Consider the following 112821-nt stretch of genomic DNA (forward strand, 5'->3'; position numbering starts at 1 on the left):
TATACTTCAATTGTGCGCCTCTTTTCGTATGTGGGTTTGTTCTTTGGACGGAACGACTCCCAGTATACTAGAGGTGCATTTTTCATTCAAAGCTCAAATTACTTCATTACAGGAATAGCTCCTATTAGTTGTTAGTACAACTTAATAATCGGAAGTTGATTACGAAAAATTTATCGCGTTAATTCATAAACGAATCCTCGACGCAACTCTAACGAAGCCTCAACGCAAACAAAAAGCGCCCGCCGATCGAGTCGTTTAAACTCGTTCAGTGAGCGCAATATTTATTCTTCGCGTATAGGTGTGGCGCCGAGTATATCCGCCATCTGAATCCACTCTCCATCGACCATAACGCGCTGCTTAAGCGTATCGATACGTTCGACTACTCCTATAACGTTGAGGTCCTCAAAACGGTTGTATAGGCGCAGTGTAATCGGTGTACGCTCCGATAGGGAAGCCGACACCACGCGTTCAAGGACTTCGAGCTCGTCCGCGTCCAGTACCGGCTTTTCTTTCGCCAGCAAATCATGGTTAAATTCGCGTATTCGTACGATATGTTCCGGCAGCATCATGCGGGAAGATTCCCATAACCCATTGCCTTCGAGTTTTTTACGTTGCGTTGTCATAAGCGATCACCTCAACGTAATTATATGCGAACGCGTGTTCGTTAGTCAACGCGAATAATTTTCAACTAATGTAGGATAGATGTGGTTAATCATCGAAAGGCTTTTATTCTAAGTGATTTTATGAGTTCTTTTTCAGTTTCTATTATATGTACGTATACGTTATCGTTGCTTTTAGTTTTCCACAGAGAATTTGATAAACCAACCAAACTCGCTCTTGCTTCTTTAATTCTTTTGAGGCTCGGAACCAGTCCTAGGAAGGAAAATATTTGATAGGCAGGTATAACTTGAACAGCGCCTAACAATTCACCAGCCATTGTTCTTATTTCTAAACTTGTTCTTTGTCTTTCGGATGTAAGTCGGTCATTGTTTAGATTTTCTTCTGTTAGTTCGACCGGGTTATGATATTGGTTTGAGTAGAGTAGTAGCGTACGTGCTACCTTGCCGATAATCTTTTTCAACTCGACTATAGGCTCTATTATAACTTTTAGGGACAACTGACTTATAATGAATAGAATCAAACCACCGAATATTGTTGTCACGAACGTAACCCAGCTAAACCCTGAAATTTTAAACACCTCCAGTTTCTTTAGCGTACACAACAAACGTGCAATTAGCGATCATAAATCGTTCCTCGCGTATTTTTATCGTTTCTTCCGTAATTTCCACGATACGCCCACTACCTATAAGCTCACCGTCTTGAAAAGCAAGTATCTGCGTTTGATCGATTGCGGCAGTTTAAAAATGAATGGGCGCGGTTAGCCGTCGGAATCCTTTATACCTCATTATATTTCTCCGCGGCTTTTCTTGTTTACAATAACCGCATTACGAATTAAGAACACAGCAGCAAGAATATGAAGTGTCATGCCAAGGAACGGAATCCAGCCGAGGGCAGATGCGCCTATACCAATTACTGAAGGGTAGAACGGTTTTCTTTTCCATATACAAAAGGCTAGCGTTATTATATGTGCAAATAACATATACACTAAAAACGACCATGAAGAAATAAAAACTAGTAAACCACCGAGTACAGGAATTCCAAGTATTCCTTCGCATATTCCGGTAATCCATAATAATACCTGTACCACTTTCATTAACATGCCTCCATAAGTATTGTTTTTATGAGTTAACTAAAGACCGATTAACTACTTAATAGTATAAACTTTCATCCACATATTGGGAAGCGAAAACCTGCCGTAATCAGTGGGCTCCGTTCGTCATAAGTCCGAAACTGTAAGCACCTTCGCGTCCATCCCATCTAACATCACCGTCGACCACTTCTGACGGTACTCGCCTACCGCGGCGTGCATAGTTTTCGATATTATTGTGCTTATTTCCAATATCTGCGAAAATAAACAATGCGCGTTGTATACAAGATAGGGGGGAGACTTTTCAATGAAAAAGATAATATTTGTGCTGGCTGCGTTTACGTTGTTAACTGCTTGTGGTAATAACTATGAGAATGCGCTTGTAAGTACGCAAGTCGTATACAGTGTTCCAGGTATGGAGTCATTTGTTAACGCACGCGACGTCGCAGACAAGACACCGGAAGAAGTTGTATCTATACTTGGTGAGCCGTTATTCTCTGAAACTTTCGATTTCGCAATGGGTCCGGACAAGATGAAAACGCCTGTCACAAAGAATTATTACTCCGCGATGTTGGATGACGAAGAGGGCGCCGAAGTTGGTCGCGTGGAAATATTATTCGCCAAAAACGGAGCTCGCTGGATTCGCGTTAACTTCATATCCGGTGAATACAGTAAGGACGATCGTTCCGCGATGCTTACAAGTGTCGGAATTGAGCCGATCGAATTGGACGAAGCTGGGCAGTTATCTGCAACGGGTAGAGGAGTAGACGGATATCATCGCGTAGAAGTACACGACGTTGGTCCTGGTGGTAATGGGACGGTATTAGTAGTAACACAAGGCGAATACGAATAAGAAAACGGTCACACTACGTCATTGCGGCGTAAGGTGACCGTTTTCTATTTGACATTTATCCGCAATAAATAGAATATTCACGTACAGGACAATATAACGGTTTCCTAAGGAACTACCGGTTCTTGGCCTTGAGATTTCTCAGAATAAATCAGATTCAACATCAAGATCTACTTCTACGCAAGAAAAACTGACTTGAACTCTCGTTTTTAAATATTATCGGATTTTATACTTTAAATCCGAGTTCTTCTTCAAAAGTGTTTAATACATTACTGTCCCATATTTCTATTCCTATTAATTCATCATCCGCAAACGCAACAACTTTTTTGACTTTCTTTAAAAATACGTCGGCTTTGTCTTGCAACTCATTATGCTCGCCTGGAAGAGCAAGGATAAACCTAATTGGTACTCCTTCTGCTGAGCTGAAAGTGTTTAACATAACACGAATATCACCAAACCTTGCTTGGACATCTTCGGAAGTATCTAATATGGTAATAATCATTAGTTTAGTATAAGTACCATCTGAATCAGTAATTAAATAAGATCCAAATGAACTAAATTCATTTTCCGGTAAAGGAAACGTAAAGTCTTTTCCAAGTGATTCGTTGTCTTCGTTACCTTCTGAATCGTCAGGAATCCACCAGGAGATGTAGTTTTGTTGATATCTATCGGACTTCACAGCATTTAAAACAGTTAGTATTTTTTCAGTTCTTTCTTCAAAGTCCACTTCACCTAAATCATATGGCAATATATCCGGTTTTTGTTTAACTTGTTTTAGTATAGATATTTCGGTCTTTAACTTACTATTTTCGTTAATTAATTCTACAACGGTTTTGTTTAACTCATTAATATCTTTAATATCCCTACCTGAAATCCATCCAGCTAATTTCTTATCATTTGCATAGTCACTTAAGGTACCGATGATACCTAGCTTAATATCTTTTACATCGTCAAAAAAGCTAGATATTTTGGTAAGTACATTTTTTTTAAAAGTACTGTACAACCTTTGATTTTCCATTTCTAGTGCATTTTGACCTAGATACCCTTTAACTTTTTCTTGAAGTGCGGTTTCAGATATAACCAGGGAAAAGCGCGGTATTCCAATTTCTCCCGCGAGGTCATATTCCCAATGGGTATAACTTTTTTTTGAAGACGGTTCAATTGCGCCGTATCTTCCACCCAGGATTAATAGATATACGTCAGATTCTTTTATCCATTTTGATATTGTCTCTTTTTGTGATTCATCCGCAGGTTTAAATAACTCCATGCCAGCGGGAATATGACCAGCTTTTAAAACAGCTTCTACCGCGGCTTGTCGTTCTTCTTGTAAGTCAAGAAAGGTAGATGATATAAAAATTTGTAATTTTTTTTTCACAGTTATATCTCCTATCGTCTAATTTAAAAATAAAACAAAACCGCGTCCAAATACTATTGGTCCGCGGTTATTTTTTCGTCTCTAGTGTACTCTAAGATGTTTGTAATCGCGAGTGCTTCACCTGTTAATTGACTCAGTGTATCGATTATTTTACTAAGTGTATCTAAATCCACCCGTCTCGTCTTGCCCTCACACATATCATATATGAGGTTAGGACGTACTTTTGCTTCACGTGCCAACGCGTTTTTTGTGATTTTATGTAATTCAAGTGTTTCTTCTAGCTTTATTCGAATAGCCAACGTCCTCACCCCACAACACTAATTATAGCGTATTGTTAATCGTTTGAAAATTACTGGTTGACGTTTATCATTAGGCGTTATATACTGACGTTAATCAATAGACGATAAACATTATACGTTAAATTAATTAGGAGGTTTCATTATGCAAAAACAATTCGATATCCGCTATGTAATCACGCCGGATCGTCTCGCACATATCACATTACTTGATTCGGGCTGCAGCCTGGTCGTACAAGCCACGTTCTTCCGCAATCTGCTCGAACTCCATCCGCGTACCGTTCTCGGCAGCACTTCGATCGACCACGTTCAACTCCGCATGCTCGGCGTTATGCCTTCCCGCGAGGAGGTGACCGTTCATGATACTCGCGTTACAGTCAGCGCCTAATCCGCAAATTCGCCGCCGTACACCTAAAGGACGCTTAATCGCCCGCATTATCGGTACTCTTTTGGCCGAAGTAGTGTCCGGCTTCGTAGGGGGTCTAATTTCGCGATGAAAACAACGACGTACAACTTTCGCATATTCAATTTCGCAACTGGCGAATTCGACGGAACGGTCACGCTTACGATCGGACCTCGGCGGCATCAAGCCGGCTATATGCGTAGTCGACGGACCAGCTGCTATAACGTTATCTACGACGGAAGAGAAGTTCGAGTCGATCCCGTCTTGTTCAGGAGAATAACAGGCAAGTCTACGGCCGAAATCGCCGGCGTATATGTCTTTACTGCGGACGAGCTCGCGTTGATGGGCTTTGAGCCAGCGCAGAGGGAGGCGGCCTAATGAAGACGACAATTCATCGTATGGCTTACTATTTGCGCAAAGCGAACGATTACAGCGAGGCTCGTTTCGATATTCTCCGCGGTCGGCCTATTAAGAAACTGTCTTCCACTCGATCGGCCCGCTTATTCGCATATAAAGTCGCACTGTATAATCGCATCAAAAAGGAGGCAGGCGTATGCTGAAGGTCGCGCTGATTCACGGGCCCTACGATGATAGCGGAAACCGAACCGGCACAGAGTATGTTATGGAGCTCGGCTTTCTTGTCGACGATGGCTACGTTATGTATGTCGGAGCTGATCGAGAACTATGGATGCAACCGGCGCGTGTTGTTGACGGATACCCAACGCTTTATACCGCAGAGCAAGCCGGCTATAGGCTCGCGTTGAACGTCGAGGACGCGGAGGCTGCCGTAAATAGGATTGTCGCGTTACTGGCAAATATGAGCGGCTGGCGGTTTTTGATTGACGTTCTCCTGGGGCAGAGCTTCGAAATTGAGTTCGATTTATGATTCCGCTTGAACAAGTGCCGGATGGTAACCGGCCGAAACGAAGGGGTGTAGTTTAAACCGACATCCCTTGTCGCGGATAACCTATGCTCCCACATTGCGTTATTCCGTTATTTTTGTTTGTCCGCTGTTCTGCGCTAACAGCTCAGCGGCATCGCTTTACGTTCGTACCACTCGCGGCAACGATTGGATCGAAAAGAAGGCGCCTTCTTCTTCCATGCGAACGGCTTTATACGGTTGTGGCGGCAAACGCAATCGTGCTTTACTCTCGCCGTCTATCCGTTCCTTACGCCAATAAGAACAACGGGTAGGCGGCGTTACTATTTTATTACGAGGAGTGTTGCGAAGTATGGAACAAATTCAAATTTTTTATTACTACGAGGAGTCTGCTACGCAGACAATTGAATGTTCGGTGGAGCACGGGTACTTAATTGCGCCAGATATTGCGGTAACTATTTGCGTTAGCAATACAATTTACTTCATTCGCGTTAAACCGTCTGATGAAGAAGTCGGTACGTATATCGACTGTGGTCTGATATCGGACATTGTTATACCTGGGTTCGGTGCCGACTTGTCTACGCTGCCGCGAGAATCGTTAGTATTCGCGTTATGGGCGGCTAAGCAAGCGCAGGAACCGTTGGCTGACGCTGTTTGAGATTTATGTACATTGCGCGCTCGGCTTCGGGTAGGACCGCGGTCGAGCGTTTTATATTATGTATTACGGGAACGTTTGTTCGTAGTTTCAATAATTTTTTGATTATCAGTGGGAATCTGGAACCATCTTTTTTCTTAATTTTTTACCAAAAGTAAATAGATTGTGTAAAGTCTCAACAACAGCTACCGAAACTGCTGCTCTTCCTAATGGTCCATCGACTAAAGCGAGAATGTCGTCTGGAGCCTTTAGTTCCTTATACTCAATTTGATAATAAGTGGTAATCGCGATAACTGCATAAAATACTGTCTTTAATAAATAGGGGGAAAGAGGTATAAATACTTTGATTGCTAGTATAAAATTTTTCAAGCTATTATCTCCTTTTTTGTTATTAGTAAATTGATGATTGTTAGGTGTTGTAATAATGATCACTTTACTTAGTAACGCATGCAATGTCCGCAACCTTTTACGTTATAACCGCTTAATCCTTGCGCAGACTCAAATGTTTCATCTTCTGTCACACAGTAATGCCACTCGCCGTTCTTTTGGTGCTTAGTGTCCGGCTTAACCCATGCGCAGTTGTCTCGATGTACTGTCGCAGTCTTTGTTATCTTATCGACGTTTAGCCACGCCATTCAGTATCCTCCTTGTTTCGCATATACGAATATACAATTAGCTCTTATAAACCGCTTATGGCGTATTTTTAACATCTCGTAATCCTGCGTATTTCTTCGTCACCTCAACGGAAATTATTCGACATGTTGGCGTAATTTTCCTCCGTTTAGACGCGAAAAAGCCCGCCAAATGACGGGCCATACGTTTGTTTTCGTTATTTCTTACGTTCTGTTACGCCGAGATGCGCCTTTAATCCGTCCTGAAGTACGCGCGAGAAGTTAACGTTATTCTCGACCGCAATCTCATCGAGCCATTTCGGAATCGTTAGCGTCTTCTTTACGGCTTTCTCCGCCATTTGGTCACGGAAGGGCGGCATCCATACGTCGATGAGTACAACGGCTTGATTCGCGTCTAACTTAACGTCAATCGTGCGCGTAGGCTGCGGAATATCGTCATTGTCCGTCTCCATACCGTACAGATGCAGCGCCATACATTCGCGAGCCATACGTAATGCATCTTCGTCTGTGTCGCCGCAAGTAAGCGCGCCTGGCAGGTCCGGGAATTCTACGGAGATACCGTCGTCAGCGTAATCGAATATCGCGGGATAAACGTACCGGTCTTTCATTTAATCACGTCCTTAGAGTACTTTATTTGGCACTTATTTATTTGAGGAAGAGAGGGGCTATAAAAGCCCCGCCTGCTTCAAGATACTTTTTACTGTTTTAATCGGTATATCTTTGTTTGGGTGTGGGATGGTTACTTTACCCGGCTTAGTTTTGTGTTTGTACTGTCGATGATCGCCTACGGTATGTACTAAGAACCAACCATTTGCTTCAATCAATTTTACCATGTCTTTTGATGATTTACCTTTTAAGTTCATAGCGCCCTCCTCTCATTAATATAATAACACGTATTAAAGTACGTGTAAATAATTATTTTACGTATTATTACACGTGTTACCGTATATTTCAATGCCGAATGTCCCGATTTGCGGGTAAGTGAGCGTGTAAATAGAATAGACACGCAGCTCGATTTCCCAATAGGAGTTGTGCGATATCAAAAGTCCCTCTTTACACTCACATAACATCCATATTTAGACGATAAGTTGTGTCCAATCCTCCCGAAGTTGGGGGATCTATAGTATCAGCGGATAATTTTACGTCGAAGTGTACAGATCTACGTCCGCAAACGACTAAACACGTATAAGCCGAAATAAATCCCTCTAGAGTGTGCGAACCGTCGAGGTTACCGCAGATAATACGATATCATCGAACAAATTTGCGCCAGCGTGTGCGAAAAGCTATATGCGATTTGTATTAACGTATGTACCAATTTCGCAATACGTCGTAGATAAATAGAGTATGAGCCGAAATAAATCCTCGCTGATATGTGCGAATTCAAATCGGCTGGCGTTAATAAAGTAACTGCAAAAGATTTGTGCAAGAACGATTCGGCGTTCGGTATATACCAGTATACGTCCCAATATGTGCGATACGAAATCGGCCGTCGTCAATAAAGTAAAAGCGGAAAAATGTGCGAGAGCAAAAGTGTGTCCGAATAATACAGTGTCATTAAAAAGTTTACGGGAAGTTGTGCGAGACACAGGTTGAAAAACGACTATGTAAGTATACAGCGAATGTACGAAACGCGATCGGCCAGCGTTAATAACGTATAGGGTGCGGATTCGTCGGCGACCGGCGAGAAATAACGTAAAGGAGGAACCGTTGTGAAAACTCAGAAACGCACCTCGCATGTATTTTCGACTAGCTTGCCGGAAATTGAAGCGGAATTAGCTGAATTTCTATGCGTGATCAACGCGGCGGATAAAACAACAGGCAACGCGGTGTTAGAAATAGGTAGGCGGCTAGTGTTCGTAAAAGAGAACCATACGAAACACGGAGAATGGATTCCGTGGCTCAAACGTGTGGGGATTGCGAAAAGAACGGCACAGAGTTACGTGAAGGCTTTTGAACAATTCGGAAATGTGCCGCTGGCTGCGCTTTTGAGTGCGTCAAAAATGTTCGAGTTAGCTTCGCTGCCACCCGAAATAAATATATCCGAATTCCTCGCGTGTGAGCACACCGTCCCTTCGTCCGGAGAGCAGAAAACCGTAAGCCTGATGACGAAGGAGGAGATTCGGGAAGTTGTGCGTTTTGAACGGGAGCGCGTAGGACTAGTAAAACCGAAACAACCGAAGCCAGCCGCGGCCGAGAAGACTCAACCACCAACGAACCGTTTTGATTCGCTCACACTCGATCAGGACAAGCGCGATATCTTGTACGGAATGCCGCTGGCGGCTGCGTTAAGAGTCGCCGATCTAGAGAGCGTTGAAATGAACGCAATGTTAAACGTAGCATCGAAACTATCCGGTCGTTTATTCGCCGAAAACTACACCGAAATCCTAGCGGACGTAGACGGCGGGAAGAAAGCATCCGATATCATCCGTAAATATAAGAAGCCGGCGAATAAGCAACCGCTAAGCGGTCTTACTATCGATCCCTACGAAATACTAGGCGTTTGGGACGGCGACAGCGATGCGGATGTTAAGAGGAAGTACCGTGCGTTGGTTCAGAAGGTTCATCCGGATAAGGGCGGCTCTGAATTACTATTTAAAATCGTTAACGCGGCATGGGAAGCGTATCAGGACGGCTATTAAAATACGCGGTAAGTCGCCGCTTAATATAAACCAAAATATGAATCGTGGAGGGATTACGAATGAATCAGCTACAACAACTGTTTAATTACGAAGGCAACGAAGTAAGGACGGTATTGGTAGAGGGCGAGCCGTGGTTTATTGCGAAAGATGTTTGTACAGTTCTAGAAGTGAACAACGTAGGACAAGCATTAACGCGACTAGATGCTGACGAGAAGGCTGATGTCATTTTAAATGATGGCAGCCAGGGACGGAATTTTTCAGCCGTAAGTGAGTCCGGTTTATACTCTTTAATCCTCGGTAGTCGCAAACCGCAAGCCCGCGCGTTCAAGCGTTGGGTCACTTCCGAGGTTCTTCCGTCAATCCGTAAAACAGGCGGCTACAACGCCCTCGCCGTTCCTTCTTACGCGATCGAGGATCGAGTTGCACGCGCTAAGCGTTGGATTGAGGAAGAAGAGGCGCGGCTGGCGCTGGAACTCGAAACACAGCGACAGGTTACGTTGCTGACCGAGCAGGCTCCGAAAATATCGTACTACGAACGCATTCTCGCATCGCACGATTCGCTAACTGTCGGGCAGATTGCGAAAGACTACGGACTTACCGCAGATTTGCTCAATCAAATACTAAAGAAAGAAGGGGTCCAGTACAAAACAGGCGGTCAATGGGTATTAAAGTCAGTTCATATACGCAAGGGGTACACGGAGTCCAAAACTGGTACCCGCGGCGATAAGGGCTCATTCGTATTTACGAAGTGGACACAGAAAGGGCGGTTATTTATCCACGAACTACTGGCGGATATCGACGTACAACCGAACGGAGAGGGGAACGCAGCAAGAGCTATGTTGGAGCGGACTAAGCGACGTTCGCCACAAAGCCAACGACCGCGCAAGCTAGTAGTAATACAACAGCCGATGAGTAGATAATCCATACGCGCAGATAGAACGGCACGGGAGGCGTAAAGCACACTTATAAGGCGCCTCTCTGGCGTGTCGGCCCGCTAAGAAGAAGAAGAAGAGGAGGATTATGATGATGCGATTTTGGAATACGCAGAGAATACACAGGCAGCTGGCGAGCGTCGCTGTGAACAACTCGTTTCAGATTACAGTCCGGAACTAACTTGCTCTTAACATAGGCTGAAGAAAGGCGGGAAAGGACAAATGGCGCAAAGATACCTATCAAAGCAGGTGTTCGTGTACAACGTGGATACGTCAGCATTCTATACTGAAGAGGAGGTTACCCTTCATACAGAGATAAAAGCGCTAAAGCGGGCGAAAAAGGCCGCTACCGATAAAGAACAGGCACGGACCATCCGCGCGAGTCTGCGTAGGTCACAAGCGCTCCTACGCACGTATTTCGACACGGACAGTAGCGTCAGGCATCTACGCGAGGAACGTATGACGGATAGGGCGGTTATTTCTCTATTTGAATCCGCGTTGACCCGTACGCTAGGTATTGAGCCTGCGGAGGTCACAAAGGAGTTGATAGTGGTAGAGACATATTTTCAAAGTGTGCTCCGTTCTCTGATCTTGAACGGTTTTATCTACCAAAACGAAAAGTACGTGTGCTTAACCGCCAGTGCCGGACAGATTCGCGAGCATAAGACCGTATTCATTCGCGAAAGTGCTTGGCTTGAACATGAAGGCTCGCTAACTGCGGGGCTCAGTGTCGATATGATTAACGCAAAGGGCGGCACGAATACGAATAAATATCTCGCTTATTTAGCGTTGTCTAATTCCGCGACCGAACCATGGCGAAATTTTCGAATTGATAGAGCTATCGTAGTCGACGATATGGAGTTTCCCGTGAAGAGTCTCGTTGATCATATCGATTGCGAATCGTTCGAGATTACGCGACAAGTAATGCCGGTTAAAATTAATCACACGGACGGCTGCGGCATGATCTTACCTCGCAAAAGCAGAAAAAGCTTTATGGTCAGGATGCCGTGGGTGAAGGGACTCCTCGTACCATTCCCGTTCGACAAGTTTGCACAAGAGAACGGGACACGTGTCGTAAAAGATATCTATGGCAGAGAGTGGGATATCGTCAAGGATGAGATCGAAGTTATATTTACAAAGAGTCAATTCAAGATGTGGAAGTTTTACGAAAGCTGGCAACAGTACACGGAAAATTTCAAACAATACGGCTGCCAGGCCGCTAAGTGTGCTGAAGAACCTGAAGAGTTTGCGCAGGCGAAATCGAATTATCAGATGTTGCAGACTCTTACAGATATGACTGACACAGAGTTGAGGCGGTTAACTACGCAAACGGCAAGAGATATCGTCAGTATCGGCAGCGACCGTGCCACAATGCTTAAATTGATGGGAGTTACGTCCGCAAACAAACGAAAAGGTTACTATCAACAGGCGCTTGAACTGTATCCGGAACTACTTGCCGACGAATACAGCCGCCAGCAACTCAAAGCCATAAAAAAAAGCACGGTCACGAGGGCTCGCGCAGGAAAGTTTGAAATTGACGGGGTTTATACGTATATCATCCCTGATCTATACGCCTTCTGCGAGTGGTTATTTTTAGGTTGCAAGCAACCTAAAGGTCTTTTAGCTGACGGAGAGGTATCGTGCAGCGTCTACGGAGGAGGTATCAAACTAGACTGTCTTCGGAGCCCACATTTGTATCGCGAACACGCGATCCGGGTGAATTCGGTAAGTGACGAAACGAAACGATGGTTTAAGACTCGCGGAATCTATACGAGTTGCCACGATCCTATAAGTAAGCTACTCATGTTCGATTGCGACGGTGATAAGGCGCTTGTAATCCGTGATCAAACGTTAGTATCGGTAGCTGAGCGCCATATGAAAGGTATCGTACCGCTACATTACGAAATGAAAACGGCCACGACCGAACTCCTTAACGGTGAAAGCACGTTTAACGGTCTTCACGCGGCGCATACTGGCGGAAACATAGGAGAAGTCAGCAATAATATCGCGAAGGTTTGGAACAGCTCTAGCTTCAACCTAGACGCAGTTAAGATACTCTGCTGTATTAATAACTTCGTAATCGACTATGCCAAAACGCTTTACAAACCAATCTTACCAACCGGGATTAAATCGATGATCCAGGAGTATACACGCACTAAAGTACCGTATTTCTTCAGATATGTGAAAGGAAAGGAGGTTGAGAAGGTAGCGCCAGTTACTCGATCGGCAGTTAACCGGTTGCGAACGCTAATTCCAAATAAGCGGATAAACTTCAGCGCGGCGAACCTCGGCAATTTCAACTATCAACAATTAATGCGAAATAAACGCGTCACGCTTAGATCAGATAGCGCCGAAGCGATTATAGAAAAATATAAGGAGCTGGATACACGCAAGTATTCGATGTCTCACGAGACGATCGACGGCAAAGATAGCACGTTCATGTACGTTAATATCCGGAATCAGCTACTCGCAGTCAATGAGCACTTAGACTACGTGGTAGACGTGCTAATAAAATACCTATACGTCGAGAAAGTAAGCAGTTTCAAAACGACGCTATGGTCCAGTTTCGGCGATGTAATCGTGAGAAATTTAAGGAACAATATCGAGGACAGACTCGAAGATGGTTTTATCCTGTGCGCTGACTGCGGGGAGCGTACGGAGTTAATCAAGCAGCGTCAAATCCGTTGCCACGGCTGCCACCAAACGCGTACAAGAGAGCGCAAGAGGCTTCGAATGCAACGAGAAAGAAGGTGCGATGTTGCCGCGAGTTCGTAGCAGAATCCGCATAGGACGGGGCTTTTCGCAGGTGGACGTGAAAAATCACACGCCAAAATTACCGAGAAGCCATACGTAGTAAGGGTTTCCGGCTCTTTTCGTTAATGGTGATAAAGGGAGAGAATTAACCTAATGAACCACTTTACAGAGGTAGCTCTCCTTCTTTTTTATTGGGTAGATATAAATATCCAATATAAATTTATCACATTGACAGTGTCGTGTCAAGCGGTGCCGTCTACGGGAGGGATTTCTGCGTGAAATATACAGTAGACAAACACGGAATAGTAACCGTTATTCGAGAAGATTCAATCGTGACAGAGATTGAGGAAATGCCCGAACTACTTACGAAAGAATAGTAAACTAGCGTGTAATTCTTCTTTGGAGGCGATGTTGGAGTGAATAGATATCAGGAATTTTTATTAATTACGGAAGAGTTCATAAAACGCGAGGTAGATCTCGCTACGGCACGCTCATTATCAGACGAAGCATTTGGACGATTCATCGAGAAAATGGTAATCGTACTAAGCCGGCAAACATTTCCGAAGCGAACATACAACTTAAACAAAAACAGTGTGCGTCAGATTTTTACGGACGTGCTATTCGATATAACGCAAACTAAATCCTTATCATTGAACGAGAAGAATGCGTATAGCTACATTACAACGTTCAAAGAGTACCGCCTTGTTTTCGCTAAAACGAAGAAGGAGGCGCGTGAGATTATCAGCAAGCTTCCGTTAATGACGATGAGTGCAATCGGACGCTGGGATTCATTGCAGAAGGTTAGCGCGATCTTCAAATCTCACGTAGTAACGGAGAAAGGTGAGAAGCGCAAGTGGGACGACCCTTGGCTGCATACGATCAATTTGTATGGTAATGGAGGTAATCTCAATGACTAACGCTTACTTGTACTGTTATTCGCCGACGATGTTTCATTTCTTGCGCGCGAAAGGCATCCGCTATATTTGCGTAGGCGTGAACGAGCGGTCAGGCGGTCGATTTTGGCTGTTCGAAAAAAGCGAGGAAGTAAAGAGTACACTGGATGACTATAACGCCAAGTAAGCGGTCCACTATGGAGTAGGAGCGTGGAGTGATTGAGCACAGACCGGAATTTTACGAAAGTCCCAAACGCTATATTTACGCTGTACACGCGGCTACCGGACTTCAAGGCAGACCACGCTTTGTTGTACGTGTACCTCTGCGCCAGGTTAAACCGCAACTACGGGTACGCATTCCCTTCGACGGACGATATCGCACATGCGTTAAACTGCGGTATTAACCAGGTCGTCACATATAAGCGAGTATTAAGAAAATACCGTTTGATAACGACTAAGAGGCACCCAACGTTAGGCAACGATATGTATTTTATTCATCCTCCGATCGATAATGAAGCGGAGTTCTACGGCAAATATGAAGAAGCTCGCGAGTATTATGAGCGCAGGTCGGCGCAATTTGCTTCAAGAGGAGCGCGGCCAAAACGTGCCGAACCGGACGAAGTACCGGACCATATAGCGAAGTTTACGGCGTGGTTATAGCGGTCAAATCACCGTTTTAGTGATCGAGCTATCCCCGAAACAGTGATCCGCCTATCACCGTTTTAGTGACGTATATAGATCTACGCGATAAAGATATACGTATAAAGATATACAAAACATACCGCGTCGTCACATAAACCGTTCCTAGCGACATTTCGTCAGATAAAAGAAATCGTCCTCATGTAACAGTTTGGACGCGTAGGAATTTGACGCGGACAATGAGGCGCAGCCGAAGCTGGTACTTATCATTTAGACTCGCGTTGGATCATAATGATCCTGCGTTGAGTCTTTTCTTATGTTCCCGTATGGCTTCAAAGCCGTTCGTGAACGTACGTAAATACAAACGGAGGTGAACGTAATATGACGAAGAGGCTAACGTCTGATCAATCGGTAGCCATCGAGTGGTTAGCGCTACCACGAAAAGGCGGAAAGACGTATGAAGAGATCGCGGCTATATGCGGTGTAACAGCGCGTACGCTCGAAAACTGGCGCAAGGACGCTACGTTCGATGCGGAGTATAAACGTGCTGTAAGGCGCAGTAACGACGCCCGGCTACCGGAACTAGTAGCGTCATTGACGGATATAGCAATAGCGGATCGTAATGCCGCGATGGCGAAACTAGCGCTACAGGTTAGCGGAATGTTGACGGATAAGATCGAAGTAGAGACGAAGGACGGCGCTGTTACCGATGTAGACGCGTTGCGAGAACGTATAGCGGCTTTACAGAAGCGTGAAGAAGCGGAATCATCCGAAATTGACGATTAGTAGCGCTATTATATGAAGAAACGCGTACGGAGCGACTTCGGATTCTTTCGTAGTGGCCATTTTTACCCGCTAGCGCTTCCTGGCGCGTGCCTCTTCGTAATTTTTCAGCGTTCGAATCACGCATTGAACGCGATGTCAAGCATTATTTCATTTGCGTATGAATCACGTAAACCGACCGTTGTCAAGCGTTTTATACGATATTAACCGATGAATATTTATGCATAAGGACGCGCAGACATGTTCACAAATGCCGTATTTTGACGTAAAGTACCGGACCTTTACACCCGCCACAAACCGCGCCGTTATGCGGTTCTTAGAGGCCGTGTGGTAGCGCGTAGAGGCTTCGTTTATGCAGCGATTATGCATAACGCCAGAACCCGCGTGGTTACGCCATTCTCATTCCGTTGAGAAACGATTATTTCCCGGAAATGAGTGCGATTTTATGCATATTTATGCACCGGCGGGCACTTTAGCGCGATAAAGCGAGTTATACGGAATTTTACGAAGCTCGCGTCGTCGCTTTAACGTAATGAAGCGAATGGGAGCGCCCGACGATTTCGTGCGGTGAAGTACGAAACCCCCAAGGGGGCCTGCGCGGCGGCCGCGGTTAGGTGCGGAGATAATCCGCGTATCAAAATTAACGTTTGACTTTCCGAAAGGGGAACGCATATGAACGAGACTATCGAGAATAACTTCCGCTATCACGCGCCGAAAGACGGGCAAGCGGAGAAATACGAAACCTTACGCAGTAAAGCGAAGGAGCTCGCGTATCTATACGATGAATTAGCGCCCAGCTCGCGTGAAAAATCCGTAGCCATGACGAAGTTAGAGGAGTCCGTTATGTGGGCGAACGCTGCTATCGCACGTAAATAACGTAAGTAGATACGATAACATTACGTATTTTCCACGTCAATTTAGGCGTTCTATCGTCCGCTGGGTGTATTCGTACCCTTACGGTAATAGAACGCTTATTTGCCGTCAAAACCACGCTAAAACGAAAGGAGGCGGTAATTATCGCGTGGCTCAACGGTAAATGGCTGAAGCATCCGGAACGCGAGGCGCACATACAACGGCTTCGCAGCGTCATCGATACGGTTGATTTAACGGATATTGCCGCTTATCCGGACGACCTTCAGCGCGAACTATACGAAACAGCTGCGGAACTAGAGCGCTTGGAACGTATTCATCGCGCCGAATCGGACTTAATGTACTTCGCGTACGAGTACTTCGGCGAAGTTTACAACGTAGATAACTCCGGCAACTGGATTCCGGTCCCTATCGAAGAGGCGCCGGATTTCCACGGTGAACTATGCGACATCATGAATACGGTATCTACACGGGATATTAACGCGAAGATAGCCGTTGCAGCGCCGCGGTCGCACGCTAAGTCGTCGTTCCTGTCGAAGGCGTTTCCGCTGCATGAAATCGTGTTCCGTAAAAGGAAATACGTGATCATCATATCGGAGACACCGCAAGTATCGACGGGTAACATGGAATGGCTCGGCCTCCAATTGAAATCTAACGCTAAGTTGCGCGCCGACTTCGGTCCGCTCTTATCCGCGAAACAACAGGAGAATCCGAAGGACAACAGCGCGGAGTTTATCGCATGGGAAGCGCGGCCAGACGGTAGCCAACGTTTATTAGCGCGCGTTGAAGCTGCATCAACGGGTCAGGCGCTGCGCGGACGTAACTGGAACGGTATCCGGCCGGACCTTATCGTATGCGACGATCTCGAAGGCAAAAAGAATACGAATACGGAGCAGCTTCGGACAGAGATGCGCGACTGGTTCACGCAGGTTGTCGTACCGCTCGGCGATCCAGCCGGTAAAAAGACCGCGCTCGTTTATATGGGTACGATGGTCCACCACGATTCATTATTACGTTACGTAATGGAGAAGCGGTCGGACTTTAAAACGAAAATGTTCCGCGCCGTCATCGAATGGCCCGAACGGATGGACCTATGGGAAGCGTGTCGGCTCGTATACATCGATCGCGACAACACGAATCGAGCGGCGGAGGCTGAGGCGCTTTATCGGCTGAATCGCGCGGAAATGGAACGCGGGTCTAACGTGCTATGGCCGGACGTGCAACCGCTATGGAAGTTGTTTTCGTGGAAATGGGACAACGGTTCGAAGGCGTTTAACACGGAGTATATGAACAATCCGGTCGACGAAGAGAACATGGTGTTTAATCCGGAGAAGTTTACGTATTGGGATGCGCGAGAGTTTCCGCACAACGAATATGACGTTTTCACGGGCGTTGACTTTGCGATGGGTAAGACGCGTGGCGATTACAGCGCAATCGTTACGGTAGCGCGCCATAAAAAGAGCGGCGGCCTATTCGTTATTGACGCGTGGGGCGAGCGAGTTCATCCTGACGTGTTCTTGCGTATCATTACCGAGAAGGTGACGCAATACCAGCCGTCTAAGATCGCGGCCGAGGCGCAAGCGGCGCAAGAATTCTTCGTACACAAGTTGAAAGAAGCGTTGAGAGCGTCCGGTTATCCGGCGAATACGCGCGTTAAGGAAATACATCAACGGTCGCGCAAAGAGCTCCGGATTGAGGCGATGATACCGGATATCGAGAACGGAACGATACAGTTTTCGCGCAAACATTCGTTACTACTCGAACAATTCGAGTTATACGGATCGGGGACGCACGACGACCTTCCGGATGCGTTAGAAATGGCTGTTAGCGCGTCGAAAACGGCTAAGAAACGCATCACGGAGAAGCCGGCGATCTTTTATCGCTAAATTAACGAAAGGAGGACGCGAATGTCACGTACTACAGTTGACTATCACGAGATTTACCGCGATTACCAGTCCGGACTATCTTTCCGACAACTTGCCATTAAGTATGAGGTAAGTGATAGAACTATCCGAACCAAATTCAAGCAGCTCGGATTGAAATCTAGAGTTTCGACACGTACGGATATCACAAAAACTCTACTTAAACGAATGTATATTACGGAAATGAAGACGATTAAAGCAATAGCGGGCGAATTAAACTGCGGCCCGAATACAGTACATCGCAAGCTTCGAGATTACGGAATAGAGATCCGGAAAACTGCGGAGTTTGAGGGATCTACGCTCGAATATCGATCAGAAAGATGGGGACGCAAGGGGGAAAGTAGCGGAAGATGGCGAGGTGGCATGGTCAGTGTCAGTTGTGTAATCTGCGGTTCCTCTTCTTTAGTTGCTCCGTACGTTAACCGCAAGATAGAAAGCGGTGAGCGAGCTGCTTGTTGCGGACCTGAGTGCGTATTAATGTATGCAAGAAGAAATCAAAAATTTTCAAATACTTCCATAGAAATAAAAATGGCTAATGAACTCAAACGTAGAGGACTGAATTACATTGACCAGTATCTTTTCAAGGATAAATTCAGACTAGATTTTCTTCTTCCTGACCATAACGTCGTAATTGAGTGCGACGGCGACTATTGGCATAACTTACCGCACGTAATTAAACGCGATAATTCCAAAAACGCCTACTTGAGGGCGTGCGGATATCGCGTTTTTCGTTTTTGGGAACGTGATATTAACGCAGATATTGTTAAGTGCGTCGATGAAGTAATTCGAGCTATAGAAAAGGAGGGCGAGGCTGTTGTCTAAGTTATTTCATACCGGGAAACAGTACCCTCCCGTCGATTCAATTGAAAGGATAGCGAAGTATTATCGCGGCAAGACGATATTTGACGGTAAGCAAGCGGAAATATACGATCGCGCCACGGATCTGCTTAAAGGAACGCCACATGAGCCGCAGCTTAAGACGTTATTTATTGCGGTTAACTTAATCGACGTACTCCTTACGAAGCCGGCCGATCTTATGGTATCGGAGCCACCTACGTATGAGAGCGGCAGCGCGGGCGATAGCGACGAACAAGCGCGCTTAAACGAAATTGTCGAAGAGAATGATCTTACGCAGACGATACACGAAGCGGTCATAGGCGCAGGCTACCGTGGCGACTCGTTTCTGAAGACGTATTATGCTGCGCGAGCTGACGTAAGCGAAACGGTAGCGCTTTCCGCTGAGTACGACGGAATTACGCTACCGGATACGCCTGCTGAACCGATTATCGAAGCTGTGGACGCCGCGATTGTATTTCCGGAGTTGGCGCGCGGCTCACGTAAGAAGTTTAGCGCCGTTAATATCGCGTGGATCGAGTGGGTAGAGGAGCGGACTGGGCTGGTAGAATCCGCGCTAACACGGAGCAAAACGCGTGAAGTACCGTATCTGAACGTTGAGCGTCACGTTCCTGGCTATATTGTATACGAGCGCTATGAGGCGACGGAACACGGCGTCGTTAATGATTACGGCTATCCGGTAATGACGTTCTTAATCGGCGATCGCGTATCAACCGGTCGCGCATCCGATATCGAATCGACTGGCTTACCACAGCTTCTCGTCCACCACATTCCGTATAAAACAACGGATGATGATTGGCGCGGAATCAGCGGAGTAGAGAAAGTAGAATCCGTATTGGCCGCGATAAACGACGGCCTCGTACAGATCGACTATATTCTGTGGAAGCACGCGGACCCGATTGCCTACGGGCCCGACATAGACGCGGATGACGGCGGCGTAAGGTGGGGCGGTAAGTACATTCCGGTTACGAAGGATGACGCAGTACCCGGTTATATGACGTGGGAAGGCCAACTCGAATCCGCGTTTAAGGAGCTCGACGTACTGCTCGGTATCCTCTACCAAATGAGCGAAACGCCGCAATGGTTGTTCGGAACAACGTTATCCTCGGACAAAGGGGGAAGCGGCACGTCACACACGGACGGAGGCGCCATCAAAGCGCGCTTCATGCCGATTCTGACGAAAGTATCGCGTATCAGAAATCACGTTGACCGTGCGGTTAGGGACGCACTATGGACCGCGATGCAGCTCGAAAATGTCGCGAATGAAGACGTTGAAGGGTTTACGCCATATAAAGCTGTCTATCCGAAGATTACGTGGCATGACGGAGTACCGCGCGATGACAAAGCGGAAGCCGAAGTTTACTCGATTAGAACGGGCGGCCTCGCAACGATCGACGTTAAGTCCGCAATTAAGCGTATGGATAGCCTCGACGATACGCAAGCTGACGAAATTATAACGCGAATGGACGACGATACGAAGCGGACAAGTGGTACGGTGGATAGTTCGGTGCTTAGCGAATGACGGATAAGCGGCCGGACTACGAAGACGACGTAAAGGATATAACGGGAGCATTTGGCGGAGCTGTTGACGATATCAAACGCGAGCTTGAGCGTATGCCATTAGATCGACGCGGCGCTAACGCTGCAACGAAAAAGGTCGGCGCGATTATCAAGTCGCTAACGGGAAAAGCCGGCAACTGGGTTGACCGCGTCATACCGAAGGCTGCGAAAGAAGGTATATCGCGAGCGCTAGGCGCGTTAGGAATCGGTAAGAAAAAAGCCGAACCGCCGGTAAGTCGCGCTAATAGCGGGATGATATCAGCAGCCTCCGAAGATACCTACGCGGACCTGCTCGCGGTTACGAAAAACATAGACCGCCGTACGAAAGCGGCCATCCGACGTGCGGTAGCGGACACGATGCGCGCGAATATTGAAGCCGGCATCAACGGTCGACGTACGATTAACGCTGACACAGCCGCGAAGATACGAGCGGAACTAGGCGCATCGGCAGATAACGCGATTATTGACGCTGCCGGCCGGCGCTGGAAAGTCGAAACGTACGTTGACATGGTGACGCGTACGAAACTCATGCAGGCGACGAATGATGCGACGATTAACGAAGCTCTGGGCCGCGGAGTCCTTTACGGAGTGATATCACGGCATGGGGCGACTGATGCTTGTGCGAAATGGGAAGGGAGAACGGTTAAGCTCGTACGCGATGCGCCAGGTAGCTATCCGTTTATCGGCGATTTGCCTCGGCGTGAGATTTTTCATCCGAATTGCCGACATACTATATCACCAATAAGAAACCCACTTCCCGAAGAATTAGAGTCGCCGTTTAGAGCAGGGAGCAACGGTGGTGATTCAAACGGTGAAGATTATCCAGACATCCCAATCACCACGCATAATCGTGTGCACGGTCTTGCTGATAGCACGGATAAGATAATCCGCAATGGCGAGGAGCAATTACGTCCACTAGATTACGAGCGAGGTATTATATACGACTCAAAAGGAAATAAATTATGGGAGCAAAGCGGGGAACAACGGAGATTAAACATCAAAGAAGTTGCGGACCGCGGGTTACTGAAGGATAATATCATTACTCATAACCATCCTGACGGGTTTTCCTTTAGCCGCGCCGACCTTGGAGTTTTAGTTAATTACGGAGTTAAAGAGATGCGTGCAACAAGTGGGCCGTATTTACATCGCGTATCACTTGGAAATAGCAAGGTAACTCTTAACGAAATATTGAGTTCGTATAGCGAGCTAGAAAGTTATTTAGATCCGCTATTGAGAACTGAGGTGAAAAGCGGTAGAATTGGTATAAGAGAAGGATCAACAATCTTTTACCATGAAATCGTTAAGCGCCTTGCCGTGCAATATAATCTGAACTATACGAGGGAGAGACTATGAGCGAAAAAGACAAAACTAAAGAGTTGGATTTTGACCCGTACGTCCTCGATGACTCCTTTGAGTTAGCCAGAGAGCTAGAAAGATTGTACGGAGACGACAAAGAAAAAGATAAATCGGATAAATGAGGCGCTTCCTACACGGAGGCGCTTTTTTCATGCGCAATTTTAAACGAAGGAGTGACGTAGATTGAACGAAGGACTACAAGTGACCGGGCACATTTCGTGGCAGCTCATACGGAACGGTGCGGTCGTTGAACATGGCGAACGTGACAACGTTATTACAACGGTCGGCAAAAACGCGCTGGCTGCGCTGCTTATTTCGGCAAACGCTGGAACGACGCTAGTTACGCATATGGGATTCGGAACAGCTACGACGGCAGTAGCGGCGGGCGATACCGCGCTCGGCACGGAGTTATCAGGCGGCGGCTATGCTCGCGTATCCGTTTCGCGATCCAATCCGAGCGGTAACGTTATCCAGTACGTCGCTACGTTGACCGGACTATCTGGCGTCACGGTGCAAGAGGCGGGCTTATTTAACGCGGCTACGGGCGGAGTGTTATTTGCGCATCAATTAACGGGCGCAGTTACGTTATCGACATCGTCTGATTCGCTTCAAATTACGTGGCAAGTAACGGTAAGCTAGCGTGGCGCAGTATATCCAGTTTAACGGAACAAGCGATAAGATGCGGCTGCCTTCGATGGTACTAAACGAGATTATCGTAGATATTGCGCCGGAACCGCTAGGCGTTACGAGTTGGATATTCGACGCGCGTACGGGAATAGGCTTCTCGTACATTAGCCGGACACCTGCCGGAGTTTACGGTGCGGGAACGGGAACGACGTACGTTAACGGCGTGCAACAGGCGTCTAATTCGAACTTAGCTATTACGGATAATATACGGCAGACTATTCGGACAGTTTTCGGTACAGCCGCAGCGGATGACGTTAATATTTACTCGTCGAATAACGAGCTAGCTTTCGGAAAAGGACGGCTCTACGGAATCACTATTAAGAACGCCGGAGTAATCGTCGCGCAGTACGACATGTCGACGGGGACTGTACAGGATCAGTCCGGAAACGGTCGCCACGCTACGTTAACCGGCGGAACATGGGCGAATGATGCGCCGAGCGGAATCGCGTATACGGCGGCCTTATCTGACGTGATCACGACGTCTGAGGCGGTTGGTAAAAAACTAACGCTCGCCGTTATCGACGTTATCAACGCAGCCGAATCGGAGTATGAACGAGCTGCCAAGCCGCTCACAGATACGTTGGCTGTTTCGGATACTATCCGAAAGGCATTGGCGGTCAATAAGAGCGACGCAGTATTTACCGCGGAAGACGAGCGCGAATCGATATCGCGTAAATTGGCGGACCTGATTACGGCAGGCGATACGCTCAACGTTACGGGCGGCAAAGCCGTCATTATCGCGGACAACTTAACGGTGAGTGACGCAATAAGGAAATCGCTCAACAGGTACGTAGACGAATCGGTAGGTGTTGCGGACACCGTAAGTCGAAACGTTAGTGCACGCTTATATGACGTAATTGTAACGACGGAATCACTCACGAAGCAGCTACCGAATGCGCCTACGATTATCGGAACAGTCGCGCTACAAGGAAGCCGCGAGATGAACGTATACTTACTCGGAACACGCGTTCTAGACGTGACATTGCGAGGTGAAGTGTAAGTGGCAACGAAGAATCAAAACTTCGAAATGTTCGCCGGCGAGTCTAAAAGTGTGACCGTAACGGTTGCTGACGTAGACTTGACGGGCGCTACCGTCAAGTGGGCGGCGAAGAAATCGATCTACAACACGGAGCATGACGTTTACAAAGATACGGAGTCAGGCGTCGTAATAACGGAGCCGAACAAATTCGTAATCACGCTCGTTCCTGCGGACACGGCGGCGCTTTCGGGCGGTTACTATCACGAGGCAGTATTAACGGACGCATCCGGTAATGTATCTACAGTGCTTACCGGTAAACTAACGATCAATCTTAGCGGAGTCTAGTCCGCGGACCATAAATAATACTTTGGGGAGAGGCGTGCACTATAAACAACCTAAAGGACTGTCCTAAATGTCGTACAACAAAACCTACGTCTGATTTTACTAAATCAAGAAAGACGCAGGATGGATTGTACTACTGCTGCAAAAAGTGTAAGAATTCAACAAGAATCGGAGAAAAAAGCAAAACTCCTGAGAATCCTGTTAAGGCCAAGGAACGTTTTAGACGGTTTTTAATCAATAACCCCGATTATATGCGTATGTACTCTCGAAAGTGGGCGGAAAGAAACCCGGATAAAGTAAAAGAGAAACGACATAGACAAATCGATAGCGGCTTAAACGCACACCATTGCCAACAAAGAAGAGCGCGTCAATCTGAACTTCCGTGTAGTTTAAAACGTGAAGACTGGGATGATGCGCTTTTATATTTTAACTACAAATGTGCGTATTGCGGAGCACACGACCCCAATCTACAAAAAGAACACGTAGTTGCCCAGTCTAAAGGGGGCGGGTATACGAGAGACAACATAATTCCAGCGTGTGGTAGTTGTAACTCGTCAAAACAAGCACGTAGTTTGGAAGATTGGGTAAGAGAAATCCGACCAATTGAGGCGTCATCACTATACCGTGTGTATACGTGGATTAATTTCGTTGCTTAATGTCCGAACGTACATGACTATAAACTGCTACGGTAGATTGATTAACGCGCTGACGAGCCTTGTACGGTGGAGGTACGCAATATGGACGCTATTAAACGCACGTTTAAACATACGCTCAATCTTCAAATGTTCGCGGGAGACCCTACGGACCCGCCAGCCGATCCGCCAGTACCGAAGAAGCTCGAATTTACGCAAGAAGAATTCGACGCGACGATTGAGAAGAGGCTCGGACAGGAACGTAAAAAATACGCAGACTATGACGAACTCAAAACGGAGCGCGATCGTTTGAAGTCGGAAGAGGATGCGCGGAAAGCCGCTGCTATGACGGAGCAGGAACGTTTACAGGCGGAGCGCGACGAGGCAACACGTAAGGCTACGGAAGCAACCGATGCTGCATCGAAAGCTACTACCGCGGCCAATCAACGTATTATCCGGACGGAGTTCCGCTTGCTTGCGAAGGAATCCGGCATCCGTGCTGACGCGCTAGACGATGCGTATAAACTCGCGGATTTATCAGGCGCGGCAGTCGACGAAGACGGCAACGTGGCCGGCGTCGATGACGTGATTAAAGCGCTCGTTGCGGCGAAACCGTACTTAGCGGAAGCAGCGAAGCCAGCACCGCGACAAATCGGCGGAGGCAGCGGCGGTAACGATCCGAAACCGGATAAGACGAAGGAACAGTTAATCGCGGAGGCAGCGGAGAAAGCACGCAGAACTGGGCGTATCGAAGACCGCATGGCTTACGCGGCACTTAAGGAAGAACTGAATAAATAATCTAGAGGCCGAGCAGTTGGGCCTTTTTGTTTTGCCCAAAAACCAATTATAAAGGGGATATTTCACAATGGCTAAAATTTATAACGCTTCAATTGTTGGTAAACGCGAGTCAGTAGTAGACGAAATCTTGCTTCTTAATCCATACCAAACACCACTACTAAATGCACTAGGGTTTAGCGATCCTGTTAACGCGGTAGAACATATTTGGTACGAGGATGAGATGTTCGCAAGCGAAACGGTCACTACAGCGTCCGCACTTGTCGCAGCGACGGATGTTGTAGTAGCTGACATTTCACCATTCCGAGTGGGTAGCGTAATTAAAATCGGCGAGGAACTACTGTACGTTTCCGCGATTAACACGGGAACTAAGACGCTGACGGTTACGCGTAGTTATGCGTCGACAACCGCAGCGGCGATTTCTTCCGGAGCTAAAGTTGAGTTTCTATTTGTAGAAGGTGCGGAAGGTGCTGACGCTCGTTCGGCTCGATACAAACCACGCGTACGCAAATCGAACCTAACGCAAATCTTCGATGATTCGATCGAGCTTTCCGGTACGGCGCAGGCGGTTGCACAGTATGGCGTCGATAATCTTTACGAATATGAGAAACAGAAAAAGCAACTAGAACTTGCGCTGCAACTTGAAAAAGCGTTGATTAACGGCGTGGCTTACGAGTCCGGTCAAATTCGTCAAATGAAAGGCATCCGCCAATTCATTACGACTAACGTTACTAACGTAGCTGGCGCGCTTACTGTAGGCGCGATCAATACACTTGCACAGAGCGTTTACAATGCGGGCGGTTTCGCAACAGGCGGAGACTACAAAATCCTCGTAGCCGCTAAACAGAAAATCGCGCTATCCAATGCCGACGCTAACAAAATCACGCTTAATCGCGGCGAAAACAAACGCGGACAAGTTGTTGATAAAATCGTGACAGATTTCGGTGAGTTTGAAATTGTTCTTAGTCAAAACCTCGCATCGGACGAGTTGATCCTGGCGGACGCTAACCGCATGGAAATCAAACCGCTTATTAATCGCGAATTCGGCCACACGTACCTCGGCGTGAAAGGTGATTACACTACCGGTATGATTGTCGGTGAGTACACGCTGCAATTCGAGCAAGAAAAAGCGCACGGTCGCCTGAAAGGTCTATCGTAATATTAACGCAAATTAACGGGCGCGCAGCGTAATAACTGCGCGTCTCATCTTACGGAGGTATTACGATGACTAATTACGAAGCACCGCGCTATAAAGAGCTCGGATTTTACGTCGACGGAACCTACCGCAAATTTAGCGGCGGTTTATATTCTACGGATGACGCGGCAGAAATCGCAGTCCTGGACGTAATTACCGACGCTGTACGAATAGATACGCCGGAGGAAAAGCCCGCGCCAAAAGCGCCAGTGGCCCGTAAAGCTGCCGCTAATTCCTCCGCAAAATAACGGAGGAGGCACGTAATATGGCGGTTAATATGGGAGACGCAGAGGCGTATATCGCGCAATACTGCATCGTAATCGAGGACTTCACGGACGCCGACGACGCGAATAAAATGCGCTTGCTAAACGTCGCAGGACTGACGCTGAGCCGTAAATATCCGAAGTATACGATACCCGACGCAGCGGTATACGAATTTGCAAACGTGCTGGCAACGGCATTCAATGATACGAATAAGCTGGCGCGCCAAGGCGTTAATCAATTCGCGCTGACCGGTACGGCATCGTTCGGCTTCAAGGACGGCGTAGTTTCTGGACCTGACGTTGATCCGGCGCAATTCATTCCGCAGGCAGCGCTCGATTTGATAGGCGCGGAAAATGGCGTCAAATTATCGAAGCGCGCAGCGAAATGGACGGTGTTGTAATGCCGATCATACCGATGAAGCAGACGGTTATTGTTACGAAGGCCGGCGCACTCGACGGATGGGCTGAACCGACGCCAGGCGAAGAGATTACGTATAAAGCGCGCGTTACTGAAGAAACGAACGTCGTAACGAATGAACTCGGCAAAGAAGCGGTTGCCAAACTCCGGATTACTCTCGATAAATTAGCGGACATATCATATGACGACGTAATAACGTATACGAACGAATTAGACGTGACGGTCAAGAGAAAGCCGCTAAGTATCGCGCCGAAACGGATGCTCAATGCGCGTGCAATTGTAACGGAGGTGTACGTATAATGGCATCGAATCGCATAACAATCGACACAGGCGGTCGCGCATCGCTTGGTCAACGTTTGATCGGGACATTCTTTCGCGGCTATCAGCGGCGATTTGATGACGCAGTCGACGAGGGCGCGAAGAACGGTACACATGACGTACTGGACGAGTGGAAGCGCGAGGCTACCGACTTGGCTCCGATGGAGTATGGAACACTTCGGCGCAGTATTAAGACGGACGTTTCCGGACGCGGCGAGAATGTAGACGGATCAATTTCCGCTAGTGTTATCGAATCGCGAAACGGGCGGCGTTTCGACTATGCCGCGTATCTTCACGATGTCTATCCGCAAAGACACGGTGATTCGTTTAAGAATCCGACGACGTCCGGCACGATACCGAAGTTTATCGATAAGCCGCTCGAAGATAACGCGGAGCGCTGGGCGGCCGATATCGAACGCGAAGTCCAAGCAGCGTTGAGACGGAGGGGATTCCGTGGTCGTTAACGATTTGCTATCGATTGAATCGTTCATTCGCGGATTATTTCCGTCAACAACGTTCAAGCAGACGCCGCCTAAACAACCGGTTCCGAATACGTTTGTAATACGATTGCTATCGGACGGTCGCGTAACTGAGACGCACACGTCTATCCGAGTAGAGCGAACGTATCAAATCGTTTATTACGGCGCAGCGCCGTCCGATGTATTGACGAAGATGGATACGCTTAGCCGCGCAGTTTATTTAAACGAACAAATACCAGTTAACGCCTCGTCGCGGTTCATCCGTGTTGGGGCGTTTTCTTTTTCTGCGCCATTTCAAACGGACGGTGATCTCTACGTAAGTATAGGCGTTATGGAGACGCAAGTCCGCGAAGAAAGAACGCAGGCTGCCGCGATTTTGATTGGCGAGGTCAGCACGATTATAACGCAATTATAAGGGGGCTTTAATTTGAGCGGAGGCACATGGAATCCTACGACCTTACCGAATCGGCCGGGCGTATATATCAACTTCGTCACGGCCGCGGCTGCTGCGATTGTAGGTGGAGCGCGGGGCGTCGTTGCGCTCGGACTTACTACGTATACAGGCGGCACTGCGACGGTGGGCAAGTATTACACGGTTGAAACGTTGGCGGCCGCAGATACGCTATTCGGCGCGGCAAATACGGGTGCGATCTCACTTGCGTTTCAGGGCGGCGCATCGAGCGTTATCGTCTACACGTTGCCAGCATCGCCAGTTGTCGCGGATTATACGACGATGCGAGCCGGCTTCGATACGCAGTTTTTCAACGTATTCGTCGCGCAAGTTTACAATGCGACCGAACACGCAGCGCTGAAAACGTGGCTTACGACGAATCGCGCAGAGGGCAAGCAGTTTATGCTCGTTATCGGCGGAGACGCATCGACTGACGCGGACCCAGCGGCCGGCAACACGCGGTCGACGCTTAACGCGGACGATGCGATCGTTAACGTGATTAACGGCGCGGTCGTAGGTGGCGTCAGCTTAACGTCTAGCCAATACGCGCCGTTTATCGCCGGCCTCATCGCAGGTACGTCGATTAACGAATCAATTACGTACGCGCCGACAACGGCATCCGACGTGACTAAACGCCTATCTAACGCGCAGACAAGCGCAGCTCTGACGGCGGGCTCGCTCGTACTCACAAACGACGGGCGCCGCGTAAAGGTCGAGCAAGGCGTAGTCACATCCGGCAAGAAAATCCGCTCGACTCGCGCAAGGCAGGCGGTCATTGACGATATCGCGACGACAGCTGACGAATCGTTTATCGGCCGCCTTCAGAATAACGCGGACGGGCGGGCGGCGCTTATCGCGTCGGTTACGAAATATCTCGAAACACTCGAAGATAACGGCGTACTCGAAGGGCCGGTCGTTACGCTTGATCCGAACAATCCGCCAGTCGGCGATAAAGTGTTCCTCGCGGTCAGCTACGTCGAGATTGATTCGATGGAACGTATTTTCTTCACAATTAACGTATAAGGATGGCGCTAGATCGCGCCAGGAGGGAAGCGATAATAAATGACGATGGACCCAACGAAAGTAATAAGCGGACGATTCGGCAAGTTATTCGACGCGGACGGTAAATGGCTGACCAACGTTACCACCGTTAACGCGACGGTCGAATTCGAAAAGGAAGACATCATGGTCGCCGGTACGCGCTGGATCGGTAAGAAAATTACCGGAATCAGCGGCAGCGGTGACTTTACGGGATATCTCGTAACGTCCGAGCTAATCGAACGAATCGGCCAGGGAACGGATGATACGAAATCCGCGCTCGTAACGGAGCTTATTTATTCCGTGTCGGACCCGGATAATGGCGGCACATATCGCGTACGTCTCAAAGGCGTAACATTCGATAGCATTCCGCTGATCACATCCGAAGTCGGCTCGATGGTCGAGAACGAGTTTCCGTTCACATTTACGGGCTACCAAATCATGGACCAGCTACGCAACAACTAAAGACTGACGGAGGCGCCTGCGGGTTGTCTCCGTTTTTATTTACCGCGGAATAGATGCGCAGTATTCCGCTTAAACAAGAAACCAATTCCGAATGGAGCGATCAATATATGACAACGAAACAGAACGCATTGCAGGCGCTACTTGGTGCCAACAAGGACATCACAAAAGACGTTCCAGTACGCAGGCTAGGTGTCAACTTTATAGTAAAGGCGATCGACAGCGAAACACTGGAAGGCGCTCGTGCTGAATGTACGTTTGGCAATGGTAAGGGCGGTAAGGACGTACATGAGCACAAGCTAGGCGCAACACTTATCGCGAAATCATGCGTCGAGCCGAACTTCTCCGACCGCGCATTAATCGAGCATTACGGTGCTGAAGACGCAGCTGATTGCGTACGAAAAGCGCTGCTGGCGGGCGAGATCGCGAAACTGACGGAAGCCGTCATGGACGTTAGCGGCTTCGGCGAAGACGAGATCGACTTCCCAAACTAATAAAGACAGACGACGAGGCGTACTTGCTGCACGTTATTTTTCAACGGCACCACATACCGCCGCACGTTGTCTACGCGTGGGAAACGAAACATAAACGCTTCGCCTACGAATCCATGGCGCATACACTCGCGCAGGAAGCAAGGGAGCGTAAAGAAGCGGAAAGGAGGCGGACGAAATAGCATTCGACTTAGTAGCGAAACTACGGTTAATTAACGATATGTCGCGGCCACTACGTTCGGCTACGTCAGCTATTGTCGGATTTGGCTCGAAAGTGACGGGCGTCGGTGCAGCACTTGCGGCTATGACAGCCGGGGTAACTGCGGTGGCGGTGGCGTCTAACTCGATCAAAAAATCGATGAGTTTTGAGGCGCAGATATCGTCGTATAAGGCGCTGACCGGATCTACGGCCGAACAGACAAAACAAATGGAGTCACTCGCACTAGAAATGGGAGCAAAAACGAAATATAGCGCACTAGAAGCCGCCCAGGCTATGGAAGAGCTCGTTAAAGCCGGAATGTCTCCGGCGACTGTAAAAGCAGGTGGACTAGAAGCCGCTCTAAATCTGGCAACAGCAGGCGGACTGGATCTCGTAGAGGCTGCGGAAACAATGTCTACATCAATGAATGCGTTTAAGAAAGATGGACTAACAGCAGCACAGACTTCGGATATTCTCGCGGGTGCAGCAAACGCTGGGGCAACGTCTGTTCACGATATTGGCTACGCGTTAGCATCCGTGGGGGGTGTCGCGGATATGGTGGGTATGAACTTTGAGGACTTAAACGCTGCGATCGGATTATTATCGAACGATGCGCTAAAAAGCGGATCGGACGCTGGAACGAGTCTTAAGTCAATGTTGATGTATATTAACCCAACTACTAAAGACTCGATCAAACTCTTCAAGAAACTAGGCCTCGGCGTCGGAAAAACGAGTAAGTTTTTCAAGAATGGTAAACTTCGCGACTTAGCCGAGGTAGCGCAGGTTCTTCATGATGCCTTAAAACACATGAATGAGCAAAACCGTACAGCAACTATGATTGACATGTTTAGTACTGACGGCGTCAAGGCAGCCTCTACTCTCTTTAAGATAGGTGCTGAAGGGGTGAAAGACTTCCGAGAGGAAATGTCGAAGACTACTGCCTTTCAAGTAGCGGAGGAAAAGTTGAATAACGCAGCTGGCGCAGTAGAAATGTTTAAAGGCGAATTGGATACGCTGCAAATTGCCATAGGTAAGCCTATACTCCCCATAATTGGTGACTTTGCAAAGATAGGTACAAAAGCTTTAGAAAAGAGCGGCCCGCAAATAACGTCGGAATTAGAAAAAACAATGAAAAAAGTACAGGCGTTTTATACGGACCGTTATGTCAATAACCCTGATTTTCTAGCACTTAATTTCGTAGATAAAGTAGGCGTGGTTGCTGACGATCTTAAAGAGGTTTTCGATAAATGGTGGGGCAGCGGAGGTAAAGAAGCGTTCGAAGAAACGACAACTCGAATTGTCAACGTTATTATAGCATCTCTTAACGCAGCGTCTTCGCAGGTCTTAGCTGTCGGTACTGATTTAGGTTTTTCACTCTCTAAGGGCATTCTAATCGGCCTCCGTGAATCATGGGCTGAAACGGTAATTCCATCATGGTTAGATGATCGGTTGAGAGGCATTGGAATTAACCTTAGCGGTACAGAAACGCCAGCTAAGACGCCCGCAAGCACTGGCGCTGCGTCACGCGCGTTGTCAAGCGGACAAGCACCGCCAACAATTTGGCCTAATACGTCTGGATTCTACGAAGCGGCCAATAAACATAAGCAATCCGGTGGCCTATCGCGCGTTCCATACAGCGGATATCCTGCGATTCTCCACAAGGACGAGACGGTCTTGCATCGCGGAGAAGCACGCGATTACCGCAACGGTAATTCCGGTGGCGGCGTCAACGTATCGGGCAACACGTTTATCGTACGCGAAGAGGCGGACATTCAACGTGTGGCAGCCGAACTTTACCGTTTAATTAACGGCGCGGATCAAGCGATGGGAGGCGCGTATTAATGGCGAATCGTATACAGTTTCATCTCAGCTATAACAACGACGCCGAACGCCTCTGGCTTCCGGTCAATCCGGCGTCGATTAAGATTTCGGATTCGCACGGTTATCAGGACGTAGAAGCCGCGCAGCTCGGTGAGTATACCGTAATAGGCAAGCGCAAACTGACGGAATTCTCGTTTTCTTCGTTCTTCCCGCGCGATTATAATCCGGCCTATTGCGCGTACACTCCGCTGCCTGTTCCGTGGGATTGTATTAATACGATTAAGCGTTGGATGCGCAGCGGTTCGCCGATCCGGCTAACGGTGACGGGCTCGCCTATTAACTACGCGGTAACGATACGTTCGTTCGATTACGATCCGGATCGAGGCGGAAGTCCCGGCGATATATACTTCGATATTGCGCTAAAGGAGTACGTATTCGTCAGTGTCCGGTCATTGACATATAACACGAATAAGACGGGGATTGCTTCTGTAAGTGATACGCGTCCAGATACGGCAGCCAAACCGACCAGTTACGTTGTTAAAGACGGCGATTCGTTGTGGAAAATATCCGCGCGACTCTATAACGACGGCGATAAGTGGCGGACGATATTCAATGCGAATAAGACGGTCATCGGCGCCAATCCGAACTTAATCCGGCCGGGAATGCGCCTGGTGATACCGCGATGAATATACGTGTACTCTACAACAACGAATATTACATCGACGAAATCGTACAGGACGTAGAATGGTCCGGAGACGTCAAGCAGGCGTACCGGACGCTTACCGTTTCGCTCCTCAATACGAATGACGGCAGCGGCACGTTATTAAACTTCGAGATTGGACGCGAACTGCGGTTCATATCGGATGGTGCCGAGCTATTCCGCGGAGTCATCTTCCGTCGCGAGATTGATCAATCCGGTGCCATGACATTAGTCGCGTACGACGAGAACGTATATCTCACGAAAAACGAGGATACGAAGAAGTTTACGAAGGTGACGGCATCGCAAATCGTACGTCAGCTATGTACGGAGTTCGGCATCAACGTAGGCACAATCGCGGATACGAAATACGTTATTCCGAAGCTTATCCTGCGCGACATGACGTTATGGAATATGATTACGACGGCTCTGACGGTTACGCGGAAACAGACTGGCCGCCGCTATTTCGTGTACGCTTCGCAAGGTCGGCTGCACCTCGCCGAACGTAAGGACCGCAAGGCGGCGTACTTACTCGAAAGCTCATCGAACTTGCTGACCGCATCCTACTCGCAGTCGATCGAGGACCTACGGAATCAGGTGCGCGTAATTGGCGGCAAGGAGAAGGCGCCGGTCATAGCGGTTGCTTCCGATAGTGCTTCCGCGGCACGTTACGGTACGATGCAGCATTTGGAGAACGCGGATACCGACGCAACTAGCGCTGAAGTACGTCAGCTCGCGGCGCAGCTTTTGAAGGAGCTTAACGTTATCGATGATGAGGCTACCGTTACGGCGCTTGGCTACGGCGACACTTTCGCCGGCGTCTCCGTTTATGTATACGACGCGATGACGGCAATTGTCGGTAACTATTACGTCAGTAGCGATTCGCATTCCTACACAAACGGTAATCACACGATGTCGCTTACGTTGAGCGCTACGGATGATTTGCCGACGCTCGAATATACGCCGCCCGCAGAACCAGCGGCTAAGAAGACGAAAAAAGCGGAGGAGGACTGGAAGTATTGGCTGAACTAGTAGACGAAGGCAGCGCGGCCTCTAAATTGCGTAGCCTCATTAAACGTGTAGGCGCGAACACGGATACGCGGATCGACTTCGGTACGATTACGGCCGCCGCTCCGTCCTTTTCCGTGCTGCTCGACGGAATGAAAATTGAACTCGACGCAGACGATTGCGCTGTGGCTGAACACTTAACGGAGCACACGCGGGTAGCTTCCGTTAATGGCGCGCCTGATATTAACGTTGTATTCCGGTCCGCGCTGACCATAGGGGCTCGCGTTATTGTTGCGCAGATTAACGACGGCCAAACCTACGTCATACTCGACCGCGTCGGCGCAAAGGAGGCGTATTAATGGCGTTAGGTCCAATCGCGCAAGAGACACGCGTCGATATAACGGAGCCGGTCACGGAGACGAGTCGCACCTACGATTTGTTTACGACGCAGATGCGGTCAACCGTTGACCGAGACGAAGCGTTGCGGCAGTTTATACGGAAAGCACTTTTGACCGCGCGCACAACGTATCTCATTTACGATAATCAGTATGGCAACGAAATCGATACGCTCATCGGCCAGAACGTAAACAATTCGCTTTTCGACGCGGAAATTGTACGCATGGTCCAGGAGGCGCTCATATACGACGAACGCATAGCAAGCGTCAGCAACTTCGTAATCACACGAAGCGCTGACGCTTGTTTTATTACGTTTGATGTCGCGACATTAGGCGGCGGAATCATTACGGAGGAGGTGACGATTTAATGTACGAAGCTCAAACGAAAGCGGCGATATTGCAGCGGATGCTCGACGCATCCCCGGCGGACCTTGACAAGCGGCAAGGAGCGCCAACCTACGATCTACTTTCGCCAGCCGCGATTGAGTTAGCGCTCGCTTGGATCGAACTCGACAACGTACTCAACTTCGGATTTGTCGATACGACGTACGGCGCCTACCTCGATTCGGCCGCGTCAGAGTACGGAATCACACGGAAAGCAGCGACGAAATCAATCGGTGCGCTAACGTTCAGCGGCGCTAATGGAACGGTGATTCCGGTCGGAACACGCGCGGCAACTAGCGGAGGCGAGCCGGTCTATTTCGTCACGACGACGGCAGGCACGATAGCAGGCGGCTCAATTACGGTCGCGGCAGAAGCATCCGAAGCAGGCGCGTCCGGCAACGTCGGAATTAGCGCGGTCAATACGGTGGTTGGTAACCTCGTCGGCATTGTGACGGTAAATAACGCGTTTAACTTCGTTGCCGGCTCGGATTCGGAAACGGACGATGCGTTGAGGGCTCGTGTACTCGATCGTGCTCAGCGTCCAGCAACGTCCGGCAATGCGGCGCAATATCGTCAATGGGCGCTCGAAGTGGCCGGCATATCAGACGCGAAAGTATATCCGATATGGGCCGGCGCAGGCACGGTCAAAGTCGTATTGCTCGACGCAGATAAGCGCGCGCCATCAACCGCCGTAGTCAACGCAACCGCAGCGTATATCGAAAGCGCGCGTCCAATCGGCGCAATCGTAACGGTAGTCGGCGCAACAGAAGTCGCGATAAACGTCAGCGTATCGGTAACGCTCGGACCAGGCGCGACATTGCCCGGAGTCAAAGCGGAGATCGAAGCCGGCATTCGTGCGTATCTGAAGACGCTTGCATTTACGGACGCGACGGTGCGGTTCGTACAAATAGCTAACGTTATCCTCGGCGTAACAGGCGTTGTTGATTACGCGGCACTAACGGTTAATGGCGGCACGGCAAACGTCGTAATTGCGGACGGTAGCGTCGCAGTACTAGGAACGGCGGTGGTTACGTAATGCGTGAAGCAACGTTAATTAAACGCGATATGCACGATTATGTGCCGCGCTATTACGAGGATATTCCGGTTGCGACCAACGTACTCGACCGCGAAGCCGCAGAGCTCGCGCAGCTAAATGCGGACATTTGCGATGTGCTAGCGCAAATGTTTGTCGATACGTCTACGTGGGGACTGGCGCGTTGGGAGCGGATATTCGGAATCACGACGGATATCGCGAAACCGATCGATCAGCGGCGATCCGTCGTTAAGTCTAGGCTGCGCGGAGTCGGGACGGTGACGCCCGCGATGATTAAGTCCATAGCGGAGGCGTATTCGAACGGGACCGTTGAGGTTACGGAATTCGGAACGAATCTGCTGCCGCCGTTTAATAGCGGGTGGGTGCTGCACGAAAACACCCGTATGATGCAAGCTAACTTTGTTGGGAAAATACGCGCGAGCACGGTAGCGAACGCAAATATCGGGCATTCCTCGGTTTTCACTTCATTAGTTGCTCCGAGCGGATATTCAAGCGCTAACGAACTTTCTCAAACTCAATACGACCAATCCTCTACGCTTAATGGAGTGGCTAGTACAGTAACGACTCTTGTCAATGGAGGAATAGCACAAGATAAACGATCGATCGATGCGATCGAAAACGTAATCCGCAGATATGGCGTTGGTGTTTTTGGATCAGCAAGCACTGTAACTGAACGCTTGGCGTGGCTAAAGGTGAACATAGCAAAGATGGTGTTAAACGCCTACGTCTCTGGTGTTGGTCCTTTAGGAAATAAAGCTAAAGTGGCATGGTGGACAGGGGCGTGGACATCCTCAACAGGCGGGACATGGGAAAACAACGCGGCAACGATTACCAAAGTATCTCCAATAACAGTTAATGGAGCTACTGCATGGTTTGATAGAAGTATTGATGATACAGGCTTTGTTCATATTCTAGCGTACTGCCCTGATGGTTCGAATGGGACGATCGCTTCAACTATCAACGTCGATTTCATAGAATTAGAAATATATTTAAAAGACGGAAGCGTCCCTCCGCCTGATCACGAGTTGACGCTTAATGCTACAGCGTCAGGGCAAATATCATATGTAGACGTTCCTGTCGTCGGCGGTCAAACATACACCACTTCTCTCATTGCTTCAGACCTTGTTAACTGCTACTTAAAAATACAGTGGATTGACTCGGCGGGAACGGTAAACGGAGGTATAAGGGATGGCGCTATTACGGGGGCACCGTCATTCACATTTACCACTAACGTAAACGCGGTTAAGCTACGAATTACGTTTTACAGCATAACGTCCGGCCTTTATACGTTCAAAAATCCGCAGCTCGAACGCGGCTCAGTACGCACTCCATTCGAGGGGCTTCCGGATTATACTATCGGTATTAAATTCATTTCGTCACTAGGTATCCCGCCTAATATCGCGGATTTGGAAGCCGCCATTCGCGACGCACTGCCGGCGCATTTGGCCGTCCGATATGAGTTTACGTATATCACATTCGGGCAGTTGGCTGGCTACGGCGTCACATACGGCGCGATAGAAGCGGCAGGCTTAACGTTCGGACAATTGGAAACATGGGAGGGACCGTAATATGATAACGATGCCCAGCGGCATAAAGAAGATTGAAGCGTCCGACAACGTAACGGTGGCGAATCAGAATCGCAACGAGGACTTACTTGATACGAAGATACTCGCGCAGAACGCGCATATTGGCGCTGGTGGCGCGGCACATCCGGTCGTAACAACGACGACGGCGGGGTTCGCGAGCGCGGCCGACAAGACGAAGCTAGACGGTGTCGCAGCGGGCGCCAACAACTATACGCATCCCTCTACGCACCCGCCGAGCATCATTGTTCAGGATGCAAGCAACAGATTTGCGACGGACGCGGAAAAAGCAGCGTGGAACGCCAAAGCCAGCACGGCAGCCGCAACAACAACGACAGCAGGTCTTCAGTCCGCTTCAGATAAATCGAAACTGGATGGCATAGAGTCAGGAGCGAATAACTACACGCATCCAGCAACTCATCCGCCGTCCATTATCGCACAAGACACAAGTAATCGTTTTGTGACAGATGCCGAGAAGTCAGGTTGGAATGCGAAGGCATCAACGGCCGTAGCGACGACGTCAGCGGCGGGCCTACAGTCAGCGTCCGATAAAACGAAGCTAGACGGAGTAGCGTCTGGAGCAAATAACTATACTCATCCAGCGAATCATCCACCATCGATTATTACGCAGGACGCGAGCAATCGATTTGTCACAGACACAGAAAAAGCGACGTGGAATGCAAAAGCCTCTACAGCTTATGTAGATGCGGCGCGACCTTACGTTACCGGCACGTATACAGGTGATAACGCAGCTTCTAGAGATATCGCGCTGCCATTCACTCCTAGTGCAGTAATTTTGTTCGCTGCGTCCGGCAGCCCGGGTAATACTGGTTATACTTTCGGCGGTTTAGCAGTCAGTGGCGGTCCGGTAACTGGTAATCAGGACGGCTCCGGAAATCAGATTTTGAGTGTCGGAATAAACAAATTTACGGTGATTTCCAACAATGCCGTTGGCCCTCCATATGGCGCCTCCAATTCAACAGGCATCGCTTATCGCTACATCGCGTTTAAATAAGGAGGAGATTTAATGATTGTATTTTCAGATGGCAACTACGAAACGGGCGATTGGCTAACGGCTGATACGTATCCCGAACGCGAATGTTTCGTAGTCGAAGAAGGATCGGAATTGGCGGCGAAAGTAATCGCGTTATATCCGTATTACACGCTCGACATCGTAGACAACGTATTAGTAGACGTTACGCCACGCGATAAGACGCCAGAAGAAGAAGCGGCCGAAAACGCGCCAGCACCGAAGTCGCCGGAACAAATCCGCATCGAAACGTTAGAATACGAAAATACAGCGCTACAGACACGATTGGCAGACGTAGAGCTCGCGCTTATCGAAATATTCGGAGGTGTTGCGTAATGTTGGCGTACAAAGCGCGCATTTATGCGAACGGAACGATTACGAAGTTTGGCTACGGTGAGGGCAGAGTTATCGAGATCGTCGCGTCATACGGACTTAGCGCGGAAGACTCGGCGCAAATATTAGCGGAAGTCTACGCCAGGCGGCCGGACTTGGCGGAGGATTCCGATGTATAACGTGACCGAACTCGCCTACTGTCGCGCAGATAAGTGGCACGCTGCTGGCTATACGGGTCGCGGCGTCAAAGTGGCGGTCCATGAAGTAACCGCGAGCACCTGCCGTAACCTAGCACGCTGGGGCGGTCGCGTCATCGATCCGTTCGGCGTCAAGTTTACGGATAAAGCGGATTCGCACGCGCAGAACGTAATTGATACGTTGCTGCTGACGGCGCCTGACGTAGAGGTCCATTTAATGGGCGCGGATTGGCTGGCGAATCTACGCTACTGTATCGCAAACGGTATCGACGTATACAACTACTCGGCGACCGGCAGCTACAACACAGCGGAATTTAACGAGCTTGAACGGAAGGCACTCGACGCGGGTGTCTTTTTCGTTTGTTCGGCGGGCAATGACGGAGCGCGAGCGGACAGTCTTTCGGGATTCTCGCGCAAGAAAACGTGGCTAAGCGTAGGCTCCGTCCGCTGGGGGACGTATAACGGATTTACTGGTCCGCTATCTAACGGCTACTCTTCGTGGGACGTGCGCGGCGACGATCTTGACGTTTGCGGCTTTGCGGACGGCCTTCAGATACCGTCGGAGTTATACGCGGATAAACTCATGGGCGTATCGGGTACGTCGTTCGCGGCTCCGTGGGTGGCCGGCCTAATTGCGGTCTGGAAGCAGCGGTTTATCGCGGAATTTAACCGCAAGCCAACGTTTGAGGAAACGTATAAAGCCGTCATTGCTAACGCGCAGGACATCGAAGCGCCCGGCTACGATCAGCGTACGGGCCACGGAGTCTTTCGGCTGCCGGAGATTATCGCCGCGCCTACGTACGATGTGATAACGGCAACGGTCGGAAGCGTAATCGGCGCACACAACGGTGAGCGCGTTAGCTTGGCGGCGGCACCGCAGTTAATTGACGGCCGCGTATTCGTAGGATTGCGCGATGTGGCCGAGCTATTCGGCGCGTCGGTTGCGTGGGATACCGCGAAGAAGACGGTAACTATAAAAAGAGAGCGGAGATGATCGCGCAATGAACGGTCAAACTTTAATTAACGGAGGCGCTGGCGTTGTCGGCGCTTTTATTGCGTTTGCATTCGGCGGCTGGTCCGAGGCACTAACGTTCCTATTAATCGGTATTGGCGCGGATATTATAACGGGCATCTACGCGAGCATCAAAGAAGGTCGCGGATTAAATAGCGCAGTAGGCAGCGTTGGGCTGGCGAAAAAAGGGCTGATGCTGCTCGTTATTCTAATCGCGCACCGTATCGATGTGCTGCTCGAACTGGAGAGCGTCGTCATGACGGCATCCGTTTACTTTTACATCGCGAACGAGCTCGTCAGCTTAGCGGAGAATTTGGGGCGCGGCGGCCTACCTTTACCGGATAAGCTGCGCGACATAATCGAAGTGTTGAAACGTAAGGGAGGCGTAGGCGGTGACGGAAGCAAAGACGTTTAATTACGTAGCCGACCATATCCCGAAGACAGTCGCGTGTAACAGGCGGCCAGCCAACGTAATGAACGCGTCAACGATTACGATTCACAATACGGGCAATCCGACGTCGACCGCCCGCAATGAGCGCGCCTGGCTGACGAATCCGTCTAATACGCGAACAGCTTCGTACCACATTGTTATTGATGAGCGAGAGGTAATCGAATGTCTGCCGCTGAACGAGAACGCATGGCACTCCGGAGACGGCAGCGGAGCGACTTCGGGCAATCGTACGTCGATCGGCGTAGAGATATGCGAAAGCGGCAATTACGCGAAGACGCTCGATAGCGCGGCGACACTCGTTGCGGCGATGTTAAAAGAGCGCGGCTGGGGCGTTGATCGGCTGCGGCGCCATTACGATTGGAGCGCGAAGATATGTCCGCGATTGATGTACGATGGCGGCAAGTGGACGGGATGGGCAGCGTTTAAGGCGGCGGTGGCGGCGAAGATGATTCCGAATAAGGAGGCGGACGATTTGGCGAAATTAATGTCGGCGGCTGACGCGAATAAGATCATCGCGTATTTGAGCGCGTCTTATATGGCGGCGCAGGATAGCGCTAGTCGAGCGGAGTTTAAGCGCTTGGCGGATGAGCTGCGGAGAGTTAGCGGGCAAAAAACGTAAAGAGGGCACGTTATTGCCCGGATGAGTCAGAAAACGTAAAGAGGGCGCGGTCATTAGCGGAGTAAGTTCCGTTGGTGGCCGCGCCTTTTTTTCGTTTAGTTAAAATCTAAAAAATTACTTCAACTTTATACTTTCTGCCAAGCGACAAAACTCCTGATAAATTGTCCACGCGGTCAAGTACTACATGTTTCAATTCCCTATCCTTAACCGCTCGGCTAATATGGTCTTCTATTTCCTTAATGTCCATACTTGCAGCGTCACAATAAGAAAGGGGAACAACTTCGTCGAGAGATGATTGAAATTCCTGTAGTTTTGCTTTGTATTCTTCAGAACCGTTTTCCAACTTTATAATCGGAGTCTTAGTTGCATATGAGGTTAGTATCTTTAACAGTTTTGACTTGTCCGATTCAAAACTAAACAGAAGTGTAGCGCTTCCTGACTGTGCTAATTCAAGTGCTTTTAAGTATAGTGTTTCTTCTTTTCCTCCATAACCATACATACGTATCACTTCCTCTATTAATCTAGTTGGAAATACAACCCAATATGATAGTACTTATTAAATAGAATAAAGTCAAAGGGTAGTTTAACTAAACCGAAGCTTGCCGCGTTTCTTCTCGTTACCTTTATCGAGTAAGCTCGTAACTGGCGAAGCCTTGTCGTGCTGCTCGCGTAAATCGGTACCGGTGAAGCGTACGTAAACTTGCGTCATATTAAGCGACGTGTGGCCTAGAATACGAGCCAATGCGATGGGGTCACCGCCGCCGCGTAGAAACTTAACGGCCATGTAATGACGGAAAGTATGCGGAGATACGCGCGCGCCTGTGACTCCGACTCGTTTAGCGTATAGCTTTAACATCTTCGCGAATGTATCGCCGAAATATCGGTTCCCAAACTGCGTAAGCCATAAATAATCGTTTTCCTCAACGTTCATATAGGATATTAATTTTTCGAGCTCTTTTATCGTAAGTTGAGAGAGCGGTATAACGCGAGTCGTCTTTGTCTTGGACACTTCAGCTCTTACCGTAACCTGACGTAATTTGAAATCGATATCGGATATTTTTAAACTAGTAAGCTCCTTAACACGAAGCCCACCGTCAACAAGTAAGAGCATCATACAATAGTCTCGATGACCGGTATAAACGCGCTTATTAGGTGCTGATAAGAGTTTTAGTACGTCCTCATCCGTAAATAATTCGAAGGTTTCTTTTTCCTCTTTTTGATAGTTAATCGAGTCTAAAGGGGAGTGGGTTATAACGCGTTCCTTCATTAAATAGTTAAAGAAGACCTTGATGTTTCGTATAGTATTATTTACGGATCGCGGAGACAGTCCGACCTTACCGTTAGGACTCGTAGGATGGTCGTCCCAACTTACTTTAACATACGTTAAATAGTGAACAAAATCGCGCATGACATCCGAGCTTAGTTCGGTATCCGCCTGTGACTCAAACCATTCGCGAAATTGTTTAAGTGACTGCGCATATGTGGCGATCGTTTTCGGCGAGCGCTTCTCTATTCGTTTGACATGGAGATAACGTTCAATCTGCGTTGCTAAATCGAATTTAACGCTGCGGCCTCGTTTTGAGGCAAACGTGTACTTAGGGTTATTACGTGTCATTTATCGGACGCCTCCATAGCGTTGAATTTTCGCTAACCATTCCGATAAACATACGCTAAAATTTATTGCAATGGCGAGTAGCTGGCCGTCTGAATGTGCGCCACATAACGGATTAGGCTCCGTACCCTCCGAGCGAATAGCGAATTTATTGCGATGGTGGCTGATAAGCTGCGGATTGAGCATAAGGTATCATAAAAAGCTCATTGGTAAGGGGTTGCAATTACGATTAAGGTAGCGTCAATGTTCCTAAGAAGATTCTCACCTCGCAATCTGCGCAAGGTAATCGGATAGTTAGACCTCGTTATCATACACAAAAGAAACGGACAAATTCGTTTCTTGGTATGTAAAAATAATAAGACGTCCACTAGCGGATTTATGCCGAAGGTGGGCGTCTTATTTATTTTAATCGGGGTGAACTATTTTATCATATAAATTAAAATAATAATTTGAAAATAGTATAGCAGCCGAAAGTAGCAAGTGCCAAAGCGTTTAATTTAATCATGGGTTTTAATTTATAGAATAGCATAGAGCCACCCTTTCAAAATGGATGCATAAGGCTAGCTGAGAGGTTTAAGTTAAAGAGGTCTGGTACCGTTGTTCATTGGGGGTTGCAAAACGTCAATGGATAGCGGTATTTTTATATTATGGGGATCGGGTAAACAAAAAAAGGCGTCCTTGGATGCCTTAGTTGTAAACGACTCTTCGGTTTAAGTAAACGTTGCTGCCATATTTCTTGATTAAACCGTAAGATTCTGCTTTGATAAAGCTATGGATTTCCTTCAGGCGCTGCGTTTGCGGCTGAATGGTTTCTTTTACTTTACCGTCTACCGTTACATCGAATACGATGGTCATAAGTGCACCTCTTCTTCCTAAGATGCTTTTATCATAATGCTCCTGTATTACGTAATGATAAACTGAAACGATGATAATTGTTATGATTCATTCAAAGGATTATCGCAGTGTAAACGAGCTAAAGAGGTGACATAATGAAAGCTGTGTATGCAGGAAGCTTTGACCCGATTACGCTCGGCCATGTTTCGGTTATTGAGCGGGCATTTCATTTATTTAGCGAGGTTCATATTATTGTAGCTAATAACCGATCGAAGAAGCATCATTTTACGATTGAACAGCGTACGGAGCTAGTGTCATTGTCCATTCAGCAGCATGATAAAATAAAAATTGTTCCCTACGAGGGCATTGTCGCAGATTATATTAATAAACATGATATTAATGTTGTGATTCGGGGCATCCGGAACGCTACCGATCTTGAATATGAGCTCCAACTAGAGCAATATATTCGCAATACTACGATGGCAGATACAATATATCTGTCACCTTACACGCATTATATGCAAACGAGCAGCTCGCTTGTAAGAATGTTTCTGAATTCAGATAAAACAGAGCTGGCTGCGACCTATATGGTACCGAAAGCCTATACACAAATGCTGGAGTATGGGGAATGAGTTTAATTGTTGGAAATGATGTATTCAAAAATGAAAAACCGCTGAGCAGGATGACAAATCATCCAGTGCTCTGCGGTTTTGTATACGGATGAAGCTTTATTAGCTTTGCGGCTTAGGTGGACGCGGACGCTTCTCTTTAAAGCGCGGTGCCACATAATTTCGTTTGCGGTCCCGAAAAAAGGTCCAGCCTGCAATAAAACCCGCGCCAGCTGAGAACATAACAAAGCCTAGCAAAAATTTCAGCCAATCAAAATCCGGTGTTATTTTCTCATTGCCGAAATCGGAAAAATAGAAAAACACGGAATCTTTCATTTTGAGAAACCCAAAGCAAGCCAGCAATCCCGGAATAACGAGCATGAGAATAGCAATAAAACGAGCAGTTACTAATTTCATAAATACAGTGTCTCCTTATCGGTCAAAATATACAGTTAGCTTTATCATACCTTTTTAAACATACAGTGTCTATTTCGTAAAAGCACGATGCGGGCATTCGTAAAAACAGGTACAATAGGGTTTGAAGTCGTGATACAATGCGTTTGGACATGAAAAGAAGCAATGATCTTAGGGCATTCGCATATATTGAAGGTACTAATGAAGGGAATGATAGTATGGCTATACAGGTGGACGTAGCAGTATTAGGAGGCGGACCAGGCGGTTATACGGCAGCCATTCGTGCCGCGCAGCTTGGGAAGAGTGTTGCGATTATCGAAATGGACAAGCTAGGCGGCACCTGCTTACATAAAGGTTGTATTCCGAGTAAATCGCTGCTGCGCAGCGCGGAAGTATATTCTACACTACTTGAAGCAAGCAGCTACGGCATTGAGGTAACGGAAGGGGCAGTAGCACTCAATTTCCCCAAGGTACAAGAGCGTAAAGAACAAACGGTTGAGCAGCTTTACAGAGGGCTGCAAAGCCTAATGAAAAAGAATGGGATTCAAATAATCAATGGCAAAGGACGAGTAATCGGGCCATCCATTTTCTCTCCGCGCAGCGGCTCGCTTGCTGTTGAACTACCCGATGGCGAGATGGAGTCGGTGGTGTCCACGAATCTTATTATCGCAACGGGTTCACGCCCGCGTCAGTTGCCGGGCTTGGTGCCGGATGGAGAATATATTTTATCCAGTGATGAGGCACTAGTCATGGAACAGCTTCCCAAATCAATCATTATCGTTGGCGGCGGGGTTATTGGCGTGGAATGGGCTTCGCTGTTACAGGATTTTGGCGTACAGGTAATGCTCGTAGAGGCAGGCTCACGCTTGCTGCCCGGAGAAGATACTGAGGTGTCTGCTGAACTCACAAGATCGTTTCGCAGCCGCGGAGTGCGCGTGTTCACAGGTGTACAGCTTCAAATTGAGCAATATAAAGCTGAAAACAACGAGGTTTCTATCGTTGCTGCGACAGAAGATGGTGATGTGCTGCTAACGGCTGAGAAAGTGCTGGTATCCATAGGACGGCAGGCAAACGTTGAAGGAATCGGCATCGAGAATACCGATATTCGTATCGTTAACGGGGTTATTGAGGTGAATGCTTTCGGTCAAACGAGTGAGCCGCATATCTATGCGATTGGAGATGTTATTGGCGGTGTGCAGCTTGCGCATGCGGCAGCTCATGAGGGGATAATAGCTGCTGAGCATATTAACGGAGAGAAGCCGGCGGCAATTGAGGCACATCTGATTCCAAGATGTATTTACTCGCGCCCAGAGATTGCTTCCTACGGATTAACCGAGGATGGCGCTCGCGCGAAAGGGCATGACATAAAGACCGGAAAAATTCCTTTTCAGGCGATTGGCAAGGCGATTGTCATTGGCGAGAAGGAAGGGTTCGTTAAAGTTATTGCCGATCGGAAAACGAATGATATCGTTGGCGTTCATATGATTGGAGCCCATGCGACAGACCTCATTTCACAGGCAGCACTTGCAGGCGTTCTTAATGCAACGCCATGGGAAGTTGGGCAAATGATCCATCCGCATCCTACGCTTTCGGAGGCGCTTGGCGAGGCTATGTTGGCTGTTGACGGCAAAGCCATATCGTTCTAACGAAGACAGTTTTCTTTTTGGAACGATTGGAGTTATAATATATATGATCAAGTCTTAGTACCAGGTTATAATCGTGTAAAAAAAAGGAGGAACACCTTATGACCCAACCAGCTTCTACTGGGCAAAATGTTCGTCATTTGGAATTAGGGCTTAGCGATGAGCAAGCAATTGATATGTACGCAACGATGGTGACCGCTCGCAAGTTTGATGAGCGTATGCTGCTGCTGCAGCGCGCTGGTAAAATCAATTTTCATGTCTCCGGTGTAGGACAAGAGGTTGCCCAGGTAGCCGCTGCCTATGCTCTGGACCGTGATACAGATTATTATTTGCCCTATTACCGAGATTACGGCTTTGTACTTGCCGTAGGCATGACACTTCGTGATCTGCTGCTGTCCGTGTTTGCGAAAGCAGAGGACCCTAATAGTGGCGGTCGTCAAATGCCAGGCCATTTCGGATCGAAGAAGCTTAGAATCGTCACAGGATCAAGTCCGGTAACGACACAGGTTCCACATGCGGTTGGTATTGCGCTTGCTGCAAAAATGAAAAAAAATCCTTTAGTCAGTTTTGTTACCTTCGGAGAAGGCTCCAGCAATCAGGGTGATTTCCATGAGGGCTGCAACTTTGCGGGCGTACATAAGCTGCCGGTTATTTTCATGTGTGAAAATAATCAGTATGCGATTTCTGTACCCATTCATAAGCAGTTGGCTGCTAAAGTTTCTGATCGCGCGCTTGGGTATGGTTTCCCGGGGTTTCAGGTTGACGGGAATGATGCTCTTGAAGTATTCCGTGTAGTGAAGGAAGCACGTGAGCGTGCCATAGCGGGTGATGGACCAACCTTGATCGAAGCGCTTATGTACCGCATATCGCCTCACTCTACATCAGATAACGATCTTGCTTATCGTACGAAGGAAGAAGTAGATCTCAATCGTGCGAAAGACGGTATCCCTAAATATAAGCAATACTTGATTGACAGCGGAATTTGGACGGAAGAGCTTGATGCTGAGCTTCATACCAAAATTCGTAAGCTGCTTGACGATGCGACCGAATATGGCGATAAAGCGCCGTTCCCAACGCCGGAATCTACGATGCTGCATGTCTATGCGGATGATGCTGAGCAAGGAGGCAAGGGATAATGGCTGTAATTGAATATATTGATGCTATTCGCAAGGCGATGAAGGAAGAAATGGACCGCGACGAGGACGTTTTTGTTCTTGGGGAGGACGTCGGTATTAAAGGTGGAGTGTTCACTACGACTAAGGGGCTTCAAGAGCAGTTCGGTGAAGATCGCGTTCTCGATACCCCGCTTGCGGAATCTGCCATCGCTGGTGTTGCAATTGGCGCGGCTATGTACGGAATGAAGCCGATTGCGGAAATGCAATATTCCGATTTTATGTTTCCTGCAACGAACCAAATTATTAGCGAAGCAGCGAAAATTCGTTACCGCTCGAACAATGACTGGACATGCCCGCTCGTTATTCGGGCGCCAATTGGCGGCGGTATCTTTGGTGGTTTGTATCACTCGCAGTGCCCGGAATCGGTCTTTTTTGGTACTCCTGGTTTGAAAATCGTAGCCCCGTATCGTCCGTATGACGCGAAGGGACTTTTGAAGGCAGCTGTGCGTGATCCGGATCCCGTGCTTTATTTTGAAAACAAAAAATGCTATAAGCTCATTACAGGAGAAGTGCCTGACGATGATTACATCGTGCCTATCGGTAAAGCCAATGTGCTGCGCGAGGGCGATGATATTACGGTTATCAGTTACAGCATGCCGCTTCATTTCGTAGAGCAGGCAGCTGCCGATCTAGAGTCTGAGGGCATAAGTGCCCATATTCTTGATTTAAGAACGCTGCAGCCACTTGATAAAGAGGGCATTCTTGAAGCAGTACGCAAAACAGGCAAGGTGCTTATTATCCATGAGGATAATAAAACCGGAGGCGTTGGTGCTGAAGTATCGGCGATTATTGCGGAAGAGCTCCTTTATGAGCTGGATGCTCCGATCATGCGTTTGTGTGGGCCGGATGTGCCGGCGATGCCGATTAATCCACCTGGCGAGAAATTTTTTCTGCTGAACAAAGAGAAAGTCAAAGAAGCCATGCGGCAATTAGCCCTTTATTAGGCTTTCTAAGATATAGGAATAGGAATAGCTGCTCAACAGAGCTTAAATGCCACCGCGAAACGTATGCTGCGCCGCCAGAGGACGGTGGTGGCCGTTTACGCTTGGGCCAGTAGGGAGATGTGAACTATGAAAACAATGACGGAGATCGTTGTACCGCAGCTTGCGGAATCGCTTGTATCAGCCACCATCGATAAATGGCTGAAGCAACCAGGCGATTGGGTGGATATTTATGAGCCTGTCTGTGAGATTATTACGGACAAAGTCAACGCGGAATTGCCTTCTACAGTAGCTGGCAAGCTCGTTCAAATTTTGGTAGGCAAAGGGGAAACGGTTCCCGTTGGAACACCCATTTGCATTATTGAAACTGAAGGCTCGGAAGCGGCAAGCCAAGTTGAAGCACCTTCGATAGAGAAGAGTGAGCCGAAGCAATCGGGATCAACTTCATCCGCGGCAATAGAAACGGAAGACGCGCCAATGCGCAACCGCTTCTCGCCAGCTGTTCAGCAGCTTGCTGCTGAGCATTCGATCCGCTTGTCAGAAGTGCCAGGAACTGGCCTTGGCGGCAGAATTACGCGTAAAGATGTGCTCGCCTATGTGGCATCGGGAGCAGCAAATGGAAGCAGCGCAGCGGCTGTCAATGCTTCATTACAAGCGCCTAGAATGGTAGATGCAGCAGCGCAAGTACGCTCGTCGGGACTTCATTTGACGGAAACGCCAAGGCTTCCGAAAATCGAAGTAGAAGGCTCAGCAGGGGCTGGCAGGGGCGACAATTTCATTGATGTAACGCCTATACGTAATACCATTGCCCGGAATATGAGACAGAGCGTTAGCGAAATTCCACATGCATGGACAATGATTGAAGTGGATGTTACCAATCTGGTTCTGCTTCGTAACAAGCTGAAAGAAGATTTTATGAAACGCGAAGGCATCAATCTAACATACTTGGCTTTTCTGCTCAAAGCGGTGGTCAATGCCATTAAAGACGTGCCAATTATGAATTCGATGTGGGCAGTAGATAAGATTATAGTGAAGCGTGACATCAATATTGCACTGGCAGTAGGTACCGAAGATTCCGTAATGACACCTGTAATTAAGAATGCGGATCACAAGAACGTTGCTGGCCTCGCCAAAGAAATTGAGGAGCTGGCTCGCAAGACGAGGGAAGGAAAGTTGACGCTCTCGGATATGCAAGGCGGAACTTTCACCGTGAATAATACGGGATCATTCGGCTCTATTTTGTCTTATCCGATAATCAACTATCCGCAGGCTGCCATTTTGACCTTTGAGTCCATTGTGAAACGTCCAGTAGTTATCAATGATATGATTGCAGTACGCTCAATGGCCAACATTTGCTTGTCGCTTGATCATCGGATCTTGGACGGCGTAATATGCGGACGTTTCTTGCAGCGGGTAAAAGACAATTTGGAAAGCTTCAATCTGGAAAGCAAACTGTACTAGAAAAGGGGAACACCATCATGGCTGAAGCGGATCACGCAAAAGGCTTAAGACGGCTGGATGCCCACTATATCGGCATGCTCGATTACGCAGAAGCGTGGGAGCTGCAGAAAGCATATGTAAAGCAAATTGATAAGGAGGAGCGCGAGCAGACGCTGCTCCTTCTTCAGCATCCACCTACCTATACGATGGGCTCTGACAAGCATCCCGAGCATCTACTTCTGGATGAGGCTCAGTTAAAGGAACGCGGAATCACGCTGTTTCAAATTGATAGGGGCGGAGACATCACATACCATGGGCCGGGGCAGCTTGTTGGTTATCCACTGCTGTATTTGGAAGCGGTTGGTCTGGATTTGCATGCTTATTTGCGGAGCTTGGAGCAGGTCATTATTAATTGGCTTGGCGAGTATGGTATAGAAGCGGGGAGAAAGCCTGAATATACAGGTGTATGGGTCGGTGATGCGAAAATTGCGGCCATTGGGGTGAAATTTAATAAAGCCCGGCATAGCCGGGGCTTTATTACAAGTCATGGTTTCGCGCTTAACATCAAATCAGGCATCGCAGCAGAAGGCTTCAGCGGCATCGTACCCTGCGGCATTCAGCAGTTCGGCGTTACGTCCTTCAATGATTTAACAGGACTTGAGCTATCGGTCGAAGAAGCGGCGAAGGAGCTGCTTCCCCATTTTGTGAAGGAATTCGGAAGTGAGCTGAATTTAATAAAGGAATAGTGATCCGAGCCCAGCGAGCAAGGACGACAATACGAGTGCGGATACAAGTACAATGGCAACAATACGGATCATTCGCTGTCTACGCAATGGAAAAACCCCTTTCTTGATTTGGAACATCATAGCACGGCTATGAGCTTGTCATTTACTCTATTGTATACGAAAGTAATGGACGGAGGAAACGTTAATGATCGTAAAAGACCGTTTAGTGAATGAATTTATGGAATTAGTTAAGGTGGATAGCGAAACCAAGCATGAGCAGGAAATCAGCCGTGTGCTAAAACAAAAATTTGAAGCGCTTGGCTTGCAAATAAGCGAGGATGATGCAGCGGAGAAGACCGGACATGGCGCAGGCAATTTGTTTGTGCTTTGGGAAGCCACTGAAGGGAATGAAGAAGTCCCTACAATCTTCTTTACTTGCCATATGGATACCGTAACGCCTGGAGTAGGAATCAAGCCGCAGTTGGATGAGGATGGCTACATAAGAAGCGATGGCACGACCATTCTTGGTGCCGACGATAAAGCAGGCATCTCTGCTATATTCGAGGCAATCCGCGTCGTTCAGGAGCAGTCTATCGCTCATGGGCGCATCCAATTTGTCATTACAGTTGGCGAAGAATCAGGGCTGCTTGGTGCGCGGGCGCTAGATGCGTCAAAGCTGGAGGCAAAGTTCGGTTATGCACTGGACTCGAATGGAGCGATCGGCGATATTGCCGTAGCCGCACCAACACAAGCGAAGGTTTCGATCAAAATGTATGGTCGTTCCGCACATGCAGGGGTGAACCCAGAGGATGGCATTAGTGCGATTCAGGTTGCTGCGAAGGCGATTGCCAGAATGCCGCTAGGACGCATTGATGAAGAAACGACAGCTAATATCGGTCGATTCGAGGGCGGCGGCGCAACGAATATCGTATGTGATTATGTGAAGCTGGACGCTGAAGCTAGAAGCATTGTTCAGCATAAGCTGGACAATCAAATTGAAGCGATGAGAAAGGCTGTTGAGAGTGCTGCTGAGGAGTTTGGCGCTCGCGGCGAGCTGGAGAGTGATATTATTTATCCTGCTTACAGCTATGATGATGAGGATCCGGTGGTGCAGCTTGCCAAAAAAGCGATCATTGCCATTGGGCGGACACCGCGTACGTTCCATTCTGGCGGCGGCAGCGACGCCAATATTTTTAACGGATTAGGTATTCCTACCGTTAATCTGGCCGTCGGTTACGAGCATATTCACACAACAAAAGAGCAGATTAAAGCCGAGGATCTGGTCAAAACAACGGAGCTTGTTGTTGAAATTATTAAACAAGCAGCGGCTTCAGAATAATATTCGAAATAGGGTTTAATAGCAAGCGTTAACGATGTTTGTTATAGCTTGGCGCTACGCGGCCGAACATGACAGAAAGCCCTTCAATCCTGAGGCTCAGCGCAGGCTGAACGGGATGGAGGGTTTTTGTCTTTGTATTTCAAATGAAAGACTTTGCTTAATTTATTTTTTCTAAAGGAACGCGCCGAACGCTGATCACGTTGGTGTATTCGGACATCGGTGTCCGTGATAACGAGGCTGCCGATAGCTTACGCAGCTGATGTCTGATCTCCCAGCCTTTTCCTACTAAACGCAAATGATTTAGAGCTACATATTGTTTCATATTAATCGCCCCTGTCAATTTGATATATTGATAGTTATGCAGGGAATGGACAAGATATGCGCATGAAGCCAATACATTTATAAGGAGCGATACGAGTGAAAGAGCAACAGCCAGCTGAGATATGGCGAGAGGAAACGATTAAGACCGAACCAATCTTTCAAGGAAAAGTCATAACGCTGCAGGTGGATACGGTAACGCTGGCAGATGGTAAAACAGCGACTAGAGAAATTGTAAAGCATCCGGGTGCCGCAGCAGTCATGGCCTTGTTAGATGGCAAGCTGCTCGTTGTTGAGCAGTTTCGCAAGCCACTTGAAAAATACCAAGTAGAAATACCTGCCGGCAAGCTAGATCCGGGGGAGGACCCGCTTACCGCTGCGGCACGTGAGCTGGAAGAAGAAACGGGTTATCGCTCGAGCGATCTAAAGCTGCTTAGCGCCTTTTACACTTCACCAGGCTTCGCCGATGAGAAGCTGTACATCTACTTTACGGATAAAGTCGAGCTTGGCGTTCAGAATCCAGATGATGACGAGGATTTAAGAGTTGAAGCGATCACTCTTGAACAGGCTGAGTCTTATATAGAAGAAGGCCGCATTAGCGATGCCAAAACCATTCTTGCCGTATACGCTTGGAAGCTCTACACACTAACAGGTCGGCTATAGCCGACCTTTTTTTGTTTCCTCCAACCACTCGTCATACCATAATAATTCCTCTCATACAATAGTAGACAACCCTCTATAGAAGCCCTATTTCTGATGGATAAAATTTTGCTAAGCTCAGTTAAGTCAACTTTATGTTAGATTGCAGTAAGCCTCTTTATTTCAAACATGAGGTTTGACCGACGACATGTGACTGAGCACTTCCCGGCGCGTTTAGTTCGGCCAATCCACAAATCAGCACTCAAAGTTTTGTCGTATAGAGTAAACTTACAACTATTTTCCATATATGAAACACAAAATTGGAAACTCTCACAAGAGTGGAGTGCACAAAACGGAAGGGCATGGTGACCATGGTAAAAAATCAACTTTCCCTCTATGTATTTGTATCTGTTTTATTTGTCGTTGGCGTTGTATTTGGCGCTTTGATGGTCAATGCGCTGACGCTGGAGCAACAGCAGGATTTGGCCCAAGACGTTAATCAATATGTCAAGCTTATGAATGATGGAGTGGGGATGGGTGAAGCGCAATCGTTTTGGGAGCGGTTTTTTTTCCATATGAAATGGTTGCTTGTTCTATGGATATTAGGCATTACGGTAGTCGGAATTCCAGGGGTGCTCGCGCTCAATTTCTTGAAAGGTGCGCTTGTCGGTTTTTCAGTTGGAACACTCATTAACCAATACGCCTGGAAGGGGGTATTGCTATCCCTTGTGTCGATTGCTCCGCAAAATATTATAGCGGTACCCGCCATGATTATCGTGAGTGCGGCCGCGATTACCTTCTCTATGTATGTGGTTAAAAACAGGCTCCTTCAGCAAAAGGGAGAGCTTGCCCCACAGCTCGGAGCCTTTAGTTCAACAGCTGTGCTAATGCTGATCGTTTTTGCAGGGGCAGCGCTGTTTGAGGCCTATATTTCTCCTTCTCTGATTAGCTGGGTTACACCTTTGATTTCGTCCGGTAACGCCACAATATGACACCAAAACGTTTGACTTTACTACGGGTTAGCACCTATAATGAGAGGAAACGTTTCCTGAAATAGGCGCAGACATGTGGTAGGGGGGAAATCATGGAAGCCCGGATTGAGAAGATTAAACAACAGTTGCAGTCGCAGGGCTACAAATTAACCCCGCAGCGCGAAGCAACGGTACGTGTTTTGCTTGAGAATGAAGACGACCACCTGAGCGCTGAAGATGTATTTATGCTAGTTAAGGATAAAGCCCCAGAAATCGGACTTGCAACGGTTTATCGGACATTGGAATTGCTAAGCGAAATGCATGTTGTCGAAAAATTGAATTTCGGCGATGGGGTAGCACGGTACGATTTGCGTACTGACAGCAATAAGCATCATCATCATCATTTAATATGTGTGCAATGTGGAACCATGGATGAAATTAAAGAAGACTGGCTGTTACCTTTAGAAGAGCGGCTAGAGCAGGAATACGGATTTTTTGTCATCGACCATCGCCTCGATTTCCAAGGTGTATGTCATCGTTGCAAAGCAAAAAATGATCAAGCAAACCCAACTGAAAATCAATCATAAACGGCTTGGCTGCCCAGCATAACTGGACGGCAAAGCCGTTTTGGCGTTTTATTTGCGGTTGAACATATCATTAAGCTGCAGAAGACCTGCCCCTTGTGCGGTTGAAGGGTAGTTTGGCAGCTTGAGAGCGCGCTTTCGCAGTTTTGTTCTTATTTTAGCCGGTGTTAGGCCAGGGCCGCCAGCTAAGAGCAGCGCAGCACCGCCCGTGACATGAGGTGACGACATGCTGGTGCCGGAAAGCTTCTTATACGTGCCGTTTAGCCAAGTGGATTTTATATTTTCACCAGGAGCAGTTAGTCCAATGCCGCTGCCTCTGCTGCTAAAATCAGCTACCTGATTCATGCGAGTAGATGCAGCAACGGCTATCGTCTCTTGAAAAGAAGCAGGTTCGTCAATTTGTCCGCTTGCTCTGCCAGAGTTTCCAGCGGAAGCCACAATGATAATTCCTTGCTTAGCTGCACGTTTTATGGCTGCATGCAGCGTGCCGCTGCTCTCCGAGCCTAAAATGCCGAAGCTCATGTTAATGACCTGCATGCGGTTTTTTATACACCAATTGATTCCCTCGATAATATCTGAAACGTAACCATCTCCGTTTTCATCCAACGCTTTTACCGCATATAATTGCACCTCTGGAGCGGTTCCTGTCATATTTCCTGCATTTCCAATCGCCGATGCGATTCCCGCCACATGCGTGCCATGTCCATTGTCGTCTGCGTAAGAGCCGCCATTAATCGTATTAATGCCTCCTGCAATTCTAAGATCTGGATGATTAGCAATTCCGGTGTCTAGAATGGCGACCTTTATAGAACGCCCTCGTGTCGTCTGCCAAGCATCAGGAGCCTTAATACGACTAATGTTCCATGTGACTAATGCAGGGAGTGTTGCAGGGGTAAGGAGAGGTCTTGACTGGCCACTGCGGTAAACGGGCATCGTTTTTTTTATTCCGTGGGCGCGAATGCGTAAATCTTTTTCGACTAATGTGACTTGTGGATGGAGGGCTAAGGTTTTCCAGACTTTATTATTATGAAAATGGCAGCCGATGATTCGACTGCTGGAAACCTTTTTGAAAGGATTGATTCCTAATTCTTTCAGCTGCTTTAGGCAGCGTTTATAAGATTGAGACGAACGCAGAGTGATCAGCTTACGGTTGGTTTGCCTGGAAGCTTTGCAGGAGGCACAACTCTTCAGGATCGATTTTAGCTTAGGCAATGGACGCAGAACCCCCTAATGGATTTTGGCGTTACGCTTATCCAGTCTATGGGGAATCCTGTGATTGTGTATGGGTTATTGTCACTGTGACACATAATTTCTGAAATATAACAAAGCATAGAGAGGAAACCTGTACTCTATATTTGTTTTGCCAATTATAGAGCGGAAAAGAACGAGCAATCCTGCTCGGTTCATCATACAACATAGTAAGAGATATTTTTGCTCAAACGGTCGTTGAAGCTATGGAGGAGGTATGACTATGATAGTAGGAGTGCCCAAGGAAATCAAACAAAGCGAATACCGAGTGGCGTTGACGCCAGCAGGTGTTACTGTGCTTGCAGCAGCAGGGCATCAGGTGTTAGTTGAGTCAGGCGCAGGAGCGGGCAGCGGATTCGAGGATGCTGATTACGAGCGTGAAGGGGCGGAGCTCATCAAGGCGGCTGCCGAGGTATGGTCAAGAGCAGAGCTGGTTATGAAGGTGAAGGAGCCATTAGCTGTGGAATTCGGTTATTTTCGCGAGGGTCTACTGTTGTTCACCTATTTGCATCTGGCAGCCGCCCCTGAGCTGACCAAGGCTCTTGTTGATAAGGGCGTTACCGGAATTGCCTATGAGACGATTCAGCTTTCAAACGGCAGTCTGCCCTTGCTTACGCCAATGAGTGAAGTAGCTGGCAGAATGTCGGTGCAGGTTGGCGCCCAATTCCTTGAAGCTTTTAATGGTGGACGCGGTGTATTGCTTGGCGGTGTGCCAGGCGTACCTCCAGCAGAAGTTGTTATTATTGGCGGCGGTATCGTGGGAACCAACGCAGCAAAGGTTGCGCTTGGCATGGGTGCAAACGTCATTATTTTAGAGAGAAGTGCGGAACGTATGCGGTATTTGGACGATATTTTCGGCGGCCGGGTCAGGACGTTGATGTCTAGTCCTTATCATATAGCGGAAGCAGCTGCCAGAGCAGATTTGCTAATCGGCGCCGTACTCATTCCTGGCGCACGTGCGCCACATCTGGTCACAGAGCAAATGGTTCAAGGCATGAAGAAGGGAGCTGTTATCGTAGATGTGGCGGTAGATCAGGGCGGTTCTATTGCTACCGTTGATCGGCCGACAACGCATAAGGACCCGATATATGTCAAGCATGGCGTCGTACATTATGCCGTGGCTAATATCCCAGGCGCCGTCCCACGGACATCGACATTTGCTCTAACAAATGTTACGATTCCATACGCGCTCGATTTGGCGAACCACGGATTGGAAGCCATACGGAAAAGCATACCGCTTCAAAAGGGTGTCAATACGCACGCTAGCAGAGTGACTTACGAGCCGGTAGCGCTTGCTACGGGGCTGCCTTATTCTTCACTTGAAAAGTGGCTGGACAGTGTTCCTTACGATCGTTTGTAAAATGGATAGCATACTTGCGGCAGTCTCCTCATATGGTGGTACTGATGGACAACAGTATCGGCATCATAAGGAGGCTGATTTGCATGGTTTTTTCGATTCGCAGATGGACGAGCCGCATTTTTTTTATACTGGTATTCTCCGTGCTGCTTTTGGCTGTGACGGGCGGTTATCGCTGGCTTGCAGATGCCATTTCACCTGTGCATCCTTACCGTGAGCCGAAAGGAGCTGCACTAAAAGTGTTTGTCACTGACCCGGACTCACCCGACAGCAAACACGCGGCAGACCGGCTTAGATGGTTTTACTGGTATGGGGAGTAATTCATTGTGCATATTGCACAGATTATCGCAGTCAAGCAGGATTTGTAGCGTCGAATGTTGAATGTTTTTGGAGAAAAAGCTAGTCAGTCATGTGTGAAATATGAAAGGAATACCGATGAAAGCTCATTTAATTCGTTACATTCAATATTTGAAGGAGGAACGCGGCTTGTCCGCCAATACGCTTTCTTCCTATCAGCGGGATTTGAATCAGTTCATCTCCTATGTTGAAAATGAAAGCCTATTAGAGCTGAATCTCGTGCAACGGCATCATCTCTCAAGGTACATGCTGCATTTGAAAGAACAGGGAAGAAAGGCGGCAACGCTGTCTCGGCATATCGTGTCGGTACGGGCTTTTTTCCACTATCTGGTTGCCGAGGGCGTTCTTCTGAGTAATCCATCTATTTATCTTGAAGCCCCTAAACAAGAGAAAAAACCACCAAGTATTTTGAGCGTAGCTGTGACAAGCACGCTGCTAGATACGCCAAGCAGTGCAAGTGCAAGCGGCAAACGGGACAAGGCGATGCTTGAGCTTATTTATGCAACGGGCATCCGGGTCTCCGAGCTTGTGTCGCTCAACATAGAGGATGTCAATATGCAGCTAGGATTTGTTCAGTGCATGGGAACGGGGCAGAAAGAACGGATTGTGCCTTTTGGGAGACTTGCCGCAGAGGCGCTTTACGATTATTTACAATCCGGGAGAGCTGAGCTGTTGACGTTAAGAGCGTCGGAATCAGCGCTTTTTTTGAATCATTTAGGCACACGTTTGACAAGACAGGGATTTTGGAAGACGATAAAGAAGTATGCGAAAGAAGCTGGCATAGAAGAGGAGATTACGCCTCATATGCTTCGCCATTCCGTAGCTGCGCATCTACTTGATAACGGAGCCGATATTCGAGCCGTTCAAGAGCTGCTCGGGCATGCGGATGTTTCGACCACGCTTAAATATACGCAGGTTTCAAAAACCCGTATGAAGGATACATATAACCGTGCGCATCCGCGTGCATAGTAGAGCATTCACCATGGTTAATTAGACAGAGGAGGAAACATACCAATGAAATTCGATCGAATCGCGGTCATTGTACTTGATAGTGTAGGAATTGGCGAGCTGCCTGATGCCGAGGCTTTCGGTGATTTGGGATCGCATACCCTTGGACATATTGTAGAGAAGATGCCTGAAACGAAGCTTCCGCATTTGAGAAAATGGGGGCTAGACCGGATTGCCCCGATTCATCATTGGAAATCTGAAGCAGGTGCACCAACCGCTTACTATGGCAAAATGGCAGAGGTATCCGTTGGAAAAGATACCATGACTGGTCATTGGGAACTGATGGGGCTTGAAATGACCGTTCCGTTCCAAACCTTCCCGGAAGGGTTCCCGCTTGAACTTCTTGGACCCTTCGAAGAGCGGACAGGCCGCAAAGTGATTGGCAATAAACCAGCCAGCGGCACCGATATTTTGGATGAGCTTGGCGCTGAGCAAATGGAAACCGGCGCATGGATCGTTTATACATCAGCAGACAGCGTTTTCCAAATTGCAGCCCACGAGGACGTCATTCCACTTGAGGAGCTCTACCGCGCCTGTGAAATCGCGCGTGAGCTGACGATGGACGAACGGTTTACAGTTGGCCGTGTAATTGCAAGGCCCTATGTAGGTCAGCCAGGTGCCTTTAAACGGACGCCTAACCGTCATGATTATGCCGTGAAGCCACCGCAGCCGACCGTCCTGAATGCACTTAAGGATGCAGGCTACGATTCGATTGCCATCGGAAAAATCAACGATATTTTCGATGGGGAAGGCATTACATCCTCAACTCCGACAAAGAGCAATGCTGATGGCATTCAAAAAACGATCGAACAACTTAAGCAGCCTTTCAAAGGCTTATTGTTTACGAACCTAGTAGACTTTGATTCGCTCTACGGGCATCGCCGCGATCCAGCAGGCTATTCAGCTGCTTTGGAGGAATTCGACCTTTCCGTACCGGAATTGGTGAAGCAGCTTGGCGAGAAAGATTTGTTAATCATTACAGCAGATCATGGGAATGATCCTGTTCATCCCGGTACAGACCACACGCGCGAATATGTGCCAATCTTGTTGTACAGCCCTTCTTTCAACAATCCGGGCGAGCTCGGCGTTCGTTCAACCTTTTCCGATCTTGGCGCAACCATAGCCGATAATTTTGGCATTGCGGCACCGCCGAATGGAACAAGTTTTCTATCTGAGCTTAGTGTGCAAGAGTAACTAATTGTGAGTGAAGAGTCCTAATGCGGCTCATATTTATTTTAGGAGGAATTTTAATGACAACTATTACAGCGGCAGGACTAACGGCGGCACATATAAAGGAAGCAGCTACGTATATTGAGGGACAAACTGAACTAAGACCGGAAATCGGGCTGATCATGGGTTCAGGACTTGGTGTATTGGGCGATCATTTGGAAAATCCGGTAACGATTCAATATCATGATATTCCTCATTTTCCGATCTCGACGGTTGAAGGGCATGCCGGCGAGCTGCTGATTGGAACCTTATCCGGCAGAACGGTGCTGCTTATGCGCGGCCGTTTCCATATGTATGAGGGCTACGGACCAGAGTTGACGGCTTTTCCGGTACGCGTAATGAAGGCGCTAGGCGTTAAGACTTTGCTTGTTACGAATGCAGCTGGTGGTGTAAACACCGACTATGAAGCAGGCAATCTCATGCTGATCTCCGACCATCTCAATATGACAGGTAAAAATCCGTTAATCGGGCCGAATGATGATTCGCTTGGCGTACGTTTTCCGGATATGTCCGAGGCTTACAGCAAGCGTCTTCGTGCGATCACACGTGAAATTGCGGAAGGTCAAGGCTTTACATTGCGTGAAGGTGTATATGCAGGATTGCTAGGACCAACCTATGAAACGCCAGCAGAAATTCGAATGCTGCGGGTTCTTGGCGCCGATGCTGTCGGAATGTCGACTGTTGCCGAAGTCATCGCGGCTCGCCATTCGGGAATTGAAGTCGTTGGAATTTCCTGCATTAGCAATATGGCAGCGGGTATTTTGGATCAACCGTTGTCACATGCTGAAGTTATGGAAACGACGGAACGAGTCAAGTCCCAATTTTTAGGACTTGTTACGGCTCTAATCGCTGCTATGTAACATTTTTTGTAACACAAATGTAATAATTACGTCGACTCAATATGACAGTGTTTTTTTTGCCATTCGTCGTATAATGTCCATGATTAAAGAAAGATGGAGTGGACAATGACATGGACAAGCAATTACTTACGCAGATGGAGCAGATGCGTAAAAAGATGATTGAAGCGGCTCTGTTGAATGAAAGCCTTCAGCATCTCGATGTAATCCACTTAAGCCAGACGCTTGATGAGATTATTGTTCAGGTGCAGAGGGAGCGACGTGCTTTATAACAATACTTAACGGATGTGCGAATGGAGAGGGAAATATGCGGTCGGTAGATCTTATACAGAAGAAAAGAGACGGTGGCGAGCTGACCGCTTCTGAGTTGACTTTTTTAATAGACGGTTATTCCCGTGGGGACATTCCTGATTACCAGCTGTCCGCTTGGGCGATGGCCGTATTTTTTCGGGGAATGACACCAAAGGAGACAGCAGCGCTGACGCTCGCCATGGCGAATTCAGGCGATCAGGTTGATCTGGGTCCAATTAGCGGGATTAAAGTCGATAAACATAGCACAGGCGGCGTAGGCGATAAAACGACGTTAATTCTTGCGCCGCTGGTTGCATCTGCAGGCGTTCCGGTGGCGAAGATGTCGGGAAGGGGCCTTGGCCACACCGGAGGAACGATTGATAAGCTTGAATCGATCGAGGGCTTCCGCACGGAGCTCTCGCGAGAAAAGTTTATGAACCAGGTCAACGAAATTGGTTTATCTGTCATTGGGCAAAGCGGAAATCTTGCTCCGGCAGACAAGAAGCTTTATGCTTTGCGGGACGTCACCGCCACCGTAGAGTCGATCCCACTTATCGCAAGCTCAGTGATGAGCAAAAAAATTGCAGCTGGCGCGGATGCGATCGTGCTCGACGTCAAGACTGGCCGTGGCGCGTTTATGAAGACGCTAGAGGATTCGGAGAAGCTTGCGCAAGCGATGGTAAATATAGGAACGGAAGTCGGACGGAATACGGCTGCAGTTATAAGCGATATGGATCAGCCGCTTGGCTTTGCAATCGGCAATGCCTTGGAGGTTCAGGAATCCATCGAAACGCTAAAAGGCCATGGTCCAGAGGATCTAACGGAGCTATGTTTGACCCTTGGCGCTCATATGGTTGTTTTCGGCGGGAAAGCCGATTCGATTGCAGATGCTAGGAAACTTCTGGAAGAGAGGATTTCGAGTGGAGCGGCATTGGCGAAGTTCAAATCTTTTGTTTCCGCCCAAGGCGGAGATCCCTCCATTGTAGACGAGCCTGACAAGCTGCCTCAAGCTCCTATTGTAATCGAAGTAAAAGCATCTACCACGGGCTTTGTAAATGCCATTGAAGCCGAGCAGCTAGGCCTTGCTGCTATGCTGCTTGGAGCGGGCAGAGCGACGAAGGATGCCGTGATTGATTATGCGGTTGGCGTCATGCTTCGCAAAAAGGTAGGCGATGCCGTGGAGGCCGGCGAGACGCTTGCTTTACTTCATGTGCGTGAAGAGAATGCTAATACCGCTGAGGTATTAGAGCGAGTACGCCAATCATACGACATTCAAGATCATAAGCCTGAGCCGCGAGCGCTGTTGCTTTCGGTTATTACGGCAGCAGGCATCGAGCGTTATACTTAACTCATTTATCCGAGAGAAAACCGTTCCCCTTTAGGGGAACGGTTTTTTAGTTGTCCAATAAGTCTAGCTGATGGAATAATTTCCAACTTAAGAGTCAACACTAAAAAGAGAAAGATAAGCGAATTGTGCGCGATCGGTGTTTGCTATGCAAAACCGTGCCTACGCATACGAAGCAAGTTTTGCTTCGCAAAACCAAGTTTACGCTTACGAAGCAAGTTTTGCTTCGCAAAACTTTTAGGAGGAGATCTAGTTGAAAAAACGTTCGATCCAGCTATGTTTACTTATTCTCGCATTTGCGCTTGCGCTGCCTGCGGCAGCCTTTGCGGCTGTGGAGCCTACACCGGCGCCTGGACCAGCTCCTTCCAACCAGGCTCCTACAGCTAATTTGGCGGTATCTGCCCGTTCAGCGATCCTGATGGATGCGGACAGCGGTACCGTTATTTATGAGAAGAATAGCCATGATAAGCTTCCACCTGCAAGCATTACCAAGATTATGACGCTGCTTCTCATTATGGAAGCGCTCGATGATGGGAAAATCAAGCTGTCAGACAAAGTCCAGACTAGCGAATATGCAGCTTCCATGGGGGGCTCGCAAATTTTTCTTGAGCCAGGCGAAGAAATGTCAGTAGATGATATGATCAAGGGCATCGCGCTCGCTTCGGGCAATGATGCTTCGGTAGCCATGGCGGAGAAACTAGCCGGCACGGAACAGGAGTTCGTCGCCATGATGAATGAGCGTGCAAAGCAGCTAGGCATGAATGATACGCAATTTTCGAATCCAAATGGCTTGCCGGTAGCGAATCATTTCTCTTCGGCGCATGATATTGCCGTCATGTCGAGGGAACTGCTTAAGCATTCCGAAGTGACTAAATACACAGGGCTTTACCAGGATTATTTGCGTAAAACGTCCGAGAAGCCATTTTGGCTTGTAAATACGAATAAGCTGGTCAGATTTTATAGCGGTGCCGATGGTTTGAAAACAGGCTTCACCAGTGAAGCGAAATATTGTTTGTCGGCAACTGCGAAGCGGGACAATATGCGGGTTATAGCCGTTGTCATGGGAGAGCCGGATACGAAGACCAGAAATGCCGAGGTATCGCAAATGTTCGATTATACGTTTGCCCAGTATATGAACCACTCGATTATTAAAGAGGGAGAAGCGATGGGTACGCTGAAGATCGAAAAGGGCGTAGCACCAGAGCTTCCATTGGTGGCCAAGCATGCGTATAGCGTGCTGCTTAAGAAAGGCAGCCAAACGAAAGACATCCGTTATGAGCTGAAGATCAATGGTCCGCTTAAAGCCCCAGTTCAAATCGGCCAGCCGATCGGCAAGCTTGTTGTTTACCAGGGGGATCAGGTGTTGAAGGAATTTGATGTAGATGCGCCGTTATCCGTAGAACGTGCAGGCTGGTTTAAATTGCTGAAGCGCTCCTTCTCCGGTTTGTTCGCGTAGCTCACGAAAAAGCTCAATAAGGCTGAATCGACCAGCATATTTTGTCATCTCATAGCGGTATGCTTCTAGTTTTGTCGGCATGCAGGAATAGGCTGCCTTTTTGGAGAATTGCTAGTTCTATCTCGGCAAGTGTAAACGTCTGGAACTGATTGATCGCAGAGCAGTCTACGTTTCACGGTAAATGTAAGGAAGGGAGAGCGGATTTGCCGCAAGCTTTCTTATATTTGAAAAAACCTAGAGGAGATGAACAGCATAATGAGTCTGCAAGCAGAGTTGGAGCAATACCGCAATGTGCTGATCGTGAGGCTGCGGGGAGAGCTTGATCACCACACCGCCGATGTCGTCCGATTTAAAATGGAAGAGGCGATCCTTCGCGGAAGCAGTGAGCATGTCATCCTTAGTTTGAAGGAGTTGCAATTCATGGACAGCTCAGGGCTGGGCGTTATCCTGGGGAGGTACAAGCAGGTGAAAAGCAAGGGCGGAAAAATGGTCGTTTGCGACGTGAATCCGAATGTTCACCGCTTGTTTGAAATGTCAGGCCTGTTCAAAATATTGACGATTCACGATAACGAACGGAACGCAATTTCCAGTTTGGAGGTGGTGTCATGAACGGATCGAATGAAATGACGCTTTCCTTCAGCGCCCGCTCGGAAAACGAAGCCTTCGCACGAATCGCAGTTGCTGCATTTGTGTCACAGCTTGATCCGACGCTTGAGGAGCTGAATGATTTGAAAACAGCAGTGTCCGAGGCGGTTACGAACGCGATTATTCATGGTTATGAAAGCGACGCATCTTGCAAAGTAACCATTGAAGCAAAAATTGAAGGCGATTCGGTATCGATCTCGATATCGGATAACGGGCGGGGCATTGAGGATTTGGAGCTGGCGCGGCAGCCGCTTTATACATCGAAGCCTGAGCTCGAGCGTTCGGGCATGGGTTTTACGATCATGGAAAACTTTATGGACCGTTTTGAGGTTACCAGTATGGTTGATGGCGGGACTCGCGTTGCAATGCTGAAACGAATCGAATCGAAAAAAGCGCTCTACAATTAGCGTATAGGGGTTGAACCTCATGGATGTCAATCTAAAGCAGACGGCCCAGCCATACTTGGATGACGCGGAAGTGAAGCGGCTTATTGCGTTAAGTCAGTCCGGCGATACGCTTGCAAGGGATACACTCGTACAATGCAATATCAGGCTGGTTTGGTCCGTAGTGCAGCGGTTCATCAATCGCGGCTATGAGCCGGAGGATTTATTCCAAATCGGATGCATCGGGTTGCTGAAATCGGTGGACAAGTTCGACTTGTCCTATGATGTGAAGTTTTCTACGTATGCCGTTCCGATGATCATTGGTGAGATTCAACGGTTTTTACGCGATGACGGTACGTTGAAAGTAAGCAGATCCCTCAAGGAAACCGCCAATAAGGTGCGTAAAATGAAGGATGAGCTCTCCAAAACGTTAGGCCGCCTGCCTACAATCAGTGAGGTTGCGGAGCGGCTTGGCATTACGCCAGAGGATGTCGTATTCGCTCAGGAAGCCAATAAGCCTCCTACGTCGATACACGAAACGGTGTTTGAAAACGACGGCGACCCAATCACGCTCATGGATCAAATAGCTGACGAATCCCAGGATCGCTGGTTTGACAAGCTGGCGCTTGTCGAAGCCATCGAAGGCTTGAACGAGCGGGAGCGTCTCATTGTATACTTGCGGTATTACCGTGATAAAACGCAATCCGAAGTAGCGAGCAGGCTTGGCATATCACAAGTGCAGGTATCGCGGCTTGAGAAGAAAATATTGCAATCGATAAGAGACCAAATCGCCCTTTGAGGCGATTTGGTTTTTTCTATTTATTACCTCAAATTGCATGAGTATCCGAATCCTCCTTTTCTCATACTAAAAGGGAAACATACACCAAAGCATAAGCAGAAGGGAAGCTGACAGATGGCTACATCCAAGCAATCGGTCCTCTATCTGCGTTTAAAAAAACGAATCTACATGAAACCGAACCAAGTCGTAACTCTGGGACAAGCCGCAAGGCTGCTCGCGAAGGACGATGAGATTGAACAGCGATTGAAGGGGCTTATTCTCTATAAGCATAAGAAAGCGGACGGCAACCGCGTCGTCATCGACCTACTGCAAATCGTCAAGACGATAAGAGAGCAGGAGGGCAGTCTCACCATTGAGGCCTACGGAGACCCGCAGGTGCTGGTAATGGTAGCGGAGAAGCCTGTTAAACCCCGTATACCTGTGCTTATTTTTGCGTGGCTCTTGTTGTTTTTTGGAGCGGGCTTAGCCATTATGAATTTCCACACTGATGTCAGTATGAAGGAGGTCCATATTCGAATCGTTGAGCTCATTACGGGCAAGCGGACGGAGCATCCTTTATGGTTTCAAATCCCTTATTCGCTTGGCATTGGGCTAGGCATGGTGCTGTTTTTTAACCATTTGTTCCGAAAAAGGTTCAATGAAGAGCCGAATCCGCTTGAGGTGGAGCTGTATATGTACCAAGAGAATGTAAACGCCTATGTCATAGCCGACGAAATGCGCAAAAAGGCGGATTATGATCAAACGAAGGGAAACTCCGATGATTAGCGCGATATCCAACGTATTTGTCGCTTTGCTGGGACTTGCAGGCGGGCTTGCGGTAGGGAGCGGACTGGTAGCGCTGTTGATCGTATTGGATTTAATCCCGCGCCTTGCCCAAGTCGCGAGCGCCTATCGCATGTCGGTGTGGTTCGAAACGGCCGTGATTTCAGGGTCACTCTATTGGACGTTTGCAGACTTTATGAACTGGAAGCTTTCTTTGCCCTCCGGAGTTTTTTTGAGTGCCGCGGGATTGATTGACGGCATGTTCGTCGGCATGCTGGCCGCTGCCTTGACCGAGGTGATGAACGTCCTTCCGATATTGGCCAAAAGAATGAATTTATCTGCCTACATGGTCGGGCTTGTGATGGCGATGGTTCTTGGAAAAACATTGGGATCATTATTTGATTGGCTCGTTTTTCAATGGTAACTGAATAAAAGTGGGGTGAGCACGGATGAAGGATGAACAAACGGAGCATGAACACGATAGCAGGGAGAATGGCGCTCCTCCTATTGCTGGAATTTCAGAGGATCAGCAGCGAGAGGAATCCGGCCAAAGCTCGGATAATGGGTTCTTTGCCGGTTCCCAGAAGAAGCCACAAATTGGGAGTTCCAGCTCGGAGAAAGCAGGAAAGAAAGAAAAAACGCCTATACCTGACGAGCTGGATGCCGTTCTCGCAAGGCTGGAGAATGAAATAGGTTATAAAACAAGCTTTGACGTCGTTGTCAGGGAAATGACCTTTGGCGAGCGTCGTACGGCGATGCTTTGCATGAACGGTCTCGTTAAGGACACTCTTTTGACCGATGTATTAATGCGTTTGACGTATCTGGAGCCCCAGGATCTGTCTGTGCACGCCTTTCATTCATTCCTTGATTTATATGTGCCTGCTGCACAAGTAACCAAGGAAGAGGATTGGAACAGCATGCTGACGGGTGTGCTCTCTGGTGGGACGGCGTTGTTCATCGATGGTGAATCGAGCGTTGTCATGATCGATGCCAAGGCTTTCCCTGCAAGGGGGCCGGAGGAGCCCTCACTTGAGAAGGTCGTACGCGGCAGCAGAGACGGCTTCGTGGAGACACTGATGGTAAACGTATCTCTTGTTCGGAGACGGCTGCGTGACCCTCAACTGCGCTATGAGATCGTGCGCGTAGGTGAGCGGACACAGACGGATATCTGCATCGCTTACATTGACGATATCGTGGACAAAGAGCTTCTGAAGTCGATTAAGGACAAAATTTCAATGGTCAAAATCGATGGCTTGCCGCTTGCTGACAAGCAGTTGGAGGAGGCAACCGTCAAACGGGGCTGGAATCCGTTCCCACTCGTACGCTATTCAGAGCGGCCGGACACGGTCGCAGCACATTTGCTTGAAGGATATGTAGCCGTTTTCGTTGATACATCGCCGAGCGTCATGACATTGCCGACCACCTATGCGGATTTAATGCAGCATGCCGAGGAGAACCGCCAAACGCCGTTTATCGGAACCTATTTGCGGTGGGTGAGATTTATCGGAATTTTTGCTTCGTTGTTCCTGCTTCCGCTTTGGCTGCTTTTTGTTATGCATCCGGAGCTTAAGCCGCCTGCGTTAGAGTTTTTGGGACCTAACAAGACAGCTAAGCTGCCGCTCGTTGTTCAGTTTCTTCTCGCGGAAATCGGAGTGGATCTGCTGCGAATGGCTTCGGTGCATACGCCAACCTCTCTTGCAACGGCAATGTCTTTGGTAGCGGCGATTTTAATAGGCGATATAGCCGTGCAAACCGGTATTTTTGTGAACGAGGTTATTTTGTACATGGCGGTTGCGGCCATCGGTATGTTTGCGACACCTAGCTATGAGCTTGGACTGGCGAACCGCATTGTGCGGCTTGTCCTGATCATTGCGGTGGCCGCCTTCAGCGTTCCTGGCTTTGTCATTGCGACAACAGCAATTATGCTCTTGCTTGTCATGGAGCGTTCGTTCAACCGTCCCTATATGTGGCCGCTCATTCCTTTTGACCTCAGGGCGCTGTGGAACATTATCATTCGTCAGCCGGTGCTGTATAACCGAACAAGGCCTAACAACCTAAGAGCTCAACAGCGGGATAAGATGCCGGAGACGGAGTAGATTCATAAAATGCAAATCAAATGTGGATTTATCCATTTCGCATGGCGGGTAGATTGCGTTATACTTGTGCTATTGATGCAAATTCTATCCGTTCTATCTGCCAGCAGATAGAAGAAAGCTGAGGGGAAATTATGTACCTGCATGGAACTAGTAAAATTAACACTAAAGGACATTTGGAGATTGGCGGCTGTGATGTAGCTGATTTGGCTGCACAGTTTGGTACGCCACTTTATATTGTGGACGAGGCACTCGTTCGTCAACGCGCTAGCGAGTACGTCGAGGCGTTCAAAGCATCTGGACTTCGCTTTCAAGTGGCTTACGCCAGCAAAGCGTTCAGCGTAATGGCGATGTGCGCGATTGCCGAGCAAGAGGGACTTTCGCTTGATGTCGTATCTGATGGCGAGCTGTACACAGCTATGCAAGCGGGCTTCCCTGCGGAGCGCATTCACTTCCACGGCAATAACAAAACACCGGAAGAAATCAACATGGCACTTGATGCAGGCATTGGCTGTTTCGTAGTCGACAACTTCATGGAGCTCCAACTTCTTAATGCGCTTGCAGGCGATAAAGGGAAAAAAGTGAATATCTTGCTTCGCATTACACCAGGTGTAGAAGCTCATACCCATGATTACATCTCCACGGGTCAACAGGATTCCAAGTTTGGCTTTGACCTTGGCAATGGTGCAGCGAAGCAAGCGATTCAAGAAGCATTGTCCTTGACTAACCTTGTTATTTTGGGTGTGCATTCCCATATCGGTTCGCAAATCTTCGAGGTTGAAGGTTTCCGTATGGCTGTGGACAAGGTTGCAGATTTTGCCGTGCAAATTCGCAACGAGCTGGATTTAACGTTCAAAGTTATCAACCTAGGCGGTGGATTTGGCATTCGTTATGTTGAGGGAGACACGCCTTTGCCAATCAGCGAATATGTTGCAGCGATTACAGGCGCAATTATTGCGAATTTCAACAATGCGGAATTCCCGCTGCCTGAAATTTGGGTAGAACCGGGCCGCAGCATGGTCGGCGATGCAGGAACGACATTGTACACAGTCGGTACTAGCAAAAATATCCCAGGTGTTCGTAAATACATTGCGGTTGACGGCGGTATGACGGACAACCCTCGCCCAGCGCTTTACCAATCCAAATACGAAGCTGTACTTGCCAACCGCGCCAATGAGCCCGCTCAAGAAACGGTTTCAATCGCAGGCAAATGCTGCGAGAGCGGCGACATGCTGATTTGGGATTTGGAACTGCCTAAAGCTGAAAATGGTGACCTGCTTGCTGTTTTCTGCACAGGTGCTTATAATTATGCCATGGCGAGCAACTATAACCGTATTCGTCGCCCAGCTGTTGTTTTCGTTAAGGATGGCCAGGCAGACCTTGCGGTTAAGCGGGAATCGCTTGAAAATATTGTATGTAATGATGTCATTCCGGCAAGACTTCAAAAATCACCGCTTGCGAAATAAGGGCGAAATTGGTAACGTAGTCTTATCTGGATAAAAGAAAGGTAGATGCAGCAATGGCAAAACAAGCAAAAATCACACTAGCAAACGGCGGAGAAGTTCTAATTGACCTATTTGATCAAGATGCTCCCAACACAGTAGCAAACTTCGAGAAGCTTGCTACCGACGGTTTCTATAACGGCCTCACGTTCCACCGTGTTATTCCAGGCTTCGTCGCTCAAGGCGGATGTCCTAACGGTTCAGGTACTGGTGGCCCTGGTTACCAAATCGATTGTGAAATCAACCCGAACAAGCATGAGCGCGGTACGCTTGCGATGGCACATGCAGGTCGCAACACAGGCGGAAGCCAATTCTATATCGGTTATGCTCCACAGCCACATTTGGATGGCGGACATACGGTTTTTGGCAAAGTTTCGAAGGGCATGGAGTTTGTTGACGCATTAAAAGGCGGAGACAAAATGGAAAAGGTTGAAGTTGAAAGCATTTAATGATAAGATATCAACTATAAATATGTAAGTGCAGCATCCTTCGGGGTAGGTGAGATTCCTAACCGGCGGTGATCGGGATGGTACAGGGTGATCGGATAACCGAAACCCTGTACTTCTCGTCAGTCCGTGACCCGGTCTAAGGAGCTTTTGTTTCGGTCATACCGAATGGAAGCGAATTGGAACGGTGGACCTGGTGAAACTCCGGGACCGACAGTACAGTCTGGATGGGAGAAGGAGATGCTTCGACAGCTATAACAATTGGCTTATTTGTATGTGTTTAATTTCACATACAAATTAAGTTTGTTTTTTTAGCGTATTCACAAACCGTTATCGCAATTTATGCGAATAAGGCAGGAGTCGGACTTTAAAACCGACAACGCCGATCGGTTTTGTCGTAGATCTCGAATACTCTTTCATCACCCTTGTCGGATCGTTTGCCGATAGGGGTGTTTTTTGTATATGGACATATTAAACGATGAGTATTATATGAGTCTGGCTCTGGATATGGCGGCCAAAGCTTCCGGGCAAACGGGAATTAATCCTGTCGTCGGTTGTGTCGTTGTTAAGGATGGAAGAATCATCGGCCTCGGCACGCATTTGAAGCGTGGCACAGGCCATGCAGAGGTGCATGCTCTGCTAATGGCTGGTGATGAGGCAGAAGGCTCAACCGTCTATGTGACGCTGGAGCCATGCAGCCATTTCGGAAAAACACCGCCATGCTGCGAACGCATTATAGCCGCGAGAGCAGCGAGAGTGGTAGTGGCAAGTGGCGATCCCAATCCGGAGGTATCGGGTCGGGGAATCGCGAGGCTGCGTGAAGAAGGAATTGAAGTTACGGTAGGGGTAATGGAACAGCAATCCCAACAAATGAACGAAAAATTTAATAAATATATTACAACTAGAATTCCTTTCGTAACTTTAAAAACCGCAAGCACGTTAGATGGCAAAATTGCTTCCAAAACAGGCGATAGCCGCTGGGTAACAGGCACAACAGCCCGCGAGCAGGTTCATACGCTGCGCCATCAGCATGAAGCCATCATGGTCGGAATCGGAACGGTACTAGCAGATGATCCTCTGTTAAATACCAGGGCGGCGGTTCCTGCCATTGATCCGGTAAGAATCATTGTGGATTCCCAGCTTCGATTGCCGCTAAACGCTAGAGTAGTGACGGACCGTACGATTCGGACCATTGTTTTAACTTCCGCACAGGCTGACGAAGCAAGGAAGCTGGCGCTCGAAGCTGCTGGAGTTGAAGTTGTGATTTGCGGCAATGGAGCTCAGGTTGATTTGACCGAAGGCATGAAAAAGCTTGGTGAGTTGGAATTAGGCTCTATCCTCCTTGAGGGCGGCGGCCAATTAAATGGTGCCATGCTGGAAGCAGGCCTAATTGATAAAATTGTCCTTTATTACGCGGCTAAAATTATCGGCGGCGCAGCAGCGCCAGGAACGTTTACGTTCGCCGGTTTCGACAAGATGGCAGATGCCGTTCAACTGGATCGCGTCAGTGTCGAAATGGCCGGTGAGGATATTCGTATTTCGGGTTACCCGATGTATTAGCAGCAGGCTGCTTATTCGGCCTGATTAGGGAGGAAGCCCATGTTTACCGGTTTAGTGGAAGAAGTAGGGAAAATGAAAGGAATCAAGAAGCAGGGTGAGGCGATGCGTCTTGTTATAGGGGCGTCTCTTGTAACGGACGGGGTTTTGCTTGGTGACAGTATCTCGGTTAACGGCGTTTGCCTGACGGTGACCTCCTTTGATGCGACCTCGTTCGCGGCAGATGTGATGCCTGAAACGTATCGCAAATCAAACCTTTGCGAGCTTCGGACAGGTGAACGCGTAAATCTAGAGCGGGCGATGCAAGCGGGCGGCCGATTTGGCGGCCATATTGTTCAGGGCCATATTGATGGTACCGGAAAAATAATCAACCGCGAGACAGATGCCAATGCCGTTGTCTTTAAGGTTCAGTTGGATGAGGGCGAGCTGCTCCGGTATGTCATTCCAAAGGGGTCCATCACCATTGATGGGATCAGCCTTACGGTCGTAGACACCGCATCTAATACGTTTACCGTCTCGATCATACCGCATACACTTGCCCAGACGGCCCTTCAGCACAAGCATGCGGGCGATACCGTCAACATCGAAAACGATGTCATTGGAAAATACGTTGACCATCTGCTCCATTTTAAGCAGCCAGAGTCGGCTAGGCCTGAGTCCAAGCTCAGTACATCATTTCTGATGGAGAATGGATTTTTGTAAAAGTAGATGAGTTCGTTGTTGTTATTTTAATAAGTGAGATGTTTAAAACGGGCTCTGCCCTTTAGTCTTTTACTTAACCTTCGTTAAAGGAATGGTTAACGGGATTTTCTCCATTTAATTCGTCTGATTTGGCTTTATCCAATGAAATAGCAGGAATTCCAGCTAATATTATTATTCATTCATAACTTGCCAAACTAACGGGAGTTTTTCCGCTTAATTTGTCATCAAAGTAAGCGTGTCACGCAGTGAATAAAGTGGTCCACAGCCTTATGTGTAACATCCATCTAACGTTAAGCGTGTCACGCAGTGACGAAAGCGATCCACCGTCCAACCGTTCTCAAGAGCGGCTGAGTAACGCCAAGGTTAGTCCAATTGCAGGTGTCCAGAGGACGCAGTCCTTGGGGCCCTCCCTTGGAAGGGAGGGTTTGGGTGGGTTCGAAAATCTTTTAATTGTTTTTATTACTAAAAATACAGAAAAATAAAACCTTTGAAGGCAAGGTAGAAGCCTTACCAAAGGTGTGGTTGTCACAAAGGAGGGAATCCCATATGGAACATACAGATAACAGCCCATTCGATCGGATTGAAGATGCACTTGAGGACCTCAAGCTAGGGAAGCCGGTTATTGTTGTAGATGACGAGGACCGGGAAAACGAGGGTGATTTAATCGCACTTGCAGAAAAAAGCTCACCGGAGGTCATTAACTTCATGATTTCCGAGGCGCGTGGTCTAGTATGCGTTCCGATTACGCAAGAGCGTGCAGAGCAGCTTGATTTGCCGCCGATGGTTACGCATAACACGGATTATCACGGAACAGCATTTACCGTTTCGGTTGATTATGTTGGAACAACTACCGGTATTTCCGCCCATGAACGGTCAGAAACCGTTAAGGCGCTTATCGATCCGACGACCAAAGCATCGGATTTCCGGAGACCAGGGCATATTTTTCCGCTAATTGCAAGATCAGGCGGCGTGCTCCGTCGCGCTGGCCATACGGAAGCAGCAATTGATTTGGCAGTGATGTGCGGTTCCGCACCAGCAGCAGCCATTTGCGAAATTATTAATGAAGATGGTACGATGTCTCGTTTACCCGAGCTGATTGCCTTTAAAGAAAAGCACAACTTAAAGCTAATTACGATTCAAGAGCTGATTCAATATCGCAATGCGATGGAGAAGCTGGTGGAGCGCGCGGTTGATGTGAAGCTGCCAACGGATTTTGGAACATTCCGTGCGATTGCTTATACGAATATCGTTGACAACAAAGAGCATATTGCTCTAGTCAAAGGAGATATTGATCCTGAACGTCCGCTGCTTGTCCGGGTTCATTCAGAATGCTTGACTGGAGATGTGTTTCATTCACACCGTTGTGACTGCGGACCGCAGCTTGAAGCAGCACTTAAACAAATTGAAGATGCGGGGAGCGGAGTGCTTCTTTATATGCGTCAAGAAGGAAGAGGCATTGGCCTAATTAACAAATTAAAGGCTTATGCACTGCAAGAAGAAGGACTGGATACCGTTGATGCAAATTTAAAGCTTGGCTTTCCGGCCGATTTGCGCGATTATGGTATAGGCGCACAAATTTTAAAAGATCTTGGCGTTCGCCAAATGCGTTTGCTAACGAATAATCCGCGCAAAATTAAAGGACTTGAAGGCTACGGGCTGGAAGTTGTGGAGCGCGTTCCGATTCAAATGGCCGCGAATGTAGATAATCAAGAATATATGCGTACGAAAAAAAATAAGCTTGGACATTTGCTAAGCTCTGAAGGAATCGACTATATTATTTAACATACTGAGAGGAAGATGACAAATGGCACGTATTTATGAGGGACATTTAGTATCAGAAGGTTTAAAATATGGAGTAGTCGTAGGCCGTTTCAACGAATTTATCTCAAGCAAGCTTCTCGGAGGCGCACTTGATGCATTTAAGCGTCATGGTGCACAGGATTCGGACGTAGAGGTAGCTTGGGTACCAGGCGCATTCGAAATTCCGTTAATCGCACAAAAAATGGCGGAGAGTGGAAAATACGATGCGGTAATTACGCTTGGCGCCGTTATTCGTGGTTCAACGCCGCATTTTGATTTCGTGTGCAACGAGGCTGCTAAAGGCGTGGCGGCAATCGCGCTCAAAACCGGCATTCCTACGATTTTCGGCGTACTAACTGTAGACTCAATCGAACAAGCGATTGAACGTGCCGGCACGAAAGCAGGCAACAAAGGTTATGAAGCAGCAGCTAGTGCAATTGAAATGGCTAATTTGACGAAGCAATTGCAGGGCTAAGCAGGAAAGTTAAGGCTAGGCGGGAGGAAATGTAAGTGTCGATGCTTTATAAGCTGGATTCTTTTGAAGGGCCGCTTGATCTATTGCTTCACTTGATCGACAAATCCGAGATCGATATCCATGAAGTATCTATCAGCGAGATTACTATTCAATATATGGATTACTTGCATGCGATGACGGAGCTGGAGCTGGAGGTTACGAGTGAGTTTTTGGTCATGGCGGCTACCCTTTTGGCGATAAAGAGCAAGCAGCTCCTTCCTAAGCCTCCTGTATTTGAGGATGAATATGATGAGGATTGGCCTGATGACGGACTGGATCCTCGTGATGAGCTTATCCAGAAGCTCGTGGAATACCGGAAATTCAAGAAAATAGCCGAGCAGCTGCGCGAGAAGGAATTCGAGCGCAGCCTTGTCTATTCAAGGGAACCCGAGGATATGACCCCTTTCATGAAGGAAGAGAAGGTTAATCCGGTCGAAGGACTCCATGTATCGGATTTGATCGTTGCGTTTCAGAAGGCGCTGCGCCGAGCAGCAAGGCGTAACGTGGTTTCAACGATTCAAAGGGATGAAATTTCGGTCAAAGACCGGATTCGTGATATCGTTGAAGTGCTCAGACAGTTTGAAACGGTGCAATTCTCGCGTCTCATAAGTGAAAATATGGATAGGCACGAAATCGTAGTCACCTTTCTGGCGATACTGGAGCTAATGAAAATGAAGCATATTCGTTGCTTCCAGCATCAGTTGTTTGACGATATCGTCATTCATTGGAAAGGAGAGTTGGCTGAAGTTGGATTATCAGAAGTTGAAGACGATTATTGAAGGACTCCTGTTTATGGCAGGAGACGAAGGGCTAACGAAGCGCCAGCTTGCCGATATTATGGAGCTGGATGCTGATTTGGCTTCAGATTTGGTTTACGATTTGCAGCGTGATTTGGAGCGCGAGGGCCGCGGCATTCAAATTGCAGAAGTTGCAGCCTCATATCGTCTAACTACTCATTTGGATCATGCTCCTTATTTTGAACGAATGGCTTACACCCCTACGCGATCGCAGCTCTCACAGGCTGCACTGGAGACCCTCTCCATCGTAGCTTATCAGCAGCCAATCACGAGAATAACAATCGAGGAGATCCGTGGCGTAAAAAGCGACAGAGCCATTCAATCACTTGTATCAAAGGATTTGATTGAAGAGGTTGGTAGAGCAGAACAAATAGGAAGACCGATTTTGTACGGAACGACGAAATCATTTTTGGATTATTTTGGATTGCCTTCAATCAAAGAGCTTCCAGAGCCGGGCAACGTTGATCTTGACGATGCGCTCGAGGAACAGACACAGCTTCTGTTCGATCGCCTGGATAGCAGACAAATTACAATTGAAGAAATAAAAGAATGAGATTTGACCGCCGGGTCATACTATATTCAACCTATATAAGGGAAACGGAGGAAGCATCATGATGCTCGGTTACCCCTACGGTTGGAAAACGGCGGCCGGTCTCTTTTTTTTGTTCATTTTAATCATAATCTTGCGGTCTAAGGTTGTCATCAAAGGGCATCTGAAGCGGGTAGGAAGCGATGATGACGCAGAATTGAACATCAAGGCGCTTTATGGAATCATACGATATCGCTATAAAGTGCCGATCATTTTGTTCACCGGTACATCCGTCCAACTGCAGGAGCAGGTTACGAAGGCAAAAGCGGGAATCGATACTTGGAAACAATATAATGAGGAGATCGATGCAGAGAAGATTGCTAGATCGATCGATAAATTCAAGCATCTGCTGCATGTGACCAGGAATTTGACGGGTTGGGCCAGAAAAACACTTACGAAAGTGCATTTGCTGGAATGGAACTGGACGACATTTGTAGGCACCGGTGATGCGATGTGGACAGCGATGACAACAGGCGCAGTCTGGTCAGTCAAAACGTCTATTATCGGTCTACTTTCACAGATGTTGAAATTAAAAACGGAACCAAAGATGAATGTACAGCCGATTTACCAAGGGGCTGCCTTTCGGACCGAATGGTCATGCATAGCTCAAATCCGCTTCGGTTATGCTATTCTTGCCGGACTGCAACTGCTCGTTCGGATGAGGAAAACGAAAGGAGGCGTCAAGGCATGGCAGAACATCCTATTCAAGGCTTAATGCAAACGGCAATGGAAAATATTAAAGAAATGGTTGATGTCAATACGATTGTAGGCGATCCTGTTCAAACGCCTGATGGTAGTATTATTATGCCAATATCGAAGGTTGGCTTCGGCTTTGTTGCTGGTGGCAGTGACATACGGCTGGATGATGCTGACCATAAAAGTGGATCGCAATCGGATGCGAATCATGCATCTGTATCGATGCCGTTCGGCGGCGGAAGCGGCGGCGGAGTATCGATTACGCCAATTGCGTTCCTTGTTGTAGGCACACACGGCGTTAAGATTGTACCGCTAGACAATCAAACCCATCTGCTGGAGCGGGTCATTGATTCCGCACCGCATGTGTTTGACAAGATTCAGTCGATGATGAAGCAACCATCAACTGCAAGCACATCATCATATGTTGATACACCGCATGCCGTTGTTAGCGAACGGGTCGAAGCGAACGATCACCTCTTATGACAGAACTGCCCGAGAGGGCAGTTTTTCATTTTAATTGGCTGTTTTTCGTCTAGAGCGACATGTACAAGCATATACTGAAGTATAAAATCAGAAGCATTTTCTACTAACGCTTGGAGAGGGGCTAGATTGGACATGCATTATATAAAGGTAAAGCGAATTTTGCTCTTGGGCTTGATGACCGTCGTATTGGCGGGAACTAGCCGTTTGCCTGCAGCATACGCTAAGCCGTCTACTTTGTTAACCAACGCAAAAGCTTCGGCGCTGATTGATGTTGAATCAGGCAGAATTTTGCATAGCAGCAATGGGGATACGCCAATGAGAATTGCCAGCTTAACCAAAATCATGACGGCTATCGTAGCGATTGAACACGGCAAGCTGACGGATATGGTAAAGACCAGCAAGCGGGCAGTCGGTAAGGAAGGTTCATCTATTTATTTGCAGCTCAATGAAGAAATGAGCCTCCTGAATATGCTTTACGGTCTGATGCTGCGATCAGGGAATGATGCGGCAACAGCGATAGCAGAACATGTAGGCGGTACAGAAGAGGGATTTGTCCATCTCATGAATGAGAAAGCGACATTCATCGGCTTAACCCATTCTCAATTCAAAAATCCTCATGGTCTTGATGAAGATGGGCATTTCTCTTCAGCCAATGATTTGGCCAAGCTAACCGCATATGCATTGAAAAATGAAGTGTTCGCTCAAATCGTGAGCACGAAAATCAAAAAGGTGCCTAATCCACACGAAAATTGGGAATACAGCTATACGAATAAAAATAAAATGCTCACGATGTATGAAGGCGCGGATGGCGTGAAAACCGGGTATACGAAAAAATCGCTTCGGTGCTTGGTCAGCTCAGCTACTAGGCAAAATCAACAGCTAGCAGCTGTAACCATCAACGATAGTGATGATTGGGCTGATCATCGTAAGATGCTGGATTGGGGCTTCGAAAACTATCCTTTACAGGAAATAGCAGCCAAAGGACAAGCGCTGGCGGGCTATCCGTTTGTCGTAGGCCAGTCCTTCAAATACCCGATGGCAGCACAGGAAAATGGAACAATTCAGTCACGCTTGGTTTTGAATGATGTAGCATCGACTCGTTATTTATTGGGCGAGAGAGGAATGTTGGAATGGTACATGTATCAAAATAAGATAGGAGCTGTGCCCCTATACGATAGCGGAAGCAGCAGATTACAGCTCTCAACAACCTCAAGACATGCAGAGCAAACACTGGCTGATTTTAGAAAGGCGTCAGAGTATGGCAGGTATAGTGAAAAAGTGTTTTTTCACTCCATTGCAAAGGTGATTAACGCACTATTCGAGCATTAGGATGGCTGTTCAGCGCGGGAGACGTTGATCCGTTATTCGAGTTTGGCGCATAGATGGGGGAGGCGGGCTGCATGGTCAATTGGATTTGGTTGTTTTTTATCGTGGCTAGCGTTGTAGTAGCTGCTATAACTGGAAAAATGGATGCGGTGACGCAAGCCGCCTTTGATGGTGCAAAATCAGGCGTCACTGTAAGTTTTGGCTTAATCAGCATCATGGTCTTTTGGCTTGGGATGATGCGAATTGCGGAGGACGCAGGGTTATTGCAGAAGCTTGCCCGTATGCTTGGTCCAATCGTGCGCATGCTCTTTCCCGATGTTCCCCGCAATCATCCGGCCATTGGCTACATTATGAGCAACTTGAGCGCAAACCTGTTTGGCCTTGGGAATGCCGCAACTCCAATGGGAATAAAGGCGATGCAGGAGCTGCAAAAGCTGAATCCAGATCCAGCTACGGCAACACCGGCGATGTGTACGCTGCTGGCCCTGAATACGTCCAGCATAACAATCATACCGACTACGCTTATTGCCATTCGAATGAATTATGGTTCAGCAAACCCGGCTGAAATTATAGGCACCACGCTTGCAGCCACGTTTATTGCTACGGGCGCAGCCATCCTTGCCGATCGATGGTATAGACGAAAATCCCCGCCTCCGAACATAACGAATTCACTTCCAAGGCAGCCTGGGATAAAGTCGGCTACTCCAGCAGCCGGAGGTGAGCCGGTTGTATAATCTGTTCACTAACTTGTCAGCATGGATGATTCCTGCAATTATTGTTTTTATTCCTCTTTATGCGGCATTAAGGCGAAAGGTACCCGTATATGAAACCTTTGTCGAAGGTGCCAAGGATGGTTTTGGAACGGCCATTAATATTATTCCTCATTTGGTTGGCATGATGGTGGCTATCAGTATGTTCCGCTCCTCTGGTGCACTGGAGCTTATGCTATCCGCCGTGCGTCCGCTATTTGACTGGGCAGGAATTCCTAGTGAGGTGCTGCCGCTAGGTATTTTACGCCCGTTAACAGGTGCAGGATCATTAGCTTTTACGACTGATCTGATTCAAACTTATGGGCCTGATTCCATGATTGGAAGAATCGCTTCAACTATTCAAGGCAGTACAGATACGACTTTATATGTACTAACCGTCTATTTCGGGGCAATCGGCATTCGTAGGACTCGTTATGCTCTAAAAGTAGGCTTATTCTCTGATATGGTTGGATTTTTAGCTGCTATTTTCATTTGCTTATACATATTCGGGTAGTGAAGCTTGTACTTTGTTCTTCATATCGGTATGATGGAGATTGAGGTGAAAGCATTGGAACGTTTACAGAAAATATTAGCCGCAGCGGGAGTAGCCTCCCGTCGCAAATGTGAAGAAATGATTTTAGCAGGCATAGTGGAGGTTAACGGAGAGAAAGTTACGACGCTTGGAGTCAAGGCGGATCCGGCTGTAGATACCATTACCGTTAACGGAAGAGCCATTAGGAGCGAGAAGAAGCTCTATCTTATGCTTAACAAATCCAAAGGAGTCATTACTAGCGCCAAGGATCCGCAGGGTCGCAAAGTGGTCTCGGATTTTTTGCCAGGCATTAAGGAAAGAGTTTATCCGGTCGGTCGATTGGATTATGATACGGAAGGGCTTCTACTTTTAACGAATGATGGCGAATTCGCCAATTTGTTAACGCATCCAAGTCATCACGTACCGAAAACCTATCGTGCAACGGTCAAAGGGGTTCCTCACGGCACCGCGCTTGAGAAGTTGGAGAAAGGTATTAAGCTCGAGGACGGCATGACTGCTCCTGCGGTGCTTGAGTACCACGATGTGGATACCGACGGGAATGAAGCGACGATAACGATCACGATTTTTGAAGGCCGCAATCGGCAGGTTCGGCGCATGTTTGAAGCTATTGGACATAAGGTAACTCGTCTGAAGAGAATTCGATTTGGTGAACTTGGTCTTGAGAATCTGGGCAGAGGCAAGTATCGCCATTTGACGCCGCAGGAAATCAAAGAACTGTTTGATATTGCGAATAGCAAGACACATAAAGTTCATAAAAAGTAATCGACGGCGGCAGTAATTGCCGTCGACTTTTCGTTATAATGATAGTATTCGAGAGCTGTGCAGAGAGAAGCTGGTGGTGAATTTAATTATGGGAAAATCACGCAAGACGGTACAGATCTGTATCTTGATTGCCGTCTTGATCATAGGTGGATACGCAATCGGGTCTACCTTGTTTGCTGCTGATGACAAAGGTCCTCTCAAGGATGGCAGCATCCCTCCTGAATTCGAGCTTGTTGATTTGGAAGGGAATAAACAGAAGCTGTCTGACTATGAAGGCAAGGCTGTCGTCGTCAACTTTTGGGGCACTTTCTGTCCGCCATGTGTGAAGGAGATGCCGGAGTTCGAAAGGCAATATGCAAAATGGAAGGATCAAGGTCTCGTTATTCTCGCTATTAATTTAAGTGAGGATACGTTAACCGTGAACAACTTCGTTCGCCGCTTTGATTTGAATTATCCAATTTTGCGCGATGTTAATCGTAAAACGGAACGCAGTTATGGGCTGAAATCATACCCTACTACTTTTTTCATTAAGCCGGATGGCTCAATTATGGAAATTAAAGTAGGCGGCATGACGGAAGTGGATATTGATGAACGGATTGAACGGCTTCTTCAGCTGTAGGAGGTTTTACTGTGTTAGTGGTTGAAAACACAAAATGCGAGTGCGGCCATCAAAATGCGGTCGGCACCGTGCTTTGCGAGAGCTGCGGCAAGCCGCTCGAAAACAATGATATTTCGGATCTCCCTCTTGAAATGCGTTACGACGGGGTAGCCCGCCGGTCGCAAAAGAGCAATCCGAGCTATATTGATAAGATTTGGAATTTCTTCTCATCCGTTAAGATCGCTATTTATTTGATCGTGATCACGTTTCTTACGGCTATGCTGGGGACGATTTACCCGCAGGAGAACACCTTTATAAACAATTTCGACCCATCGGTTTATTACGAAGAGACTTACGGGTTGCCAGGCAAGCTTTATTATTTGTTTGGTTTGTCGCATACATATGAATCCTGGTGGTTCATTGGCTTGCTTGTCATGATTGGTACTTCGCTTGTTATTTGCAGCTTGGACCGAGTATTGCCTTTGTACCGGGCGCTTAGCAAGCAGCAAATTCGCAAACATTTGCAGTTTATACACCGTCAGAAAACGGTGTACAAGCAGACGATCGACGGGGATGAAGAGAAATGGGTGGAGCAGCTCGGGGCTCAGTTGAAGAAAAAAGGCTATCGGATTCATCGGGACGGTACAGCGCTGCTTGCCGAGAAAAACCGTTTCAGCCGCTGGGGACCTTATATCAATCACATTGGTCTCATTTTGTTTCTGCTGGCTATTCTGGCAAGAAGCATTCCAAGCTGGCAAATGGACAGCTACATAACGATTCCTGACGGCGACACCGTGCAAATCGCCAATACGAATTATTTTGTGAAAAACGAAAAATTCACCGTGGAGTTTTATACGGATGATGAGCTGCCAGACAAGCTGAAAGGAACGGCACGAGCCAAGTTGTTCGAGACAAAGGCGGTGCTGTATGAATGCGAGAGCAACTGCAATGATCAATCACAGCAGCCAGTGCTCAAAGAAGTGATGAAGCATAATATCATCGTTAATGAACCATTGAAGTATAAAGGATTGAAGCTTTACCAATTTGACTTTGATACGACGCCGCGATTAAATGCGGTTCATCCGATTCTTATCGATAAGCAAACGGGTGAGAAATACGGACCGTTTGATTTACCGATGAAGGATTCGGCGCTTCAGCATAAGCTTGGGCCGTATACGCTAGACCTTTACGCGAATTACATGGAATTCGCCATTGGAGACAACGGCGAGCCAACTACTTTGTCACGTGATCCGAATGCACCTGCATTTGTTTTCACCGTAAAAGGTCCTGGTTTAGATCCAGATGGCGAGCCTTACATGTATTTCCCGATGCAAAAGGATAAGGTGAAATTCTCACAAGATGCGATTAACCATGCGATAGCGGACAAAATCGAAATTCGTGTTGATGGGATGGAAAACGTGGATTTTTCAGAAGCTTCAACCTATTTAAATGTTCGGATGGATAAAGCGCTGCCTTATGTCTGGATCGGTGCATTTTTCTCCATGATCGGCCTATTAATGGGTTCCTATTGGCAGCATCGCCGCATATGGCTGCGGGTTGACGATGGACAACTTTCATTAGGCGCACATACAAATAAAAACTGGTACGGTATGCGCTCAGATGTTGCGGGAGCGCTTCAAAAAATAGGGATAACCGTAGATCCGAAGTCGCTTGATAACGGAGGGAACAACGCGTGAGTTTAGTTGATTTTAGCAGCGACGCTTTTATAGTCGCATTTTTTCTTTATTGTTTTGCCTTTATGTTTTATGTGATTGCGATTGCAGGTAAGAAATGGAGCAACCGTGATCCCATTCAACATGAGAAACGCTGGGGAAGGATCGCCTTCATTACTTCCAGCTTGGGGCTTGCGTCCCATTTGACCTTCTTCTTTACACGCTGGGCCGGAAGCGGACAAATTCCTACCAGCAACATGTATGAGTTTATGACTTTCCTTGGCATGTCGATTATGATTGCTTTTACGATTGTATATGCCATTTACAGAAAACCATTGCTTGGTATGTTCTCATTGCCGCTTACCGTTATTATCGTTGCTTATGCCTCTGTGTTTCCGCAAGAGGTGCAGCCATTAATACCGGCTCTCAATAACTACTGGCTGAAGGTGCATGTGACAACAGCAGCACTAGGTGAAGCTTTCTTCGCTGTTGGTTTTGCGGCAGGCTTAATGTATTTGCTGCGGGTCGTCGATTTCAAAGGGAAAACAAAAGAAGCGAAGAGATCGCAGTTTTGGGTCGAATTCTCTTTATATTCGATCATCTTGATTGTAGGTTTTATCGTAGCCGTATTTGCATTCCGCGGTATGGGATACGAGGCCGAATTCATTCAGCAAAAATCAGTCATTGATTCAAAGGGAATCGAAACGACGACAGAGGAGACGGTGTATTATACGCTGCCTGCTATCGTTAAGCCTTACAACAGCGATACCGTTAAGTTCGATTCCTTCCTGGGAATGAGTGAGCCGATCTTTGAAGCTCCTTACTGGATGAACGGTGCAAATTCCGGACGCAAGCTGAATACGGTAGTTTGGTCAATTATTGCAGGAAGCCTGCTCTATGGATTGCTTCGCCTTGTGTTCCGTAAGCCGCTGGGTGCTGTCATCCATCCGGTTATGGAAGGCGTTGACGCAGAAGATTTGGATGAAATCAGCTATCGCGCGATAGCCATTGGATTCCCGATCTTTACGCTCGGTGCATTAATCTTTGCTATGATCTGGGCAAATATCGCTTGGGGCCGTTTCTGGGGCTGGGATCCGAAAGAAGTATGGGCGCTTATCACTTGGCTGTATTACAGTGCCTATCTGCATTTCCGCTTATCGCGCGGCTGGCAAGGGCATCGCTCGGCTTGGCTAGCAGTCATTGGTTTTGTCGTTGTATTGTTTACACTGGTAGGGGTTAACCTTGTTATTGCGGGCTTACATTCCTACTCAGGTGTTTAGTCTATGATTCGAGAGGAGTAATACGCTATGTCTGATTATTCAAGTCGAATTTTGGTTGTAGATGATGAAGAACGGATTCGTCGTCTGCTCAAAATGTATTTAGAGAAGGAAGGCTACACGATCGACGAAGCCGAGGATGGTGAGACGGCGCTAAGATTGGCGTCTAACACGGATTACGCACTCATCTTGCTGGATGTGATGCTTCCTGGTATTGATGGTGTTGAGGTATGCTCACGCTTGCGTCAGGTCAAGGCTACTCCCGTCATTATGCTTACGGCAAAAGGCGAGGAGATGAACCGAGTACAAGGCTTTGAGGTTGGCGCCGATGATTACGTCGTTAAGCCTTTCAGCCCGCGCGAGGTCATCTATCGCGTGAAAGCCATATTGCGCCGGTCTTCGGCGACTGCGTTCCTGACGAAGGAAATCAATTCGAGCAATAACATCGTATTCCCTCACCTGGTGATTGAGCATGACGCGCATCGTGTAACCGCGGGAGGACAGGAAGTTAGCTTAACTCCTAAGGAGTATGAGCTGCTTCATTATTTGGCTGTGTCGCCGGATAAGGTGTTTTCCCGTGAGGAACTGTTGAAGGACGTTTGGAACTATGAGTTTTTTGGCGATTTAAGAACGGTAGATACCCATGTGAAACGGCTTCGTGAGAAGCTGAACAAAGTATCTCCGGATGCAGCGTCGATGATTACTACCGTGTGGGGCGTAGGCTATAAGCTTGAGGTGCCTAAGTAAATGGGCATGTGGCAGCGTTTGGCCGGAAAGCTGTGGCGCAGCGTAGTTGGGAAGCTTTGGGCGACCATTATGCTGCTCGTGGCTGTCGTATTGCTTATTGTGGGGGTATTTCTTCTTCAATATGTGGATATCTGGTTCGACGATAATTCGCATGACAGCTCGCATCAGGTAAAAGTTTTGTTTGTATTTACGGCGATTATCGGATTTCTCTTGTCCACCTTTTTTGCATTTTTCCTTTCAAAAAAAATTCAGCAACCGCTGCTCCAGCTCAAGGATGCGGCTGTCTCCATCTCTCAAGGGAATTACAGTACGCGAGTCAATATCCGCTCCAGTGATGAGATTGGTGAGCTGGCGGACACGTTTAACCATATGACGGAGCAGTTGGATAAGCTTATTCATGATTTGAACCATGAGAAAAACCATTTGGCTAGCATTTTGCGAAGCATGGGTGACTCTGTCATTACGTTTGATGCAGACGGTAAAGTTATTCTTACAAACCCAAGCGGACATTTGCTGATTAGTCAATGGTCCGGCGTGGAGCTTGCGTGGCAGGAAGATATGTCGGATACGTTAACCTCGAAGTCAGAGGTTCCTTTACCACTTCGGGAATTGTTTCAAAGCGTCATGGAAGAAGGACGGGATGCGACGGATAAGCTTCATGTCCTGAGCAGTGTCTGGTCTGTGGTAATGGCCCCTTTGCAGTCCAAAGGGGTAGTACGCGGAGCCGTGGCTGTTATTCGGAACGTGACCGAGGAGCACAAGCTGGAGAAGTTAAGGAAAGACTTTGTAGCTAACATTTCACATGAAATCAGAACACCACTTTCCATGCTGCAAGGCTACAGCGAGGCACTTCTAGATGATATTGTTGTATCAGAGGAAGACCGCAAGGAGCTTGTACAGGTCATCTATGATGAATCACTTCGTATGGGCAGACTCGTGAACGATTTTCTTGATATAGCTAGAATGGAAGCTGGCCATGTAGATATGAACTTCCAAGAGGTCGATTTAAGGCATGTAGTGAAGCGCGTTCACCGCAAGTTTCAAGTATACGCAAAAGAGCGCGAAGTGAAGCTGCTTGCCGAGCTGCCGCGAGACCCTTTGTTTGTGATGGAAGCAGATGAGGATCGTTTGGAGCAGGTGCTGACTAACCTGCTCGACAATGCGCTTAGACATACCCCTTCTGGTAAGTCGATTACGATTGGCGGTAAACAAGAGATGGTTAATGGCAGCCAGTATGTTCAGCTGAGCGTTAGAGACGAAGGACAAGGCATTCCTTCTGAGGATGTGCCTTATATATTTGAACGCTTCTACAAGGCGGATAAAGCGCGTAAACGCGGTTCGTCAAGTGGGACAGGGCTTGGACTTGCAATCGTCAAAAACCTGATTGATTTGCATCAGGGGCGAATTGTTGTCGAGAGCAGTGCGGGTGCAGGCACCTCGTTTACGCTGCTTATTCCTGTCGAAGCCCATCAATCGTTGTCATAGCGTTCCTTCGGGAACGCTTTTTTTGTAGAATGCAGCAGATAATTCTTGTTGCTCGTGAAACAAAAAAAGAGCCAACCGGATCACGCCGGTTGGCTCTTGCATTATCTATTGATTAGAATAAAGTGATTTCCTTAGCTGTGTTCAGCTCTGGCATACCTGTAAGCTGCTCAAGTACGTCTTTAGGAGTAGCCTTATCGACTCTAAGCACCATAATGGCTGAACCGCCAACAAGTTGACGCCCTACTTGCATCGTGGCGATGTTCACGTCATTATTTCCTAGAAGCGTACCTACACGGCCGATAATACCAGGCTTATCATTATGCGAGATAAGAATAAGATTGCCCTCTGGCGTAACATCAACAGGGAACTTATCGATTTGTACGATACGAGGTCCGTAACCTGTCAGCAATGTGCCGGATACGACACGCTCTTCCTTCTTCGTACGAAGGGATACGGTGACGAGATTCGTGAAGTCCTTGGATGCGTGCGATTTTTGGACGACAATGTTCACGTCGCGTACCTTAGCCAGATGAAGCGAATTTACAACGTTTACTTGCTCGGAACCAAGGTGGTGCGCAAGTACACCGCGTACAATATGGCGGGTTAGCGGCTGAGTATCAACCTCTGCAAGCTCTCCGGAGTAGCCAACGACGATTTCTGTCACTGCGCCTTCTGTCGATTGAGCAATGAAGCTGCCAAGTTTCTCGCCAAGCGTAAAGTATGGCTGAAGGATGCTTTGCAGATTCGCAGGAATCGGAGGCATGTTAACCGCATTGATAAACGGCTCGTTGCGAAGAATGTGAAGCACTTGTTCCGATACGTCGATCGCTACGTTTTCTTGTGCTTCTACCGTCGATGCGCCAAGATGCGGCGTAACGATGATTTTTGGATGAGTAAGGAATGGGTGATCCTCAGCTGGAGGCTCCACTTCAAATACGTCAAATGCAGCACCGGCTACGATACCTTCATTAACGGCATCGACCAATGCAATCTCATCTATGATTCCGCCGCGTGCGCAGTTGATGATACGCATGCCAGGCTTCATAACTTCGAATTGCGCTTTGCCGATCATATGACGAGTTTCTGGTGTTAACGGTGTATGTACCGTCATGAAGTCCGCATTACGGACAATGTCGTCAACGCTAGCCAGCTTAACGCCAATTTTCTCAGCTCTTTCTTCTGTCATAAACGGATCGTAACCCATAATATCCATTCCGAAGGCTTTAGCGCGTTTAGCAACCTCGCTGCCGATACGGCCCATTCCAAGCACGCCTAGCGTTTTGCCGCGAAGCTCGACACCGAGGAAGGATTTACGGTCCCAAGTACCATTAACAGTTTTCATATAGGCTTGCGGGATGTGCCGAGCAACGGCCATCATCATCGCAAACGTGTGCTCACAAGTCGTAATCGTATTGCCGTCTGGTGCGTTGATTACAATAATACCACGCTGTGTAGCTGCTTCGAGGTCGATGTTATCGACGCCTACGCCGGCGCGGCCAACCACTTTAAGCTGTTTTCCAGCTTCCATAATCTTTGGAGTTACGCGCGTCTGGCTGCGAACAAGCAACGCATCGTATTCGCCAATAATGGCTACCAATTCGTCTTCGCTTAATCCAGGTTTTTTGTCGACTGCGACATCTGACGCCTCAACAAGCTGCTGAATGCCCAAATCGCTGATTGGATCGGAAACTAACACTTTAAACATGTGAAGTATGCCTCCTAAAATGGGGCGAAGCTTATAGGCTTCGCTGAATATGAACAGAAAAACCCTCGACCCGGCACCGTTGTGCAGCAGCGGGACGAGAGTTTGATCATCGATCGTAGACTTTTCTATTTTAATGCAAGGTGGCGGACAAAAGCAATCCTCAAACTTGCTGAATTGTGAAAATTTCGTTATGATTCAAGCATCATAAGCGTCAAAACACGACACGGGAGGTCATTATACATGAATAACTGGCAGGAAGTGACGGCTCAATATGTGCTAGAGCTGTTGGATAATGGGATTATAGAAGGAAATCAAATTATAGATGTGAGAGAAGCATTTGAGTGGGATTTTTATCATTTAGAACCTTCAGTACTCATTCCAATGAATACAATACCCGAGCGGTTAGGTGAAATTGATGGGGACAAGCCGTTATACATTGTATGCGCTCACGGCGTCCGCAGCGCTGCTGTATGCAGTTACTTAGAAGAACAAGGCTATAGCGGCCTCCACAATGTTGCTGGTGGTATGGCAGCTATAGCCTCGTTAAAAGGTTTTCAATATGATTGATGGGTGGAGGATCGATTAATTCGTCTCTACTGAAAAGAAAGGAAGCTGAGGCAGTAAAGGCTTTTGGTAAAGCGTGGACATGCTGGCCAAAAAATCACCTGAACGCACGGCCTCGGTATTGATCAGAAGATCGACAACGGATGACAGCGTGTGCAGCTTCATTTTTGAGGCCTGCCCCGAAACCACAAATTCGTCCACCCGACTCGTTAAATCCTGAGGATAATAAGTCGTAAGTTTCTTTCGAGTCATTAGCTGGTCCGACATTAACTTGTTTTTCACAGTGATCGACAGACTTTTCCATTGGTTGAGCTCAAGCATTGCGGCTGATGAATACTCGGATGGAATGTCGGTGTCGACGGTAGCTGCCCATTTCAGCATTGCTGAATAGTAAGCTTGCTGCGCATTTAAGGCGAACTGTGAAGCAGATAGATAGGTTTTTTCCTGTTCAACATTTTTTTTCAGTTCCGTAGTCGTCAATGTTTTAGCGCTGGTGGCTGCTTTCAATGATGCCTCATTAAAGAGCTTAAGACTGCGTATGTAGCTAATCTGTGATTGCCCAAGCAAAGGGGATCTTTGCATATCAACAGAGCTTGCTTCCTTCGCTTTGTCATCAGCTAAGCTGGCGAGATCCTTGAACATGGAAGTTGCTTCATTTGTTTTTCCTTGCGATAATTTGTTCATAGCTGCAAACCATTCGTTTTGAAATTCACGATAAGGCAAAAATACAGTATGATAGAAAGAAACTAAATCCTGCTGTTGGTAAGGGGTTGCGGCAGCGGCTGCAAGAGCAGATCCTTCATCGGCGACTGCATATTTTTCTTCTGTTTTATCTTTGCCGATTTGAATCCCATAGAAAAATGCGCCTACTGTGCAAACGAGCATAAATACAAATCCAACACTGAATAACATTGCGGTTGTCGTTAATCGTTTTTCCATCTCTCTCTATCTCCTTCTGTGCAAGAAAAATAATGCTGTCGATTTGTTCTATCAGTATAGGTGAAAAGGTAAAAAAAGAAAATACGAACGTTCCAGACAGGCGGGAAGCTATGAAGAAATTTGATATTCGAAATATTCGCGTGCGCAAGGTATCTGTTGATGAGCTGGATGACCGCATGCTGCTTATTAATTTATACGCCACACAGGCGATTACTTTTATTATCGGTTTAATATGGGTTTTATTTCAGCATCAAAATGTCATCCGGTTATTTACACCTACAAAAGGGCTTGAATTCGTCTATTGGGGAGCAGGTCTGGCAGCAGCTGTTATCGTTATTGATTTGTTGATCTCTCGGTTTGTTCCGGAAGAAGCAAGTGATGATGGCGGAGTGAATGACCGGATTTTCCGCACACGTCCGGTATGGCATATTGCTGTCATTTCTCTCGTTGTCGCGATATGCGAGGAACTTCTCTTTCGAGGAGCGATACAACATGCCATTGGTCCCTATTGGACGAGCATTATTTTTGCTACTATTCATGTAAGGTATTTAAAGCACTGGATACCTACAGGACTTGTTTTCTCGATTAGTTATGGTCTAGGTTGGATCTATATACAGTCAGGTTCTATTTTGGCGCCAATTATCGCTCATTTTCTTATTGATTTTATTATGGGGTTGATTATACGATTCAGGAGGGAGTCATGACCAGGAAAGAAAAATTTGGAAGTTCGCGGGCAGCAAGACAACATGACAAAGCGGCAGAGCCGCTTGACATCGAAACGAATTCCAATGAGGGAGCGGATCTGCCGCCAAGGCGCAAGAGACATCCTTCGAGCAATTATAAGGTGACGAAATGGTATTATAATCTGTTGTTTGTTCTGTTCGTCAGCCTAGTTGGCGGACTGTTCTGGTATGGTGTGAAATTTACGAATCAAGCGCAATAGACGCAGGATTTATAAAACCATAGCCTTTATTTTCTAGCTTAGTTAGCAGCTCATCAAGTGCGTCAGCAGTCCATTTTAGTTCATGCATGAGAATGTTAGCACCGGGATGAAGCTGCTCCAGAACATTTTGAATGACGACTTCCGGTTTATTTTTTGCAGATTTATCCCAGTCTAAAGACCCATTGGACCACGTCATGAACAGCATGCCGTGGTTTTTTGCTGTTTCCTTCACTAAATCGCCACCAGATCCATATGGCGGCCGGAAAAAAAGCGGCTTTTTGCCGATTAAAGCATCAACATCCTTTTGAACGTCGCCAATTTGCTTCTCGACGACTGCTTGAGTTTCTTTTTTGAGGTCAATATGGTCCCAAGAGTGGTTTCCGATGGTTTGGCCTCTCTCATCAATAAGCTCAAGCAGTTTGGGATTTTGTTTGACTCGATAGCCATTGACGAAAAAAATAGCTTTTGCCTTATGCTTGTCAAGCGTATCGAGAATGCTGGTGAGCACGGTCTCATCATGTGGCCCGTCATCGAAAGTAAGTAATACCACATTTTTTGGAGTAGATTCTTCGATCGGCACAAACCGGTATACTTTGTTCATTTGATAAAGCTTTGCGGATGGGACTTCTTCTTCAAGGACTGGAGATGCTTCTGGTACTGGCGTAACTGCTGCATGACTCGAAGGAGGAGCGGAAATAGGCGCTTCTGTAGTTGCAGCTGCGGGTATATCTTTCGTTAATGTATTTTCGGTTTGCTGCTCCTGAGCTGTGCAGCCTGTAAGCAATGCTGCGAGCAGCAGGGGAGTCAATAGCTGCCATTTTCGATCCATCGTGGTAAACCTCCATGCGTAAGTAGCCAAATTGGTTAAATCGACCTCATTGTATCATATATCCTTACAGCCATGCTGAAGCCTGATTTCCTTATTTTATATCGAATGAGGGCCTAGGTATGCGGTCAAACTATCTCTTGAAACCAATGCTGGACAAGAAAGAGGTGACTGTAATTATGAAATTAAGCGGATTTTTATTTGGAGGGGTAATTGGCGCAGCAGCAACGGTATATCTTGCAAAAAAGCAGCCTGGTGCCGTTTCTTGGGCAGCACATGCCTTATCCGATGTATGCTCGTCGGTAGCACGTAAATCAATTTCAAGAATGATGGGCAATTCGATTAAGGAAGATGTTGCTGCTTTTGCCCCAAAGCATTCCGACGATACCGCCGTAAAATCCGAAGCCGCTTGGGGACAGATTGAAGCGATTGTGAACAGTGACCCCAAGCTGAAGCGGGAAGCAGATAAGATCAAAGCGGAATCGTCAGCAGTTGCTCATTAAATAAGGAAAACCTGACCAAAGAATCGTAGGCCGCTGGGCAGAAATGCTGTGCGGTCAGACGATTCTTTTTTTCATCCAATATTAGTGCATTCGTCTAAAAGAAATGATAAAGTAGTTACATAGCATGATTTGGTCAAATTTATCACATCTTTCTAAATCATTCATACGCTATTACAACAGATGCTGCAGAGGAGGATCCTGTCATGAAAATCGAGCGATTGAGCCAGGATAAGATTCGGATTTTCCTGACGTTCGACGACCTGCTGGAACGGGGGATCCAGAAGGAAGACATGTGGCGCGAAATTCCAAAAGTACACGAACTATTCAGTGAAATGATGGATCAAGCATATAGTGAACTTGGATTCGACGCCAGCGGCCCATTAGCGGTCGAAGTGTTTGCCCTCCCCGCTCAAGGTATGGTAGTGATTGTCACCCGTGGCAAAATGAACAGTCATGCAGGAGATCGGGCAACCGAAGATGACGACACGGAAGACGAAATATACGAGATGGAAGTTACGCTTGAGCATAGTGATGTCGTGATGTATTCCTTCCGCGAATTCGAAGATGTGATATCGGTATGCAAGCAATTGCAATCCGCCACTCTTACCGAGGATGGCCAATTATTTTCCTACAACGGAAAATATATATTGGCATTAGAGCCTGCTCTAATCGATAGCTCAAGGCATAACGCCGTTATCGCATTGCTTGCTGAATATGGAGAAGCGACCTCTGTGACCTATGCCATGCTTGAAGAGTATGGGAAAGTGATTATGCCCGAACACGCGGTGCGGGAAATCTGTAATCATTTTAAATTTTAAGCCAGCAGGCTTGCCAAGAGCATCTGCAGACAGTTTGTTGTCTGTGTGATGCTCTTCTTGCATGTATGAGACATATGAAATGGAATACAGTAAGGGAAAGGCGTTCATATTAGATGTAGACAAAGGCGGTGATGGAATGAGTGACAAAGAAGCAAACGATGTGTTGCATTCTACTCAAATCGTAATTGAGCAAGCGCTGCGAAGACTTGGCTATGATCAGGATATGATTGACCTGTTGAAGGAGCCGCTAAGGCTCCTGACCGTACGTATTCCAGTGAGAATGGATGACGGCAAAACAAAAGTATTTACAGGCTATAGAGCTCAACATAACGATGCTGTAGGTCCGACAAAGGGCGGTGTGCGTTTCCATCCAGCTGTCTCAGAAAATGAAGTAAAGGCTTTGTCGATTTGGATGAGCCTGAAATGCGGCATCGCCGATTTGCCCTACGGGGGTGGTAAAGGCGGCGTCATTTGCGATCCGCGCACAATGTCGTTCCGTGAACTGGAGCGCTTAAGCCGCGGCTATGTGCGTGCGGTCAGCCAAATCGTAGGTCCAAGTAAAGATATCCCTGCGCCTGATGTGATGACCAACTCGCAGATTATGGCTTGGATGATGGATGAATATAGCCGAATTAGGGAGTTTGACTCACCAGGTTTTATTACAGGGAAGCCTCTGGTACTTGGCGGTTCCAAAGGCAGAGAAACCGCAACTGCTCGCGGTGTGGTCATTATGATTCACGAGGCGCTGCTCTTAAAAGGTATTGAGCTTGCGAATGCTCGAATCGTGATTCAAGGCTTCGGAAATGCCGGCAGCTACCTTGCCAAATTTATGCATGAAGCTGGTGCGAAGGTAATAGGTATTTCCGATGTGAACGGAGCGTTGTATAATAGAGAAGGACTCGATATTGAATATTTGCTGGATCGTCGAGATTCCTTTGGCAATGTAACCAATTTATTTCCGCATACCATCTCAAATGCAGAGCTGCTTGAACTCGAATGCGATGTGCTTGTACCAGCTGCGATTGAGAATCAGATTACAGATGAAAATGCCGACCGTATTCGAGCTTCCATAGTGGTAGAGGCTGCTAATGGACCAACTACACTGGAAGCGACCCGGATTTTATCTGAGCGCGGCGTACTGCTGATTCCTGATGTGCTTGCCAGTGCCGGAGGGGTCATTGTATCCTATTTCGAGTGGGTACAAAATAATCAAGGATACTACTGGGATGAGCAGGAAGTTGATGATAAGCTGAAGCTTATGATGATTCGTGGCTTTAACCATGTGTACGAAATACACCGCACCCGCAAGGTCGATATGCGACTGGCCGCTTACATGGCTGGCGTTCGTAAAATGGCTGAAGCCGTTCGCTTCCGCGGCTGGGTGTAAGAAAGTAGGGACGAAATGCTGTTGTTTTCCGTTTTGACTGCTGCCGTTGCGCCAGGCGTTTCGCTGCTTACTTATTTATATTTACGGGACCGTTATGAGGCTGAGCCTATTCATATGGTTGCTCGTATGTTTGTGCTCGGGATGCTCGTCGTTGTACCGATTATGGTTATTCAGCGGGGTCTGCAGCTTTGGCTTGGCGATCATACGGTTTGGTTCGCATTTGGCGAGTCGGCTGGTGTTGAGGAATTCGTGAAATGGTTTGTTCTGTACCATGTCATTTACAACCATACGGAGTTCGATGAGCCCTATGATGGTATCGTATATGCATCCTCCATTTCGCTGGGCTTTGCGACATTGGAGAATGTGCTTTATGCCTTTTATTCACCGGCGACATTCGGAACGCTGCTTGTTCGTGCACTGCTCCCTGTTTCTGGCCATGCCCTATTCGGCGTGATGATGGGCTATTATTTGGGAAAAGCAAAATTTGCACCTAAGAACAAGAGCTTCTATTTCTTGGTGATTTCGTTATTGCTTCCCGTCTTTCTGCATGGTACTTATGACTGGATTATGATCACGGTCCGTACCAATTGGATGTGGTTCATCATTCCATTCATGATCGTGCTGTGGATATGGGGCTTGCGCAAAATGGCTCATGCAACCTCGCGGTCACCTTTCCGTTTTCTTGTCCGAGAGGATGAGGTTAAACTGTAGCTGTTCCGTCCATACTTACATTATATAGAAGTGCCTGAAACGATGGCATTCGAATAATGGCTAAGGAGGGGCATATGGAGGCTGCTGCAAGGATTAAAGTGACGATCCGGTGCAACGTATGTGGTGAGAAATTTGTGCTGCGCGGACGAAGAGAAAGAGATGCGATTGACACCGGCTTTAAGCAATGCATTTGCAATAATGCAAATGATCTAGAGATTGAAGAGCACAGTATTTTCTAATGCCAATTCACTGAACTAGCAAAATTAAATAGACGGATGCATAAAGCTCCCTTGGGCAAACCAAACTAAAACCAGGTTTTGCACAAGAAAGGAGCTTTTGTATTATGTACCGTCGATTAAGCTCAATCCTGTTTCCTGTAATGACACTTCTGCTTATCGGAGCTGCCTACTGGGGCTATCAAGAGCATCAAGAGAAAAATTCAATACTGATAAAAGCGGAAAACCAGTATCAGCGGGCATTTCACGACTTGACTTACCATGTCGAACAGCTCCATCAACAATTAGGCAATACACTTGCGGTCAACTCGACCTCACAAAGCTACCATCGCAAGGGCCTCGTCAACGTCTGGCGCTTAACGAGCCAAGCGCAAAATGAGATTAACCAGCTGCCCCTCACACTGCTCCCATTCAATGAGGCAGGCGATTTTTTATCCCGCATCGCAAACTTTGCCTATAAAACGTCAGTTCGTGATCTAACCAAACAGCCGCTTACACCTGACGAATTTAAAACCATGAAGACGCTGTATGCGAATTCCGAGCAAATTTCCAAGGATCTGGTTAACATGCAGCAGAAAGTGCTGGACAACAAATTGCGCTGGATGGATGTTGAAATTGCCATTGCGTCAGAAAAAACGAATCAAGACAATGTCATTGTTGATGGGTTCAAAACGGTCGACAAAAAGGTGAGCGAATATCCGGAGATTAACTGGGGACCATCCGTCACGAGTATGTATCAGAAGCGTACCTTTAAGGCACTCAGCGGAAAAATGGCAACCTCAGAGGATATCAAGAAGCAAGCGGTTAAATTCACTAGTTCTTCAAACGCAGAAGTCCGCGTTGTGGAAAACGCTAAGGGAACCGAATATGCTTCCTATTCCGCTACCGTTAACGAAGGTAAAAACAAAAACCTTCAAATGGATTTCACCAAAAAGGGCGGTCAACTACTTTGGTTTATGAACCCGCGCGATATCGGTGAGAAAAAAATAGATTTAGAAAAAGCAAAAGCATCTGCAGATACCTTTCTAGACAAACATGGCTTCGCGGAAATGCAAGCAATCAGCTATGATATGCACAGTAATATGGGGGCCTTTACCTACGTGAGCAAGCAAAGCGGGGTTCTCATCTACCCGGATAAGCTTACGGTCAAAGTAGCGTTAGATACTGGCGAAACCGTTGCTTTGCAGGCGAATGACTACGTTTATGAGCATCACAAGCGTAAGCTCCCGAGCCCGATTATTGCAAAAGCTGAGGCTCGAAAAGCACTTAACCCTGAAATGAAGGTGCAAAACGAGCAATTGGCGCTGATTAATAATGAGCTTGGTGAAGAAGTATTATGTTATGAATATACCGGCAAAATTAATGGATCGCTTTACCGTGTCTATATTAATTCAGAAACCGGACTGGAAGAATCCATTGAGGAAATGTCTCCTTATGATTCCAAGGTCGCTTCCGACAAATAACGATATGGCTCCCCTCAATTCGACGTGCTATAATGCATGTAAATAGGGGGGAGCCAATTTGTTGCCTAAAATGAATCAAATGCTGCATTTTCAAATCGCTTCTTCAGACGAAGCGGAAGCAACGATCGAATATAAGTCGCGTATTGCTGATGAGCAAGATGACGGATTGCTTATAGAAATTCCGATTAGTGAGAAAACAGGACGTTACAAACGCCTGTTTCTTGGTGATGAGCTATCTGTTTTTTTTGTATCCGAAGATGGAATAAAAAATTATTTTGATTCCCATGTGATCGGCTTTAAAGAAGATGGGGTAAAATTAATTAAAATCCGCAGACCAGAGCCCGATCGTATTACGAAAGTACAGCGGCGAAGCTTCCTGAGGGTGCCAGCAGAGCTAGAGATTGCGGTGAAAATGACAAATCAAGTTCGATTCGTATGTGAAACCGATGATGTTGGCGGAGGCGGAATTTCATTCATTGCCGAAGGCAAATGGCCGCTTGAACCCGAAATGCTGCTAGAATGCTGGCTGCTTGTACCGTTTAAGAACGGCACCATTGAGCATGCGTTCTTTCGTGGAGAAATCGTGCGCGTGGTAGAGCTGGAATCAGGCAGGAAACAGGCGATGATAAAATACGAGAGCATCAATGACTCCGAACGCCAGAAAGTCATTCGTTATTGCTTCGAGAAGCAGCTGGAATATCGTAATCGATGAATAAAATAGGATAGTCATGGAAAACTACCCTGAAAGAAGAAGGGGAGATTCCATGTGCTGATCAGAAAAAACAAAAGCCGCAAGCAGCTTGTCAGATTGGCCGATGAGGTTAGCGCTATTTTAAGAAAAATCATCATAACTTTACTTATTTTATTAATTTGCTCGCAGGCACTATTGCAAAATAATGCAGTCAGGCATTGGCTTACGGGTGTAGATCAGTGGGAAGGAACCCGCTTGAACTAACGCTGGACTTTTGCATCTGCGTTTATAGTGTGGTATAATTTTCACGTTCGCAGGCAAAGCCTGCTTTTTTCTTGAGAGGTTTGCGTCGCATTCTTACATGCATTCGGCCAGCCGTCTCTACTAAAAGGGGGTTGACCTGTAGTGGTGCATCACGAAGGTGACAGCGACCGCATGAACATTGCAATTGACGGGCCGGCAGGCGCGGGCAAGAGCACGGTTGCGCGAAGAGTCGCCGAGCAGCTAGGATATGTTTACATCGATACAGGCTCTATGTACCGGGCTGTAACATTAATTGCTCAGCGGGCTGGGGTATCGGTGGAACAATTGGCTAAACTAGCTGATCTAGTAAAATCTTTAGAGATTGAGCTTGAGCCAGGCGAGCGTGGCCAGTCTGTGTTCGTGAATGGTGAAAATGTAACCGCATTGATTCGCTCCCGCGAGGTGACGCTTCAGGTGTCTTATTTTGCAGCGAATGAAACGGTACGTGAGGTTCTAGGCATCATGCAGCGCAGGCTTGCAGAACGCAAGGGCGTCGTTATGGATGGCCGAGATATTGGTTCGCACGTGCTGCCTCATGCGGAATTGAAAATTTTTCTGACTGCATCGGTAAAGGAACGGGCACTTCGCCGTTACCGTGAAATAGTGGACAGCCAAACCATTACGCTAGAGCAGTTGGAAACCGAGATTGCAGAGCGTGACCGCTTGGACGAGCAACGAGAGATTTCACCCTTAGTATGCGCATCTGATGCTGTTGTACTCGACAGCACCTCCATGACGATCGATGAGGTCATTCACGCCATTGTGAAATTAAGCCGAACCAAAATGGCGGAGGCGAAGTAAACTATGTTATATTACTTTTTTAGGTTTCTCCTGCGTGTCTTGTACACACTGTTATTTCGATTGGAAGCAAGAGGCAAGGAAAATGTTCCTGCCGAAGGCCCTGTCGTACTCGCCTCAAATCATCTCAGCAACTTTGACCCGCCAACGGTAGGAGTCAAGATCAAGCGGAAGGTGCATTTCATGGCGAAGGAGGAATTGTTTAAAATTCCGGTGTTTGGTCCAGGGATCCGCGCAGTCGGCGCATTTCCGGTGAAACGGGGGGGCGTTAGCAAGGATGCCATCAAGTCTTCTATCGCAATGGTGAAGGAAGGCAACGTACTGGGCATTTTTCCTGAAGGTTCGCGTCATAATCAATCAGGCGCGGCCAAGAAAGGCGCAGCGATGATTGCTGTTCGAAGCGGAGCTGTCGTTGTTCCGGTTGCAATTATCGGCAAGTACAGACCATTCAGCAAAATCGTTGTTTGTTATGGCAAGCCTATCGATCTTACTGCAATTATTGAGGAATCATCACCGGATATGCTTGAGCAAGTGACAGACACGATTATGGCCCGCATTCGCGAGCTTGCTGCAAACAATCGTTAATTTATGTTTTAAATGCTGCTTTCGCTCTAGGCGGTAGCGGATTTAAATAAAGTTGGGGTATGAACTGAGGAGGTTATTTCAAATGTCAGAAGAAACTAATGTGCAAGAATCCGTGGCGGAAGAAGTAAGCCAAGACGCTTTGGATAATTTTGTGTCTTTGAAAAAAGGCGATTCCGTCAAAGGTACGATCGTCAAAATCGAAGATAACCAAGCTTATGTAAGCCTTGGATATAAATATGACGGTGTTATTCCGATTCGTGAGCTTTCTGCTGTGCAGATCGAAAACGCGGGTGAGGCTGTTCAAATCGGTCAAGAGGTTGAGCTTAAAGTCGTAAGCATCGACGATGAGAAAGAAAAGCTTGTTCTTTCGAAACGTCAAGTGGATGGCGAGAAAGCTTGGGATCTTCTTCAAGAACGCTTTGACAACGGCGAAGTATTTGAAGTTGCTGTTGCTGATGTTGTTAAAGGCGGACTGGTTGCTGACGTAGGCGTGCGCGGATTCATCCCTGCATCTATGGTTGAGCGTCACTTTGTTGAAGATTTCAGTGATTACAAAGGCCGTACGCTTCGCGTAAAGGTTAAAGAAATCGACCGTGAAAACAACAAAGTCATCTTGTCCCAAAAAGAAGTGCTTGACGCTGAGTTTGAGCAAAGCAAACAACAAGTGATTGCTGCGCTTGAAGTAGGTCAAGAGCTTGATGGAACCGTACAACGCCTTACACCATTTGGCGCTTTCGTTGATATCGGCGGAATCGATGGCCTAGTACACGTATCCGAGCTTTCTTGGCAGCATGTTGCACATCCGAAGGATGTTGTAGCTGAAGGTCAAGCCGTTCGCGTTAAGGTACTTAAAGTTGATCCGGCTGCAGGCAAGATCAGCCTTAGCTTGAAAGCTGCTCAACCAGGTCCTTGGGATTCTGCTGGCAGTCAATTTGCAATTGGCGATATCGTAACAGGTACTGTTCGCCGCCTTGTTCCATTTGGCGCTTTCGTTGAAATCGCTCCTGGCGTAGAAGGACTTGTGCACATTTCCCAAATCGCGCACCGCCATATTGCTACTCCTAACGAAGTTCTTCAAGAAGGTCAAGAAGTTCAAGCGAAAGTGCTTGATTTCAACCCTGCTGAGAAACGCGTTAGCCTAAGCATCAAAGAAACAGAAGAAGCACCAGAGCAAGCTGCTCCTAGCGCTCGCCCTGACCGTGCGCCACGTTCTCCAAAAATCGAGAAAATCGACAATCCGAACGTTAGCCTAAGCAACGAGAGCATGAGCTACTCGCTTGCAGAGCGTTTCGGCGACAAGCTTAAAAATCTTAAATAAATCACTTTTATACAAAAGGAGCTATTTCTGCGGATGACCGCAGGAATAGCTCCTTTTTTTTGGTGCATAATAGGGGTTACGAGAGGTGAAAGCATGTGAATCCGGGATATTTATCGATATGGATTATGACTATTTTGTTTATATTGATCGCAACGGGCTGGAAATCTCAGATTGCCCCTGATCTTGGTCCGCGTATGCTGAAGGTATGGATGGGCGTTTGTTTGTTAGCCATGACCAATGTACCGCTGTGGTGGACACCTGCTCCGGAATATTTGCATGCTGCTCTTCATGTCAGCGTATGGCTGCTGCTATTGACAAGCATCGCAACATATAAAGGCTCTGAGGAATGGAGCTATGTCGGCTATTTGATATTATGCGCCTTAATGATCGCCATAATATGGGGCTTTATCCGAAAAATATATAGTTATGATCCGGTTTTTTATTGGATTGATCCAAGCTGGGATGCTCCATTGCTCGCTGGCATTTTTTGCGGAGCGTTTACATCCCAGTTTAAACATCAATGCGGCATGCTCATTTGGGGAGCTGTGCTTGGTGAGACCTTTAATGCAGTCCTTCAAACCGGAGCATATACAGCACAAATTGGCTCGCTATCCTGGTGGGACAGCTTCTGGATCGCGCTGGCCGCAGCACGTTTGTTCAGTTTATTAGTCAAAGGGATTAAACTAGCGATCTCTAAGCTAAATGGCATGTTTTTGCAAAGCAAAGGAGGACGATCTTCATAATGCAGCATTTTCTTGTCCAAAATAAATTTTTGGTAGGCGTGCTACTAGGTATCGCATTCGGCATTATTTCGCGTCTCCTTATGCTGAGAACGGACTACAGGCAGTATCCAACGTATCCGCATGGAAGGATCATCCACATTTCACTAGGGGTCATTGCAGCAGCGCTTGGTGCGGTCGCCGTTCCTGCCTTGTTTAATAAAGACTATACCGCCATCACGTTCTTAACTCTGGCCGCCCAGCAGTTCAGGGACGTACGCAAGATGGAGCGGGATACGTTGACCAAAATTGACAGCATGGAACTGGTTGGCAGAGGCTCCACCTATATCGAAGGAATTGCGATGGTATTTGAAGGAAGGAACTATCTCGTTATCATGACCGCCTTGCTGACCAGTTTATTTGGGATTATGATCAATATCTGGATTGGAATAGTGGCTGGTGCCATATCGCTAATCATTGTCGAGAAGCTTAAGTCAGGTAAAGCCATCGCTCATATTGCCGCGGTGGAGACGGCAACGGTTCGGGTGGATGGTCCAGATTTGTACGTCGATAATGTTTACATTATGAATGTCGGCTTAAAGTCTAACCAGGAGATTATTGCTGAGCGGGGGATGGGATTTATTTTAAAACCCTATAATTCGAACGGAAAGGTTACGTTAAGTAATTTGGGGCAGCGGCAGGCCATTCTATACGATGTGGCAACCATTCTAGGGGTATACCGCGACGATGGGGAGCCGGCGCTTATTCCGATGGCGAAGCTGGACATGAAGGACGGCCGTCTTGCCGTTTTTATTTTACCGCAGGAGTTCGATTCGGACAAAGGAAAGCAAGTTATTTTGAAGGTACCGATATTGGAATCGGCGGTTCGCATGCCGACTGAAGCTTCGGTCAACAAGAAAGGAGCCAGCTAGCATGGCTGAGATTGTTGCCGTCGTATCTACGAAACCTCACTCGGTTGGGGGAGGGGCCCCCATTTTTATTGCAGAAAATTTAGAGAAGCTACAGGAAACTTCGTTTCTTTTGGAGAAGATATTAGATGCAAGTGCACATGATTTAAAGAACGGGACCATCATACTGGTCAACCACCGATAATATGAAAAGTTAGCCAAGAACGCACTTTTTTGCTATGATGGTTAACGTGAGTATTTTTGAAGGAGTGGAAAACAAACTATGGCAAGACCCGTTATCGCTATCGTCGGCCGTCCGAATGTGGGTAAATCCACGATTTTCAATCGGGTCATCGGCGACCGTTTAGCAATTGTTGAGGATAAACCGGGTGTCACTCGTGACCGATTGTATGGCACCGGAGAGTGGAATGGAAAACCGTTCAGCATTATCGATACTGGCGGTATTGAAATCGATGGCGAAGATGAAATTATGAAATCTGTACGTATGCAGGCTGAACTTGCAATCGAAGAAGCAGATGTGATTATCTTTATGGCCGATGCGAAGTCCGGCTTAACGCATGCGGATGATGAAGTTGCTCAAATGCTGTTCCGTTCTGGCAAGCCCGTTGTACTGGCAGTAAATAAAGTAGACAATCAAGGCCGGATGGATGAAGTTTATGAGTTTTATGGTCTTGGCTTTGGTGAACCAATTGCCATTTCTGGCTCGCATGGGCTTGGCATTGGCGATTTGCTTGATGCAGCGGTTTCTTTGTTGCCGGAGCAAACAGATGATGGCTACGACGAGGATGTTATACGAGTTGCACTAATCGGCCGTCCTAACGTTGGGAAATCATCGCTAGTTAATGCACTGCTTGGTGAAGATCGCGTAATCGTCAGCAACGTAGCGGGTACAACGCGCGATGCGATCGATACTCCGTTCGAGCGTGATGGACAGCGTTATGTTCTCATTGATACTGCCGGTATGCGTAAGCGAGGTAAGGTTTATGAGTCTACAGAGAAGTACAGCGTTATGCGTGCGATGAAGGCCATTGAGCGCGCCGATGTGGTATGTGTATTGATTAATGGAGAAGAAGGCATTATTGAGCAGGACAAGCATATTGCCGGTTATGCTCATGAAGCGGGCAAAGCATCGATTTTTGTAGTCAATAAATGGGATGTTGTTGACAAAGATGAGAAAACGATGCAAAACTTCTCGCAAAATATTCGGGACCATTTCTTGTTTATGTCCTATGCTCCAATCGTTTATCTGTCTGCCCTGACGAAACAGCGCTTACAAAAGCTGCTGCCTGTCGTTAATCATGTATCGGAACAACATTCGATGCGCATTCAAACACATCTGCTTAACGATGTCATTTCTGATGCAGTTGCGATTAATCCGCCGCCATCCGACAAAGGCAAGCGTCTGCGCATTAACTACGTTACGCAGGTGGCAATCAAACCTCCGACGATCGTTGTGTTTGTTAATGATCCGGAAATCATGCATTTCTCGTACGAGCGTTATCTCGAAAATAAAATTCGTGCTGCATTTAATTTTGAAGGGACGCCAATACGAATATTCTCACGTCGTAAGTCCGAAGAAGATTAGGGGAGAAGTAGCTTGTTATATGGAGTAATCGCGATTGCTTTAAGCTATTTGTTAGGTTCGGTTTCATTCAGTATCGTTATTGCAAAATGGGTCAAAGGCATCGATATCCGTCAGCATGGAAGTGGCAACGCAGGCGCTACGAATACACTGAGGGTGCTCGGCAAAGGGCCGGGCATACTGGTGTTTCTGCTGGATATTGCCAAAGGCGTTGCGGCTGTATGGATCGGCCATGTTCTTGGAGAAAATGATTGGATACCGGTTCTTTGCGGACTTGCAGCCATTATAGGCCATAACTGGCCGATTTGGTTCCGCTTCAAAGGCGGCAAAGGCATTGCAACGACCGTAGGCGTCATCTTGACGCTTGCCTTTATTCCTGCGCTCTGCGCAGGCGTAATTGCGATTGCTGCGATTGCATTAACCCGCTATGTCTCGCTTGGCTCATTGCTGTTCGCTGCTTTAACGCCATTATTCATTTGTATCTTTTATTTTTCCGTTCCTTTACTTTGTGCAAGTCTTCTGATCTGTATATTTGCTTTCGTACGCCATCGGACGAATATCGTAAAGCTGCTTCAAGGCACGGAAAACAAGCTGGGTGCAAAGAAAGGATAGTGAACGTAAGCATGACAGAAGTTGTTCCATCAACAATGAAAAAAGCGGCAGTATTGGTTGCAGGGAGCTGGGGCACTGCCCTCGCTTCTGTTCTTGCGAGTAATGGCTATCAAGTGATGTTATGGACACGCAAAGAAGAGCAGGCACTGGATATTAACGACAATCATGAAAACAGCAAGTTCTTGCCTGGCGTGAAGCTCCCGGAGCTCATTTATGCTACGACGGATTTAAAGCTTGCTCTGGAAAATACCGAGCTAGCCTTGTTTGTCGCTCCTTCTGGTGCGATGCGTGAGGTTGCAAGACAAGCTGCGGCATTTCTGTCTCCTGATACGCTGGTGGTTCATGCCACCAAAGGCTTTGAAGGGGATACGCTTAAGAGGATGACGACGGTTCTCTCCGAGGAGCTCGGAAGAGCCGTAGAAGATTTGGTCGTCCTGTCAGGACCTAGCCACGCGGAAGAGGTTGTGCGCGAGCAGCCGACCACGGTCGTTGTCGCGTCAGCTAATCTGCAGGCAGCGGAGAAGGCGCAGGATGCGCTCATGAATACTCATTTCCGAGTCTACACGAATCCGGATGTTGTAGGGGTTGAAGTAGCTGGCGCGATTAAAAACATTATTGCGCTTGGCGCTGGCCTCACGGACGGCTTGCATTTTGGCGATAATGCCAAGGCGGCGCTGCTAACCCGGGGTCTTGCGGAGATTGGCAGGCTAGGAACCGCAATGGGAGCCAATCCGCTAACGTTTGCCGGACTTGCTGGCGTTGGAGACTTGGTCGTGACTTGCACAAGCAAGCACAGCCGTAACTGGCGTGCAGGCTATATGCTGGCTGACGGAACGCCGTTAGATGAGGTACTCAGTCGAATGGGGATGGTCGTTGAGGGTGTTCGCACGACTCGCGCCGCTTATCAACTGGCGAAACAATATGACGTCGAAATGCCGATTACCTTCCAGCTCTATGAGGTTTTATTCTCGAATAAAGCCCCTCGAACTGCGGTCGAGCATCTTATGGGCAGGTTGCGTACACATGAAATCGAGGAAATAGGCTAAGGACCAGCGCCTACACCAATCCAATTGCCTCCTCATATGATGCATGGAGCAAGACACATGCGCATCCTGGAGGTGTAGGATATGGCGAAGGATTTTTCCAAAGATATTCTTAGTTCGATTAATAAAAAAGCAGGTAAGAACATCACCGAAAGCTCAGTCAAAAAGCTGGCCAGCGGCGTTACCGCAGAAACGATGACGGACGAAACCGAGCTGCGCAAGCTGATCAAGCAAGTGTCGGAGATGGCTAAAGTAAAAGTGGCGGAATCGACAGTCAATGATATCGTCAAAGCGGTCAAGGCAAGCGGCATGAGCGCGAGCAATATGGAAACTCTGATGAAAATGATGATGAAAAAATAAAGCTTTGCGGCAAAAGCGCAGGGTGCTTCCGAATAATGATATTCGGCGCCGCACCCTGTCAGCTTTTGTCCTTTTTTTTGAAATATAAGAATTTATAAGTTTGTTAACTTATAAAGGGCTTATATTTCACCGTCAAAGCTACTTCAGCGTCTAAAGGACGCCGAAGGCGTTTTTGCTTGAAATATAGGAAAGTATGCCATTTCGCCAAGCGATCTCTATATTTCTCGGAATGAAATGCGCCGCGCCGCCAAAGGACGGCGATAGCCGTTTCACCTTGTCCGATGTTATAATGGTTTTGAATTCATTATGCTATAGATTAGGAGAATGGAATTACTATGGATGCAATGACAAAGATGTGGGTTTCGCTATTCGGCATTGGGATGATGGCGATCGCGGCCCTTTTAATTACGTTTGCCCGTTTGAAAACGAAGGGTGTCTTGAAATTCGTGCTTTCCTTGATTGCCTTTATCGTACTGATTATCGGCTTTATATGCGGACTTATTTCCATTATTTAGGTCAACTTACATAAGCAATAGCTACTATAATCCGAAAGGGAGATTCTGACATACAATGATTGAATTAAAGGGTAGAACGAAAACAGCCATTGTCCAAGCGGAAGCCGGCCTCTCGCTGCTGGATCTTGCTATGAAACATAACGTGGATTGGAGCTTCTCTTGCGCAAGGGGAACGTGTGCGCGCTGCCGCTGCCTGGTTACGGAAGGGGCTGACCAGTTAGAGGGCATAACTGATGAAGAGTGGGACCGCCTTGAGCCGGAGGAATTTGACGAAGGCTACCGCCTGGGCTGTCAAGCGATCATAAAGAATGCGGATGCGAATATCGTTGCCGCTAACAAGACTTATTTTTGAGGTTGAAGTCAGCAGGAGGCTTTATCATTGATTATAAAGGAAGTGCCGGCAATGACCGAACAGCAACGCATTCATAAAGCGCTGGCTGCTATTATTCAAGCTACGGAACAAAGCTCCTCGCCATGGATCATTGGCGGAAGCACTGGCTTAATGCTAAGAGGTATTCCACTGACTGCTGATCCGCGTGATTTGGATCTCTATTGCGATGACGAGGATATAGATGATCTTTATAAGACTTTAAGCTCATTCGCTATCGATGAGCCAGTTATAAGCGTTACGGATATGTATCGATCCAGGCTGTGCCACTTTATCATTCATGAAGTCCAGGTTGAATTGGTAGGCGGGTTTCGGGTTCAGGCTGGTGGAAGCGCATATGAAACGATGGTGCGGAAGCTCCTCTTGCCGTTCTCGGACCAAGCATATATGGATAGCTCAGGTTTATCGGCATCGGTCGTACCGCTTGCTCATGAGCTGTGGTTTAATTATTTGCGCGGACGTGCGGATAGGGTGGAAATTATCGTTCGAGCCTTTGCCGGATCGCCTTCCAAGCATGAAGGAGCTCTTGCTGCCATTGAACGAAGCAATGTGTTCACGATTGAAGCGCAACGAAGTCTTCATCATTTAATCTCAGCTGGAGAGGTTGGTGGCCTGTAATGGACGGAGAGGTTACCTTTTGGCCATCTGGCAAAAAAGTAAAGGTGAGGCACGGCACGACGCTGCTAGACGCCGCCAGACGCGCTAATTTACCCATGGTTACACGCTGCGGGGGTAAGGCGGCCTGCTTTATGTGCAAGGTCAACGTGAGGCCTGAGAGCGAGCTGCTGCCCATTGGGGATAATGAAAGGCGGAAGCTGTCCGGGCTCGAGGGTGATCATATTCGGCTAGGTTGCCAAGCAAAGGTTGCGGGCAGAGTGATTGTTGATATTCCGCTCGATCCGCTTCGCGCGGCAGTGGCGAGACAGCTTGCCCGCCAAGCGGAAGAAAACGACGATTTATGGTAGCGGATTGCTTACGAAGTAGGTTTTCTACGAAAACCTAAGTTAATGCTTACGAAGTAGGTTTTCTACGAAAACCTTGGCTTATGCTTACGAAGTAGGTTTCCATCGGAAACCTTGGAGGAGTGAAAAAAATGATACGAATGTTTAACGGGAGACCGCGTTATAATTTACGCCCAGCGGCGTCTGTTGTTGCTTTATTTGTAATCATGTTCGCGCTGTCGGGCTGTATGTATCCGAAGGATCAACTGAAGCAGAATCAGGTTGCTCCGAAGGAGGCCATACGGAATGTACAAGCGGCCATCGACCAATACCAGCAAGAAACAGGCATGCTTCCAATTAAGAACAGCACTGCTGAAACGCCTAAGTATGAGAAGTTTTATGTTGATTTTGCCAAGCTGGGCCGGACAGGCTATATGACAGATATCCCTTCCTCTGCATTTGAAAACGGGGGGAATTACAGCTTTCTCGTCATTGATGAGGAGACGAAGCCAAGGATCAAACTGCTTGATATCGTTGCTTTCCAGAAGATTAATGACATCCAGAGCTGGGTGACGTCTTATATCCAAACGAGCAGCAAGCTGCCAAAGGGGGAAGAGATGTACCCTGGTTTTTATCAGATTGATTATAAGGGCATGAACAAAACGGCGCCGACGATTCGAAGTGTATTTTCCGGACAAACCATTCAAGCTCTTGTAGATGACAACGGGGTTGTGTACTCCGATTACGGCATCGATATTATGCAATTTGTGCAAAAAAATGAAAACACGGTTATTGATGCAGATATGGATTTGAGAGCATTGCTAGTGGATGGCTCTGATTTTGTTCCGGTCAAAGCGCCGGTATACCATTTGGTCAATAATGAGCCGCAAGCTGTAAAACCTTGATACTTGCTGCACACTATGGTGCCGCCCGCAGAAAACCTTTCCAAGACGAATGTCTCGGTGAGGTTTTTTTGTATTCTACGGTCATAGATATGAACCTAATCTCATATATTTCAATCTTGGAAGGGAAGCTCGCAGACGAGAAAAAAAAGATTTCGTAGAAAGAATCGTCATAATCGGAAAGCTTGAACATAAGATGATACTAGTCCAAAAGCATGTACGAGTTGCGTCGCTGGCCTGCCCTATTGACCGGTGGATGGCGGCGAACCGGAAAAATCAATTGGGAGGGGATATTCAGTGGAGAAAGTGGACATTTTCAAGGACATAGCCGAAAGAACCGGCGGGGATATTTACCTCGGGGTTGTAGGGGCGGTCCGGACGGGCAAATCAACGTTTATTAAACGGTTTATGGAGACGGTTGTACTTCCGAACATTGCGAATGAATCAGACCGTGTAAGAGCCGTGGACGAACTTCCTCAAAGCGCCGCAGGCAAAACGATTATGACAACAGAGCCAAAATTCGTACCCAATCAAGCGGTACAGCTCAGGGTTACCGATGGACTTGAGGTAAACGTGAGACTGGTCGATTGCGTTGGTTATGCGGTGGAAGGCGCGAAGGGCTATGAGGATGAGAATGGTCCACGCATGATTACGACTCCATGGTTTGACGAGCCGATTCCATTCCAAGAGGCTGCTGAGATTGGGACGCGTAAAGTGATTCAAGAGCATTCCACACTCGGTGTAGTCGTCACGACAGACGGTTCAATCGCGGAAATTCCGCGGAGCTCCTATGTTGTTGCAGAAGAGCGTGTTATCAATGAACTGAAGGAAGTCGGCAAGCCTTTCGTGCTGGTCATTAACTCCACTCGTCCAAAGAGTGATGAAGCGCTGCAACTGCGAAGCGAGCTTCAAGCCAAATATGATATCCCGGTGATGACGCTGAGCGTGGCGACAATGGGAGAAGAAGAAGTCATTTCGGTTCTGCGCGAGGTCCTCTACGAGTTCCCTGTTCATGAAGTGAATGTTAACCTCCCTAGCTGGGTCATGGTCCTAAATGACCGGCACTGGCTGCGGAGCAACTATGAAAGCTCGGTCAGGGATACGGTAAAGGATATTCGCCGCCTGCGGGATGTGGACCGCGTTGTGTCGCAGTTCATGGAATATGATTTCATTGCCCGTGCAGGCCTAAGCGGCATGAATATGGGGCAGGGAGTCGCCGAGATCGACCTGTACGCGCCGGATGAGCTTTATGACCGCATTCTGATGGAGGTTGTCGGCGTCGAGATTCGGGGCAAGGACCATTTGCTGCAGCTGATGCAGGAGTTTTCTCATGCCAAACGAGAGTATGATCGCTTCGCTGAGGCGCTTGAAATGGTCAAAACGACCGGATACGGCATTGCGGCACCTACGCTTGCGGAAATGGCGCTCGATGAGCCAGAGCTCATCAGGCAGGGCTCACGCTTTGGCGTCAGATTGAAAGCGACGGCACCGTCAATCCATATGATCCGCGTTGATGTGGAATCGGAGTTCGCTCCAATTATCGGCACGGAGAAACAAAGCGAAGAGCTGGTCAGATACTTAATGCAAGACTTCGAGAATGATCCGATTAAAATTTGGGAGTCTGATATATTCGGCCGCTCCCTGCACTCCATCGTGAGGGAAGGCATACAAGGCAAAATTGCCATGATGCCGGATAACGCACGCTACAAGCTGCAGGAGACGCTGGGACGCATTATTAACGAGGGCTCAGGCGGTCTGATTGCGATCATCCTGTAGCTAATGGAATCTAGCATACGAATAAGCCGCTGCCAAATAGGGAGCGGTTTTATTTGTTATGCTCGAAATGAAGGATACCACTTGAAATTGGCAAACGGCTGTATTACTATAGGTTTGTTCGGTCAAAAGGTATATTTTTGAAGTTTTCCGTTAATAAGAGGGATAAGATGAGAGTTTATATGCCCACGTTGATATCGCAGCAATATCGCCCACTTTGGAGGAGGTGAAACAATGAACAAAACAGATTTGATTACAAAGGTAGCTGAATTGACGGATCTTTCGAAGAAAGATGCAACGAAAGCAGTTGATGCTGTTTTTGACGCAATTTCCGATGCTCTTCAAAGCGGAGATAAAGTACAGCTGGTTGGATTTGGAAATTTCGAAGTTCGCGAGCGTCAAGCCCGTAAAGGCCGTAACCCGCAAACAGGAGATCCAATCGAAATCGCTGCAAGCAAAACGCCTGCTTTTAAACCGGGTAAATCGCTTAAGGACCTTGTATCCAATTAAGGCTAAGCCCATGAATCCACGTATGCTGCCAGCTTAGCGGCTAATGCTTTATTCGCATTGAAGAGTAGGCATATGGCCAGCAGCTATTCCGGTTCATGCGTAACTTAGACAAGAAGACGTCCAGACGGGGTGCCGTTCGGGCGTCTTTTGCTTATTTGCTAACGGGAATAGTTTGCACAAATGACTTACATCCACTATAATTCACATGGATAGATTGGAATTTCGGATGCGGAGGGATAACGATGGAGCCTACACATGGCGAGTATATTGTCGTAAAAGCAAAGGATCAGGGCGTTCAAGTCATCGGTTTAACACGCGGGCTGGACACAAAATTTCATCATACGGAAAAACTGGACAAAAACGAAATTTTAATTTGCCAATTTACCGATCATACCTCTGCGATAAAAATTCGGGGAAAAGCGGTCGTAATGACGAAATACGGAACAATGGAAACCGATCAATAGCAAGCATGAGCAGGGCTGGCCAAGCCTGCTTTTTTTTTGCCTGTTATTCTTCCGAATAATCAACCTGCAACGCTCGTACAATGAGGTATGAGTTCTTTTTTTGGAGGTGCAGAGTGAAAATCGGAAAACCGCTTTTAACTTCTTGTATGTTTGCGCTTGTGGTTACTTTGATGATGATTTGGCTACCGCACGCAGCTTGGCAGCGCATAGGAAAGCACGACGACGTTGCCGTCTTTCGCGCAGTCCCGGCTGTACGGCTTACGAATAGCAATATGGTTGATGTCCTTATTTCAATCCAGTTAATCGAACGTCTGAAAAAAATTGAATGGCATAACGGGATCTTGTCCGTAGACATCAAGGTCAGCACGAACAGTGGAAGGCCAATCATTTGGTTCGGGGACGTCGCAAAGCTTGTCCGTGTGTCGTTTCTGCAGCTGGAAAACGTGGGGCGAGTGCTAGTCCGCTTCGTAGAAGAACGACCGGATGGCGAGGTTTTACTTGCGGCCGTTGATGTGAGAAAAACGGATGAATGGCTCATTTCGGACATGAATCAACTCTCGCAGGCAGACCCTGTGCATGATGAGCTTTGGCGAAATAGGCTACGAGTGAGCTTTACCACAGCTTGGGAAGAGCGTTTTGGCAAGGCTGAGGGATTTTCTGTAAAGCCATCTTCTAATTTGCAGCGCTAAAAGATTGGATGTTGCAAATTGTTGAACAAGCAAGCCCAATCATATGTTCTTTAGAAAAAGTTGTGCTATAATAGTTTAGATTATTGAGCGGCGATTTGCGCTTCTCTGTTCGGAGGCTTCCCCAATGAAAACATACCGAATACCTGAAATAGCCCAAAAATATACGGGCTATGACATGATTCAAGCACACACAATGCTTCCTGACTTATCACATGCAAGGCTCCGCATGCTTGTTGCTTTCCTTGACCAGCAGCCCGCTTTGAAGGGTCATAGTGAACTCTACACGGTTGCTGTAGCTTTGGTGCAGCTAGGAATGGATACGCATGATTTAATTGATACGGACCCTGATCAACGAAATGAGCCGGAGATGCGGTCTAGGCAGCTTAAGGTACTCGCTGGCGATTACTTTAGTGCTACTTTTTATCAGTTGCTCTCGCAAGCTGGTCAGATTGAGATGATTTCCAAAATCAGCGGCGCGGTCTGCGAAGTGAACCGGTTGAAGGTTACGCTATATGTACGGATGCGACAGCAGAAATTGACTGCTGAGGAATATCTTTTGATTATGGTGCAGTTGAGAAGTACAATGTTCCTGTTTTTTTCAGATGTTCTGGAGGGCACGCTGTCACGCGCTTGGGCAGAGATGCTAGGCGGCATAAGCCGCTGTGAGGTTTTGCGGGATGAACTGTTCCGCATTGAAAGCCCTGAGCGTTTCGAAAGAAGCTGGGCTTATTGGCATGTTATGCAGGAAGGTACAGAAGAGGAGCGCCAGCAGCTTCTTCAGCACCGCTGCGATTCCGCCTTTATTTCATCATTGGCCATAAAATATAATTTGCGTGAACAGCTTTCTGAGAAGCTGAAACATTCGGCGAGCAGCGTTTTAGCTTTAGCTGGCAAGCTGGAATCGGATGTATTGCTCGGTGAATTGACCTCGATCGTCAA

The 112821-nt window shown here is 47.6% G+C and carries 138 protein-coding genes and 1 riboswitch (1 of these 139 only partly in view); of the genes, 120 read left to right on the forward strand and 18 right to left on the reverse strand.

Going from position 1 to position 112821, the window contains the following annotated elements; genetic code table 11:
- Positions 1 to 281: 281 nt before the first annotated feature.
- The 3 genes from E0496_RS07175 to E0496_RS07185 all read right to left on the reverse strand — a co-directional run bounded on the left by E0496_RS07175 (position 282) and on the right by E0496_RS07185 (position 1714).
- Positions 282 to 623: a YolD-like family protein gene (locus E0496_RS07175; protein WP_141500936.1), complete on the reverse strand. Its 342-nt coding sequence runs from the start codon at positions 621 to 623 to the stop codon at positions 282 to 284.
- An 89-nt stretch (positions 624 to 712) separates the two neighbouring features.
- Positions 713 to 1162: a hypothetical protein gene (locus tag E0496_RS07180; protein WP_141500937.1), complete on the reverse strand. Its 450-nt coding sequence runs from the start codon at positions 1160 to 1162 to the stop codon at positions 713 to 715.
- A gap of 243 nt (positions 1163 to 1405) precedes the next feature.
- A complete protein-coding gene (locus E0496_RS07185; protein ID WP_141500938.1) occupies positions 1406 to 1714 on the reverse strand; it encodes a hypothetical protein in 309 nt (102 codons plus the stop codon).
- Positions 1715 to 2015: 301 nt separating this feature from the next.
- Here E0496_RS07185 and E0496_RS07190 point away from each other — a divergent pair, with 301 nt between their 5' ends.
- Positions 2016 to 2561 carry a hypothetical protein gene (locus E0496_RS07190; RefSeq protein WP_141500939.1) on the forward strand — a complete coding sequence of 182 codons (546 nt, stop codon included), beginning with the start codon at positions 2016 to 2018 and terminating at the stop codon, positions 2559 to 2561.
- 223 nt (positions 2562 to 2784) lie between these two features.
- On the opposite strand, the gene E0496_RS07195 is transcribed toward E0496_RS07190, so the two are convergent.
- The 3 genes from E0496_RS07195 to E0496_RS36115 all read right to left on the reverse strand — a co-directional run bounded on the left by E0496_RS07195 (position 2785) and on the right by E0496_RS36115 (position 4590).
- Complete coding sequence (locus E0496_RS07195) at positions 2785 to 3933, reverse strand: DUF4062 domain-containing protein (protein WP_141500940.1); 1149 nt, start codon at positions 3931 to 3933, stop codon at positions 2785 to 2787.
- A 53-nt stretch (positions 3934 to 3986) separates the two neighbouring features.
- The gene (locus E0496_RS07200; protein WP_241674625.1) at positions 3987 to 4241 is read right to left on the reverse strand and encodes a helix-turn-helix domain-containing protein; all 255 of its coding nucleotides are present in this window, start codon (positions 4239 to 4241) and stop codon (positions 3987 to 3989) included.
- Between the two features lie 193 nt (positions 4242 to 4434).
- On the reverse strand, positions 4435 to 4590 hold the full coding sequence (locus E0496_RS36115) for a hypothetical protein (RefSeq protein ID WP_206669728.1): 156 nt from the start codon (positions 4588 to 4590) through the stop codon (positions 4435 to 4437).
- On the opposite strand from E0496_RS36115, the gene E0496_RS36120 reads away from it, so the two are divergent.
- The 5 genes from E0496_RS36120 to E0496_RS07225 all read left to right on the forward strand — a co-directional run bounded on the left by E0496_RS36120 (position 4589) and on the right by E0496_RS07225 (position 6170).
- Positions 4589 to 4726 carry a hypothetical protein gene (locus tag E0496_RS36120; protein WP_206669729.1) on the forward strand — a complete coding sequence of 46 codons (138 nt, stop codon included), beginning with the start codon at positions 4589 to 4591 and terminating at the stop codon, positions 4724 to 4726. The two genes, E0496_RS36115 and E0496_RS36120, sit on opposite strands and share 2 nt — an antisense overlap.
- A complete protein-coding gene (locus E0496_RS07210) occupies positions 4723 to 5010 on the forward strand; it encodes a hypothetical protein (RefSeq protein ID WP_141500943.1) in 288 nt (95 codons plus the stop codon). The genes E0496_RS36120 and E0496_RS07210 overlap by 4 nt, the downstream gene beginning before the upstream one ends.
- Positions 5010 to 5192, forward strand: a complete 183-nt coding sequence (locus E0496_RS07215; protein WP_141500944.1) for a hypothetical protein — start codon at positions 5010 to 5012, stop codon at positions 5190 to 5192. Before E0496_RS07210 ends, E0496_RS07215 begins: the two co-directional genes overlap by 1 nt.
- The gene (locus E0496_RS07220) at positions 5186 to 5518 is read left to right on the forward strand and encodes a hypothetical protein (protein ID WP_141500945.1); all 333 of its coding nucleotides are present in this window, start codon (positions 5186 to 5188) and stop codon (positions 5516 to 5518) included. Before E0496_RS07215 ends, E0496_RS07220 begins: the two co-directional genes overlap by 7 nt.
- A 346-nt stretch (positions 5519 to 5864) precedes the next feature.
- Positions 5865 to 6170: a hypothetical protein gene (locus E0496_RS07225; RefSeq protein WP_141500946.1), complete on the forward strand. Its 306-nt coding sequence runs from the start codon at positions 5865 to 5867 to the stop codon at positions 6168 to 6170.
- 105 nt (positions 6171 to 6275) lie between these two features.
- Here the strand turns inward: E0496_RS07225 and E0496_RS07230 are convergent, their stop codons facing one another.
- The 3 genes from E0496_RS07230 to E0496_RS07240 all read right to left on the reverse strand — a co-directional run bounded on the left by E0496_RS07230 (position 6276) and on the right by E0496_RS07240 (position 7662).
- Positions 6276 to 6599 (reverse strand): hypothetical protein, encoded by a 324-nt coding sequence (locus tag E0496_RS07230; protein ID WP_206669730.1) that lies wholly within the window; start codon positions 6597 to 6599, stop codon positions 6276 to 6278.
- Between the two features lie 397 nt (positions 6600 to 6996).
- Positions 6997 to 7407, reverse strand: coding sequence for a type II toxin-antitoxin system HicB family antitoxin (locus tag E0496_RS07235; protein WP_141500948.1), 411 nt, complete (start codon positions 7405 to 7407; stop codon positions 6997 to 6999).
- 57 nt (positions 7408 to 7464) lie between these two features.
- Entirely contained in the window at positions 7465 to 7662 is a 198-nt protein-coding gene (locus E0496_RS07240) for a type II toxin-antitoxin system HicA family toxin (protein ID WP_141500949.1), read from the reverse strand.
- Positions 7663 to 8508: 846 nt separating this feature from the next.
- Here E0496_RS07240 and E0496_RS35520 point away from each other — a divergent pair.
- The 40 genes from E0496_RS35520 to E0496_RS07425 all read left to right on the forward strand — a co-directional run bounded on the left by E0496_RS35520 (position 8509) and on the right by E0496_RS07425 (position 41335).
- Positions 8509 to 9438, forward strand: a complete 930-nt coding sequence (locus tag E0496_RS35520; RefSeq protein ID WP_161601333.1) for a DnaJ domain-containing protein — start codon at positions 8509 to 8511, stop codon at positions 9436 to 9438.
- Between the two features lie 59 nt (positions 9439 to 9497).
- The gene (locus E0496_RS07250; RefSeq protein ID WP_141500950.1) at positions 9498 to 10358 is read left to right on the forward strand and encodes a phage antirepressor; all 861 of its coding nucleotides are present in this window, start codon (positions 9498 to 9500) and stop codon (positions 10356 to 10358) included.
- Between the two features lie 234 nt (positions 10359 to 10592).
- Positions 10593 to 13145: an RNA dependent RNA polymerase gene (locus E0496_RS07255; protein ID WP_141500951.1), complete on the forward strand. Its 2553-nt coding sequence runs from the start codon at positions 10593 to 10595 to the stop codon at positions 13143 to 13145.
- Between the two features lie 395 nt (positions 13146 to 13540).
- On the forward strand, positions 13541 to 14041 hold the full coding sequence (locus tag E0496_RS07260; protein WP_141500952.1) for a hypothetical protein: 501 nt from the start codon (positions 13541 to 13543) through the stop codon (positions 14039 to 14041).
- Complete coding sequence (locus tag E0496_RS35525; protein WP_161601334.1) at positions 14034 to 14204, forward strand: DUF5659 domain-containing protein; 171 nt, start codon at positions 14034 to 14036, stop codon at positions 14202 to 14204. The genes E0496_RS07260 and E0496_RS35525 overlap by 8 nt, the downstream gene beginning before the upstream one ends.
- A gap of 32 nt (positions 14205 to 14236) precedes the next feature.
- Positions 14237 to 14677, forward strand: coding sequence for a helix-turn-helix domain-containing protein (locus E0496_RS07265; RefSeq protein ID WP_141500953.1), 441 nt, complete (start codon positions 14237 to 14239; stop codon positions 14675 to 14677).
- 360 nt (positions 14678 to 15037) lie between these two features.
- Entirely contained in the window at positions 15038 to 15442 is a 405-nt protein-coding gene (locus tag E0496_RS07270; protein ID WP_141500954.1) for a helix-turn-helix domain-containing protein, read from the forward strand.
- Positions 15443 to 16111: 669 nt separating this feature from the next.
- Complete coding sequence (locus E0496_RS07275) at positions 16112 to 16315, forward strand: Acb2/Tad1 domain-containing protein (protein WP_141500955.1); 204 nt, start codon at positions 16112 to 16114, stop codon at positions 16313 to 16315.
- 332 nt (positions 16316 to 16647) lie between these two features.
- Complete coding sequence (terL, locus tag E0496_RS07280; protein ID WP_241674627.1) at positions 16648 to 18195, forward strand: phage terminase large subunit; 1548 nt, start codon at positions 16648 to 16650, stop codon at positions 18193 to 18195.
- Positions 18196 to 18216: 21 nt separating this feature from the next.
- Positions 18217 to 19053 (forward strand): endonuclease domain-containing protein, encoded by an 837-nt coding sequence (locus E0496_RS07285; protein WP_141500956.1) that lies wholly within the window; start codon positions 18217 to 18219, stop codon positions 19051 to 19053.
- Positions 19046 to 20608 (forward strand): phage portal protein, encoded by a 1563-nt coding sequence (locus E0496_RS07290; protein WP_141500957.1) that lies wholly within the window; start codon positions 19046 to 19048, stop codon positions 20606 to 20608. The genes E0496_RS07285 and E0496_RS07290 overlap by 8 nt, the downstream gene beginning before the upstream one ends.
- The gene (locus E0496_RS07295) at positions 20605 to 21999 is read left to right on the forward strand and encodes a phage minor capsid protein (RefSeq protein WP_141500958.1); all 1395 of its coding nucleotides are present in this window, start codon (positions 20605 to 20607) and stop codon (positions 21997 to 21999) included. Before E0496_RS07290 ends, E0496_RS07295 begins: the two co-directional genes overlap by 4 nt.
- Positions 21996 to 22124 carry a hypothetical protein gene (locus E0496_RS36840; protein WP_277755834.1) on the forward strand — a complete coding sequence of 43 codons (129 nt, stop codon included), beginning with the start codon at positions 21996 to 21998 and terminating at the stop codon, positions 22122 to 22124. The genes E0496_RS07295 and E0496_RS36840 overlap by 4 nt, the downstream gene beginning before the upstream one ends.
- A gap of 61 nt (positions 22125 to 22185) precedes the next feature.
- Entirely contained in the window at positions 22186 to 22641 is a 456-nt protein-coding gene (locus E0496_RS07300) for a hypothetical protein (protein ID WP_141500959.1), read from the forward strand.
- 1 nt (position 22642) lies between these two features.
- Positions 22643 to 23689 (forward strand): hypothetical protein, encoded by a 1047-nt coding sequence (locus tag E0496_RS07305; protein WP_141500960.1) that lies wholly within the window; start codon positions 22643 to 22645, stop codon positions 23687 to 23689.
- On the forward strand, positions 23690 to 24013 hold the full coding sequence (locus E0496_RS07310) for a hypothetical protein (RefSeq protein ID WP_141500961.1): 324 nt from the start codon (positions 23690 to 23692) through the stop codon (positions 24011 to 24013).
- Positions 24014 to 24267: 254 nt separating this feature from the next.
- On the forward strand, positions 24268 to 24666 hold the full coding sequence (locus E0496_RS37135; RefSeq protein ID WP_141501070.1) for an HNH endonuclease: 399 nt from the start codon (positions 24268 to 24270) through the stop codon (positions 24664 to 24666).
- An 81-nt stretch (positions 24667 to 24747) separates the two neighbouring features.
- Positions 24748 to 25440 carry a phage scaffolding protein gene (locus E0496_RS07320; RefSeq protein ID WP_175598022.1) on the forward strand — a complete coding sequence of 231 codons (693 nt, stop codon included), beginning with the start codon at positions 24748 to 24750 and terminating at the stop codon, positions 25438 to 25440.
- A gap of 67 nt (positions 25441 to 25507) precedes the next feature.
- Positions 25508 to 26596, forward strand: a complete 1089-nt coding sequence (locus tag E0496_RS07325; protein ID WP_141500962.1) for an SU10 major capsid protein — start codon at positions 25508 to 25510, stop codon at positions 26594 to 26596.
- 65 nt (positions 26597 to 26661) lie between these two features.
- Positions 26662 to 26880 carry a hypothetical protein gene (locus tag E0496_RS07330; protein WP_141500963.1) on the forward strand — a complete coding sequence of 73 codons (219 nt, stop codon included), beginning with the start codon at positions 26662 to 26664 and terminating at the stop codon, positions 26878 to 26880.
- Positions 26881 to 26897: 17 nt separating this feature from the next.
- Complete coding sequence (locus tag E0496_RS07335) at positions 26898 to 27296, forward strand: hypothetical protein (RefSeq protein WP_141500964.1); 399 nt, start codon at positions 26898 to 26900, stop codon at positions 27294 to 27296.
- On the forward strand, positions 27281 to 27613 hold the full coding sequence (locus tag E0496_RS07340) for a hypothetical protein (RefSeq protein ID WP_141500965.1): 333 nt from the start codon (positions 27281 to 27283) through the stop codon (positions 27611 to 27613). Before E0496_RS07335 ends, E0496_RS07340 begins: the two co-directional genes overlap by 16 nt.
- Complete coding sequence (locus tag E0496_RS07345; RefSeq protein ID WP_141500966.1) at positions 27613 to 28095, forward strand: HK97 gp10 family phage protein; 483 nt, start codon at positions 27613 to 27615, stop codon at positions 28093 to 28095. Before E0496_RS07340 ends, E0496_RS07345 begins: the two co-directional genes overlap by 1 nt.
- Positions 28085 to 28525 carry a hypothetical protein gene (locus E0496_RS07350; RefSeq protein WP_141500967.1) on the forward strand — a complete coding sequence of 147 codons (441 nt, stop codon included), beginning with the start codon at positions 28085 to 28087 and terminating at the stop codon, positions 28523 to 28525. Before E0496_RS07345 ends, E0496_RS07350 begins: the two co-directional genes overlap by 11 nt.
- Positions 28526 to 28537: 12 nt before the next feature.
- On the forward strand, positions 28538 to 29584 hold the full coding sequence (locus tag E0496_RS07355; protein WP_141500968.1) for a phage tail sheath subtilisin-like domain-containing protein: 1047 nt from the start codon (positions 28538 to 28540) through the stop codon (positions 29582 to 29584).
- Positions 29585 to 29623: 39 nt separating this feature from the next.
- Positions 29624 to 30064 (forward strand): phage tail tube protein, encoded by a 441-nt coding sequence (locus tag E0496_RS07360; protein ID WP_141500969.1) that lies wholly within the window; start codon positions 29624 to 29626, stop codon positions 30062 to 30064.
- Between the two features lie 107 nt (positions 30065 to 30171).
- Positions 30172 to 30555: a phage tail assembly chaperone gene (locus E0496_RS07365; RefSeq protein ID WP_161601335.1), complete on the forward strand. Its 384-nt coding sequence runs from the start codon at positions 30172 to 30174 to the stop codon at positions 30553 to 30555.
- 217 nt (positions 30556 to 30772) lie between these two features.
- Entirely contained in the window at positions 30773 to 32593 is a 1821-nt protein-coding gene (locus E0496_RS07370; protein WP_141500971.1) for a phage tail tape measure protein, read from the forward strand.
- The gene (locus tag E0496_RS07375) at positions 32593 to 33258 is read left to right on the forward strand and encodes a LysM peptidoglycan-binding domain-containing protein (protein ID WP_141500972.1); all 666 of its coding nucleotides are present in this window, start codon (positions 32593 to 32595) and stop codon (positions 33256 to 33258) included. Before E0496_RS07370 ends, E0496_RS07375 begins: the two co-directional genes overlap by 1 nt.
- Positions 33255 to 34301 carry an XkdQ/YqbQ family protein gene (locus E0496_RS07380; protein ID WP_141500973.1) on the forward strand — a complete coding sequence of 349 codons (1047 nt, stop codon included), beginning with the start codon at positions 33255 to 33257 and terminating at the stop codon, positions 34299 to 34301. The genes E0496_RS07375 and E0496_RS07380 overlap by 4 nt, the downstream gene beginning before the upstream one ends.
- The gene (locus tag E0496_RS07385; RefSeq protein WP_161601336.1) at positions 34289 to 34636 is read left to right on the forward strand and encodes a DUF2577 family protein; all 348 of its coding nucleotides are present in this window, start codon (positions 34289 to 34291) and stop codon (positions 34634 to 34636) included. The genes E0496_RS07380 and E0496_RS07385 overlap by 13 nt, the downstream gene beginning before the upstream one ends.
- Complete coding sequence (locus E0496_RS07390) at positions 34636 to 35040, forward strand: DUF2634 domain-containing protein (RefSeq protein WP_141500975.1); 405 nt, start codon at positions 34636 to 34638, stop codon at positions 35038 to 35040. Before E0496_RS07385 ends, E0496_RS07390 begins: the two co-directional genes overlap by 1 nt.
- Positions 35040 to 36092 (forward strand): baseplate J/gp47 family protein, encoded by a 1053-nt coding sequence (locus tag E0496_RS07395; RefSeq protein ID WP_141500976.1) that lies wholly within the window; start codon positions 35040 to 35042, stop codon positions 36090 to 36092. The genes E0496_RS07390 and E0496_RS07395 overlap by 1 nt, the downstream gene beginning before the upstream one ends.
- The gene (locus tag E0496_RS07400) at positions 36092 to 37678 is read left to right on the forward strand and encodes a putative phage tail protein (protein WP_241674629.1); all 1587 of its coding nucleotides are present in this window, start codon (positions 36092 to 36094) and stop codon (positions 37676 to 37678) included. Before E0496_RS07395 ends, E0496_RS07400 begins: the two co-directional genes overlap by 1 nt.
- Position 37679: 1 nt before the next feature.
- Positions 37680 to 38708, forward strand: coding sequence for a hypothetical protein (locus E0496_RS07405; RefSeq protein ID WP_141500977.1), 1029 nt, complete (start codon positions 37680 to 37682; stop codon positions 38706 to 38708).
- Between the two features lie 12 nt (positions 38709 to 38720).
- Positions 38721 to 39059, forward strand: a complete 339-nt coding sequence (locus tag E0496_RS07410; protein ID WP_141500978.1) for a hypothetical protein — start codon at positions 38721 to 38723, stop codon at positions 39057 to 39059.
- Positions 39059 to 39235, forward strand: coding sequence for a hypothetical protein (locus E0496_RS35530; RefSeq protein ID WP_161601337.1), 177 nt, complete (start codon positions 39059 to 39061; stop codon positions 39233 to 39235). The genes E0496_RS07410 and E0496_RS35530 overlap by 1 nt, the downstream gene beginning before the upstream one ends.
- Entirely contained in the window at positions 39228 to 40247 is a 1020-nt protein-coding gene (locus E0496_RS07415; RefSeq protein WP_141500979.1) for a S8 family serine peptidase, read from the forward strand. Before E0496_RS35530 ends, E0496_RS07415 begins: the two co-directional genes overlap by 8 nt.
- A gap of 7 nt (positions 40248 to 40254) precedes the next feature.
- Entirely contained in the window at positions 40255 to 40680 is a 426-nt protein-coding gene (locus E0496_RS07420) for a phage holin family protein (protein WP_141500980.1), read from the forward strand.
- On the forward strand, positions 40658 to 41335 hold the full coding sequence (locus E0496_RS07425; protein ID WP_241674631.1) for a peptidoglycan recognition protein family protein: 678 nt from the start codon (positions 40658 to 40660) through the stop codon (positions 41333 to 41335). The genes E0496_RS07420 and E0496_RS07425 overlap by 23 nt, the downstream gene beginning before the upstream one ends.
- A 106-nt stretch (positions 41336 to 41441) precedes the next feature.
- Here E0496_RS07425 and E0496_RS07430 read toward each other — a convergent pair whose 3' ends face one another.
- From E0496_RS07430 to E0496_RS07440, 3 genes are all read right to left on the reverse strand, one after another.
- Positions 41442 to 41834 carry a DnaB-like helicase C-terminal domain-containing protein gene (locus tag E0496_RS07430; protein ID WP_141500981.1) on the reverse strand — a complete coding sequence of 131 codons (393 nt, stop codon included), beginning with the start codon at positions 41832 to 41834 and terminating at the stop codon, positions 41442 to 41444.
- 84 nt (positions 41835 to 41918) lie between these two features.
- Positions 41919 to 42950, reverse strand: a complete 1032-nt coding sequence (locus E0496_RS07435) for a tyrosine-type recombinase/integrase (RefSeq protein WP_141500982.1) — start codon at positions 42948 to 42950, stop codon at positions 41919 to 41921.
- Positions 42951 to 43634: 684 nt separating this feature from the next.
- A complete protein-coding gene (locus E0496_RS07440; protein ID WP_141500983.1) occupies positions 43635 to 43802 on the reverse strand; it encodes a mechanosensitive ion channel protein MscL in 168 nt (55 codons plus the stop codon).
- Between the two features lie 134 nt (positions 43803 to 43936).
- On the opposite strand from E0496_RS07440, the gene coaD reads away from it, so the two are divergent.
- Positions 43937 to 44413 carry a pantetheine-phosphate adenylyltransferase gene (gene coaD / locus E0496_RS07445; RefSeq protein WP_141500984.1) on the forward strand — a complete coding sequence of 159 codons (477 nt, stop codon included), beginning with the start codon at positions 43937 to 43939 and terminating at the stop codon, positions 44411 to 44413.
- A 99-nt stretch (positions 44414 to 44512) separates the two neighbouring features.
- Here the strand turns inward: coaD and E0496_RS07450 are convergent, their stop codons facing one another.
- A complete protein-coding gene (locus E0496_RS07450; protein WP_141500985.1) occupies positions 44513 to 44806 on the reverse strand; it encodes a DUF2627 domain-containing protein in 294 nt (97 codons plus the stop codon).
- A gap of 215 nt (positions 44807 to 45021) precedes the next feature.
- Between E0496_RS07450 and lpdA the strand changes: the two genes are divergently transcribed.
- The 6 genes from lpdA to E0496_RS07480 all read left to right on the forward strand — a co-directional run bounded on the left by lpdA (position 45022) and on the right by E0496_RS07480 (position 52066).
- Positions 45022 to 46449, forward strand: coding sequence for a dihydrolipoyl dehydrogenase (gene lpdA / locus E0496_RS07455; RefSeq protein ID WP_141500986.1), 1428 nt, complete (start codon positions 45022 to 45024; stop codon positions 46447 to 46449).
- A gap of 98 nt (positions 46450 to 46547) precedes the next feature.
- A complete protein-coding gene (locus tag E0496_RS07460; protein WP_141500987.1) occupies positions 46548 to 47582 on the forward strand; it encodes a thiamine pyrophosphate-dependent dehydrogenase E1 component subunit alpha in 1035 nt (344 codons plus the stop codon).
- Complete coding sequence (locus tag E0496_RS07465; protein ID WP_141500988.1) at positions 47582 to 48565, forward strand: alpha-ketoacid dehydrogenase subunit beta; 984 nt, start codon at positions 47582 to 47584, stop codon at positions 48563 to 48565. The genes E0496_RS07460 and E0496_RS07465 overlap by 1 nt, the downstream gene beginning before the upstream one ends.
- Before the next feature lie 126 nt (positions 48566 to 48691).
- The gene (locus tag E0496_RS07470; protein ID WP_141500989.1) at positions 48692 to 50023 is read left to right on the forward strand and encodes a dihydrolipoamide acetyltransferase family protein; all 1332 of its coding nucleotides are present in this window, start codon (positions 48692 to 48694) and stop codon (positions 50021 to 50023) included.
- A gap of 17 nt (positions 50024 to 50040) precedes the next feature.
- Entirely contained in the window at positions 50041 to 50748 is a 708-nt protein-coding gene (gene lipB, locus E0496_RS07475; RefSeq protein ID WP_141500990.1) for a lipoyl(octanoyl) transferase LipB, read from the forward strand.
- Between the two features lie 184 nt (positions 50749 to 50932).
- Entirely contained in the window at positions 50933 to 52066 is a 1134-nt protein-coding gene (locus E0496_RS07480; RefSeq protein ID WP_141500991.1) for a M20/M25/M40 family metallo-hydrolase, read from the forward strand.
- 157 nt (positions 52067 to 52223) lie between these two features.
- On the opposite strand, the gene mciZ is transcribed toward E0496_RS07480, so the two are convergent.
- A complete protein-coding gene (gene mciZ / locus E0496_RS37140; RefSeq protein ID WP_141500992.1) occupies positions 52224 to 52388 on the reverse strand; it encodes a Z-ring formation inhibitor MciZ in 165 nt (54 codons plus the stop codon).
- 95 nt (positions 52389 to 52483) lie between these two features.
- Here mciZ and E0496_RS07490 point away from each other — a divergent pair, with 95 nt between their 5' ends.
- The 3 genes from E0496_RS07490 to fur all read left to right on the forward strand — a co-directional run bounded on the left by E0496_RS07490 (position 52484) and on the right by fur (position 54581).
- Positions 52484 to 53047, forward strand: a complete 564-nt coding sequence (locus tag E0496_RS07490) for an NUDIX hydrolase (RefSeq protein ID WP_141500993.1) — start codon at positions 52484 to 52486, stop codon at positions 53045 to 53047.
- 347 nt (positions 53048 to 53394) lie between these two features.
- Positions 53395 to 54015, forward strand: a complete 621-nt coding sequence (spoIIM, locus tag E0496_RS07495; RefSeq protein WP_241674632.1) for a stage II sporulation protein M — start codon at positions 53395 to 53397, stop codon at positions 54013 to 54015.
- 92 nt (positions 54016 to 54107) lie between these two features.
- Entirely contained in the window at positions 54108 to 54581 is a 474-nt protein-coding gene (fur, locus tag E0496_RS07500) for a ferric iron uptake transcriptional regulator (RefSeq protein WP_139994570.1), read from the forward strand.
- Positions 54582 to 54629: 48 nt separating this feature from the next.
- Here fur and E0496_RS07505 read toward each other — a convergent pair whose 3' ends face one another.
- Positions 54630 to 55790: a S8 family peptidase gene (locus E0496_RS07505; RefSeq protein WP_141500995.1), complete on the reverse strand. Its 1161-nt coding sequence runs from the start codon at positions 55788 to 55790 to the stop codon at positions 54630 to 54632.
- A gap of 259 nt (positions 55791 to 56049) precedes the next feature.
- Here E0496_RS07505 and ald point away from each other — a divergent pair, with 259 nt between their 5' ends.
- From ald to E0496_RS07670, 33 genes are all read left to right on the forward strand, one after another.
- Positions 56050 to 57186, forward strand: a complete 1137-nt coding sequence (gene ald, locus E0496_RS07510; RefSeq protein ID WP_141500996.1) for an alanine dehydrogenase — start codon at positions 56050 to 56052, stop codon at positions 57184 to 57186.
- An 83-nt stretch (positions 57187 to 57269) separates the two neighbouring features.
- A complete protein-coding gene (locus E0496_RS07515) occupies positions 57270 to 57503 on the forward strand; it encodes a YqzK family protein (protein ID WP_141500997.1) in 234 nt (77 codons plus the stop codon).
- 115 nt (positions 57504 to 57618) lie between these two features.
- Entirely contained in the window at positions 57619 to 58509 is an 891-nt protein-coding gene (xerD, locus tag E0496_RS07520) for a site-specific tyrosine recombinase XerD (protein WP_141500998.1), read from the forward strand.
- A 45-nt stretch (positions 58510 to 58554) separates the two neighbouring features.
- On the forward strand, positions 58555 to 59742 hold the full coding sequence (gene deoB / locus E0496_RS07525; RefSeq protein WP_141500999.1) for a phosphopentomutase: 1188 nt from the start codon (positions 58555 to 58557) through the stop codon (positions 59740 to 59742).
- Positions 59743 to 59798: 56 nt separating this feature from the next.
- Positions 59799 to 60638 (forward strand): purine-nucleoside phosphorylase, encoded by an 840-nt coding sequence (locus E0496_RS07530; RefSeq protein ID WP_141501000.1) that lies wholly within the window; start codon positions 59799 to 59801, stop codon positions 60636 to 60638.
- A gap of 110 nt (positions 60639 to 60748) precedes the next feature.
- Positions 60749 to 60907, forward strand: coding sequence for an aspartyl-phosphate phosphatase Spo0E family protein (locus E0496_RS07535; protein ID WP_141501001.1), 159 nt, complete (start codon positions 60749 to 60751; stop codon positions 60905 to 60907).
- 35 nt (positions 60908 to 60942) lie between these two features.
- Positions 60943 to 62274 (forward strand): pyrimidine-nucleoside phosphorylase, encoded by a 1332-nt coding sequence (locus E0496_RS07540; RefSeq protein ID WP_141501002.1) that lies wholly within the window; start codon positions 60943 to 60945, stop codon positions 62272 to 62274.
- 250 nt (positions 62275 to 62524) lie between these two features.
- On the forward strand, positions 62525 to 63727 hold the full coding sequence (locus E0496_RS07545) for a D-alanyl-D-alanine carboxypeptidase family protein (RefSeq protein WP_141501003.1): 1203 nt from the start codon (positions 62525 to 62527) through the stop codon (positions 63725 to 63727).
- A 255-nt stretch (positions 63728 to 63982) separates the two neighbouring features.
- On the forward strand, positions 63983 to 64336 hold the full coding sequence (gene spoIIAA, locus E0496_RS07550; RefSeq protein WP_141501004.1) for an anti-sigma F factor antagonist: 354 nt from the start codon (positions 63983 to 63985) through the stop codon (positions 64334 to 64336).
- Positions 64333 to 64779: an anti-sigma F factor gene (gene spoIIAB / locus E0496_RS07555; RefSeq protein WP_139994592.1), complete on the forward strand. Its 447-nt coding sequence runs from the start codon at positions 64333 to 64335 to the stop codon at positions 64777 to 64779. The genes spoIIAA and spoIIAB overlap by 4 nt, the downstream gene beginning before the upstream one ends.
- A gap of 19 nt (positions 64780 to 64798) precedes the next feature.
- Positions 64799 to 65554, forward strand: coding sequence for an RNA polymerase sporulation sigma factor SigF (sigF, locus tag E0496_RS07560; protein ID WP_139994594.1), 756 nt, complete (start codon positions 64799 to 64801; stop codon positions 65552 to 65554).
- 114 nt (positions 65555 to 65668) lie between these two features.
- Positions 65669 to 66319 carry a stage V sporulation protein AA gene (locus tag E0496_RS07565; protein WP_141501005.1) on the forward strand — a complete coding sequence of 217 codons (651 nt, stop codon included), beginning with the start codon at positions 65669 to 65671 and terminating at the stop codon, positions 66317 to 66319.
- The gene (locus E0496_RS07570; protein ID WP_139994598.1) at positions 66312 to 66740 is read left to right on the forward strand and encodes a stage V sporulation protein AB; all 429 of its coding nucleotides are present in this window, start codon (positions 66312 to 66314) and stop codon (positions 66738 to 66740) included. The genes E0496_RS07565 and E0496_RS07570 overlap by 8 nt, the downstream gene beginning before the upstream one ends.
- Before the next feature lie 25 nt (positions 66741 to 66765).
- Positions 66766 to 68412 carry a spore germination protein gene (locus E0496_RS07575; protein ID WP_141501006.1) on the forward strand — a complete coding sequence of 549 codons (1647 nt, stop codon included), beginning with the start codon at positions 66766 to 66768 and terminating at the stop codon, positions 68410 to 68412.
- A 131-nt stretch (positions 68413 to 68543) separates the two neighbouring features.
- Positions 68544 to 69875 (forward strand): diaminopimelate decarboxylase, encoded by a 1332-nt coding sequence (gene lysA, locus E0496_RS07580; protein WP_141501007.1) that lies wholly within the window; start codon positions 68544 to 68546, stop codon positions 69873 to 69875.
- Between the two features lie 53 nt (positions 69876 to 69928).
- Positions 69929 to 70360: a peptidylprolyl isomerase gene (locus tag E0496_RS07585; RefSeq protein WP_141501008.1), complete on the forward strand. Its 432-nt coding sequence runs from the start codon at positions 69929 to 69931 to the stop codon at positions 70358 to 70360.
- A gap of 32 nt (positions 70361 to 70392) precedes the next feature.
- Positions 70393 to 70600, forward strand: a riboswitch (FMN riboswitch).
- Between the two features lie 219 nt (positions 70601 to 70819).
- Positions 70820 to 71917, forward strand: a complete 1098-nt coding sequence (ribD, locus tag E0496_RS07590; protein WP_141501009.1) for a bifunctional diaminohydroxyphosphoribosylaminopyrimidine deaminase/5-amino-6-(5-phosphoribosylamino)uracil reductase RibD — start codon at positions 70820 to 70822, stop codon at positions 71915 to 71917.
- Positions 71918 to 71956: 39 nt separating this feature from the next.
- Positions 71957 to 72616, forward strand: a complete 660-nt coding sequence (gene ribE, locus E0496_RS07595; RefSeq protein ID WP_141501010.1) for a riboflavin synthase — start codon at positions 71957 to 71959, stop codon at positions 72614 to 72616.
- A 546-nt stretch (positions 72617 to 73162) separates the two neighbouring features.
- Complete coding sequence (locus E0496_RS07600) at positions 73163 to 74398, forward strand: bifunctional 3,4-dihydroxy-2-butanone-4-phosphate synthase/GTP cyclohydrolase II (protein WP_141501011.1); 1236 nt, start codon at positions 73163 to 73165, stop codon at positions 74396 to 74398.
- A gap of 22 nt (positions 74399 to 74420) precedes the next feature.
- On the forward strand, positions 74421 to 74891 hold the full coding sequence (gene ribH, locus E0496_RS07605; protein ID WP_139994612.1) for a 6,7-dimethyl-8-ribityllumazine synthase: 471 nt from the start codon (positions 74421 to 74423) through the stop codon (positions 74889 to 74891).
- A gap of 35 nt (positions 74892 to 74926) precedes the next feature.
- A complete protein-coding gene (locus E0496_RS07610) occupies positions 74927 to 75709 on the forward strand; it encodes a segregation and condensation protein A (RefSeq protein WP_141501012.1) in 783 nt (260 codons plus the stop codon).
- Positions 75678 to 76280, forward strand: a complete 603-nt coding sequence (gene scpB, locus E0496_RS07615) for an SMC-Scp complex subunit ScpB (RefSeq protein WP_141501013.1) — start codon at positions 75678 to 75680, stop codon at positions 76278 to 76280. The genes E0496_RS07610 and scpB overlap by 32 nt, the downstream gene beginning before the upstream one ends.
- A 58-nt stretch (positions 76281 to 76338) precedes the next feature.
- Positions 76339 to 77031, forward strand: coding sequence for a DUF2953 domain-containing protein (locus E0496_RS07620; protein WP_141501014.1), 693 nt, complete (start codon positions 76339 to 76341; stop codon positions 77029 to 77031).
- Positions 77004 to 77495 carry a GerW family sporulation protein gene (gene ytfJ, locus E0496_RS07625; protein WP_141501015.1) on the forward strand — a complete coding sequence of 164 codons (492 nt, stop codon included), beginning with the start codon at positions 77004 to 77006 and terminating at the stop codon, positions 77493 to 77495. Before E0496_RS07620 ends, ytfJ begins: the two co-directional genes overlap by 28 nt.
- A 132-nt stretch (positions 77496 to 77627) precedes the next feature.
- The gene (locus E0496_RS07630) at positions 77628 to 78824 is read left to right on the forward strand and encodes a D-alanyl-D-alanine carboxypeptidase family protein (RefSeq protein ID WP_141501016.1); all 1197 of its coding nucleotides are present in this window, start codon (positions 77628 to 77630) and stop codon (positions 78822 to 78824) included.
- Positions 78825 to 78895: 71 nt separating this feature from the next.
- On the forward strand, positions 78896 to 79555 hold the full coding sequence (locus tag E0496_RS07635; RefSeq protein ID WP_141501017.1) for a nucleoside recognition domain-containing protein: 660 nt from the start codon (positions 78896 to 78898) through the stop codon (positions 79553 to 79555).
- Positions 79556 to 79580: 25 nt separating this feature from the next.
- Positions 79581 to 80084 carry a spore maturation protein gene (locus E0496_RS07640; protein WP_141501073.1) on the forward strand — a complete coding sequence of 168 codons (504 nt, stop codon included), beginning with the start codon at positions 79581 to 79583 and terminating at the stop codon, positions 80082 to 80084.
- Positions 80085 to 80138: 54 nt separating this feature from the next.
- Positions 80139 to 80885 (forward strand): pseudouridine synthase, encoded by a 747-nt coding sequence (locus E0496_RS07645; RefSeq protein WP_141501018.1) that lies wholly within the window; start codon positions 80139 to 80141, stop codon positions 80883 to 80885.
- Between the two features lie 88 nt (positions 80886 to 80973).
- Positions 80974 to 81504 carry a redoxin domain-containing protein gene (locus E0496_RS07650; protein ID WP_141501019.1) on the forward strand — a complete coding sequence of 177 codons (531 nt, stop codon included), beginning with the start codon at positions 80974 to 80976 and terminating at the stop codon, positions 81502 to 81504.
- 17 nt (positions 81505 to 81521) lie between these two features.
- A complete protein-coding gene (resB, locus tag E0496_RS07655) occupies positions 81522 to 83180 on the forward strand; it encodes a cytochrome c biogenesis protein ResB (protein WP_141501074.1) in 1659 nt (552 codons plus the stop codon).
- Positions 83177 to 84436 carry a cytochrome c biogenesis protein CcsA gene (gene ccsA / locus E0496_RS07660; RefSeq protein ID WP_141501020.1) on the forward strand — a complete coding sequence of 420 codons (1260 nt, stop codon included), beginning with the start codon at positions 83177 to 83179 and terminating at the stop codon, positions 84434 to 84436. Before resB ends, ccsA begins: the two co-directional genes overlap by 4 nt.
- A 27-nt stretch (positions 84437 to 84463) precedes the next feature.
- Positions 84464 to 85180: a response regulator transcription factor gene (locus E0496_RS07665; RefSeq protein WP_053376699.1), complete on the forward strand. Its 717-nt coding sequence runs from the start codon at positions 84464 to 84466 to the stop codon at positions 85178 to 85180.
- The gene (locus tag E0496_RS07670; RefSeq protein WP_241674633.1) at positions 85181 to 86665 is read left to right on the forward strand and encodes a HAMP domain-containing sensor histidine kinase; all 1485 of its coding nucleotides are present in this window, start codon (positions 85181 to 85183) and stop codon (positions 86663 to 86665) included. It abuts the gene before it with no gap.
- A gap of 112 nt (positions 86666 to 86777) precedes the next feature.
- Here the strand turns inward: E0496_RS07670 and serA are convergent, their stop codons facing one another.
- Complete coding sequence (gene serA, locus E0496_RS07675; RefSeq protein WP_141501021.1) at positions 86778 to 88370, reverse strand: phosphoglycerate dehydrogenase; 1593 nt, start codon at positions 88368 to 88370, stop codon at positions 86778 to 86780.
- 240 nt (positions 88371 to 88610) lie between these two features.
- Here serA and E0496_RS07680 point away from each other — a divergent pair, with 240 nt between their 5' ends.
- Positions 88611 to 88937: a rhodanese-like domain-containing protein gene (locus E0496_RS07680; RefSeq protein ID WP_141501022.1), complete on the forward strand. Its 327-nt coding sequence runs from the start codon at positions 88611 to 88613 to the stop codon at positions 88935 to 88937.
- Positions 88938 to 88952: 15 nt separating this feature from the next.
- Here the strand turns inward: E0496_RS07680 and E0496_RS07685 are convergent, their stop codons facing one another.
- Complete coding sequence (locus E0496_RS07685) at positions 88953 to 89873, reverse strand: hypothetical protein (RefSeq protein ID WP_141501023.1); 921 nt, start codon at positions 89871 to 89873, stop codon at positions 88953 to 88955.
- Between the two features lie 110 nt (positions 89874 to 89983).
- On the opposite strand from E0496_RS07685, the gene E0496_RS07690 reads away from it, so the two are divergent.
- Together E0496_RS07690 and E0496_RS07695 are read left to right on the forward strand one after the other, a co-directional pair.
- Complete coding sequence (locus tag E0496_RS07690) at positions 89984 to 90577, forward strand: CPBP family intramembrane glutamic endopeptidase (protein WP_141501024.1); 594 nt, start codon at positions 89984 to 89986, stop codon at positions 90575 to 90577.
- The gene (locus E0496_RS07695; RefSeq protein ID WP_141501025.1) at positions 90574 to 90816 is read left to right on the forward strand and encodes a hypothetical protein; all 243 of its coding nucleotides are present in this window, start codon (positions 90574 to 90576) and stop codon (positions 90814 to 90816) included. The genes E0496_RS07690 and E0496_RS07695 overlap by 4 nt, the downstream gene beginning before the upstream one ends.
- On the opposite strand, the gene E0496_RS07700 is transcribed toward E0496_RS07695, so the two are convergent.
- Complete coding sequence (locus E0496_RS07700) at positions 90797 to 91645, reverse strand: polysaccharide deacetylase family protein (RefSeq protein ID WP_141501026.1); 849 nt, start codon at positions 91643 to 91645, stop codon at positions 90797 to 90799. The genes E0496_RS07695 and E0496_RS07700 overlap by 20 nt on opposite strands.
- A 119-nt stretch (positions 91646 to 91764) precedes the next feature.
- Here E0496_RS07700 and E0496_RS07705 point away from each other — a divergent pair, with 119 nt between their 5' ends.
- From E0496_RS07705 to E0496_RS07835, 28 genes are all read left to right on the forward strand, one after another.
- Positions 91765 to 92145, forward strand: coding sequence for a hypothetical protein (locus E0496_RS07705; protein WP_141501027.1), 381 nt, complete (start codon positions 91765 to 91767; stop codon positions 92143 to 92145).
- A 203-nt stretch (positions 92146 to 92348) separates the two neighbouring features.
- Complete coding sequence (locus E0496_RS07710) at positions 92349 to 92963, forward strand: genetic competence negative regulator (RefSeq protein WP_141501028.1); 615 nt, start codon at positions 92349 to 92351, stop codon at positions 92961 to 92963.
- A 136-nt stretch (positions 92964 to 93099) separates the two neighbouring features.
- The gene (locus E0496_RS07715) at positions 93100 to 94350 is read left to right on the forward strand and encodes a Glu/Leu/Phe/Val family dehydrogenase (RefSeq protein WP_141501029.1); all 1251 of its coding nucleotides are present in this window, start codon (positions 93100 to 93102) and stop codon (positions 94348 to 94350) included.
- A gap of 15 nt (positions 94351 to 94365) precedes the next feature.
- Positions 94366 to 95061 carry a glutamic-type intramembrane protease PrsW gene (gene prsW / locus E0496_RS07720; RefSeq protein ID WP_139994648.1) on the forward strand — a complete coding sequence of 232 codons (696 nt, stop codon included), beginning with the start codon at positions 94366 to 94368 and terminating at the stop codon, positions 95059 to 95061.
- A 56-nt stretch (positions 95062 to 95117) separates the two neighbouring features.
- On the forward strand, positions 95118 to 95300 hold the full coding sequence (locus E0496_RS35845; RefSeq protein WP_206669733.1) for a hypothetical protein: 183 nt from the start codon (positions 95118 to 95120) through the stop codon (positions 95298 to 95300).
- Positions 95301 to 95404: 104 nt separating this feature from the next.
- On the forward strand, positions 95405 to 96760 hold the full coding sequence (gene ypeB / locus E0496_RS07725; RefSeq protein WP_141501030.1) for a germination protein YpeB: 1356 nt from the start codon (positions 95405 to 95407) through the stop codon (positions 96758 to 96760).
- Between the two features lie 58 nt (positions 96761 to 96818).
- A complete protein-coding gene (locus tag E0496_RS07730; protein ID WP_141501031.1) occupies positions 96819 to 97472 on the forward strand; it encodes a flagellar brake protein in 654 nt (217 codons plus the stop codon).
- A 54-nt stretch (positions 97473 to 97526) separates the two neighbouring features.
- The gene (locus E0496_RS07735) at positions 97527 to 97715 is read left to right on the forward strand and encodes a hypothetical protein (RefSeq protein WP_141501032.1); all 189 of its coding nucleotides are present in this window, start codon (positions 97527 to 97529) and stop codon (positions 97713 to 97715) included.
- A 171-nt stretch (positions 97716 to 97886) separates the two neighbouring features.
- Positions 97887 to 98555 (forward strand): (d)CMP kinase, encoded by a 669-nt coding sequence (cmk, locus tag E0496_RS07740; protein WP_141501076.1) that lies wholly within the window; start codon positions 97887 to 97889, stop codon positions 98553 to 98555.
- A gap of 3 nt (positions 98556 to 98558) precedes the next feature.
- Positions 98559 to 99137 (forward strand): lysophospholipid acyltransferase family protein, encoded by a 579-nt coding sequence (locus E0496_RS07745; protein ID WP_141501033.1) that lies wholly within the window; start codon positions 98559 to 98561, stop codon positions 99135 to 99137.
- An 82-nt stretch (positions 99138 to 99219) separates the two neighbouring features.
- A complete protein-coding gene (gene rpsA / locus E0496_RS07750; RefSeq protein ID WP_139994658.1) occupies positions 99220 to 100455 on the forward strand; it encodes a 30S ribosomal protein S1 in 1236 nt (411 codons plus the stop codon).
- A gap of 125 nt (positions 100456 to 100580) precedes the next feature.
- Positions 100581 to 101198 carry a YphA family membrane protein gene (locus E0496_RS07755; RefSeq protein WP_206669732.1) on the forward strand — a complete coding sequence of 206 codons (618 nt, stop codon included), beginning with the start codon at positions 100581 to 100583 and terminating at the stop codon, positions 101196 to 101198.
- Entirely contained in the window at positions 101198 to 102106 is a 909-nt protein-coding gene (locus E0496_RS07760; protein ID WP_141501035.1) for a YIEGIA family protein, read from the forward strand. The genes E0496_RS07755 and E0496_RS07760 overlap by 1 nt, the downstream gene beginning before the upstream one ends.
- 1 nt (position 102107) lies before the next feature.
- Complete coding sequence (locus tag E0496_RS07765) at positions 102108 to 102287, forward strand: capping complex subunit for YIEGIA (protein WP_141501036.1); 180 nt, start codon at positions 102108 to 102110, stop codon at positions 102285 to 102287.
- 78 nt (positions 102288 to 102365) lie between these two features.
- Complete coding sequence (der, locus tag E0496_RS07770; protein ID WP_141501037.1) at positions 102366 to 103688, forward strand: ribosome biogenesis GTPase Der; 1323 nt, start codon at positions 102366 to 102368, stop codon at positions 103686 to 103688.
- A 12-nt stretch (positions 103689 to 103700) separates the two neighbouring features.
- Complete coding sequence (gene plsY, locus E0496_RS07775; RefSeq protein WP_141501038.1) at positions 103701 to 104297, forward strand: glycerol-3-phosphate 1-O-acyltransferase PlsY; 597 nt, start codon at positions 103701 to 103703, stop codon at positions 104295 to 104297.
- Between the two features lie 11 nt (positions 104298 to 104308).
- Positions 104309 to 105343 (forward strand): NAD(P)H-dependent glycerol-3-phosphate dehydrogenase, encoded by a 1035-nt coding sequence (locus tag E0496_RS07780; protein WP_277755836.1) that lies wholly within the window; start codon positions 104309 to 104311, stop codon positions 105341 to 105343.
- Positions 105344 to 105424: 81 nt separating this feature from the next.
- Positions 105425 to 105700 (forward strand): stage VI sporulation protein F, encoded by a 276-nt coding sequence (locus E0496_RS07785; protein WP_139994671.1) that lies wholly within the window; start codon positions 105425 to 105427, stop codon positions 105698 to 105700.
- 335 nt (positions 105701 to 106035) lie between these two features.
- On the forward strand, positions 106036 to 106215 hold the full coding sequence (locus tag E0496_RS07790) for a DUF2768 family protein (protein WP_053376675.1): 180 nt from the start codon (positions 106036 to 106038) through the stop codon (positions 106213 to 106215).
- A gap of 55 nt (positions 106216 to 106270) precedes the next feature.
- Positions 106271 to 106567 carry a 2Fe-2S iron-sulfur cluster-binding protein gene (locus E0496_RS07795; RefSeq protein ID WP_141501039.1) on the forward strand — a complete coding sequence of 99 codons (297 nt, stop codon included), beginning with the start codon at positions 106271 to 106273 and terminating at the stop codon, positions 106565 to 106567.
- Between the two features lie 27 nt (positions 106568 to 106594).
- A complete protein-coding gene (locus E0496_RS07800; RefSeq protein ID WP_141501040.1) occupies positions 106595 to 107221 on the forward strand; it encodes a nucleotidyltransferase family protein in 627 nt (208 codons plus the stop codon).
- The gene (locus E0496_RS07805; protein WP_141501041.1) at positions 107221 to 107568 is read left to right on the forward strand and encodes a 2Fe-2S iron-sulfur cluster-binding protein; all 348 of its coding nucleotides are present in this window, start codon (positions 107221 to 107223) and stop codon (positions 107566 to 107568) included. The genes E0496_RS07800 and E0496_RS07805 overlap by 1 nt, the downstream gene beginning before the upstream one ends.
- A 128-nt stretch (positions 107569 to 107696) precedes the next feature.
- Positions 107697 to 108449, forward strand: coding sequence for a hypothetical protein (locus tag E0496_RS07810; RefSeq protein WP_141501042.1), 753 nt, complete (start codon positions 107697 to 107699; stop codon positions 108447 to 108449).
- 294 nt (positions 108450 to 108743) lie between these two features.
- A complete protein-coding gene (gene spoIVA, locus E0496_RS07815; protein WP_139994683.1) occupies positions 108744 to 110222 on the forward strand; it encodes a stage IV sporulation protein A in 1479 nt (492 codons plus the stop codon).
- Between the two features lie 231 nt (positions 110223 to 110453).
- Positions 110454 to 110729, forward strand: a complete 276-nt coding sequence (locus tag E0496_RS07820; protein ID WP_053376669.1) for an HU family DNA-binding protein — start codon at positions 110454 to 110456, stop codon at positions 110727 to 110729.
- Between the two features lie 242 nt (positions 110730 to 110971).
- Positions 110972 to 111193: a trp RNA-binding attenuation protein MtrB gene (gene mtrB / locus E0496_RS07825; protein WP_054024369.1), complete on the forward strand. Its 222-nt coding sequence runs from the start codon at positions 110972 to 110974 to the stop codon at positions 111191 to 111193.
- A gap of 113 nt (positions 111194 to 111306) precedes the next feature.
- Positions 111307 to 111882, forward strand: coding sequence for a hypothetical protein (locus E0496_RS07830; RefSeq protein WP_141501043.1), 576 nt, complete (start codon positions 111307 to 111309; stop codon positions 111880 to 111882).
- A 124-nt stretch (positions 111883 to 112006) separates the two neighbouring features.
- Positions 112007 to 112821: the 5' portion of a heptaprenyl diphosphate synthase component 1 gene (locus E0496_RS07835; protein WP_141501044.1), read on the forward strand. 55 nt of this gene lie beyond the right edge of the window; only the first 815 of its 870 coding nucleotides appear in the window; the start codon lies at positions 112007 to 112009; the stop codon falls past the right edge of the window.

It is taken from the genome of Paenibacillus luteus, assembly GCF_006542765.1.
Lineage (GTDB): Bacteria > Bacillota > Bacilli > Paenibacillales > Paenibacillaceae > Pristimantibacillus > Pristimantibacillus luteus.

Bases quoted from the DNA above. Each gene is read 5' to 3' on its own strand.
- E0496_RS07700 (WP_141501026.1), bottom strand. From the start codon at position 91,645: ATGGATCGAAAATGGCAGCTATTGACTCCCCTGCTGCTCGCAGCATTG.
- E0496_RS07790 (WP_053376675.1), top strand. From the start codon at position 106,036: ATGGATGCAATGACAAAGATGTGGGTTTCGCTATTCGGCATTGGGATG.
- E0496_RS07690 (WP_141501024.1), top strand. From the start codon at position 89,984: ATGAAGAAATTTGATATTCGAAATATTCGCGTGCGCAAGGTATCTGTT.
- mtrB (WP_054024369.1), top strand. From the start codon at position 110,972: ATGGAGCCTACACATGGCGAGTATATTGTCGTAAAAGCAAAGGATCAG.
- E0496_RS35845 (WP_206669733.1), top strand. From the start codon at position 95,118: ATGGCTAAGGAGGGGCATATGGAGGCTGCTGCAAGGATTAAAGTGACG.
- der (WP_141501037.1), top strand. From the start codon at position 102,366: ATGGCAAGACCCGTTATCGCTATCGTCGGCCGTCCGAATGTGGGTAAA.
- ribH (WP_139994612.1), top strand. From the start codon at position 74,421: ATGGCACGTATTTATGAGGGACATTTAGTATCAGAAGGTTTAAAATAT.
- E0496_RS07515 (WP_141500997.1), top strand. From the start codon at position 57,270: ATGGTTTTTTCGATTCGCAGATGGACGAGCCGCATTTTTTTTATACTG.
- E0496_RS07450 (WP_141500985.1), bottom strand. From the start codon at position 44,806: ATGAAATTAGTAACTGCTCGTTTTATTGCTATTCTCATGCTCGTTATT.
- serA (WP_141501021.1), bottom strand. From the start codon at position 88,370: ATGTTTAAAGTGTTAGTTTCCGATCCAATCAGCGATTTGGGCATTCAG.
- E0496_RS07250 (WP_141500950.1), top strand. From the start codon at position 9,498: ATGAATCAGCTACAACAACTGTTTAATTACGAAGGCAACGAAGTAAGG.
- E0496_RS07410 (WP_141500978.1), top strand. From the start codon at position 38,721: ATGATTGTATTTTCAGATGGCAACTACGAAACGGGCGATTGGCTAACG.
- E0496_RS07275 (WP_141500955.1), top strand. From the start codon at position 16,112: ATGAACGAGACTATCGAGAATAACTTCCGCTATCACGCGCCGAAAGAC.
- xerD (WP_141500998.1), top strand. From the start codon at position 57,619: ATGAAAGCTCATTTAATTCGTTACATTCAATATTTGAAGGAGGAACGC.
- spoIIAA (WP_141501004.1), top strand. From the start codon at position 63,983: ATGAGTCTGCAAGCAGAGTTGGAGCAATACCGCAATGTGCTGATCGTG.
- E0496_RS07220 (WP_141500945.1), top strand. From the start codon at position 5,186: ATGCTGAAGGTCGCGCTGATTCACGGGCCCTACGATGATAGCGGAAAC.
- E0496_RS07575 (WP_141501006.1), top strand. From the start codon at position 66,766: ATGAAGGATGAACAAACGGAGCATGAACACGATAGCAGGGAGAATGGC.
- E0496_RS07365 (WP_161601335.1), top strand. From the start codon at position 30,172: ATGACAACGAAACAGAACGCATTGCAGGCGCTACTTGGTGCCAACAAG.
- E0496_RS07345 (WP_141500966.1), top strand. From the start codon at position 27,613: ATGGCATCGAATCGCATAACAATCGACACAGGCGGTCGCGCATCGCTT.
- E0496_RS07470 (WP_141500989.1), top strand. From the start codon at position 48,692: ATGAAAACAATGACGGAGATCGTTGTACCGCAGCTTGCGGAATCGCTT.
- E0496_RS07710 (WP_141501028.1), top strand. From the start codon at position 92,349: ATGAAAATCGAGCGATTGAGCCAGGATAAGATTCGGATTTTCCTGACG.
- lysA (WP_141501007.1), top strand. From the start codon at position 68,544: ATGTACCTGCATGGAACTAGTAAAATTAACACTAAAGGACATTTGGAG.
- E0496_RS07370 (WP_141500971.1), top strand. From the start codon at position 30,773: ATGTCGCGGCCACTACGTTCGGCTACGTCAGCTATTGTCGGATTTGGC.
- lpdA (WP_141500986.1), top strand. From the start codon at position 45,022: ATGGCTATACAGGTGGACGTAGCAGTATTAGGAGGCGGACCAGGCGGT.
- E0496_RS07400 (WP_241674629.1), top strand. From the start codon at position 36,092: ATGCGTGAAGCAACGTTAATTAAACGCGATATGCACGATTATGTGCCG.
- lipB (WP_141500990.1), top strand. From the start codon at position 50,041: ATGGCTGAAGCGGATCACGCAAAAGGCTTAAGACGGCTGGATGCCCAC.
- E0496_RS07480 (WP_141500991.1), top strand. From the start codon at position 50,933: ATGATCGTAAAAGACCGTTTAGTGAATGAATTTATGGAATTAGTTAAG.
- E0496_RS07430 (WP_141500981.1), bottom strand. From the start codon at position 41,834: ATGTATGGTTATGGAGGAAAAGAAGAAACACTATACTTAAAAGCACTT.
- E0496_RS07285 (WP_141500956.1), top strand. From the start codon at position 18,217: ATGTCACGTACTACAGTTGACTATCACGAGATTTACCGCGATTACCAG.
- E0496_RS07780 (WP_277755836.1), top strand. From the start codon at position 104,309: ATGACAGAAGTTGTTCCATCAACAATGAAAAAAGCGGCAGTATTGGTT.
- E0496_RS07760 (WP_141501035.1), top strand. From the start codon at position 101,198: ATGCAGCATTTTCTTGTCCAAAATAAATTTTTGGTAGGCGTGCTACTA.
- E0496_RS07600 (WP_141501011.1), top strand. From the start codon at position 73,163: ATGGAACATACAGATAACAGCCCATTCGATCGGATTGAAGATGCACTT.
- E0496_RS37135 (WP_141501070.1), top strand. From the start codon at position 24,268: ATGTACTCTCGAAAGTGGGCGGAAAGAAACCCGGATAAAGTAAAAGAG.
- E0496_RS07585 (WP_141501008.1), top strand. From the start codon at position 69,929: ATGGCAAAACAAGCAAAAATCACACTAGCAAACGGCGGAGAAGTTCTA.
- E0496_RS07565 (WP_141501005.1), top strand. From the start codon at position 65,669: ATGGCTACATCCAAGCAATCGGTCCTCTATCTGCGTTTAAAAAAACGA.
- E0496_RS07340 (WP_141500965.1), top strand. From the start codon at position 27,281: ATGGACGGTGTTGTAATGCCGATCATACCGATGAAGCAGACGGTTATT.
- E0496_RS07665 (WP_053376699.1), top strand. From the start codon at position 84,464: ATGTCTGATTATTCAAGTCGAATTTTGGTTGTAGATGATGAAGAACGG.
- ald (WP_141500996.1), top strand. From the start codon at position 56,050: ATGATAGTAGGAGTGCCCAAGGAAATCAAACAAAGCGAATACCGAGTG.
- E0496_RS36115 (WP_206669728.1), bottom strand. From the start codon at position 4,590: ATGAACGGTCACCTCCTCGCGGGAAGGCATAACGCCGAGCATGCGGAG.
- E0496_RS07785 (WP_139994671.1), top strand. From the start codon at position 105,425: ATGGCGAAGGATTTTTCCAAAGATATTCTTAGTTCGATTAATAAAAAA.
- E0496_RS07335 (WP_141500964.1), top strand. From the start codon at position 26,898: ATGGCGGTTAATATGGGAGACGCAGAGGCGTATATCGCGCAATACTGC.
- ribD (WP_141501009.1), top strand. From the start codon at position 70,820: ATGGACATATTAAACGATGAGTATTATATGAGTCTGGCTCTGGATATG.
- E0496_RS07240 (WP_141500949.1), bottom strand. From the start codon at position 7,662: ATGAACTTAAAAGGTAAATCATCAAAAGACATGGTAAAATTGATTGAA.
- spoIIM (WP_241674632.1), top strand. From the start codon at position 53,395: ATGGTAAAAAATCAACTTTCCCTCTATGTATTTGTATCTGTTTTATTT.
- E0496_RS07330 (WP_141500963.1), top strand. From the start codon at position 26,662: ATGACTAATTACGAAGCACCGCGCTATAAAGAGCTCGGATTTTACGTC.
- E0496_RS07670 (WP_241674633.1), top strand. From the start codon at position 85,181: ATGGGCATGTGGCAGCGTTTGGCCGGAAAGCTGTGGCGCAGCGTAGTT.
- E0496_RS07705 (WP_141501027.1), top strand. From the start codon at position 91,765: ATGCGGTCAAACTATCTCTTGAAACCAATGCTGGACAAGAAAGAGGTG.
- E0496_RS07270 (WP_141500954.1), top strand. From the start codon at position 15,038: ATGACGAAGAGGCTAACGTCTGATCAATCGGTAGCCATCGAGTGGTTA.
- E0496_RS07415 (WP_141500979.1), top strand. From the start codon at position 39,228: ATGTATAACGTGACCGAACTCGCCTACTGTCGCGCAGATAAGTGGCAC.
- E0496_RS07695 (WP_141501025.1), top strand. From the start codon at position 90,574: ATGACCAGGAAAGAAAAATTTGGAAGTTCGCGGGCAGCAAGACAACAT.
- E0496_RS07255 (WP_141500951.1), top strand. From the start codon at position 10,593: ATGGCGCAAAGATACCTATCAAAGCAGGTGTTCGTGTACAACGTGGAT.
- rpsA (WP_139994658.1), top strand. From the start codon at position 99,220: ATGTCAGAAGAAACTAATGTGCAAGAATCCGTGGCGGAAGAAGTAAGC.
- prsW (WP_139994648.1), top strand. From the start codon at position 94,366: ATGCTGTTGTTTTCCGTTTTGACTGCTGCCGTTGCGCCAGGCGTTTCG.
- E0496_RS35530 (WP_161601337.1), top strand. From the start codon at position 39,059: ATGTTGGCGTACAAAGCGCGCATTTATGCGAACGGAACGATTACGAAG.
- E0496_RS07235 (WP_141500948.1), bottom strand. From the start codon at position 7,407: ATGAAAGACCGGTACGTTTATCCCGCGATATTCGATTACGCTGACGAC.
- E0496_RS07295 (WP_141500958.1), top strand. From the start codon at position 20,605: ATGACGGATAAGCGGCCGGACTACGAAGACGACGTAAAGGATATAACG.
- E0496_RS07175 (WP_141500936.1), bottom strand. From the start codon at position 623: ATGACAACGCAACGTAAAAAACTCGAAGGCAATGGGTTATGGGAATCT.
- E0496_RS07540 (WP_141501002.1), top strand. From the start codon at position 60,943: ATGCGGTCGGTAGATCTTATACAGAAGAAAAGAGACGGTGGCGAGCTG.
- E0496_RS36840 (WP_277755834.1), top strand. From the start codon at position 21,996: ATGAGCGAAAAAGACAAAACTAAAGAGTTGGATTTTGACCCGTACGTC.
- E0496_RS07755 (WP_206669732.1), top strand. From the start codon at position 100,581: ATGACTATTTTGTTTATATTGATCGCAACGGGCTGGAAATCTCAGATT.
- E0496_RS07420 (WP_141500980.1), top strand. From the start codon at position 40,255: ATGAACGGTCAAACTTTAATTAACGGAGGCGCTGGCGTTGTCGGCGCT.
- E0496_RS07325 (WP_141500962.1), top strand. From the start codon at position 25,508: ATGGCTAAAATTTATAACGCTTCAATTGTTGGTAAACGCGAGTCAGTA.
- E0496_RS07765 (WP_141501036.1), top strand. From the start codon at position 102,108: ATGGCTGAGATTGTTGCCGTCGTATCTACGAAACCTCACTCGGTTGGG.
- E0496_RS07640 (WP_141501073.1), top strand. From the start codon at position 79,581: ATGATTCCTGCAATTATTGTTTTTATTCCTCTTTATGCGGCATTAAGG.
- E0496_RS07630 (WP_141501016.1), top strand. From the start codon at position 77,628: ATGCATTATATAAAGGTAAAGCGAATTTTGCTCTTGGGCTTGATGACC.
- E0496_RS07215 (WP_141500944.1), top strand. From the start codon at position 5,010: ATGAAGACGACAATTCATCGTATGGCTTACTATTTGCGCAAAGCGAAC.
- E0496_RS07685 (WP_141501023.1), bottom strand. From the start codon at position 89,873: ATGGAAAAACGATTAACGACAACCGCAATGTTATTCAGTGTTGGATTT.
- E0496_RS07810 (WP_141501042.1), top strand. From the start codon at position 107,697: ATGATACGAATGTTTAACGGGAGACCGCGTTATAATTTACGCCCAGCG.
- coaD (WP_141500984.1), top strand. From the start codon at position 43,937: ATGAAAGCTGTGTATGCAGGAAGCTTTGACCCGATTACGCTCGGCCAT.
- E0496_RS07570 (WP_139994598.1), top strand. From the start codon at position 66,312: ATGATTAGCGCGATATCCAACGTATTTGTCGCTTTGCTGGGACTTGCA.
- E0496_RS07530 (WP_141501000.1), top strand. From the start codon at position 59,799: ATGACAACTATTACAGCGGCAGGACTAACGGCGGCACATATAAAGGAA.
- E0496_RS35525 (WP_161601334.1), top strand. From the start codon at position 14,034: ATGACTAACGCTTACTTGTACTGTTATTCGCCGACGATGTTTCATTTC.
- E0496_RS07190 (WP_141500939.1), top strand. From the start codon at position 2,016: ATGAAAAAGATAATATTTGTGCTGGCTGCGTTTACGTTGTTAACTGCT.
- E0496_RS07460 (WP_141500987.1), top strand. From the start codon at position 46,548: ATGACCCAACCAGCTTCTACTGGGCAAAATGTTCGTCATTTGGAATTA.
- E0496_RS07395 (WP_141500976.1), top strand. From the start codon at position 35,040: ATGTACGAAGCTCAAACGAAAGCGGCGATATTGCAGCGGATGCTCGAC.
- ribE (WP_141501010.1), top strand. From the start codon at position 71,957: ATGTTTACCGGTTTAGTGGAAGAAGTAGGGAAAATGAAAGGAATCAAG.
- E0496_RS07210 (WP_141500943.1), top strand. From the start codon at position 4,723: ATGAAAACAACGACGTACAACTTTCGCATATTCAATTTCGCAACTGGC.
- E0496_RS07820 (WP_053376669.1), top strand. From the start codon at position 110,454: ATGAACAAAACAGATTTGATTACAAAGGTAGCTGAATTGACGGATCTT.
- E0496_RS07635 (WP_141501017.1), top strand. From the start codon at position 78,896: ATGGTCAATTGGATTTGGTTGTTTTTTATCGTGGCTAGCGTTGTAGTA.
- E0496_RS07390 (WP_141500975.1), top strand. From the start codon at position 34,636: ATGGCGTTAGGTCCAATCGCGCAAGAGACACGCGTCGATATAACGGAG.
- E0496_RS07465 (WP_141500988.1), top strand. From the start codon at position 47,582: ATGGCTGTAATTGAATATATTGATGCTATTCGCAAGGCGATGAAGGAA.
- spoIIAB (WP_139994592.1), top strand. From the start codon at position 64,333: ATGAACGGATCGAATGAAATGACGCTTTCCTTCAGCGCCCGCTCGGAA.
- E0496_RS07185 (WP_141500938.1), bottom strand. From the start codon at position 1,714: ATGAAAGTGGTACAGGTATTATTATGGATTACCGGAATATGCGAAGGA.
- fur (WP_139994570.1), top strand. From the start codon at position 54,108: ATGGAAGCCCGGATTGAGAAGATTAAACAACAGTTGCAGTCGCAGGGC.
- E0496_RS07650 (WP_141501019.1), top strand. From the start codon at position 80,974: ATGGGAAAATCACGCAAGACGGTACAGATCTGTATCTTGATTGCCGTC.
- E0496_RS07715 (WP_141501029.1), top strand. From the start codon at position 93,100: ATGAGTGACAAAGAAGCAAACGATGTGTTGCATTCTACTCAAATCGTA.
- sigF (WP_139994594.1), top strand. From the start codon at position 64,799: ATGGATGTCAATCTAAAGCAGACGGCCCAGCCATACTTGGATGACGCG.
- E0496_RS07375 (WP_141500972.1), top strand. From the start codon at position 32,593: ATGGCGAATCGTATACAGTTTCATCTCAGCTATAACAACGACGCCGAA.
- ytfJ (WP_141501015.1), top strand. From the start codon at position 77,004: ATGGCAGAACATCCTATTCAAGGCTTAATGCAAACGGCAATGGAAAAT.
- E0496_RS07805 (WP_141501041.1), top strand. From the start codon at position 107,221: ATGGACGGAGAGGTTACCTTTTGGCCATCTGGCAAAAAAGTAAAGGTG.
- E0496_RS07620 (WP_141501014.1), top strand. From the start codon at position 76,339: ATGATGCTCGGTTACCCCTACGGTTGGAAAACGGCGGCCGGTCTCTTT.
- E0496_RS07225 (WP_141500946.1), top strand. From the start codon at position 5,865: ATGGAACAAATTCAAATTTTTTATTACTACGAGGAGTCTGCTACGCAG.
- cmk (WP_141501076.1), top strand. From the start codon at position 97,887: ATGAACATTGCAATTGACGGGCCGGCAGGCGCGGGCAAGAGCACGGTT.
- E0496_RS07535 (WP_141501001.1), top strand. From the start codon at position 60,749: ATGGACAAGCAATTACTTACGCAGATGGAGCAGATGCGTAAAAAGATG.
- E0496_RS07440 (WP_141500983.1), bottom strand. From the start codon at position 43,802: ATGACCATCGTATTCGATGTAACGGTAGACGGTAAAGTAAAAGAAACC.
- E0496_RS36120 (WP_206669729.1), top strand. From the start codon at position 4,589: ATGATACTCGCGTTACAGTCAGCGCCTAATCCGCAAATTCGCCGCCGT.
- terL (WP_241674627.1), top strand. From the start codon at position 16,648: ATGTACTTCGCGTACGAGTACTTCGGCGAAGTTTACAACGTAGATAAC.
- E0496_RS07435 (WP_141500982.1), bottom strand. From the start codon at position 42,950: ATGACACGTAATAACCCTAAGTACACGTTTGCCTCAAAACGAGGCCGC.
- ypeB (WP_141501030.1), top strand. From the start codon at position 95,405: ATGTACCGTCGATTAAGCTCAATCCTGTTTCCTGTAATGACACTTCTG.
- E0496_RS07380 (WP_141500973.1), top strand. From the start codon at position 33,255: ATGAATATACGTGTACTCTACAACAACGAATATTACATCGACGAAATC.
- E0496_RS07680 (WP_141501022.1), top strand. From the start codon at position 88,611: ATGAATAACTGGCAGGAAGTGACGGCTCAATATGTGCTAGAGCTGTTG.
- deoB (WP_141500999.1), top strand. From the start codon at position 58,555: ATGAAATTCGATCGAATCGCGGTCATTGTACTTGATAGTGTAGGAATT.
- E0496_RS07795 (WP_141501039.1), top strand. From the start codon at position 106,271: ATGATTGAATTAAAGGGTAGAACGAAAACAGCCATTGTCCAAGCGGAA.
- E0496_RS07360 (WP_141500969.1), top strand. From the start codon at position 29,624: ATGACGATGGACCCAACGAAAGTAATAAGCGGACGATTCGGCAAGTTA.
- E0496_RS07745 (WP_141501033.1), top strand. From the start codon at position 98,559: ATGTTATATTACTTTTTTAGGTTTCTCCTGCGTGTCTTGTACACACTG.
- E0496_RS07320 (WP_175598022.1), top strand. From the start codon at position 24,748: ATGGACGCTATTAAACGCACGTTTAAACATACGCTCAATCTTCAAATG.
- mciZ (WP_141500992.1), bottom strand. From the start codon at position 52,388: ATGAAACAATATGTAGCTCTAAATCATTTGCGTTTAGTAGGAAAAGGC.
- E0496_RS07405 (WP_141500977.1), top strand. From the start codon at position 37,680: ATGATAACGATGCCCAGCGGCATAAAGAAGATTGAAGCGTCCGACAAC.